The organism is Candidatus Saccharibacteria bacterium (assembly GCA_016191105.1).
Taxonomy (GTDB): Bacteria; Patescibacteriota; Saccharimonadia; order CAILAD01; family BJGX01; genus JACPPH01.
Genome location: JACPPH010000002.1, coordinates 1 through 109,856 on the forward strand (window position 1 = coordinate 1; position 109,856 = coordinate 109,856).

The 109,856-nt window shown below is 46.8% G+C and carries 145 protein-coding genes and 5 tRNA genes (1 of these 150 running past the window's edge); 128 read left to right on the forward strand and 22 right to left on the reverse strand.

The window, feature by feature from the left end:
• The first annotated feature begins 396 nt into the window (after window positions 1-396).
• Window positions 397-1,077, forward strand: coding sequence for a hypothetical protein (locus HYX70_00070; GenBank protein MBI2797681.1), 681 nt, complete (start codon window positions 397-399; stop codon window positions 1,075-1,077).
• A gap of 492 nt (window positions 1,078-1,569) precedes the next feature.
• On the opposite strand, the gene HYX70_00075 is transcribed toward HYX70_00070, so the two are convergent.
• Window positions 1,570-2,016, reverse strand: coding sequence for a four helix bundle protein (locus HYX70_00075; protein MBI2797682.1), 447 nt, complete (start codon window positions 2,014-2,016; stop codon window positions 1,570-1,572).
• A 5-nt stretch (window positions 2,017-2,021) separates the two neighbouring features.
• Between HYX70_00075 and HYX70_00080 the strand changes: the two genes are divergently transcribed.
• From HYX70_00080 to rpsI, 32 genes are all read left to right on the forward strand, one after another.
• On the forward strand, window positions 2,022-3,014 hold the full coding sequence (locus tag HYX70_00080; protein ID MBI2797683.1) for a group II intron reverse transcriptase domain-containing protein: 993 nt from the start codon (window positions 2,022-2,024) through the stop codon (window positions 3,012-3,014).
• A 359-nt stretch (window positions 3,015-3,373) separates the two neighbouring features.
• The gene (gene rplC, locus HYX70_00085) at window positions 3,374-4,045 is read left to right on the forward strand and encodes a 50S ribosomal protein L3 (protein ID MBI2797684.1); all 672 of its coding nucleotides are present in this window, start codon (window positions 3,374-3,376) and stop codon (window positions 4,043-4,045) included.
• Window positions 4,042-4,713: a 50S ribosomal protein L4 gene (rplD, locus tag HYX70_00090; GenBank protein ID MBI2797685.1), complete on the forward strand. Its 672-nt coding sequence runs from the start codon at window positions 4,042-4,044 to the stop codon at window positions 4,711-4,713. Before rplC ends, rplD begins: the two co-directional genes overlap by 4 nt.
• On the forward strand, window positions 4,710-5,000 hold the full coding sequence (gene rplW / locus HYX70_00095; GenBank protein ID MBI2797686.1) for a 50S ribosomal protein L23: 291 nt from the start codon (window positions 4,710-4,712) through the stop codon (window positions 4,998-5,000). The genes rplD and rplW overlap by 4 nt, the downstream gene beginning before the upstream one ends.
• A complete protein-coding gene (rplB, locus tag HYX70_00100) occupies window positions 5,000-5,833 on the forward strand; it encodes a 50S ribosomal protein L2 (GenBank protein ID MBI2797687.1) in 834 nt (277 codons plus the stop codon). The genes rplW and rplB overlap by 1 nt, the downstream gene beginning before the upstream one ends.
• Window positions 5,830-6,111 (forward strand): 30S ribosomal protein S19, encoded by a 282-nt coding sequence (rpsS, locus tag HYX70_00105; GenBank protein MBI2797688.1) that lies wholly within the window; start codon window positions 5,830-5,832, stop codon window positions 6,109-6,111. The genes rplB and rpsS overlap by 4 nt, the downstream gene beginning before the upstream one ends.
• Window positions 6,111-6,506 carry a 50S ribosomal protein L22 gene (gene rplV, locus HYX70_00110; GenBank protein ID MBI2797689.1) on the forward strand — a complete coding sequence of 132 codons (396 nt, stop codon included), beginning with the start codon at window positions 6,111-6,113 and terminating at the stop codon, window positions 6,504-6,506. Before rpsS ends, rplV begins: the two co-directional genes overlap by 1 nt.
• Window positions 6,506-7,123: a 30S ribosomal protein S3 gene (gene rpsC / locus HYX70_00115; GenBank protein MBI2797690.1), complete on the forward strand. Its 618-nt coding sequence runs from the start codon at window positions 6,506-6,508 to the stop codon at window positions 7,121-7,123. The genes rplV and rpsC overlap by 1 nt, the downstream gene beginning before the upstream one ends.
• A gap of 12 nt (window positions 7,124-7,135) precedes the next feature.
• Window positions 7,136-7,567, forward strand: a complete 432-nt coding sequence (gene rplP / locus HYX70_00120) for a 50S ribosomal protein L16 (GenBank protein ID MBI2797691.1) — start codon at window positions 7,136-7,138, stop codon at window positions 7,565-7,567.
• Window positions 7,557-7,760 (forward strand): 50S ribosomal protein L29, encoded by a 204-nt coding sequence (gene rpmC / locus HYX70_00125; protein ID MBI2797692.1) that lies wholly within the window; start codon window positions 7,557-7,559, stop codon window positions 7,758-7,760. The genes rplP and rpmC overlap by 11 nt, the downstream gene beginning before the upstream one ends.
• Entirely contained in the window at window positions 7,753-8,004 is a 252-nt protein-coding gene (rpsQ, locus tag HYX70_00130) for a 30S ribosomal protein S17 (GenBank protein ID MBI2797693.1), read from the forward strand. The genes rpmC and rpsQ overlap by 8 nt, the downstream gene beginning before the upstream one ends.
• A complete protein-coding gene (rplN, locus tag HYX70_00135; protein ID MBI2797694.1) occupies window positions 8,001-8,369 on the forward strand; it encodes a 50S ribosomal protein L14 in 369 nt (122 codons plus the stop codon). Before rpsQ ends, rplN begins: the two co-directional genes overlap by 4 nt.
• Window positions 8,370-8,372: 3 nt before the next feature.
• A complete protein-coding gene (gene rplX / locus HYX70_00140; protein MBI2797695.1) occupies window positions 8,373-8,735 on the forward strand; it encodes a 50S ribosomal protein L24 in 363 nt (120 codons plus the stop codon).
• Window positions 8,732-9,280, forward strand: coding sequence for a 50S ribosomal protein L5 (rplE, locus tag HYX70_00145; GenBank protein ID MBI2797696.1), 549 nt, complete (start codon window positions 8,732-8,734; stop codon window positions 9,278-9,280). The genes rplX and rplE overlap by 4 nt, the downstream gene beginning before the upstream one ends.
• Window positions 9,280-9,549, forward strand: a complete 270-nt coding sequence (gene rpsN / locus HYX70_00150; GenBank protein MBI2797697.1) for a 30S ribosomal protein S14 — start codon at window positions 9,280-9,282, stop codon at window positions 9,547-9,549. Before rplE ends, rpsN begins: the two co-directional genes overlap by 1 nt.
• 13 nt (window positions 9,550-9,562) lie before the next feature.
• A complete protein-coding gene (rpsH, locus tag HYX70_00155; GenBank protein ID MBI2797698.1) occupies window positions 9,563-9,958 on the forward strand; it encodes a 30S ribosomal protein S8 in 396 nt (131 codons plus the stop codon).
• Window positions 9,959-9,960: 2 nt separating this feature from the next.
• Window positions 9,961-10,512: a 50S ribosomal protein L6 gene (gene rplF, locus HYX70_00160; protein ID MBI2797699.1), complete on the forward strand. Its 552-nt coding sequence runs from the start codon at window positions 9,961-9,963 to the stop codon at window positions 10,510-10,512.
• Between the two features lie 3 nt (window positions 10,513-10,515).
• Window positions 10,516-10,869, forward strand: coding sequence for a 50S ribosomal protein L18 (locus tag HYX70_00165; protein ID MBI2797700.1), 354 nt, complete (start codon window positions 10,516-10,518; stop codon window positions 10,867-10,869).
• A gap of 5 nt (window positions 10,870-10,874) precedes the next feature.
• Window positions 10,875-11,348 carry a 30S ribosomal protein S5 gene (gene rpsE, locus HYX70_00170; protein MBI2797701.1) on the forward strand — a complete coding sequence of 158 codons (474 nt, stop codon included), beginning with the start codon at window positions 10,875-10,877 and terminating at the stop codon, window positions 11,346-11,348.
• Window positions 11,348-11,875 carry a 50S ribosomal protein L15 gene (gene rplO / locus HYX70_00175; GenBank protein ID MBI2797702.1) on the forward strand — a complete coding sequence of 176 codons (528 nt, stop codon included), beginning with the start codon at window positions 11,348-11,350 and terminating at the stop codon, window positions 11,873-11,875. The genes rpsE and rplO overlap by 1 nt, the downstream gene beginning before the upstream one ends.
• Before the next feature lie 16 nt (window positions 11,876-11,891).
• The gene (secY, locus tag HYX70_00180; protein MBI2797703.1) at window positions 11,892-13,211 is read left to right on the forward strand and encodes a preprotein translocase subunit SecY; all 1,320 of its coding nucleotides are present in this window, start codon (window positions 11,892-11,894) and stop codon (window positions 13,209-13,211) included.
• Entirely contained in the window at window positions 13,212-13,538 is a 327-nt protein-coding gene (locus HYX70_00185) for an NIPSNAP family protein (protein MBI2797704.1), read from the forward strand.
• A gap of 20 nt (window positions 13,539-13,558) precedes the next feature.
• On the forward strand, window positions 13,559-13,942 hold the full coding sequence (locus HYX70_00190; GenBank protein ID MBI2797705.1) for an HAD-IA family hydrolase: 384 nt from the start codon (window positions 13,559-13,561) through the stop codon (window positions 13,940-13,942).
• Window positions 13,943-14,008: 66 nt separating this feature from the next.
• A complete protein-coding gene (infA, locus tag HYX70_00195) occupies window positions 14,009-14,230 on the forward strand; it encodes a translation initiation factor IF-1 (GenBank protein ID MBI2797706.1) in 222 nt (73 codons plus the stop codon).
• A gap of 21 nt (window positions 14,231-14,251) precedes the next feature.
• Window positions 14,252-14,365: a 50S ribosomal protein L36 gene (gene rpmJ / locus HYX70_00200; GenBank protein ID MBI2797707.1), complete on the forward strand. Its 114-nt coding sequence runs from the start codon at window positions 14,252-14,254 to the stop codon at window positions 14,363-14,365.
• Between the two features lie 3 nt (window positions 14,366-14,368).
• The gene (rpsM, locus tag HYX70_00205) at window positions 14,369-14,755 is read left to right on the forward strand and encodes a 30S ribosomal protein S13 (protein ID MBI2797708.1); all 387 of its coding nucleotides are present in this window, start codon (window positions 14,369-14,371) and stop codon (window positions 14,753-14,755) included.
• A 12-nt stretch (window positions 14,756-14,767) separates the two neighbouring features.
• Entirely contained in the window at window positions 14,768-15,160 is a 393-nt protein-coding gene (rpsK, locus tag HYX70_00210) for a 30S ribosomal protein S11 (GenBank protein MBI2797709.1), read from the forward strand.
• A gap of 3 nt (window positions 15,161-15,163) precedes the next feature.
• Window positions 15,164-15,775 carry a 30S ribosomal protein S4 gene (gene rpsD / locus HYX70_00215; GenBank protein ID MBI2797710.1) on the forward strand — a complete coding sequence of 204 codons (612 nt, stop codon included), beginning with the start codon at window positions 15,164-15,166 and terminating at the stop codon, window positions 15,773-15,775.
• A 28-nt stretch (window positions 15,776-15,803) separates the two neighbouring features.
• A complete protein-coding gene (locus tag HYX70_00220) occupies window positions 15,804-16,742 on the forward strand; it encodes a DNA-directed RNA polymerase subunit alpha (GenBank protein ID MBI2797711.1) in 939 nt (312 codons plus the stop codon).
• A 9-nt stretch (window positions 16,743-16,751) separates the two neighbouring features.
• Window positions 16,752-17,237 carry a 50S ribosomal protein L17 gene (gene rplQ / locus HYX70_00225; GenBank protein ID MBI2797712.1) on the forward strand — a complete coding sequence of 162 codons (486 nt, stop codon included), beginning with the start codon at window positions 16,752-16,754 and terminating at the stop codon, window positions 17,235-17,237.
• Window positions 17,234-17,695, forward strand: a complete 462-nt coding sequence (gene rplM, locus HYX70_00230) for a 50S ribosomal protein L13 (protein ID MBI2797713.1) — start codon at window positions 17,234-17,236, stop codon at window positions 17,693-17,695. Before rplQ ends, rplM begins: the two co-directional genes overlap by 4 nt.
• A complete protein-coding gene (rpsI, locus tag HYX70_00235; protein ID MBI2797714.1) occupies window positions 17,695-18,111 on the forward strand; it encodes a 30S ribosomal protein S9 in 417 nt (138 codons plus the stop codon). Before rplM ends, rpsI begins: the two co-directional genes overlap by 1 nt.
• 183 nt (window positions 18,112-18,294) lie before the next feature.
• Here rpsI and HYX70_00240 read toward each other — a convergent pair whose 3' ends face one another.
• The 3 genes from HYX70_00240 to HYX70_00250 form a co-directional block, all read right to left on the reverse strand.
• A complete protein-coding gene (locus HYX70_00240; GenBank protein ID MBI2797715.1) occupies window positions 18,295-18,714 on the reverse strand; it encodes a hypothetical protein in 420 nt (139 codons plus the stop codon).
• Between the two features lie 202 nt (window positions 18,715-18,916).
• Window positions 18,917-19,234 (reverse strand): hypothetical protein, encoded by a 318-nt coding sequence (locus HYX70_00245; GenBank protein ID MBI2797716.1) that lies wholly within the window; start codon window positions 19,232-19,234, stop codon window positions 18,917-18,919.
• Between the two features lie 12 nt (window positions 19,235-19,246).
• Entirely contained in the window at window positions 19,247-19,495 is a 249-nt protein-coding gene (locus tag HYX70_00250; protein MBI2797717.1) for a hypothetical protein, read from the reverse strand.
• Window positions 19,496-19,601: 106 nt separating this feature from the next.
• Between HYX70_00250 and HYX70_00255 the strand changes: the two genes are divergently transcribed.
• From HYX70_00255 to HYX70_00270, 4 genes are read left to right on the forward strand one after another with little or no spacing between them, the layout of a single operon-like run.
• Window positions 19,602-20,582: an NAD-binding protein gene (locus tag HYX70_00255; GenBank protein ID MBI2797718.1), complete on the forward strand. Its 981-nt coding sequence runs from the start codon at window positions 19,602-19,604 to the stop codon at window positions 20,580-20,582.
• A 4-nt stretch (window positions 20,583-20,586) separates the two neighbouring features.
• On the forward strand, window positions 20,587-21,288 hold the full coding sequence (locus tag HYX70_00260) for an RNA pseudouridine synthase (protein MBI2797719.1): 702 nt from the start codon (window positions 20,587-20,589) through the stop codon (window positions 21,286-21,288).
• Window positions 21,285-22,127 (forward strand): hypothetical protein, encoded by an 843-nt coding sequence (locus HYX70_00265; GenBank protein MBI2797720.1) that lies wholly within the window; start codon window positions 21,285-21,287, stop codon window positions 22,125-22,127. Before HYX70_00260 ends, HYX70_00265 begins: the two co-directional genes overlap by 4 nt.
• Window positions 22,124-22,813 carry a tetratricopeptide repeat protein gene (locus tag HYX70_00270; protein ID MBI2797721.1) on the forward strand — a complete coding sequence of 230 codons (690 nt, stop codon included), beginning with the start codon at window positions 22,124-22,126 and terminating at the stop codon, window positions 22,811-22,813. The genes HYX70_00265 and HYX70_00270 overlap by 4 nt, the downstream gene beginning before the upstream one ends.
• Before the next feature lie 27 nt (window positions 22,814-22,840).
• Here HYX70_00270 and HYX70_00275 read toward each other — a convergent pair.
• The 3 genes from HYX70_00275 to HYX70_00285 form a co-directional block, all read right to left on the reverse strand.
• Window positions 22,841-22,916 (reverse strand) — tRNA-Thr (locus tag HYX70_00275).
• Window positions 22,917-23,003 (reverse strand) — tRNA-Tyr (locus HYX70_00280). It abuts the tRNA gene before it with no gap.
• Between the two features lie 3 nt (window positions 23,004-23,006).
• Window positions 23,007-23,081, reverse strand: a tRNA-Thr gene (locus HYX70_00285).
• Between the two features lie 79 nt (window positions 23,082-23,160).
• Between HYX70_00285 and HYX70_00290 the strand changes: the two genes are divergently transcribed.
• From HYX70_00290 to HYX70_00300, 3 genes are all read left to right on the forward strand, one after another.
• Window positions 23,161-23,391 (forward strand): PspC domain-containing protein, encoded by a 231-nt coding sequence (locus HYX70_00290; protein ID MBI2797722.1) that lies wholly within the window; start codon window positions 23,161-23,163, stop codon window positions 23,389-23,391.
• 2 nt (window positions 23,392-23,393) lie between these two features.
• Window positions 23,394-23,552, forward strand: coding sequence for a 50S ribosomal protein L33 (gene rpmG, locus HYX70_00295; GenBank protein ID MBI2797723.1), 159 nt, complete (start codon window positions 23,394-23,396; stop codon window positions 23,550-23,552).
• 99 nt (window positions 23,553-23,651) lie between these two features.
• Window positions 23,652-23,728, forward strand: a tRNA-Trp gene (locus tag HYX70_00300).
• A gap of 260 nt (window positions 23,729-23,988) precedes the next feature.
• Here HYX70_00300 and HYX70_00305 read toward each other — a convergent pair.
• From HYX70_00305 to HYX70_00320, 4 genes are all read right to left on the reverse strand, one after another.
• Entirely contained in the window at window positions 23,989-24,732 is a 744-nt protein-coding gene (locus HYX70_00305; GenBank protein MBI2797724.1) for a recombinase family protein, read from the reverse strand.
• A gap of 54 nt (window positions 24,733-24,786) precedes the next feature.
• Entirely contained in the window at window positions 24,787-25,878 is a 1,092-nt protein-coding gene (locus HYX70_00310; GenBank protein MBI2797725.1) for a hypothetical protein, read from the reverse strand.
• On the reverse strand, window positions 25,850-26,158 hold the full coding sequence (locus HYX70_00315) for a septation protein SpoVG family protein (GenBank protein ID MBI2797726.1): 309 nt from the start codon (window positions 26,156-26,158) through the stop codon (window positions 25,850-25,852). Before HYX70_00315 ends, HYX70_00310 begins: the two co-directional genes overlap by 29 nt.
• A 196-nt stretch (window positions 26,159-26,354) precedes the next feature.
• Window positions 26,355-27,398, reverse strand: coding sequence for a hypothetical protein (locus HYX70_00320; protein ID MBI2797727.1), 1,044 nt, complete (start codon window positions 27,396-27,398; stop codon window positions 26,355-26,357).
• Window positions 27,399-27,452: 54 nt separating this feature from the next.
• On the opposite strand from HYX70_00320, the gene HYX70_00325 reads away from it, so the two are divergent.
• From HYX70_00325 to HYX70_00340, 4 genes are all read left to right on the forward strand, one after another.
• Entirely contained in the window at window positions 27,453-27,629 is a 177-nt protein-coding gene (locus HYX70_00325) for a helix-turn-helix domain-containing protein (GenBank protein ID MBI2797728.1), read from the forward strand.
• A gap of 11 nt (window positions 27,630-27,640) precedes the next feature.
• Complete coding sequence (locus HYX70_00330; protein MBI2797729.1) at window positions 27,641-28,261, forward strand: DUF3800 domain-containing protein; 621 nt, start codon at window positions 27,641-27,643, stop codon at window positions 28,259-28,261.
• A 362-nt stretch (window positions 28,262-28,623) separates the two neighbouring features.
• Window positions 28,624-30,135, forward strand: a complete 1,512-nt coding sequence (locus HYX70_00335; GenBank protein ID MBI2797730.1) for an ABC-F family ATP-binding cassette domain-containing protein — start codon at window positions 28,624-28,626, stop codon at window positions 30,133-30,135.
• The gene (locus HYX70_00340) at window positions 30,132-31,055 is read left to right on the forward strand and encodes an aminoglycoside phosphotransferase family protein (protein MBI2797731.1); all 924 of its coding nucleotides are present in this window, start codon (window positions 30,132-30,134) and stop codon (window positions 31,053-31,055) included. Before HYX70_00335 ends, HYX70_00340 begins: the two co-directional genes overlap by 4 nt.
• Before the next feature lie 38 nt (window positions 31,056-31,093).
• Here the strand turns inward: HYX70_00340 and HYX70_00345 are convergent, their stop codons facing one another.
• Window positions 31,094-31,423, reverse strand: coding sequence for a hypothetical protein (locus tag HYX70_00345; GenBank protein MBI2797732.1), 330 nt, complete (start codon window positions 31,421-31,423; stop codon window positions 31,094-31,096).
• Window positions 31,424-31,453: 30 nt separating this feature from the next.
• Here HYX70_00345 and HYX70_00350 point away from each other — a divergent pair, with 30 nt between their 5' ends.
• From HYX70_00350 to HYX70_00450, 21 genes are all read left to right on the forward strand, one after another.
• Window positions 31,454-33,229, forward strand: coding sequence for a type II/IV secretion system protein (locus tag HYX70_00350; GenBank protein ID MBI2797733.1), 1,776 nt, complete (start codon window positions 31,454-31,456; stop codon window positions 33,227-33,229).
• The gene (locus tag HYX70_00355) at window positions 33,210-34,403 is read left to right on the forward strand and encodes a type II secretion system F family protein (GenBank protein MBI2797734.1); all 1,194 of its coding nucleotides are present in this window, start codon (window positions 33,210-33,212) and stop codon (window positions 34,401-34,403) included. Before HYX70_00350 ends, HYX70_00355 begins: the two co-directional genes overlap by 20 nt.
• An 8-nt stretch (window positions 34,404-34,411) precedes the next feature.
• Window positions 34,412-34,855: a type II secretion system protein gene (locus tag HYX70_00360; protein ID MBI2797735.1), complete on the forward strand. Its 444-nt coding sequence runs from the start codon at window positions 34,412-34,414 to the stop codon at window positions 34,853-34,855.
• The gene (locus HYX70_00365; protein ID MBI2797736.1) at window positions 34,852-36,624 is read left to right on the forward strand and encodes a type II secretion system protein; all 1,773 of its coding nucleotides are present in this window, start codon (window positions 34,852-34,854) and stop codon (window positions 36,622-36,624) included. The genes HYX70_00360 and HYX70_00365 overlap by 4 nt, the downstream gene beginning before the upstream one ends.
• The gene (locus HYX70_00370; GenBank protein MBI2797737.1) at window positions 36,624-37,157 is read left to right on the forward strand and encodes a prepilin-type N-terminal cleavage/methylation domain-containing protein; all 534 of its coding nucleotides are present in this window, start codon (window positions 36,624-36,626) and stop codon (window positions 37,155-37,157) included. The genes HYX70_00365 and HYX70_00370 overlap by 1 nt, the downstream gene beginning before the upstream one ends.
• The gene (locus HYX70_00375; protein MBI2797738.1) at window positions 37,154-37,570 is read left to right on the forward strand and encodes a hypothetical protein; all 417 of its coding nucleotides are present in this window, start codon (window positions 37,154-37,156) and stop codon (window positions 37,568-37,570) included. Before HYX70_00370 ends, HYX70_00375 begins: the two co-directional genes overlap by 4 nt.
• 85 nt (window positions 37,571-37,655) lie before the next feature.
• On the forward strand, window positions 37,656-38,114 hold the full coding sequence (locus HYX70_00380) for a prepilin-type N-terminal cleavage/methylation domain-containing protein (GenBank protein ID MBI2797739.1): 459 nt from the start codon (window positions 37,656-37,658) through the stop codon (window positions 38,112-38,114).
• 84 nt (window positions 38,115-38,198) lie between these two features.
• Window positions 38,199-38,894, forward strand: a complete 696-nt coding sequence (locus HYX70_00385; GenBank protein ID MBI2797740.1) for a hypothetical protein — start codon at window positions 38,199-38,201, stop codon at window positions 38,892-38,894.
• Window positions 38,895-39,076: 182 nt separating this feature from the next.
• Complete coding sequence (locus tag HYX70_00390; GenBank protein ID MBI2797741.1) at window positions 39,077-39,352, forward strand: hypothetical protein; 276 nt, start codon at window positions 39,077-39,079, stop codon at window positions 39,350-39,352.
• 276 nt (window positions 39,353-39,628) lie between these two features.
• Window positions 39,629-40,969 (forward strand): FtsX-like permease family protein, encoded by a 1,341-nt coding sequence (locus tag HYX70_00395; protein MBI2797742.1) that lies wholly within the window; start codon window positions 39,629-39,631, stop codon window positions 40,967-40,969.
• The gene (locus HYX70_00400; GenBank protein ID MBI2797743.1) at window positions 40,969-41,640 is read left to right on the forward strand and encodes an ABC transporter ATP-binding protein; all 672 of its coding nucleotides are present in this window, start codon (window positions 40,969-40,971) and stop codon (window positions 41,638-41,640) included. Before HYX70_00395 ends, HYX70_00400 begins: the two co-directional genes overlap by 1 nt.
• A gap of 47 nt (window positions 41,641-41,687) precedes the next feature.
• Window positions 41,688-42,092, forward strand: a complete 405-nt coding sequence (locus HYX70_00405; protein MBI2797744.1) for a hypothetical protein — start codon at window positions 41,688-41,690, stop codon at window positions 42,090-42,092.
• A gap of 50 nt (window positions 42,093-42,142) precedes the next feature.
• The gene (locus HYX70_00410; protein MBI2797745.1) at window positions 42,143-43,423 is read left to right on the forward strand and encodes a hypothetical protein; all 1,281 of its coding nucleotides are present in this window, start codon (window positions 42,143-42,145) and stop codon (window positions 43,421-43,423) included.
• 81 nt (window positions 43,424-43,504) lie between these two features.
• Window positions 43,505-43,648 (forward strand): hypothetical protein, encoded by a 144-nt coding sequence (locus tag HYX70_00415; GenBank protein ID MBI2797746.1) that lies wholly within the window; start codon window positions 43,505-43,507, stop codon window positions 43,646-43,648.
• Window positions 43,649-43,844: 196 nt separating this feature from the next.
• Window positions 43,845-44,522, forward strand: coding sequence for an ABC transporter ATP-binding protein (locus HYX70_00420; protein MBI2797747.1), 678 nt, complete (start codon window positions 43,845-43,847; stop codon window positions 44,520-44,522).
• Window positions 44,519-45,730 (forward strand): FtsX-like permease family protein, encoded by a 1,212-nt coding sequence (locus tag HYX70_00425; GenBank protein ID MBI2797748.1) that lies wholly within the window; start codon window positions 44,519-44,521, stop codon window positions 45,728-45,730. The genes HYX70_00420 and HYX70_00425 overlap by 4 nt, the downstream gene beginning before the upstream one ends.
• A complete protein-coding gene (locus HYX70_00430; protein ID MBI2797749.1) occupies window positions 45,711-46,319 on the forward strand; it encodes an RNA polymerase sigma factor in 609 nt (202 codons plus the stop codon). The genes HYX70_00425 and HYX70_00430 overlap by 20 nt, the downstream gene beginning before the upstream one ends.
• Window positions 46,309-46,860, forward strand: a complete 552-nt coding sequence (locus HYX70_00435) for a hypothetical protein (GenBank protein MBI2797750.1) — start codon at window positions 46,309-46,311, stop codon at window positions 46,858-46,860. Before HYX70_00430 ends, HYX70_00435 begins: the two co-directional genes overlap by 11 nt.
• Complete coding sequence (locus HYX70_00440; protein ID MBI2797751.1) at window positions 46,847-47,647, forward strand: hypothetical protein; 801 nt, start codon at window positions 46,847-46,849, stop codon at window positions 47,645-47,647. The genes HYX70_00435 and HYX70_00440 overlap by 14 nt, the downstream gene beginning before the upstream one ends.
• 65 nt (window positions 47,648-47,712) lie before the next feature.
• A complete protein-coding gene (locus HYX70_00445) occupies window positions 47,713-48,582 on the forward strand; it encodes a hypothetical protein (GenBank protein MBI2797752.1) in 870 nt (289 codons plus the stop codon).
• Window positions 48,572-49,897, forward strand: a complete 1,326-nt coding sequence (locus tag HYX70_00450; GenBank protein ID MBI2797753.1) for a PAS domain-containing protein — start codon at window positions 48,572-48,574, stop codon at window positions 49,895-49,897. The genes HYX70_00445 and HYX70_00450 overlap by 11 nt, the downstream gene beginning before the upstream one ends.
• On the opposite strand, the gene HYX70_00455 is transcribed toward HYX70_00450, so the two are convergent.
• Entirely contained in the window at window positions 49,894-51,879 is a 1,986-nt protein-coding gene (locus HYX70_00455) for a glycosyltransferase (GenBank protein MBI2797754.1), read from the reverse strand. The genes HYX70_00450 and HYX70_00455 overlap by 4 nt on opposite strands.
• A gap of 90 nt (window positions 51,880-51,969) precedes the next feature.
• Here HYX70_00455 and HYX70_00460 point away from each other — a divergent pair, with 90 nt between their 5' ends.
• The 5 genes from HYX70_00460 to rplA all read left to right on the forward strand — a co-directional run bounded on the left by HYX70_00460 (window position 51,970) and on the right by rplA (window position 55,577).
• Window positions 51,970-53,292: a hypothetical protein gene (locus tag HYX70_00460; protein MBI2797755.1), complete on the forward strand. Its 1,323-nt coding sequence runs from the start codon at window positions 51,970-51,972 to the stop codon at window positions 53,290-53,292.
• 86 nt (window positions 53,293-53,378) lie between these two features.
• Complete coding sequence (gene secE, locus HYX70_00465; GenBank protein MBI2797756.1) at window positions 53,379-53,573, forward strand: preprotein translocase subunit SecE; 195 nt, start codon at window positions 53,379-53,381, stop codon at window positions 53,571-53,573.
• On the forward strand, window positions 53,570-54,109 hold the full coding sequence (gene nusG / locus HYX70_00470; protein MBI2797757.1) for a transcription termination/antitermination protein NusG: 540 nt from the start codon (window positions 53,570-53,572) through the stop codon (window positions 54,107-54,109). Before secE ends, nusG begins: the two co-directional genes overlap by 4 nt.
• Window positions 54,110-54,121: 12 nt before the next feature.
• Complete coding sequence (rplK, locus tag HYX70_00475; protein MBI2797758.1) at window positions 54,122-54,556, forward strand: 50S ribosomal protein L11; 435 nt, start codon at window positions 54,122-54,124, stop codon at window positions 54,554-54,556.
• 61 nt (window positions 54,557-54,617) lie between these two features.
• On the forward strand, window positions 54,618-55,577 hold the full coding sequence (gene rplA, locus HYX70_00480) for a 50S ribosomal protein L1 (GenBank protein ID MBI2797759.1): 960 nt from the start codon (window positions 54,618-54,620) through the stop codon (window positions 55,575-55,577).
• 75 nt (window positions 55,578-55,652) lie between these two features.
• Here the strand turns inward: rplA and HYX70_00485 are convergent, their stop codons facing one another.
• Window positions 55,653-56,252, reverse strand: a complete 600-nt coding sequence (locus HYX70_00485) for a hypothetical protein (GenBank protein MBI2797760.1) — start codon at window positions 56,250-56,252, stop codon at window positions 55,653-55,655.
• Between the two features lie 93 nt (window positions 56,253-56,345).
• Between HYX70_00485 and HYX70_00490 the strand changes: the two genes are divergently transcribed.
• The 6 genes from HYX70_00490 to HYX70_00515 all read left to right on the forward strand — a co-directional run bounded on the left by HYX70_00490 (window position 56,346) and on the right by HYX70_00515 (window position 61,340).
• Entirely contained in the window at window positions 56,346-56,861 is a 516-nt protein-coding gene (locus tag HYX70_00490; protein MBI2797761.1) for a hypothetical protein, read from the forward strand.
• 89 nt (window positions 56,862-56,950) lie between these two features.
• Window positions 56,951-57,445, forward strand: coding sequence for a dihydrofolate reductase (locus HYX70_00495; GenBank protein ID MBI2797762.1), 495 nt, complete (start codon window positions 56,951-56,953; stop codon window positions 57,443-57,445).
• The gene (locus HYX70_00500; protein MBI2797763.1) at window positions 57,445-59,022 is read left to right on the forward strand and encodes a phosphotransferase; all 1,578 of its coding nucleotides are present in this window, start codon (window positions 57,445-57,447) and stop codon (window positions 59,020-59,022) included. Before HYX70_00495 ends, HYX70_00500 begins: the two co-directional genes overlap by 1 nt.
• Window positions 59,019-59,552, forward strand: coding sequence for an HIT domain-containing protein (locus HYX70_00505; GenBank protein MBI2797764.1), 534 nt, complete (start codon window positions 59,019-59,021; stop codon window positions 59,550-59,552). Before HYX70_00500 ends, HYX70_00505 begins: the two co-directional genes overlap by 4 nt.
• Window positions 59,533-60,519 carry a hypothetical protein gene (locus HYX70_00510; protein MBI2797765.1) on the forward strand — a complete coding sequence of 329 codons (987 nt, stop codon included), beginning with the start codon at window positions 59,533-59,535 and terminating at the stop codon, window positions 60,517-60,519. The genes HYX70_00505 and HYX70_00510 overlap by 20 nt, the downstream gene beginning before the upstream one ends.
• 8 nt (window positions 60,520-60,527) lie before the next feature.
• Window positions 60,528-61,340: a thymidylate synthase gene (locus HYX70_00515; GenBank protein ID MBI2797766.1), complete on the forward strand. Its 813-nt coding sequence runs from the start codon at window positions 60,528-60,530 to the stop codon at window positions 61,338-61,340.
• 94 nt (window positions 61,341-61,434) lie between these two features.
• Here the strand turns inward: HYX70_00515 and HYX70_00520 are convergent, their stop codons facing one another.
• On the reverse strand, window positions 61,435-62,607 hold the full coding sequence (locus HYX70_00520; GenBank protein MBI2797767.1) for a glycosyltransferase: 1,173 nt from the start codon (window positions 62,605-62,607) through the stop codon (window positions 61,435-61,437).
• A 187-nt stretch (window positions 62,608-62,794) separates the two neighbouring features.
• Here HYX70_00520 and HYX70_00525 point away from each other — a divergent pair, with 187 nt between their 5' ends.
• From HYX70_00525 to HYX70_00555, 7 genes are all read left to right on the forward strand, one after another.
• Window positions 62,795-64,054, forward strand: coding sequence for a serine hydroxymethyltransferase (locus tag HYX70_00525; GenBank protein ID MBI2797768.1), 1,260 nt, complete (start codon window positions 62,795-62,797; stop codon window positions 64,052-64,054).
• Window positions 64,036-64,632, forward strand: coding sequence for an HD domain-containing protein (locus tag HYX70_00530; GenBank protein ID MBI2797769.1), 597 nt, complete (start codon window positions 64,036-64,038; stop codon window positions 64,630-64,632). Before HYX70_00525 ends, HYX70_00530 begins: the two co-directional genes overlap by 19 nt.
• Entirely contained in the window at window positions 64,632-65,243 is a 612-nt protein-coding gene (locus HYX70_00535) for an HAD-IA family hydrolase (protein MBI2797770.1), read from the forward strand. The genes HYX70_00530 and HYX70_00535 overlap by 1 nt, the downstream gene beginning before the upstream one ends.
• Window positions 65,244-65,430: 187 nt before the next feature.
• Complete coding sequence (locus HYX70_00540; GenBank protein MBI2797771.1) at window positions 65,431-65,958, forward strand: 50S ribosomal protein L10; 528 nt, start codon at window positions 65,431-65,433, stop codon at window positions 65,956-65,958.
• Window position 65,959: 1 nt separating this feature from the next.
• On the forward strand, window positions 65,960-66,427 hold the full coding sequence (gene rplL, locus HYX70_00545; protein MBI2797772.1) for a 50S ribosomal protein L7/L12: 468 nt from the start codon (window positions 65,960-65,962) through the stop codon (window positions 66,425-66,427).
• Window positions 66,428-66,506: 79 nt separating this feature from the next.
• Window positions 66,507-67,124 (forward strand): hypothetical protein, encoded by a 618-nt coding sequence (locus HYX70_00550; protein ID MBI2797773.1) that lies wholly within the window; start codon window positions 66,507-66,509, stop codon window positions 67,122-67,124.
• 68 nt (window positions 67,125-67,192) lie between these two features.
• Complete coding sequence (locus tag HYX70_00555) at window positions 67,193-67,702, forward strand: hypothetical protein (protein MBI2797774.1); 510 nt, start codon at window positions 67,193-67,195, stop codon at window positions 67,700-67,702.
• Window positions 67,703-67,924: 222 nt separating this feature from the next.
• Here the strand turns inward: HYX70_00555 and HYX70_00560 are convergent, their stop codons facing one another.
• A complete protein-coding gene (locus HYX70_00560; protein ID MBI2797775.1) occupies window positions 67,925-68,275 on the reverse strand; it encodes a hypothetical protein in 351 nt (116 codons plus the stop codon).
• 92 nt (window positions 68,276-68,367) lie between these two features.
• On the opposite strand from HYX70_00560, the gene dnaX reads away from it, so the two are divergent.
• From dnaX to HYX70_00615, 11 genes are all read left to right on the forward strand, one after another.
• Window positions 68,368-69,795 (forward strand): DNA polymerase III subunit gamma/tau, encoded by a 1,428-nt coding sequence (dnaX, locus tag HYX70_00565; protein MBI2797776.1) that lies wholly within the window; start codon window positions 68,368-68,370, stop codon window positions 69,793-69,795.
• On the forward strand, window positions 69,785-71,128 hold the full coding sequence (gene dnaB, locus HYX70_00570) for a replicative DNA helicase (protein MBI2797777.1): 1,344 nt from the start codon (window positions 69,785-69,787) through the stop codon (window positions 71,126-71,128). Before dnaX ends, dnaB begins: the two co-directional genes overlap by 11 nt.
• 48 nt (window positions 71,129-71,176) lie before the next feature.
• Window positions 71,177-71,713 carry a GtrA family protein gene (locus HYX70_00575; protein ID MBI2797778.1) on the forward strand — a complete coding sequence of 179 codons (537 nt, stop codon included), beginning with the start codon at window positions 71,177-71,179 and terminating at the stop codon, window positions 71,711-71,713.
• A complete protein-coding gene (locus HYX70_00580) occupies window positions 71,688-73,259 on the forward strand; it encodes a glycosyltransferase family 39 protein (GenBank protein ID MBI2797779.1) in 1,572 nt (523 codons plus the stop codon). The genes HYX70_00575 and HYX70_00580 overlap by 26 nt, the downstream gene beginning before the upstream one ends.
• Window positions 73,249-74,019 carry a glycosyltransferase gene (locus tag HYX70_00585; GenBank protein ID MBI2797780.1) on the forward strand — a complete coding sequence of 257 codons (771 nt, stop codon included), beginning with the start codon at window positions 73,249-73,251 and terminating at the stop codon, window positions 74,017-74,019. Before HYX70_00580 ends, HYX70_00585 begins: the two co-directional genes overlap by 11 nt.
• Window positions 73,991-75,481 (forward strand): glycosyltransferase family 39 protein, encoded by a 1,491-nt coding sequence (locus HYX70_00590; GenBank protein ID MBI2797781.1) that lies wholly within the window; start codon window positions 73,991-73,993, stop codon window positions 75,479-75,481. The genes HYX70_00585 and HYX70_00590 overlap by 29 nt, the downstream gene beginning before the upstream one ends.
• A 24-nt stretch (window positions 75,482-75,505) precedes the next feature.
• Window positions 75,506-75,814 carry a YbaB/EbfC family nucleoid-associated protein gene (locus HYX70_00595; protein ID MBI2797782.1) on the forward strand — a complete coding sequence of 103 codons (309 nt, stop codon included), beginning with the start codon at window positions 75,506-75,508 and terminating at the stop codon, window positions 75,812-75,814.
• A 195-nt stretch (window positions 75,815-76,009) separates the two neighbouring features.
• On the forward strand, window positions 76,010-76,603 hold the full coding sequence (recR, locus tag HYX70_00600; protein ID MBI2797783.1) for a recombination protein RecR: 594 nt from the start codon (window positions 76,010-76,012) through the stop codon (window positions 76,601-76,603).
• A 77-nt stretch (window positions 76,604-76,680) separates the two neighbouring features.
• Window positions 76,681-77,163, forward strand: coding sequence for a hypothetical protein (locus tag HYX70_00605; protein ID MBI2797784.1), 483 nt, complete (start codon window positions 76,681-76,683; stop codon window positions 77,161-77,163).
• Between the two features lie 143 nt (window positions 77,164-77,306).
• Window positions 77,307-77,855, forward strand: coding sequence for a 3'-5' exonuclease (locus HYX70_00610; protein ID MBI2797785.1), 549 nt, complete (start codon window positions 77,307-77,309; stop codon window positions 77,853-77,855).
• Window positions 77,855-79,228, forward strand: coding sequence for a cysteine--tRNA ligase (locus HYX70_00615; protein ID MBI2797786.1), 1,374 nt, complete (start codon window positions 77,855-77,857; stop codon window positions 79,226-79,228). Before HYX70_00610 ends, HYX70_00615 begins: the two co-directional genes overlap by 1 nt.
• A 48-nt stretch (window positions 79,229-79,276) precedes the next feature.
• Here HYX70_00615 and HYX70_00620 read toward each other — a convergent pair whose 3' ends face one another.
• On the reverse strand, window positions 79,277-79,927 hold the full coding sequence (locus HYX70_00620) for a GNAT family N-acetyltransferase (GenBank protein ID MBI2797787.1): 651 nt from the start codon (window positions 79,925-79,927) through the stop codon (window positions 79,277-79,279).
• A gap of 766 nt (window positions 79,928-80,693) precedes the next feature.
• Between HYX70_00620 and HYX70_00625 the strand changes: the two genes are divergently transcribed.
• Window positions 80,694-81,926, forward strand: a complete 1,233-nt coding sequence (locus HYX70_00625) for a glycosyltransferase (protein MBI2797788.1) — start codon at window positions 80,694-80,696, stop codon at window positions 81,924-81,926.
• Here the strand turns inward: HYX70_00625 and HYX70_00630 are convergent.
• The gene (locus tag HYX70_00630) at window positions 81,923-82,363 is read right to left on the reverse strand and encodes a hypothetical protein (protein MBI2797789.1); all 441 of its coding nucleotides are present in this window, start codon (window positions 82,361-82,363) and stop codon (window positions 81,923-81,925) included. The two genes, HYX70_00625 and HYX70_00630, sit on opposite strands and share 4 nt — an antisense overlap.
• Before the next feature lie 690 nt (window positions 82,364-83,053).
• Between HYX70_00630 and HYX70_00635 the strand changes: the two genes are divergently transcribed.
• From HYX70_00635 to HYX70_00675, 9 genes are all read left to right on the forward strand, one after another.
• Window positions 83,054-84,835 carry an ABC transporter ATP-binding protein gene (locus HYX70_00635; GenBank protein MBI2797790.1) on the forward strand — a complete coding sequence of 594 codons (1,782 nt, stop codon included), beginning with the start codon at window positions 83,054-83,056 and terminating at the stop codon, window positions 84,833-84,835.
• 178 nt (window positions 84,836-85,013) lie between these two features.
• Window positions 85,014-85,088, forward strand: a tRNA-Gln gene (locus HYX70_00640).
• A 358-nt stretch (window positions 85,089-85,446) separates the two neighbouring features.
• Window positions 85,447-85,785: a hypothetical protein gene (locus HYX70_00645; GenBank protein ID MBI2797791.1), complete on the forward strand. Its 339-nt coding sequence runs from the start codon at window positions 85,447-85,449 to the stop codon at window positions 85,783-85,785.
• Window positions 85,786-85,831: 46 nt separating this feature from the next.
• Entirely contained in the window at window positions 85,832-86,368 is a 537-nt protein-coding gene (locus tag HYX70_00650; protein ID MBI2797792.1) for a hypothetical protein, read from the forward strand.
• Between the two features lie 10 nt (window positions 86,369-86,378).
• Window positions 86,379-86,813, forward strand: a complete 435-nt coding sequence (locus HYX70_00655; protein MBI2797793.1) for a DUF305 domain-containing protein — start codon at window positions 86,379-86,381, stop codon at window positions 86,811-86,813.
• Between the two features lie 122 nt (window positions 86,814-86,935).
• Window positions 86,936-87,220, forward strand: a complete 285-nt coding sequence (locus tag HYX70_00660; protein ID MBI2797794.1) for a metal-sensitive transcriptional regulator — start codon at window positions 86,936-86,938, stop codon at window positions 87,218-87,220.
• Window positions 87,220-87,498: a hypothetical protein gene (locus HYX70_00665; GenBank protein MBI2797795.1), complete on the forward strand. Its 279-nt coding sequence runs from the start codon at window positions 87,220-87,222 to the stop codon at window positions 87,496-87,498. Before HYX70_00660 ends, HYX70_00665 begins: the two co-directional genes overlap by 1 nt.
• Before the next feature lie 145 nt (window positions 87,499-87,643).
• Window positions 87,644-89,800, forward strand: coding sequence for a copper-translocating P-type ATPase (locus HYX70_00670; protein ID MBI2797796.1), 2,157 nt, complete (start codon window positions 87,644-87,646; stop codon window positions 89,798-89,800).
• A 142-nt stretch (window positions 89,801-89,942) separates the two neighbouring features.
• The gene (locus tag HYX70_00675; protein MBI2797797.1) at window positions 89,943-90,818 is read left to right on the forward strand and encodes a cation transporter; all 876 of its coding nucleotides are present in this window, start codon (window positions 89,943-89,945) and stop codon (window positions 90,816-90,818) included.
• A gap of 138 nt (window positions 90,819-90,956) precedes the next feature.
• Here the strand turns inward: HYX70_00675 and HYX70_00680 are convergent, their stop codons facing one another.
• Window positions 90,957-91,574, reverse strand: a complete 618-nt coding sequence (locus HYX70_00680) for a hypothetical protein (protein ID MBI2797798.1) — start codon at window positions 91,572-91,574, stop codon at window positions 90,957-90,959.
• Between the two features lie 178 nt (window positions 91,575-91,752).
• On the opposite strand from HYX70_00680, the gene HYX70_00685 reads away from it, so the two are divergent.
• From HYX70_00685 to HYX70_00715, 7 genes are read left to right on the forward strand one after another with little or no spacing between them, the layout of a single operon-like run.
• Window positions 91,753-92,253, forward strand: a complete 501-nt coding sequence (locus HYX70_00685) for a GNAT family N-acetyltransferase (GenBank protein MBI2797799.1) — start codon at window positions 91,753-91,755, stop codon at window positions 92,251-92,253.
• Window positions 92,237-92,674, forward strand: a complete 438-nt coding sequence (locus HYX70_00690; GenBank protein ID MBI2797800.1) for an NUDIX domain-containing protein — start codon at window positions 92,237-92,239, stop codon at window positions 92,672-92,674. Before HYX70_00685 ends, HYX70_00690 begins: the two co-directional genes overlap by 17 nt.
• Before the next feature lie 32 nt (window positions 92,675-92,706).
• Window positions 92,707-93,297, forward strand: coding sequence for a CYTH domain-containing protein (locus HYX70_00695; GenBank protein MBI2797801.1), 591 nt, complete (start codon window positions 92,707-92,709; stop codon window positions 93,295-93,297).
• Window positions 93,298-93,311: 14 nt separating this feature from the next.
• Window positions 93,312-94,205: a DNA-3-methyladenine glycosylase 2 family protein gene (locus tag HYX70_00700; protein MBI2797802.1), complete on the forward strand. Its 894-nt coding sequence runs from the start codon at window positions 93,312-93,314 to the stop codon at window positions 94,203-94,205.
• A complete protein-coding gene (locus HYX70_00705; protein MBI2797803.1) occupies window positions 94,202-94,624 on the forward strand; it encodes a DUF2000 domain-containing protein in 423 nt (140 codons plus the stop codon). The genes HYX70_00700 and HYX70_00705 overlap by 4 nt, the downstream gene beginning before the upstream one ends.
• Window positions 94,624-95,010 carry an MGMT family protein gene (locus HYX70_00710; GenBank protein ID MBI2797804.1) on the forward strand — a complete coding sequence of 129 codons (387 nt, stop codon included), beginning with the start codon at window positions 94,624-94,626 and terminating at the stop codon, window positions 95,008-95,010. The genes HYX70_00705 and HYX70_00710 overlap by 1 nt, the downstream gene beginning before the upstream one ends.
• 40 nt (window positions 95,011-95,050) lie before the next feature.
• Window positions 95,051-96,061: an alpha/beta hydrolase gene (locus HYX70_00715; GenBank protein MBI2797805.1), complete on the forward strand. Its 1,011-nt coding sequence runs from the start codon at window positions 95,051-95,053 to the stop codon at window positions 96,059-96,061.
• Window positions 96,062-96,147: 86 nt separating this feature from the next.
• Here the strand turns inward: HYX70_00715 and HYX70_00720 are convergent, their stop codons facing one another.
• The gene (locus HYX70_00720; GenBank protein MBI2797806.1) at window positions 96,148-96,963 is read right to left on the reverse strand and encodes a hypothetical protein; all 816 of its coding nucleotides are present in this window, start codon (window positions 96,961-96,963) and stop codon (window positions 96,148-96,150) included.
• A gap of 225 nt (window positions 96,964-97,188) precedes the next feature.
• Here HYX70_00720 and HYX70_00725 point away from each other — a divergent pair, with 225 nt between their 5' ends.
• From HYX70_00725 to HYX70_00785, 13 genes are all read left to right on the forward strand, one after another.
• A complete protein-coding gene (locus tag HYX70_00725; protein MBI2797807.1) occupies window positions 97,189-97,911 on the forward strand; it encodes a ribonuclease H-like domain-containing protein in 723 nt (240 codons plus the stop codon).
• Entirely contained in the window at window positions 97,912-98,382 is a 471-nt protein-coding gene (locus HYX70_00730; GenBank protein ID MBI2797808.1) for a peroxiredoxin, read from the forward strand.
• Between the two features lie 133 nt (window positions 98,383-98,515).
• Window positions 98,516-99,031 carry a hypothetical protein gene (locus HYX70_00735; protein MBI2797809.1) on the forward strand — a complete coding sequence of 172 codons (516 nt, stop codon included), beginning with the start codon at window positions 98,516-98,518 and terminating at the stop codon, window positions 99,029-99,031.
• A 56-nt stretch (window positions 99,032-99,087) separates the two neighbouring features.
• Window positions 99,088-99,681 (forward strand): superoxide dismutase, encoded by a 594-nt coding sequence (locus HYX70_00740; GenBank protein MBI2797810.1) that lies wholly within the window; start codon window positions 99,088-99,090, stop codon window positions 99,679-99,681.
• A 15-nt stretch (window positions 99,682-99,696) separates the two neighbouring features.
• Complete coding sequence (locus HYX70_00745; GenBank protein MBI2797811.1) at window positions 99,697-100,227, forward strand: peroxiredoxin; 531 nt, start codon at window positions 99,697-99,699, stop codon at window positions 100,225-100,227.
• Between the two features lie 22 nt (window positions 100,228-100,249).
• Window positions 100,250-100,984: a hypothetical protein gene (locus HYX70_00750; GenBank protein ID MBI2797812.1), complete on the forward strand. Its 735-nt coding sequence runs from the start codon at window positions 100,250-100,252 to the stop codon at window positions 100,982-100,984.
• A gap of 272 nt (window positions 100,985-101,256) precedes the next feature.
• The gene (locus tag HYX70_00755; GenBank protein MBI2797813.1) at window positions 101,257-101,892 is read left to right on the forward strand and encodes a hypothetical protein; all 636 of its coding nucleotides are present in this window, start codon (window positions 101,257-101,259) and stop codon (window positions 101,890-101,892) included.
• A gap of 4 nt (window positions 101,893-101,896) precedes the next feature.
• Window positions 101,897-102,298, forward strand: coding sequence for a response regulator (locus HYX70_00760; protein MBI2797814.1), 402 nt, complete (start codon window positions 101,897-101,899; stop codon window positions 102,296-102,298).
• Window positions 102,295-103,002, forward strand: coding sequence for a DNA repair protein RecO (gene recO / locus HYX70_00765; protein MBI2797815.1), 708 nt, complete (start codon window positions 102,295-102,297; stop codon window positions 103,000-103,002). Before HYX70_00760 ends, recO begins: the two co-directional genes overlap by 4 nt.
• A 96-nt stretch (window positions 103,003-103,098) precedes the next feature.
• Window positions 103,099-104,454 (forward strand): glycine--tRNA ligase, encoded by a 1,356-nt coding sequence (locus HYX70_00770; GenBank protein MBI2797816.1) that lies wholly within the window; start codon window positions 103,099-103,101, stop codon window positions 104,452-104,454.
• Window positions 104,451-104,828: a hypothetical protein gene (locus HYX70_00775; protein MBI2797817.1), complete on the forward strand. Its 378-nt coding sequence runs from the start codon at window positions 104,451-104,453 to the stop codon at window positions 104,826-104,828. Before HYX70_00770 ends, HYX70_00775 begins: the two co-directional genes overlap by 4 nt.
• Complete coding sequence (locus tag HYX70_00780; protein MBI2797818.1) at window positions 104,825-105,067, forward strand: SDR family NAD(P)-dependent oxidoreductase; 243 nt, start codon at window positions 104,825-104,827, stop codon at window positions 105,065-105,067. The genes HYX70_00775 and HYX70_00780 overlap by 4 nt, the downstream gene beginning before the upstream one ends.
• Window positions 105,068-105,073: 6 nt before the next feature.
• Complete coding sequence (locus HYX70_00785; GenBank protein ID MBI2797819.1) at window positions 105,074-105,547, forward strand: SDR family oxidoreductase; 474 nt, start codon at window positions 105,074-105,076, stop codon at window positions 105,545-105,547.
• Here the strand turns inward: HYX70_00785 and HYX70_00790 are convergent.
• Window positions 105,544-106,287 (reverse strand): PIG-L family deacetylase, encoded by a 744-nt coding sequence (locus HYX70_00790; GenBank protein ID MBI2797820.1) that lies wholly within the window; start codon window positions 106,285-106,287, stop codon window positions 105,544-105,546. The genes HYX70_00785 and HYX70_00790 overlap by 4 nt on opposite strands.
• Window positions 106,288-106,289: 2 nt before the next feature.
• Entirely contained in the window at window positions 106,290-106,781 is a 492-nt protein-coding gene (locus HYX70_00795) for a VIT1/CCC1 transporter family protein (GenBank protein ID MBI2797821.1), read from the reverse strand.
• A gap of 297 nt (window positions 106,782-107,078) precedes the next feature.
• Here HYX70_00795 and HYX70_00800 point away from each other — a divergent pair, with 297 nt between their 5' ends.
• The 4 genes from HYX70_00800 to HYX70_00815 form a co-directional block, all read left to right on the forward strand.
• On the forward strand, window positions 107,079-107,447 hold the full coding sequence (locus HYX70_00800; GenBank protein MBI2797822.1) for a cell division/cell wall cluster transcriptional repressor MraZ: 369 nt from the start codon (window positions 107,079-107,081) through the stop codon (window positions 107,445-107,447).
• Between the two features lie 306 nt (window positions 107,448-107,753).
• Window positions 107,754-108,653: a 16S rRNA (cytosine(1402)-N(4))-methyltransferase RsmH gene (gene rsmH, locus HYX70_00805; protein ID MBI2797823.1), complete on the forward strand. Its 900-nt coding sequence runs from the start codon at window positions 107,754-107,756 to the stop codon at window positions 108,651-108,653.
• A 257-nt stretch (window positions 108,654-108,910) separates the two neighbouring features.
• Window positions 108,911-109,246, forward strand: a complete 336-nt coding sequence (locus tag HYX70_00810) for a hypothetical protein (protein MBI2797824.1) — start codon at window positions 108,911-108,913, stop codon at window positions 109,244-109,246.
• A gap of 14 nt (window positions 109,247-109,260) precedes the next feature.
• Window positions 109,261-109,856, forward strand: partial view of a penicillin-binding protein 2 gene (locus HYX70_00815; GenBank protein MBI2797825.1) — the 5' portion only. The gene runs 1,150 nt beyond the window's last position; only the first 596 of its 1,746 coding nucleotides appear in the window; the start codon lies at window positions 109,261-109,263; the stop codon falls past the right edge of the window.

Sequence of the window (109,856 nt, forward strand, 5' to 3'; positions counted from 1 at the left end):
GGCAATGTAGGTTCTTACCGCCGTAGAGTATTCTCCGAAGATACATTTTAATGGTAGTTTCACTTGGTATTTGGTTGAGTTTGTACATGTTCATCATTGTCCTCCTTTTGATGAATCTGTACCAACTGGTTTACATTACCCCAATAAGAACGCTTGACAAAATAGCATCTGTATGATACTATAGAACGGCTCTTTTACAGGTTAATTACTTGCAAATATTGAGAACGACACTGGAGCCGGATGACAGGTGACAGTTGTCAGTGGACAGAATCGAATTCTGATCCCTGTTTACTGACTACTGTTTTCTGATTCTAGTGCCGTTCTCAAACCAAGGTTTGAGGCCACGATACGCAACACCGTGTAAACGTGGGTTAGCAGCGGCAAGGAGGCTCATAGATGAGCAAGCCAACCGATAAGCAGCAAGCGACGTACCTGCGTCGCGAGCTGGAGTTGCGCCGGATGTTCATGCAGAACGAAGGCCAGCTCGGCTCCACAGGGATCCTCGAGGGCATGAAGGCTCTGATCGAGCCACCCACCCCCGCTCCTGAGCCAACCCCAACCCCAACCCCAACCCCAACCCCAACCCCAACCCCAACCCCAACCCCAACCCCAACCCCAACCCCAACCCCAGACCCGACTATCAGTGACCCCTACGCCATCATCGTCGACTTCGCGAATTCGATCGAAGAGATGGTGGTGGCGGGCCACTACGACGGCTACGTCAGCCCGGACATCACCGAGGAGAACTTCCCGGTGAGTCGCACGGTAGACGAAGCTCACCTCGATGTAGTCCTGGTGAGCTTCGGCCGCAACATCGAAAGCGATGAGGTTCTGGCTGTGATGGACAAACTGGGTTACCGCCCGGCCGTCATGCCAGAGATGCTGGCCTTTGGGGCTCAACACCCCGATGCCCAGCGCCAAAACCCCATCGTCGAACTCGGCTCGTCCTGGACGGACCCGGATGGCGACCGCAGCGTCGGTTACCTCTGGGGCTTCTCCGACGGGCGCAGCCTGAACCTCTACTGGTTCGGCGGCGAGTGGGATCCGGACTACCGGTTCCTGTTCGTCTGCAAGTAGTGTCCTTTGACTCTTGGACGCTTGGAGCTTTTTGCTCCTTGGATCCTTGGGTCCGCGGCTCTGTCTGCTTCTAAACTCTCCCTCTTGGAGGGTCAATGGAAGCGGCCGGAGCCGTTTTCCATTTGTGCTATAATTCGCGGTAGATAGTAGATGATACTGCTGACGGTTACGGCTGTCGGCGATCGAACTCTAAGCCTTGTGGCAAGACAGAATACTAGCTGGCAAGCCTGGCTAATAGTGAGCAGCCCATGCGCTTTTATACAAAGATACTTGGTGCTACATACTAAGGGAGTAGATCCCATAAAATAATACAGCTGGTATGAGCTTTATCGAGCAGCGGTGCTATGGAAGGTGTGTGGTAAGTTTTGACGACCTCTTGGTGTGCTCGTCCTGGACGAACCCGAATGGCAACCGCAACGTCGGTTACCTCTGGAGCAACTCCGACAAGCGCAACCTGAACCTCAACTGGTTCGACAACGAGTGGAATCCGAACTACCGGTTCCTGTTCGTCTCCAAGTCTCTTTGATTGCCGGTGGACTCGAGCGGAAGCTGTAATTGCTTTCGCCAGCCACCGAGCATTTTACCTACTTCAGTTAGTGGCTCAGAAACACGTAAATATTTTTTGTTATCCAGCACCTTTAGTTCCCAAGCCACTTGCACAAAAAACTTAAGAGCGTCGAGCTTGGTGCTGGCTTGAGCCACCAAGGCAGCTTTTTGTGGCTTACTGGCATAGCCCGCTAGGAGTATGAGCTCTATAGTGTCTGTAAACAAACTGTCAATTTTGACACCAAGTGTAAAGCGTGAGAGTCGGGGAAGATCGCCTAAAAAACTATGCCAGAGCTTGTAGGCATCGGTACATTTTTGCAAAATTGGCAGATCATGAGAGTGTGAAGATCTCTCTCTCTCTCTCTCTCTCTCGGTGAGGGCATTGATAGGCATAGGCTATGATCCAGTTAAGAAACACTCATCATAATATCATATCAACAGATAATCTTTTGTTGGCCTGGAAAGAATTTATAGTAGGCAAACGGAGCAAGCCAGACGTGCAAGTTTTTGCACGTAGTTTAGGCGATAATATTTTGTTGCTTCACGATCAATTAGTAGAAGGTGACTATAAGCACTCAGGCTATTACGAATTTGCAATTTTCGACCCCAAACCACGGCAAATCCATAAAGCTGCTGTGCGAGATCGAGTGCTGAACCATGCGGTTTATCGCGTGCTGTATCCGTTCTTCGACCAAACTTTTATATATGACTCATACTCTTGCCGAAAGGCTAAGGGGACGCATGCTGCTCTGCAGCGCTTTAGGCAATTTGCGGTGCAGGTGAGTCGAAACAACACCCGGACCTGTTGGGTGCTCAAATGTGATATTCGTAAGTTTTTTGCCAGCATTAATCAGAACATTTTATTGGAGGTACTGTCGGCTTATATTCCCAATCCAGAAGTAATGAGGCTGCTTAGTCAGATTGTTGAAAGTTTCGAAACCAATCCAGACAGAGGTTTGCCACTTGGTAATTTAACTTCTCAGCTGTTTGTAAATATCTACATGAATGTTTTCGATCAATTTATCAAGCACCGCCTGAAGGTACGATGCTATCTACGTTACGCCGATGATTTTGTTTTGTTGGCCGATGATCGAGATTGGCTCTTGGCACAGATTCCATTGATGCAGGATTTCTTGCAAGAAAAGCTAGACCTGACGATGCATCCACAAAAAATATCTTTGCAGACCTTTGCCTCGGGGATTGATTTTCTTGGTTGGGTAAATTTTCCACACCACCGCGTGTTACGAACCAGAACAAAACAGCGGATGCTACGCCGCCTTGGGCAATCGAGCTCGGAGGCCACCATGCAATCGTATTTGGGTTTGTTGAGTCATGGCAACAGCTATGAGTTTCAGCAGATGGTTCGTAACAGCTCATGGTTGTGGCAGTAAGTTTGCCGGGTCAAAATAACGACGGCTCACTACGAGGGTTGACAACAGATTGGCTAATCTGGTACACTACTAGGCGACTTAGGCCGAAAGGCCGTTGGTCAAAACGACAATTTAAGCAAGAACTGGGAAGTTATTAGGTCCAACCCAACACGGAAACCGATAATTTGCCAGGATTTGTTTTATAAACGCACCTACTCGGCACGTATCTGTTGCGCCAAACTTATTCTGGCTAGCTGCAAACTTTTTGCTCTCACTCAACGTATCTATGGATATGTCTTGCTCGAGCATAAAATTTTCGCGGCACCATTTATAATCTTGGCAACAACAGAATGTACGGAGCAGGTACGAAGGGAAAACTAGTGAAAGCATTGCTCGCCAAAAAAATTGGAATGACCCAAGTCTTCGAAGAAGACGGCAGAATGACCCCAGTAACTGTACTGGAGGCTGGCCCTTGTGTGGTTACTCAAATCAAGACTGCCGAGAGCGATGGTTACAATGCTGTACAGATTGGCTTTGGCAAGGCCAAGCACATTGCTAAGCCCCAAGCCGGACACCTTAAAAAAGCCAAGGCCGAGAGCGCCCACCTGGCCGAGATCCGCATGCCAGAGGTGGCCACTGCCAAGGCCGAAGATGCCGGCGCAGCCGAAAAGCAAGGCTGGCAAATTGGCGAAGTACTAACTACCGAGCTCTTTGAAACTGGTGAAAAGGTAACTGTTTCAGCGGTTTCAAAGGGTAAGGGTTTTGCCGGCACGGTTAAGCGGCACAACTTCCATACCGGGCCCAAAACCCACGGTAGTCATAACTATCGGGCGCCTGGCTCGATTGGTGCTGGTTACCCGCAGCACGTCTTTAAGGGTCAAAAAATGGCCGGGCACCTGGGACATCAGAAAGTTACGGTCAAAAACCAACCGATTGTAAGCATTGATGCTGCCAACCACCTTATAGCAATTCGTGGTGCAGTACCGGGACCCAACAAGAGCATAGTAATGATCAGTGCGCCTATCCTGGTTAAAGAAGAGGCTACAGAATGAAAGCTTTAGGATACAGCAAAACCGGTAACAAAACCGCCGAAGTAACGCTATCGAAGGTGGTATTTGAGCGCGAAATTAGCCCAGAACTACTAAAAACTGCCTATAATCGAGCCTTGAGCAATATTCGTACCAACAATGCTCGAACACTCAAACGCGGTGAGGTTCGTGGTGGCGGTCGCAAACCCTGGAAGCAAAAGGGCACTGGCCGGGCTCGCTTTGGTTCAACCCGCGTGCCAATCTGGCGACATGGTGGTGTGGCTTTTGGCCCCACCGGCGAAGAAAATTATCGTATTGATATGCCTAGCAAAATGATCCGCGCTAGCTTGGCCCAGGCCTTGAGTGCTCAGGCCAAAGACAAGCGAGTAGTGGTTATTGAGACATTTGCATGTTCAGAAGGTAAGGTTAAACCTACTCTAGAACTACTCGAAAAAATTGATGCAGGCGATAACGTATTGATTGTAATTAGCAAAAACGACGAGTTAGCCCAACGGGCTACTCGTAACATCCCTGGTGTTATTACTACCGAGCCCCAACAGCTGCAAGTTAATCAGATACTCGACGCCGACACCCTAATAATTAGTAAGAAAGCTCTAGAAACAATTGAGCAATGGCTTAGCGCAACCGCAAAAACTAAGAAAGCCGCTAAACCAGCTGAGGTAAGCAAATGAATCAAGTAATTGTAAGACCCGTGATCTCCGAAAAAAGCATGGCCCTGGCTGCCACCGGCAAATATTTGTTTGATGTGCCTACATCGGCTAATAAAGTAGTGATTGCCCAAGCGGTAGCTGCAGCTTTTAAAGTAGAAGTAACCGAAGTGAACACCAGCATAATCAAAGGCAAAGTTAAAAAGTTTGCTGGTCGCAAAGGGCAGCGAAAAGACCGCAAACGAGCCTATGTGAGCCTCAAAAAAGGCCAAAAAATTAGCGCCTTTGACGCCGAAAGTGAGAAGAAGTAATGGCCGTTAAAGTTTTAAAGCAAAATACTGGCGCCCGACGCAACATGAGTGTGGCCGACTTTACGGTTATTACCAAAAAGAAGCCCGAGAAGTCGCTAATTGTTAGTAAAAAGCAAAACTCCGGCCGCAATAACCAGGGTAAAATCACCATCCGCCATCGTGGTGGCGGTGCTAAGCGAGCTTTGCGGATTGTTGATTTTGCTCCACAAGTAGTCGATAAAGCCGAAGTTTTGGCTATTGAATACGATCCTGGTCGCACCGCCCGGATTGCCCTACTTAAGCTAGCTGACGGTAGCAAGGCCTACGTACTAGCTACAGTTGGTATGAAGCCAGGTCGTGCTGTTAGTGTAGGTGAGAGGGCAGCAATCGAAACTGGCAACCGTCTGCAGCTACGTAATATTCCTGTCGGCTCGGTTATATCGAGTGTTGAGCTGCAGATCGGCAAAGGTGCCCAACTAGCCCGTAGTGCTGGGGCTCGTGCCCACTTGGTGGCCAAAGAGGGTGAATTTGTGCAGGTTCGTTTGCCATCTGGCGAAGTTCGGCTGGTACATCAAAATTGCCAAGCCACGATTGGCCAGGTGGGTAATATCGACCACCAAAACATCCGCATCGGCAGTGCTGGCCGCAAACGCCACATGGGTATTCGCCCAACCGTACGTGGTAAGGCCATGAACCCCGTCGATCACCCACATGGTGGTGGTGAGGGTAGTCAGCCAATTGGTTTGGACCACCCAAAGACCCCGTGGGGCAAACCAGCCTTGGGCAAGAAAACCCGACGTCGCAAATCAACTAATGCTATGATAGTACGCTCCCGAAAGCGAGGTAAGCGATGAGTCGTTCAAGTAAAAAGGGCCCATTCGTAGATCCCAAACTACTCAAGAAGGTAATTGCCTTGAGCCCAACCGACAAGACGATTATTAAAACTTGGGCCCGAGCTAGCACAATTAGCCCAGAGATGGTCGGCAAAACCATTGCTGTCCATAACGGCAAGGTTCATGTACCTGTTTTGATCACCGAAAACATGGTTGGTCACAAATTGGGCGAGTTTTCACCAACCCGTAAGTTTCGCAACCACGGTGGCAAATTGGCTAAAGCCGAGGGGACAAGTTAATGAAGGTTAAAGCCGTGGCTCGCAATCTAGATATTTCCGCTCAAAAGCTACGCCTGAGTGCTGATTTAGTTAGAGGCGCAGGTGTAAGAGTGGCTATGGAGGCCTTGGCTGCGCAGCCACAAAAGTCAGCCAAGGTAGTTTACGACGCTATTCACAGCGCTGCCGCCAACGCTCAAAACAATTACAACTTGAGTAAAACTAACCTAGTGATCGAAGAAATACGGGTCGACAAGGGCCGCAAGCTTAAGCGCTACCGCCCACGCGCCCGTGGTTCGGTAAGCAATATTGAGCACCCATCGGCTCACTTAACTGTGATTGTGGCCGATAAGCCAGCTGCTGAAGTTAAAAAAACTGATACCAAGAGTGTTGCTAAAACCAAAAAGGAGACCAAGTAATGGGTCAAAAAGTAAATCCAACTAGTTTTCGACTGTCGCCCAAAAAAGATTGGCGCTCCAAGTGGATTAGCAAACAGGATTTTGCCAAATTTGTGGTCGAAGACATTAAGATTCGCCAGACCATTAACGACCTGCTCGGGTTTCGTGCCAGTGTGGCCGTTATTGAGATCGAGCGACCACGCGGTGAAATTGTAGTTACCATCCGCACTGCCAAACCAGGTGTAGTAATTGGCCGTAGCGGTTCTGGTGCCGAGGCACTTAAGGCCGCCTTAGGCAAGCTTACGGGCGAGAAGGTAAAGCTTAATATAGAAGAAGTTAGAAACCCCGAAACCGTTGCTCAACTTATGGCCGAAAATGTTGCCAGCCAGCTTGAGCGCCGCATGGCCTTTCGCCGGGTTATAAAGAATGCCGTTGATAACGCCATGAAAGGCGGTGCCTTAGGCGCCAAAATCAGCGTTTCGGGTCGTTTGAATGGTGCTGAAATGGCCCGTCGTGAAGTTACCATGCAAGGCAGCATTCCATTGCATACTATTAAGGCCGACATTGACTACGCTACCGCCGAAGCCAAGACCACCTATGGCGTAATTGGCGTAAAAGCTTGGATATATAAAGGTTAGGATTTTAAGACTATGTTGTTACCACGCAAAACCAAATATCGCAAAGCTATGAAGGGCCGCAATCGAGGCTTAGCTACTCGTGGCGAAGAGATTAACTTTGGTCGCTACGGCCTCAAGAGCCTCAGCAACGAGCGTGTAACCTCGCGCCAAATCGAAGCTGCCCGCCGAGCTATGACCCGATACGTTAAGCGCGGCGGCAAAATCTGGATCCGAGTCTTTCCACAAACACCTGTCACCAGCAAACCGGCCGAAGTGCCCATGGGCTCTGGCAAGGGAGCGCTGGACCACTATGTGGCCAAGGTGCAGGCCGGCAAGATTGTATTTGAGATGGACGGTGTAAGCGAAGAAGTTGCCAAAGAAGCTATGCGTTTGGCGGCCATGAAGCTTCCGCTCAAAACCAAATTTCTAGTTAAAGCTGCTGCTGGAGAAAGCCATGAAAGCTAAAGAATTGCGCAACAAATCGAATAAGGAGCTTCAAAAAGACTTGCAGGAATTGCAAGCTGGCTTGGCAACTGCCGCTGTTGATTATCGAACCAAAGAGATCAAGAATGTCAAACAGATTCACAACATTAAAAAAGACATTGCCAGAGTGCTAACCATTCTGCACCAACAGGAGATGGAGAAGACCAATGAGTAAGTCGTTAACTGGAACAGTTGTTTCCAACAAAATGGACAAAACCGTGATTGTTGCTGTGGAAAGACTCAAAAGCCACCCGCTTTACAAAAAGCGCTACAAGGTAACCGCTCGCTATGCTGCCCACGATGAGGCCAATGCTTTGCAGGTTGGCGATAAGGTTGAGATTGTTGAGAGTCGACCAATCAGCCGTCGCAAACATTTTGTGGTTAGCAAAACTATCCAAAAAGCTAGGGGTGTCAAATGATACAGACTCAAACTAGATTGCGTGTGGCCGACAATACTGGCGCCAAAGAAATTATGTGCATCAAGGTTTTGGGTGGCAGTCGACGCCGCTACGCGCGCTTGGGTGATGTGATTGTAGCTAGTGTTAAAACTGCCACGCCAAACGGCACCGTCAAAAAGAAAGAAGTGGTGCGGGCTGTTGTGGTGCGCGTCTGTGACAACACCACTCGCGCCGATGGTTCGGCCATAGCTTTCGACGAAAACGCCGCCGTTATTATCGATAAGGCCAACGTGCCACGCGGCACTCGCATATTTGGACCGGTTAGCCGTGAGTTACGCGACCGAGGCTTTATGAAGATTGTTTCACTCGCGCCGGAGGTGCTTTAAGCCATGAAGTTAAAACTCAAAGATAAGGTAATGGTTGTAACTGGTCGTGATCACGGCAAGACTGGCGAAGTGGTGGCTGTATTGCCTAAGACTAACCAAGTTGTGGTCGAAGGTGTAAACATTGCCAAACGCCACTCCAAGCCCAGCCAAAAGGACCCTAAGGGCGGAATTATTGAGCTCACCAAGCCAATCGATGTCAGCAAGGTTATGGCGGTAGATCCGGTCAGCGGTCGACCGGCCCGAATTGGCTATAAACTAAATGCCAAGGGCAGCAAAGAGCGAGTTTTTAAGGTCAGTCCATTCAAAAATCAAAAGGCTAAATCCGCTGGCCAGCGGACTACCAAGAAAACGGATAAGAAATCATGAGTCGATTACAAGAAAAGTACCAGGCAGAATTACGCAGCCAGCTCAAAGAATCTTTGGGCGTAGCTAACATCCACCAAGTGCCCAAACTTACTAAAATTGTAGTAAACACTGGTGTTGGCCGAGCCACTCAAGACAGCAAACAGCTTGAGGCGGCCGAAGGCACCCTGGCCAAAATTACCGGTCAAAAACCGATCCAGACCAAGGCTCGCCACAGCATAGCCGGTTTTAAGCTACGCGAAGGCCAGGCTGTGGGTACCAAGGTAACCTTGCGGGGTGAGCGCATGTATGATTTCTTAGATCGTGTGATTAGTATTGTTTTGCCGCGAACCCGTGATTTCCGAGGCTTGAGCCTAAATGGCTTCGACCCACAGGGCAACTACAGTATAGGCCTAGACGACCAGAGTGTGTTTGCCGAGATCAGCTTTGAAGACATTGTCGCGACCCATGGCCTACAGATCAGTATTGTAACCGACACGCTTGACCGCGATGCCTCTAGAGCACTTTTGCAGAGCCTAGGGCTACCATTTGAAAAGGAGGCAAAATAATGGCTCGTAAAGCATTGATCGAGCGCGAAATAAAACGACAGAAGCTATCCGACAAGTATGCCGCAAAAAGAGCTGAGCTCAAGGCCGCCGGCGATCTTGAAGGCCTGGCTAAATTGCCGCGCAATTCCAACCCGGTTCGCCAACACAATCGCTGCGGCATTACTGGCCGAAGCAAGGGCTACCTACGCAAATTTGGTCTTAGCCGCATTACATTTCGCGAACATGCCAGCAAGGGCGAGATCCCTGGGGTAACTAAATCGAGTTGGTAAAAAGGAAAAGATTATGATGACAACAGACCCTATCGCAGATATGCTCACCCGAATCCGCAACGCTCTAAATGCTAGCCGGAGCGAAGTTTTAATACCTTACTCCAAGATCAAACTAGCCATTGCCGAGATATTGGTAGGCCAGGGTTATATTGCCAAGGCTGAGCTTGATAAGTCGGGAGCTTTTCAGATGATAAAGATTAGTTTAAGTGTTAATGAGGGCGCCAAATCGATTACCAAAATTCAGAGAGTTAGTAAACCTGGCCGACGCATATATGCCAAATTCTCAGAGATTCCCCAGGTGCTTAATGGCCGTGGTGTGGTGATTGTCTCGACCTCATCTGGTCTTATGACCGGCAAAGATGCCAGGTCTAAGGGTTTGGGCGGCGAATTAATCTGCAAGGTGTATTAGCCATGAGTAGAATTGGACGACAACCCATAATTATCCCAGAGGGCGTGCAGGTGCAGATTGAAGGCCGCACGGTTACTGTAACTGGACAGCGCGGCAGCCTAACCCAGCAGCTACTGCCCGGTTTTGAAATAGAACAAAAAGAAAATCGCTTAGAGCTAGTCCAAAAAGTTGAAAATCCCGAGACCCTACGCAACTACGGACTGCTGCGTAGCTTGATTGCCAATATGGTAACCGGCGTGTCCGAGGGCTTTAGCAAAACTCTCGAAATTCACGGTGTTGGCTACAGAGTGCAGCTCAAAGGCAGCGAATTAGTACTATCACTAGGCTATTCACACCCAATTAACTATCAAGCCCCAGCTGGCATTGAACTCAAAACCGAGCAAAACAACATTATCGTAACCGGCTACGACAAGCAGTTGGTGGGCGAGGTAGCGGCTCAGATTCGAGAATTTCGCAAGCCCGAACCTTATAAGGGGAAGGGTATTCGCTACCAGGGCGAACACATTCGTCGCAAGGCCGGTAAGACTGCCGCCAAGACCGGAGCAGGAGCTTAAACCATGCGAGACTCAAAGACAATTCATAGAGTATTAAAGCGTAAGCGCGTACGGGCTAAAGTTAGTGGAACTCCGCAGCGACCGCGACTTAGTATTCATATTTCACTGACGGCTATTAACGCTCAGCTGGTTGACGACGCAAGCGGTAAGACTTTGGTTGCGGTAAATACTCTTAAGCAAAAATCGCTTCAGGGTAAAAACTTGACCGATCAAGCCGCTTGGGTGGGCGAACAGATTGCCACTAAAGCCAAACAAGCTAAGATAACCACAGCTGTATTTGATCGCGGACGACATATTTACCACGGACGAGCCAAAGCTCTAGCCGACTCAGCCCGCAAAGCAGGATTAAAGATATAGGAGCTATCATGCACGACAGAGAACCAAAAGAATTTGAAGAAAAAATTATAGCCCTCGACCGCGTAACCAGGGTGGTTAAGGGCGGCCGCCGTTTTCGCTTCCGTGCTACCGCTGTGATCGGTGACGGCAAGGGTCGGGTAGGTGTAGGCGTGGGTAAGGGTAGCGATGCGCCAACCTCGATTGTTAAGGCTGTGGCTCGAGCCAAAAAAGACATGGTTACCTTCAGTCTAACAGGTACCACTATTGCTCACGATGTACAACTGAGCTATGGCGGCGCCACCGTACTGCTTAAACCGGCCAGCGAAGGTACTGGCGTAATTGCTGGTGGCGCTGTTCGTTCGGTAGTTGAGGCGGCCGGTATTAAAGACTTGCTGACCAAGTCGTTGGGCTCAACCAACAAAATTAATAATGCCTATGCCACCGTGGCAGCTCTACAGCAGTTGCAAAGCCAGCCTATAGCTACCAAGGAGGCGAAATAATGAAAATTCATGAACTTCCGCTACTAACCAAAAAGACAGCTCGCAAGCGGGTGGGGCGCGGTATAGCAGCTGGACAGGGTAAAACCGCTGGTCGCGGTACCAAGGGGCAGAACTCTCGGACTGGCGGCGGGGTTTCGGTTGGCTTTGAGGGTGGTCAAACCAAGCTAAGCATGCGCTTGCCAAAAGCCAGAGGCTTTAAATCGCGCAATCGAGTGAAGTTTCAACTTATCCAAACCTCCCAACTTAATAGTCTTGGCAAAGCTAGCGTTGACGTTGAGACACTAAAAACGGTTAATTTAATCAAAACTACTCGTCAGCCTGTTAAACTGTTATTTGATGCTGCGGTCGATAAGAAAGTAACCCTAAAAATCCAAGCAGCCAGCCAAACAGCAATAGCGGCTGTCGAAAAAGCTGGTGGCAAGGTAGATATTCTAGCTAAACCCACTAGCGAGAAACCGGCCAAATCATCTGCTGGCCAGCAGACAGCCAAAACAATCCGCCGGCCGGCGGAAGCCACCACTAAATAAGCTTTAGGAGGCCTTAGTGAACCGTGCGGTTCTAACACAACTCTACAAAGACAAAGACCTGCGCCGAAGGGTGTTGGTGGTGATTGGCATACTGACAGTTTATAGCTTGCTGGCTCATGTGCCGGTACCAGTACCCGACGCTGCACAGCTACAGGCTTTCTTGTTGCGACTGTTTCAGTCTAACCCCCTGCTTGGGTTTGCCAACTTGTTCTCGGGGGGCGCCATGAGTAACTTTTCGATTATTTTGATGGGCTTGGGGCCGTTCATTAATGCCTCTATTATTATGCAGTTGCTTGGCCAGGTCGTGCCAAGCTTAGAGGCTCTGCAAAAAGAAGGCGAAGCTGGCCGAAAGAAGATCAACTACTACACCCGGTTGCTTACGGTGCCACTAGCCATAATCCAATCAGTTGCCATGATCGCCTTTGTACGCACGCTTTCGACCCAAGCAACCGGAGTCGACGTAATCGGCCGTCCATCACCTTTTCAGTGGGTTTTAATGGTAGCTAGTATTTCGGCTGGCAGCATATTTTTGATGTGGTTGGGTGAAATTGTAACCGAGTATGGCATTGGCAACGGCATTTCGATTCTAATTTTTGCCGGCATTGTATCGCAACTACCAACCACTATTGCCCAGCAGTTTAGCTTGGCTCAGGCCGATACCGCCAGGCTGTTTAGTATGGGTATAATCGCAATCTTGGCCTTTGCGGTTATAGTGTTTATTGTGTACATCAACGAGGGGCAGCGCAATATTCCAATTAGCTATGCCAGGCGCAGCACAACGGCTAGTGCGTATACTGGAGTTGATACTCACTTGCCCTTGCGAGTGATTACGGCTGGGGTTATTCCAATTATCTTTGCCTTGGCGTTTTTGTCGGTGCCGGGCTTTATAGGCCAGCTGTTTTCGCAGGCCAAAACCGCCTGGCTGGCACAGTTTGCAACCGGTCTATCTAACTGGTTTAAGCCAGGCAATTTAATTTATAGTATTAGCTACTTTGCCCTGGTGGTTGGCTTTACCTACTTTTACACCGCCATTATATTTAAGCCGGCCGAGATTGCCGAGAATCTGCAAAAGCAGGGCGGCTTTATCCCTGGCATTCGCCCAGGTACCGAAACGGCCAAATACTTAAAGCGCATTATCGGCCGTATTACTCTGGCTGGTGCTTTGGCGCTGGGCATAGTAGCCATTCTGCCATTCATACTCCAAGCCTTCATAAAAGACTCCTCGGCACTGTTGAGTATTGGTGGCACCGGGCTGTTAATTGTGGTGGCGGTGGTAATCGAAACCCTTAAACAGGTCGAAGCCAAAGCATTAATGGCGACCTACGAGAAGTACTAGATGATCTACGAGCTACGTAATTACGAAACATTTAATCATAATAAAAAAGCTTTTCATGAGCGCTTTGAACAACACGCCATGCGGATTATGAAGAACTACGGGTTCAAAGTAGTTGGTTGTTGGGACGAAGAGATTGGCGATATGCAGAACTTTACCTACATTTTGGCCTGGAAGGATCTGAATGCTCGTCAAAAGGCCTGGGAAGACTTCAACTTAGACGAAGAGTGGTCCAGAATCATGGTAGAAACGGCCAAAAAACATGGCCAGCTGGTCTGGAAAACCCACAATAAGATCCTCAAGCCCACAAAATATTCGCCAATTCAGTAAAAGTGTTATATCCTAAACGTATGAAAACAATACTTGTTGATGCAATAGACGGCTTAATCCTAAAAAACGGCACAGTTTTTGAAGGAATGCATGAAATGCTGGATAAATACCCTAATGACAAGATTGTCCTGACGGGCGCCAATGACGAACAGTTTAAAGAATTTAATCTAGATAAGTCCCCGTACGAAGTGTTTACGCTCAAACATAATCCGGAGAAAACTGACTCTGAATACTTTAAGATTTTACTCAAAAAATACAACCTGACTCCAGATGAAGTTGTTTTCTTTGAACATAATCAAGATGCCGTCAAAAGTGCCGAATCTGTTGGCATCAAGAGCTACTACTACGACCCTGAAAAGCAAGACCTGAAAGCGCTAAAAGCTTTCTTGGATGAAAATCTATAGTTTCTCCTAAAAACCCTTTACAAAGCTCAAAAAAACGTCTATAATACTTACTTGTAACACCTACTCATGCCAAACACAAAGGAAGTAATCGAAGTCGAGGGGACTATTCTCGAAGCCCTGCCTAATGCAAATTTTAAGGTAGAGCTAGAGAATGGTCACGAAGTCTTGGCCCACATTTCGGGCAAGATGCGTATGCATTACATCAAGATTCTACCTGGCGATAAGGTAACTCTGGAGATGACTCCATACGACCTTACCAAAGGCCGCATTACTTACCGGCATAAGTAAATATTAAGGGGATAAGCCAAAATGAAGGTACGCGCTGGCGTAAAAAAAATGTGCAGCAAGTGTAAAATCGTGCGCCGTCGCAAGCGCGTGGCTGTTATTTGCGAAAACCCCAAACATAAGCAGCGACAAGGATAAACCATGGCCCGTATTGCAGGCACCAACATTCCAAATGAAAAGCGCGTCGAGGTCGGCCTGACCTATGTTTTGGGTATTGGCCTGGTTACCAGCCAAAAGATTCTAGAGCGCGCCAAGATCAGTCCAGACACTCGCGTTAAAGATCTAACCGAAAACGACTTAACCCGATTGCGTGAACTGATAGACAAAGACTATACGGTCGAGGCCGACCTGGCTCGTGAAACCAGCAACAACATAAAGCGGCTCAAAGAAATCAAATCTTATCGCGGCTTGCGCCACATGGCCAAGTTGCCAGTTCGTGGTCAGCGAACCAAAACCAACGCCCGCACCAAGCGTGGTAAGCGCGTAACTGTTGGTAGTGGCCGCATTAAAGCCGCCGCCAAGACTTAGGAATTATTGATTATGGCAACAACACCAACCAAAACCAGACGCAAAAAGACCAAGCGCAATATTGGCAAAGGCCAAGTGCATGTGCAGTCAACTTTCAACAACACCATTATTACCATTACCGACGATGGCGGCAATGTGGTTGCCTGGGCTAGCTCTGGTTCGGCTGGGTTCAAGGGTAGCCGCAAGTCTACTCCCTATGCAGCCCAGCTAGCAGCCGAAAAAGTGATTGGCATAGCCAAAGATTCTGGACTCAACCGAGCCGACGTGATCATAAAAGGCATTGGTGGTGGTCGCGAAGCAGCTATTCGCGCCTTGCAGGCTAGCGGTATTGCGATTGCCAGCATTAAAGACATTACCAGTGTGCCCCACAACGGCTGCCGACCACGTAAGCCGAGGAGAGTTTAAGCTATGGCTCGCAATACCTCGCCAATTGTTAAGATCTCTCGCCGCGAAGGCGTGGCTCTGCACCCCAAGGCTGTTAAAGGCCTAACTCGCCGTAATTATCCACCCGGATTGCACGGCCAGAGCCGACGCCAAAAACCTGGCGATTACGCCTTGCAGCTGCGTGAGAAACAAAAGGTTAAACGCCTTTACGGCATCCTAGAGCGCCAGTTCCGCCGCTATGTATCAGAAGCCGAGCGCATGGAAGGCGTGAGTGGTGAAAACCTACTACAACTACTGGAGCGCCGTCTCGACAATGTGGTTTACCGCTTGGGTCTGGCGCCGTCTCGCCAAGCTGCTCGTCAGCTGGTAACTCACGCTCACATTAGCTTGAATGGCAAAAAAGTCGACATTCCCTCGATCGTGGTTAAACCCCAGGACGTTATTGAGGTTAAGGCTAGCAGCAAGACCAAGCCCTACTTCCAGGCGCTCGGAGATAATCTGTTAACCGTTAGCCAGCCAAGTTGGCTCAAGTTTGATGCCAAGGGCTTAAGCGCCACCGTTACAGGGCTGCCATTGCGCGAAGAGGTCGACACCGAAATTGCCGAACAATTAATTATTGAATTTTACTCACGTTAGTAAATTATTAAATAAGGAGCCATAAGCCGTGCTATACGACATCAACTTACCAGAACTAAAAGAAACCAAAGCCGAGGGCCACAGTGCTACCTTCTCGGTTGAGCCACTCTACCCAGGCTACGGTATGACACTTGGCAACTCTATACGTCGAGTGTTGCTTTCGAGTTTGGCTGGTGCGGCTATTACGGCGGTTAAGATCGAGGGCGTTAATCACGAGTTCTCGACTGTGGAGGGTGTGCGTGAGGACATGATCGAGATGATTTTAAATCTCAAGCAGGTTCGTTTTAACTACGAAGGCGAAGAAAAACTATCTCTAGAACTTAAAAAAACTGGTAAGGGTGTAGTTAAGGCTGGTGATATTAAGCCGGTTGGTGATCTTGAAATAGTCAATCCAGACCTCGAAATTGCCTACATAGATAGTGCTAAGGGTAAGCTCGAAATGGAACTGCGAGTCGAGCGCGGCCGCGGCTATGCGCCAGTCGAAACTCGTCATGGCGAAAAGCTCGAGGTTGGCATGATTGCTATCGATGCTATTTACACGCCAATTAAGCGTGTGCGCTACAATGTCGAAAACACTCGTGTTGGCCAAATGACTGATCTAGACCGCTTGATTCTAGAGGTTGAAACCGATGGCACGGTTTCACCAAAAGCCGCTGTAAACCAGGCTGCTGAAATATTGGTTGGCCACTTTCAGGTGCTAGCTGGTCACGACGTGGTCTCGGTTGGCTCAGGTGGAATTGTAACCGCTGCCGAGAAGCAAGAAGCCGACATGGCTCAGATTATGATCGACGAGGTGAACTTTAGCCCCCGTACTACCAATGCGCTACTAAATAACGACATTAAGACCATTAAAGAGCTAATGGAACTTAGCCCAGCCGAGCTTAAAGAGCTCAAAGGCTTTGGTGCCAAGGCGCTCGACGAAGTCGACGCCAAGCTTGAAGAGCTAGGGTTGAAAGGCAAAGAATAGGTATTTTTGATGTCGGCTGCTACCAAACAACGTAAACTCTCCAGACTAGCTGGCCCCCGCCGAGCACTAGTGCGCGGCTTGCTGGATTCGCTTATATTATATGAGCGAATCGAGACCACCGAGGCCAAGGCCAAGGATCTGGCTCCAACTTTTGATCGTTTGGTAACCAAGGCCAAAAAGCAAGATCTGCACAACTATCGACAAATTTTAGCCGAAGTAATTAACCCGGTGGCTGCCCAAAAGCTTAATACCGATTTGGTAAATGGCTTTCAGAGTCGCAACAGTGGCTACACCCGTGTTATTAAGACTGGTGCCAGGCGTGGCGACGGGGCTCAAATGGCCGTAATTGAGTTGGTGCTAGATGATGGCTACACTCCAAAGGCCGAGAAGAAAGTGGAGAAGAAAACCGAAGCTCCAAAGGCTAAGAAAGCGAAGCCAGAAGAAGCCACAGTAGTTAAAAAGACCACTGGTAAGAAAAAAGAGGCTAGCAAATGAAGAGCTTAACCCAAAAAACTTATCATGCTAAGGCCGCCGACATTAAAGCTGACTGGTATGTGGTGAATGCCGAAGGCCAAACCCTGGGCCGACTGGCAACAGTTGTGGCTACTAAGCTAATCGGCAAAGATAAGCCTACCTACAGCCACCACCTAGTGGGTGGCGATGTAGTGGTGGTTATTAACGCTGCCAAGGTTAAGGTAACCGGCAAAAAGCTAACCGACAAGATTTATTACTCGCACAGCGGCTACCCTGGAGGCATTAAGGAAATCGCGTTGAAAGATTTATTGGTAAAAGATCCCACAGCTGTTATTCGCCACGCTGTTGCTGGTATGTTACCCAAGAATAAGCTACAAGCATTAATGCTCAAGAATCTAAAGATTTATGCTGGGCCAGAACATAACAACGCTGCTCAGCAACCCAAAGAGTTGCAGCTAGATAAGAAAGGAGCCAAATAATGGCCGAAGCTACTACCGCTACCAAGAAGCAACATTATTACCCAGGCGTAGGTCGTCGTAAGCAAGCTATTGCCACCGTGCGGCTCAGCAACGGCAAAGGTGTGATTACGGTTAACGAAAAGCCGGCCGAACAATACTTTGGTAATCAGAACTTAGCTGCTCGTTTGATCCGCCCGCTCGAACTAGTAGGCAAAACAAATGCAGTTGATATTAACTTGAAGACCAAAGGCGGTGGTTTGCAAGCTCAGGCCGATGCCTGTGTGTTAGCCATCTCACGAGCCCTGCAAGAATACAGTGCAGACTTTCGCCCTAACTTGCGCAAGAGTGGCTTTTTAACCCGTGACAGCCGAGAAAAAGAACGTAAAAAATACGGGCTCAAGAAGGCCCGCAAGGCTCCACAATTTAGTAAGCGTTAGTTTATATCAAAAAAGACCCCGAGAGGGTCTTTTTTGATTGCTCAACAGATTAGGATCGAACAATCTAAGTGTTCAATGTGTTGTAATATGTTTTTGGCCGACTCACAATTTAGAATGATTTCTAAACTCTGAGTCGGGCCCCCGAAGGGTACCCGCTCATTGCGTATCGCTTCGGAGGCGTTTTTAGCGGCGGTAGATGAAGGTGCTGCCTGGGCCCGCGTAGACGAACGTGTATTGACCCCTGCGGATAGCAGTGCCAGTAGGCACAGGTACGTCGATAGTGAGCTCACACCTTCGCCGGTTCACCCACTTCGAGAAACCTGACATCGTCTTGTCTTCGTAGATACGCATCCTTGGAGCCCAGACACTGATAGTTGTATCCTGGTCTGGGAGGTCGGTGGTTCGTCCAACAAGTTCGAAGCTCGAGGTGCCATTGAAGGGACCATCGTTGTAGAGCCTGGCCATGAAGCCGCTGATCTCTTCGATCGATGGCCCCTCGGTGATGGTGAAGATCTTGCTCAGGCGCTCGTCCTCGAACCCGAAGGCGGTGTCGAACACCACCTGCCGATCGTTTGGATGGGTAATACTGATGTTGTTGGCCATGGGGTTCTCCTCATTGTAGCCAATTGGTACCAGGACGGACCGTCCGTCGAGATAGGTATTACAATAAAAGCACATAAAAATCAAGTACATTTTTGACCAAACCGCAACTTAGAATAAGCTTCTAAGCTCTGGTTCGGCCGGCCCCCGTGTATACGGGAGCCGGGTGGCCGAAGTTCAGGACTTCTTGCGCATGGCGTTCTTCTCACCGGGCCACGGGAAGATCGCCTCTGCAGGCGTACCAGAATGCGGACTTCACGATCGCGCGCTGGTAGGTGCGAACGTTCTCTGGTGTGACCGTGATCGGGTCGAACTTGTACCCGTAGAAGTGCACACTCTTGTACAGCAGTCCGACGTCGTTCTCGTTGCATCGAATGAGGAAGGCTGCGATGATGTCATCGATCCCAACCTTGTTTTGCAGAGCGAACTCCGCAGCGGTTTGGGCAAGGGAGACGAAACCAGCGGCGAAGTCTCTCCGGAGTGTGGCCCCGAGTTGATCGGCAGTTTTCGTAGTCTTGGGCATTTCCTCTCCTTGCTAGGCGGGCAAGCTCTCGGCTTGTCCGACGAACATGGTCTTGAGCTTCTCGATCTTCTGCTCGAGTTCGCGTAGGGTGTCTTCGACTTCGCCAAGGTCTTCGAGGCCATCGGCATCAACCCCCGCGACCGCAGCGATTCGTTCGCGGGCGACGTGGATGTTGCCAATGGCACCACTTACTTTCACACCGCCCATCGTGATGAATCCGACGGTTGACTCCCAGTCTTGCTTGGTTGCTTCAATCGGCACGTTGCTACCAACTTTCTTTGTAGATGAGCTTAAGGCTTTTACATGTTATAATAAAATAAACTAAAAGTCAAGTGTTTTTGGTTGAATTTTAAGGTATAATACTCTTATGGTAGACGCCAAGCTAATTCGTAAGCTAATATTCTTTTCGGTTCTAATTATAGCGACCGGAGCGACAGTCTTGTCGTTAACCGAACAGATAAGCTTTGTTGAAGGGCTGTACCGAAGCGTGTACTTGGTGCTGGCTCACCACGACAATTTCTATACCAAGGGCTTAATACCTAGGCTAACAGTAGTGGGGTTAATCGTCTCCAGCTTGGTGATCATAGGCTATTTGATAAAAATTCTGGCAGATTATATGATTAACCTAGGCGATGGCCTAAAAAGGAACAAAGTGAAAGCACAACTACTACACACCAAAGAACACTTTATTATTTGCGGTTTAGGCCGGGTGGGCAGCCAGGTGGCGCGCGAGCTGGCCGACGAACATTTGCCGTTTGTGGCTATCGATCGCGACGAAGACAAGGTAAAAGAGGCCATTAAGTGCGGCTACACAGCCTTTGTGGGCGACAGCACCAAAGAAGAAGTCTTGGCCAAAGCCAAGATCGACAAGGCCAAAGGCTTGGTAGCAGCTCTGGGCGAAGATTATCATAATCTTTTTGTAACCTTAGCCGCGCGCCAGATTAACCCGGGGTTGTTTATTGTGGCTAGGGTTAATAACGAGGCCAACAAAGAGCGCATGTTGCAGGCCGGTGCCGATAAGGTGGCTCAGCCCAGCCAAATTGGTGGCTTTCATATGGCGGCCATGGTATTACGACCCAATGTTGTCGATTTTTTGGAGGTGCTAAGTACCAACAAGAACTCCGAACTTCAGGTCGAAGAACTGGTGGTGCCCAGGCACTCCAAGGTGATTGGCGACCGCTTAAGCACACTGGCTAACCATAATACCGGCGCGACGGTGTTGGCTATTAACAATGCCGATGGCGGTAGCCGGGTAAATCCATCGGGCAAAGAAATGATTTATGCTGGCGATAAACTGATTGTAATGGGTACTCGCACCCAACTCGATGCTTTAAGCACCCACGTTTAAACTCATGAAGAATCGTGTCCAAAGCGGGGGAGGGCAAGGCGATGTTGAAGTTATTTTTCGAAATAACGATGTAATTGTAGTTAACAAGCCGGCTGGGCTGTTGACCCACCCAACAAGCGAGAAACCAAATGAGCCATCGGTAGCTGGCATTTTTAAATCAGAAGTTGAAGATGCCGATGAACTGCGGCCGGGCATTGTGCACCGGCTCGACAAAGATACCTCGGGTGTAATGATTTTGGCACGTAACCCAAAAACCAAAGAATTTTTGCAGGCTCAATTTAAAGACCGCGCAGTTCGCAAACAGTATTTGAGCCTGGTGTGGGGGCGTATGCCGCACGCACGAGCTCGACTAGAGTTGCCGATTGCTCGTAGTTTGCAAAAAGGCAATACCATGCGTGTGAGTCACGCGGGCAAGATGGCGGTTTCGGAGTATGCTGTTGAACGAGAGTTTAGTGACTTTGACTTGCTCCAAATTGAGCTGATGACTGGCCGAACCCACCAGATTCGTGTACAATTAGCCCACTTATGCCATCCGGTGGTGGGCGATACTCAATATGGCCGCAAGCCAATGCCAGAGGGCTTAAGTAGACAGTTTCTGCATTCCTACATTCTGGAGTTACAAGTTGCACTAGGAGTAAAAAAGAGTTTCGAGGCACCACTGAGCCACGATTTACAAGAATTTTTGAACGGCTTAGACCAGCAATGAAAACTATCGAGCTACTACACCCCCAAACCAAACAGCAGTTGGAGCTCTCAGCTCAGCACCCGGCTCACGCCTACTTGCTAATTGGCCCGCGCGGGGCGGCCAAACAAATGGCGGCCGAATGGCTGGCTGGCCAACTTTTGGGGTTGAAAGATAAGAGCGCGAGTCAACCGAATTTGATTTTGCTAAGGTGCGAGTCGGGCAAAAAAAGCATTACCATTGCCCAGGTTAAAGAGGTGGTGGCGCGGTTGTCGATTACCAGTTACGATCAAAAACACCCCAAGGTAGTTATTGCTAGCCACATCGAGAACTTAACTGTTGAGGCGGGCAACGCACTACTCAAAGCCCTAGAAGAGCCACCGAGCGATACAGTGTTTGTGTTGACAACCTCACAAATAGGGGCGGTCTTGCCAACCATTATTTCGCGCACCCAGCTGGTGTGGTTTATGAAGCCCGCTGCTGAGCAGCTAAAACAAACCTTGCACAAAGATTACCAGGCTAACTTAGTAGAGCAAGCTCGGCTGTTGGCCGAGGGTCAACCGGCTCGCACACTCCGCTTGTTGCAAGATCCAGGGGTGCTGGGCCAAAAGCAGGCCACGCTGAGCCGAGCCGAGGAGTTCTTGGGTGGCACTTTAACCCAAAGGTTTTTGGTAGCTAAGCAAGTTCATGCAGGGGAAAATGTGGTCGAATTTATTGATGGCTTAATCTATATTTTACGCACAAAATTTTCTATACTAGATACGGCCAGTAACTTAAAGAATATAATGAAGGCCCAAGAAAACTTACAGCATAATTTAAATAGCCGCCTGGTGCTCGAAAATCTGAGCTTGGAGCTGGCATGATTTTTGAGGTGGTTTTGATGTTGGCTGTAGTGGTGTTGAGCTATGTCGCGGTAGTATACCGACGCAATTGGCTGGCGGCCGTGTTTGTAAATACTACCAGTACAACTGCGCCAAGTACCGACACCAAGCTCGAGGATTTGCTAGAGATTGCGGATCGCTACTACGCTGAGCACAACTACCTAGCGGCCGAAAAAGCCTATTTAAAGGTGCTCAAGCTCGACCACAAAAATAGTTTGGCTTATAGTCGGCTGGGCTTTGTTTATTCCAACTTGGGCAACATTAACGATGCCATTGAGTGTTTTCAGATTGTAGCCGATAACTACCCAAATGCTGCCAGCTACCACAACCTGAGCATGATGTATTTTAAAAACCGCGAGTTCGAAAAATCAGCCGCTGCGCTAGAAAAATCTATTGGCATAGAGGCAACTGCCAGCCGTCTGATAGCCCTGGCTAGAATCTACAGGGTTATGAACAAATATGAGGCTCAGATAGAAACATTGCAAAAAGCTCTCGATCTGGAGCCAGAAAACATCTCAATTATGCAACTGCTGGCCGAAGCCTACCTGCACGCCAAAGACGACAAGCAGGCCAAGCTTATGTTTCGTAAGATTCTTAAACTTGAGCCCAATAATATGCGAGCCCGGGCAGCCATAGAGCCACCCCGCCGATTGAAAAAAGTCCGCTAATACAGATACGGGCCAATAAATAATTGCTGGAGCCGACGGTGGGATTCGAACCCACGACCTGCTGTTTACAAAACAGCTGCTCTAGCCACTGAGCTACGTCGGCTGGTGCCGGGTGAGAGATTCGAACTCCCGAAGGCATAAAGCCAGCTGATTTACAGTCAGCCCCGTTTGGCCACTTCGGTAACCCGGCACATGGAGCCACCCGCGGGATTTGAACCCGCGACCCCTTCCTTACCATGGAAGTGCTCTACCCCTGAGCTAGGGTGGCATAAAACAGATTACAGTCTAGCAAATTTGAGGCACTTTTTCAATCCGCAATTGGACGTGATGCTGCTATAATTATAGACATGCCCAAGAAAAAAGAAGCTCAATTAGAACTTTCTAAATCCGACAAAAAGGCCACCGGTCTTTCTGGCGGCATTGCCGAGTATTATCAGCTCAGTCCGGTTTGGGTACGGATTGTGGCGGTGATTTTTATTGTACTCACTGGTATTATTCCAGGACTTATTATTTACTTTTTGATTTCAGCAGCTATTAAGCAGGGCGAGTCCGCCGAAGGCGGAGGCAAAAAGACTTAGACATGAAGAAGCCTCGTGCTAAAGTTACCTTAGAATGCTCGGTCTGTGGCAGCCGCAACTACCGCACCAGCAAGAACTCTCTAAATACTACCCAGCGGCTAGAGCTCAAAAAAGTTTGCAAAAAGTGTGGTAAAACAACCCTGCACAAAGAGAGTAAGTAACCTGTAAAAAGTAGTGCTTTTCTGGTAAAATAGTGTGGTTCTATTGCGACTAACCCGATTGAATAAGAGAATGAAATTCTATTTGTTCAATCGAATTAAAGGGGTGTAGCTCAGTTGGCTAGAGCGTCGGTCTCCAAAACCGAAGGTCGCGGGTTCGACTCCTGCCACCCCTGCCAATTCGCATTTTTCGAACAATCAAGTATCATATCAAACGGACTTTTCAGGTTGTAATGGACGATTTTACCGTCCATTTTTAAGTTCGAAAATACGAACCTTAGTAATTTGTTTTGTAACGCTGGTTTCGAACTTGTGAAGAGTTTTGCTGTTTTTTGAGCTATTTCTAACAGATATGATGCTGTTATTAGAAAACTTTTATCATCTTTAGTGAGGCTAGCCAGCTGTTCATTTAACTCTTGCTGTCTGGTCTTCATATCTTTTACACGTTTGTCATATTCGTCGGGTGTAATACGCCATAGTAGAACGGGTTTTGTAGTATCTTACCTACGTGACTGCGAGATATTGGCCGAGATAGGCTTGTGTTGTTCTGTAAGCCTTCTTTTCGGAGTATTTTAGTAATAGCATCAACTGCCATGCCTTGAGTGCGAAGCTCAAATGCTTTTACAATATACTTGGCCCGTTCTGGGTCTGGGACAATAGTAGTTTCTTTTTCGGATAGACGTTTATTCGTGTAGCCAATAGGTGCTTTGCCTGGCCATTGTTTTTCTTCTTTTACTAGCTGTTCTAGACGACGTTTGACATTGTCACTTATCGAATCAGAATAGTATTTAGCCAGTGCCAGTCCAATTCCTAGCCGAAATAAGTCTGTCGCTGGTGACTCTTTTGTAACAACAAGATTATCAGATGGGAAATGCATCTCAATCTTGTTTTTTAGCCGAAGCTCATTAAATAACCGAACTTCTTCTTGGCTTGAATCTCGACTAAAACGGTCAATTTTATCAAAGACAACAATGCAGTTATCGGGATAGGATTCAATTTTATTTTTTATGAACGTGGCGAATTTTCGTCTGTCTGATTTATATGCAGACTCATCAAACTTGATTAGTTCATAATCAAAGTCTTGTTCTTCAGCATATTTAACTAATTTTAGTTTTTGTGCAGGCAATGCCTTGCGTTGTTCTTTATCTGATACACGGGCTATTAGGAAAGCTTTCTTTTTCATTGTTATACCTTTCTTCTATATTACCACATAACAATACATAACAAGTGGTAACAATTAAATAATCTTATAGTTAAGTTGGATGGGTTCGTATTGGCTTAAGAATTTGTCGATTACCAATACGGCTTCATATTGTTGCTGGGGCGGGTCACGGCTCAATGACTTGAGTCGATTCCAGGCGTGTTTGCCGAACCTATCGTCTAAAAGCTTTCTGGCCTGTCGTGAATCTAAGTCTGCTGTAAGAATCAGTAGTCCAAACTTCGCTAAAGCCTGTTGGGGTTTGATGCTCTGGTCTTTAAGGATATTTGCGAGTAGATTTTCATAACCTTTATCAAACTCAACTAACGGCATATTGTTTCGAAACTTTTCCCAGGTATGCGTGAGCACAGCTTGGGCCACTTTTTCGCTAAATAATTCTTTAAATGTTAAGTCTCCATCGCATCCAGACTTTTTAAGGTAAGAGCCAATCATACGCTTGTTACCAAGCCTTACCTCAAAACGAAGTAACGACAGTGGCTTTTGAGTATTTAGAGCGTCCAGTAAATCAAGCTGTATGTAGTTGTCGTTTTCAAATGAGCGTTTTTCGCTAGTTGCCGACTGTTCGAGGTCGGCCTTCTTATCATAAAAGGCAATATCTAGTGAGTTTTGGTGAAAATGGAGTATATGACCGCCGTTACGGAAGTTGGTTTTTTGAACATCTAATCGTTTTGAAATGTCTACCTTGTTTAAGTTGGTCAGAATAGACGAGCAAGAAGTATAGTCACGAAATGGTATGTTTTTACCAAAGTGAATGGCACGAACCTCAGCGTTGATTATTTGGTGCTTAAATAGCCATACATTCATTTGTTGAAGTGTGCTTTGTAGCTTTGAAACTAGTTGTTCAAAATCTGAATCACATAGTTCATCGAAGTTATTATTAAAAAGTAATTTCGGTAGCGAAAGTTCGATACAAAGTTCACGCTCCAAAAAGTTATTTTGTTTTGGACGCTGAGTATAAGTTAGTCTAGGTTGGTAAATACCAAGCTTTTTTGTGCTGGCTGATGGGTTCTTAACTGCTTTAAATACACCACGGTATTCTTCGCTAATACGTATGTCGGGCGTGAACCCAGAAAAGTCTGGTCTATCTTTCATCTTGATAACCAGTTTCACTGTGTCTATCATTGTCACTTCCTTTAAAAACTTCATTACATTTTTCGATAATGGCGTTCTCAATAAGTTGGCCCGTTAAGCGATTTATTGGGTGAAAAACTTGTAGTTCACGCAATCCAACCTTTTTTGTGGGGTAAGTTATCCTAAATGAACCATCTGGCCTTACATAGACCGCTATTGAGCCGAGGTACATCGAACCATCAATCACAATTGATGCAAAAGCTACCAAGCCATTTGTAGGTTTAATTGGTAAGATTTGTACTTCTGTGACATCAGACATTGGGACCGTCCTCTTTAAGCCCGAGGTCCATTTCTATTAACACATCAAAAAGACCAGCCAAGTTTCCTATAGCTTCCTCGTCAAGTATTTGTGCTGGTTTTTGATTCTTGGACATGAAAATAGCCTCTAAATAGAGACTACTCTTTGCTTATACGAGTCGGCTTAGACGCTCACTGACTCAAACTTCACTCACACTTTACTGCTGGTATTGTTTCATCATTCGAATTTTCGCTGCCTTATAGTAAAATAGTTTCGGTATCCCAAGCTTTTCACTGGCCTTCTTGTTTACACGTAACACGGCATCATAAACTGGTCGTTTACTGTCCTGGCTTTTTGTACTGTGCTCAAGTATGTCAATCTCTTTTACAGCAGCCCGTCTGTTTTTAAACGCCAGTTTACAGAGGTAGTATTCAAGAGTTTCATCTGGTATATCGCATGTTTTTTCACCGAAGCTCAGGACGCTTGCTTTGGGGTCAAAGTTAACTTTAGCTGAAGTGGTATCGTGCTTTTCTACGGACATAGTTTTTTCTTCAGGTATATCCACGGCTTCTGCTTTTCTGCCATCTGAAGATTGAGAGCTAAACTCTTCTTTATATCTTGCCTTGGTTTTATCGGCAAAGCCATCAAATGCAAACGCATCAAATTCAATCTTTAGTTTTGCATCCCAGCCGCTGCCTTGATTTTCGATTACCTCACAGGATTTGATTGCACCCTGCCTTTTCAAATACTCAGCACTTTTTATCCTCAAGTCACAATACTCATCACGAAAGTATCGGCTGTCTTTTGGGAAAAGGATAGGAAACCGTACTACTCGGTTGAGTACATTAACGGTTACCTCGTTACTATTGGTCATTTCAATTTCTTGCTCAATGTCTAAAACTAATTCGTGAATAGCGAGGAAATTCTTTGTACCTAGCTTATGGATACCTTGGTGATAGCGTCTGTATGTGTCCTCAAAAAACTTTTGAAAAGTCGGCAAGACGCCCATAACATACTTATAAGCGTCGGGGTCATTACTAGGCTTAATAACCGACCAGCTATCAGGTACGTTTATCAGATTTATAACTCTTTCATCCTTATCAAGCTTTCGGAGTATTTTATCTACATCGTCTTTTGTCATAGACGAAACAGATTCAATAGTTACCGTACACGGCTCCTTAGATGATGTTAAAGCGTCAGCTTCTTTTATCGTGTAAACCACGGTCCACAGTTTTTCTATAGCACTCATCACATCTTTCAAAATTATATTGGTAAAATTATACCTTATAATTGTATACTATTGTTAGGAAATGTTATGACTGAACTACTTACCATAGGCGAAGCAGCAAAACTACTCAAGGTTCATCCCAATACTCTACGCAATTGGGATAAGCAAGGCATTCTAAAGCCTGCTCGAATTGGCACAAAGAAGCTACGGCGTTATAAACGAGAAGATATTCTGAAATTACTTGATAATGACAATAATGCCTAGGCTAACATAGAATGCTCGTTTTTATTGATGATTCTGGTGATGCTGGGTTTAAACTGGGAAAAGGTTCTAGCAAGCATTTCGTTATAGCTTGTATTATTTTTGATGATAACCTAGATGCGGAAGAAACAGCATTGCGTATTAAGCGATTACGACGTTCTCTCGGTTGGCGTGATTATAGAGAATTTAAGTTTAACAAGACCACAAAGGCAATAAGACTTAAGTTTTTAGAAGAAGTAAAAAGCTGCAACTTTAGAGTACGAGCAATTATTGCGGATAAGTCTATTATTCGTAGCGAGGAGCTGAAGACCAATAAGAACTCATTCTACAACTATATGATTAAGGAGGTTTTGTCCAAAAGTGATGGTTCTATAAAAGAAGCTAGAATCCGACTTGACGGGCATGAAGACCGTGCTTATAAGCGAGCGGCGTCCACTTATTTTCGAACCCATGTTAATTCCAAAAGTAGTATTCTAAAAGATATGAAGTTTGTTAACTCAAAAGGAGACAATCTAATTCAGTTAGCGGATATGATTGCAGGTTCGCTACTACGTTCGACGACTAGTAAATCGGATTGCCAACAGTATATAGGTGTCGTTAAGCAGCGTATCGAGGACGTTTGGTATTTCAAATAAAAAACTCGCTTCCTATCTTGGTTGTCCCAAGCACGCACACCATACGGTGACAGTTCGGAAGACGAGTCATTTGTATCTTTAGTATATTACAACCATAACAAATAAGCAAAAGCGTTTTAGGTAATTAATGATTTCTGGGGTTGATTTCGCATATGGTTAGTGGTATAGTGGCTGCGACAGAAAGGATACATAAGGTAACATATGGCCCCAAAACAATTGAGACAAAACTAATAATCACATGAGCAAATTGCAAATGTGGTGCTTTCTCAATTGAGCCAGTATCCAATAATCAAATAGTTAACAAAAAAAGCCGAGTGCTTATGTGATTACATGCTCGGCTTTTGTGTATTATGGAGATAACTATGATTATTTTGAAAGACGTAACAAAGACATATAAAGATAAGGCTGTTCTCGATGAGGCTGAACTTAGCGTAAACCCTCAGGAGATAATCGGCCTAGTGGGTAAAAACGGAGCTGGAAAAACTACTCTTATGCGTATTATATTAGGCGAAATCAAGCCTGATAGCGGTACCGTTCAGACGAGCGATGAAATAGTTGGCTATTTACCACAGCATAGTGATTTTGGCGAACAAACAGTTCAGGAGTTTTTACAATCAAAACTACCTGCCGAACATCTTGGGTGGAAAATAGATAAAAATTTGGACTTGGTTGGCTTAAAAGGCATTGATGTCCAGAAAAATGCCAATAGCTTGAGTGGTGGTCAAAAAACAAGGCTTGGGCTAGCAGCTTTACTCTTGGCTGAACCAGAACCAACAGTATTATTGCTCGACGAGCCGACTAATAATCTAGATGCTGAAGGATTGAAATGGTTAAGGAGTTTTATAAAACAGTTCAGAGGAAGTGTTTTGCTGACATCTCACGACAGAGGATTTTTAGACGAATCAGTTAACAGGATTGTCGAGTTGGATAATGGGAAAGCAAAAAACTATGGTGGTAACTACTCGTTTTACAGAGAACAAAAGCAGCTAGAGTATCAATCACAGCTTGATAAGTGCGAGAAAAGCCAGCTAGAGCAGAAGAAGCTCAAGCGGACAATCGTGGCCCAGAAAGAGAAAGCTCGCCATGTTCAAAGTAACTTTAAGCAAAAAGACAACGATAAGTTTGCCAAAGCCTTCTTCAAAAACAGAGTGACAGTTAAGCTAGACAAGCAAGCCAGTGCCTTAGAGTCCAGGCTAGAGCAGCTCGATGACGTTGAACGACCGATGCAACGAAAATCCTACAAAGTCGAGCTAGAAGGTTCTGTCCCAAGCAGTAAGATGATTCTGAAAGTTGAATCGCTATCGAAAAGCTTTGATGGTCATATTGTTTTAAGTGATTTGAGTTTTGAAGTCTATGGCGGCGAAAGAGTCTGGGTTTCAGGTGTGAATGGCTCGGGTAAAAGTACATTACTCAAGATTGCGGCTGGTATTGAGTCGCCTGACTCTGGGAGTGTCCAGCTTGGAAACAACCTTGAATTTGGGTACTTTTCACAGGAGGCCACTGGCTTAAATCTATCTGAAACAGGAATTGCCGACCTTCTATCTACTGGGGCTAAGCCTCAAGTTTGCTTTGAGCAGGCTAAGAGTTTGCATATCACAGAACAAGACTTGAAAAAGCCACTATCAGAGCTTTCAAGAGGCCAGATTGCCAAAGTAGCATTTGCGAAGTTGTTACTTGGTCAGAACCAATTACTTATACTAGATGAGCCAACTAATCATCTAGAAATCGAAACCCGTGAAGAAATTGAAGCTGCATTAAGCGAATATAAAGGAGCAATAGTTGTTGCTTCACACGACAAGTATTTTTTAGATGCCATCGGGGTTACAAAGGAGCTATCAGTTATTGATGGAAAGACGTTTGGGGTGACATCATGAAGCAAGCAATTCTAAAAGACTTCAATCTAAAAGAATCGGCTTTTATTGGTGAAGGTGGTGAAGCTTGGGTTTACCTACTCGATGCTAGTAGAGTTCTTAAGATTTACAAGAATAACGACCTTAGTAAGAATCTTGTCGGTCTACAAAAGCTATATAAAAGTCTCAATTGGAGTTCAGCTGGGCTTACCGAGCAAGCCATACTTGAGTTTGGTACTTCTCATAAGTCGCTATATACAATTGAAAAGCGTATTAAAGGCCAAGACTTCTGCAAAAGTCTAAAAATTCTGCAAGGCAGACTAAGACAAGAAGCACTAGATGATTTTTATTTGCGAGCTAAACAGTTACACACATTACAGAAAGAGAAGCATGTACTTTTCGGTGATGCAATTCATATAGAAAAGCCTAGGTCAAAAAACTGGACCACTTTTCTGCAAAAATCAGCCAAGCAAAAAGTGAATTGGGATTTTAAGCCAGAAGAACAAAAGAAAATTCTAAATAAGTTTAGCGACCGACTAGCAAAACTAGATTACAGTGGCAAACCACAACTTGTCCACTTTGATTACTTCCCAGCTAACGTAATGGAGAAAGATGCCAGAATTGTTGCCATTATTGATTTTAGTTTGGCAATCTATGGCGACCCCCTAATGGATATTGCAGGTACTGTGGGCTATCTTGGGCTAGTAGCAGAAATGAACAAGGCCGATACTGGGTACTTACTAAATAAAATGCTCAATGACCATAACCAAACGGAGCTTGTTACACTTACTACCTATTTGGTTTATATGGCGATTTATTGGAGTTACTGTAGCCAGCAAAGCGTTGCCGATTGGGCAATGCATATCTTAGACGCCTGGGAAGAAAGCGGTTTTGTACAGTTTTCAGAGGATATTTGGAAAGCAGCAATCCTTAAAACACGATAATTACACGACACACTAGCTTTAACCTATCAGGTAAACTACTAAACAGTTAGTAACTTACCAGACAGCTCAAATGTATCGACCAAATCTTTTACTGTATAATCTTCATTAGAGGCTATTGCAACTGTTCGTAACGATACAACTAGCCCCTGCCAACAAAAAAGAACCAGCAATGTTGGTTCTTTTTTGTTGGATGAGAGATTAACACCCGCGACGCGGGGGCGGTGGAGTGAGCCGCGCAGCTTAAATACAAATGCATTTGTATTTGGCGAGCAGCGAATGGAGAAGGCGTAGCCGCTTACCTGCCATACGGCTGTGCTTAAAGACCCAAAAGGGTCTTTTTTGGTAATTGAATAGGGTATAATTAGCATAACCATAATTATGGCCGTTTTTTGCTACCTATGGATCAAATAAACCAAAATCAATCAAATCAACCAACCAATAACCAGCCTGAAACTCAGGTGAGTTCTGGTACCAAAGACCATAGGACCAACACCGCAGGCGGCGTAACTATTGCTGAAGCTCAAAACACCAAGCTCCAAACTGAGAAATACATTAAACAGAGCTTGGTGCGCGATCAAAAGCTTAATGCTCAGCAGTTAGCCAGCATTGAACATCTTATTAAGCTCCACAACATCGACTTTATCGATTATTTAATCTCGCAAAACGTTGCCGATAAGGAATACATTGGCCAGGCAGTTGCCCGCTATTATGGCCTTAACTACATTGATCTAGATAGTAATCAACCGCTCAAAGAGCTGGTTATGCTGGTGCCCAAAAACGTTACGGCCGAAAATCGGGTTGTTTATTACTACAAAGACAGTGCCCGAGCAATTTTTGTGACCGATCAGCCCAAACAGCCGGGGCTTAAAGAAAAGCTGGCACAGTATATTGGCGGACTAAGATTTGAACTGGCCTACTCGCTAAGTGAAGATATAGATGTGGTTTTGGCTCGCTACCGCACGCCACTAGCCACGCGGTTTAACCAGATAATTCAACAACAAGATCGCGTAGCTCCCGATATAATTGATGAAATTGTAAAAGATGCTCTGGTGCTCGATGTTAGCGATATTCACCTGGAGCCAGAAGAGAGTGTGGTTCTGATTCGCTTTCGCATAGACGGTGTATTGCGTGAGGCAGGCCAGCTGCCACTCAAGTACTACGACAGCATTCTAAACCGCCTAAAGGTACAGGCCAAGATGCCAATAGATGTACATGGTGCAAGTCAAGACGGGGCGATTCGCTACAGTATAGACGAAGTTTCTGTTGATATTCGTATTTCAATCGTACCGACACTAAATGGTGAGACTGTGGCCCTGCGCCTGCTGGCCGGTAATTCCAAAAACCTTAACTTCAAAAATCTAGGCTTCAATGTGTTCGACCTGCGCCTGATTAACCAACAGATTCATAGACCATTTGGCATGATTGTTACCACCGGACCCACCGGGTCGGGCAAAACCACTACACTATATTCTATGCTTAAGCTTTTAAATAGTTCTGACATAAACATTACCACTATTGAAGACCCGGTGGAGTATAAACTGTTTGGCATTAATCAAATTCAAGTGAACCGTGCTACCGGGCTAAACTTTGCTGAAGGGCTGCGCACAATTGTGCGTCAGGATCCAGATATAATTTTGGTAGGAGAGATTCGCGATCGAGAGACTGCTAAGATGGCCGTCAATGCCGCACTTACCGGGCACTTGTTATTTTCGACATTTCATGCCAATGACTCAGCTACAGCCATACCGCGGTTTATTGACATGGGGGTTGAGCCGTTCTTGCTGGCTTCTACACTAAATACAGTTATAGCTCAGCGGTTGATGCGCACAATCTGCAAAATCTGCACAAAAAGTTTTGTAGCTGATATTGACCAGCTAAAAAAGCGCATACCCAATGCCGAAAGATATTTCCACAAGCCCAAGGTTACACTCTATTATGGCGAGGGCTGTGAGTCTTGTAACTATTCTGGTTACAAAGGACGAGTGGCAATTTACGAGATTCTGATTGTTTCGCCATCGATCAAGGAGTTGATAGTAAAGAATCCGTCGAGTCGATTAATATGGGAACAAGCCCAAAAGGAGGGCGCCCGTACCTTGTTCGAAGACGGCATAGTAAAAGTATTGAACGGACGCTCAACTCTGGAGGAACTACTACGTGTTGCTGAACCCAAATAGTACCCCTAAAGTCGATGCGCTGAATCCAGCTGTATCTTCGGGTTCGGCTCCAAAGAACGCATTTGCCAAACCAGTTGCAAAAGTGCAGCAGCCAAAGCCGGCCAAAAAGGTTAGAAAACTCACGCACGTTTCGGCTAGTCGAGATGCCAAAGAATATTTTACTGAGACACTGAGCATGCTGCTCTCGACTGGCGTGCCAGTAGCCATGAGTCTAGACATTATTGCCAAGGAGATCACCACCAAGAAAGTAAAAAAAGCGATTTTGCAAATGCGTGATGAGGTTGACGAAGGCTCACCGCTCTGGAAGGCGGTTGGCGAGACGGGCATATTGCGGTCTTCGTCGGTGGCGCTAATTAAGGCCGGCGAAGAATCAGGTAGGTTGGCCGAGAATCTAAGGGTTGTGTCTGATCAGACTCATCGTATAAATTCTCTCAATGCCAAAATCCGTTCAGCCTTAATCTACCCGGCTTTTTTGATCGTTATGCTGGTGCTTGTGGGTAGCGGCATAAGTTTGTTTTTGTTGCCTAAGCTAGCAGAGATATTTAAAGGCCTGGATGTTCAGCTTAATCTACTTACTAAAATAATGATTGGCTTTGGTATTTTTTGGTCTCATTGGGGCATACTAATTACTCTAGTTGGTTTTGTAGTTTTGTTTGTTGTGGGCCTAGGCATTGTCTATGTTAAACCAGTTAAGCTGGTGGCTGAGAAGATTCTGTTTGTACTGCCAGGTGTTAAGACAATTATGTATGAATCTGAAATAGCTCGCTTTGGGTTTATAACCGGTTCATTGCTCGATGCCGGCTTGCCAATTGTTGAGGTTTTAGATTCGTTACACGATTCATTTGCCACCATTCGATATCAAAAACTAGCTGAATTTATGAAGCAAAACATAGAAGAAGGCCAGTCGTTTAAAGACACCTTCGAGAAGATAAACGACCGTAAGGCGTTTCCCGGTCCGATCCGCATGCTTATAACTAGTTCTGAGAAGTCGGGTAACTTATCGAACACTCTGCTGAAAATAAGCACTATCTATAATGAAAAAGTTGAAATTGCTGCTCAGAATCTTGAGACGGTAATTGAGCCGATAATTTTGATATTGATAGCTCTGGGTGTGTTGTTTGTTGCTCTATCGGTCATCTTGCCGATCTACGGCTTACTGAGTGGAATCAAATAACTTGTATTATGGTAGCATATCAACAAAAATCTGGTTTTACGCTAATAGAGCTAATACTGGCAACAGGCATAATAACAATCTTGGTTATGATTTCGATTCCCATTCTCAATCGATATGTTCAAAGAAATGATCTAGATGTAGCAGCTAGCGCAATCGTGCAAGATTTGTACAGAGCTCAGAATTTAGCCCGCAATGGTGAGAACGGCGGAAATTGGGGAGTTTATATCCAAAGCGGCAGCATTACGGTCTTTCAGGGCAACAGCTATGCTAGCCGGATTCAGTCCAAAGATGAAGTTTTTGGTATTTCACCCACAATTGCAACTTCGGGCACAAACGAGTATGTTTTCTCGTCCTTTACCGGCACACCGATTGCCACAGGCTCATCGACTATTCAGAAAAACAGCGATACCAAAACTGTAACCGTTAATGCCAAGGGGGTAATAGAATATTGAAGGATAGTAGAACACACAGGCGGCAAAACGGCTTTAGCCTAATTGAGATATTATTAGCGGTAGGTGTGTTTGCTTTGTTTGGCACGATTATGTTGAGTGCTTTCGTGTATGGGCGTGATGCTGTGAGGCAGGCTGGTGATAGGGTTAGAGCAGTTGAATTGGCCAATGGTGGTATTGAGGTTGTTCGCAATATTGCCAACCCCAATTATTCGAACCTCTCTAGTTTTACCAACGGCACAACCTACTATGTTTCAACCATCAACAACCAGTGGCAATTAACTACTGCGCCACAATTGATAGACGGAAAATATACAAGAAAGGTAATTTTTGGTGATGGTCCGAACGGGTCACGGGCGGTTAATGTAACAGTAGCTTGGGCTCACAATTTAACCAGAACCAGTAATATTACGGTTAGTACCTACTTTGCCAACTGGCGCCAGCCAACGGCACCAGCAAATAAGTCTGGCTTATTTGTGTATGCCGACGGCGGCACAACCAGCGACAGCATAAAATACCGCCAGCTGCAGCTGGACGGTACCTGGACTACAGCCAGCCCCTTGCCCGATGTAGACCCTAGCACAACCAACCAGGCGGCTCGGTCGGTAAAGCTGTTTCCGGCTCAAACTGGCTCGGCCAAAATGTTATTAACTCGACATTTCAATGGCACCACCCAATACTTTTATGCTACCTATTGGAATGGCTCAGCCTGGGGTACACCACAACTACTGGCACAGTGGAATTCGACCAGCTATGTCAATGTTGGCAATTTTGGTGGCGACTGGCTAGCCGATGGGTCGTTTATGACTGTTTACTCGGATGGTAGCAATGCGCCTAAGTCCAAAATCTTTAATGGCTCGAGCTGGGGGCCCACCGTTAACGTAGGCTCGCTGGGTTCGACCAGTAATTTTCCAAGCAATATTGTAGTAAAAGCCCGCCCCCAAACCAATGAGGTTATGATGGCTGTATTAGATTTTGAATACAATACAAACTCCAACTATTATTCGAATGGCTCCTGGCGAGGCTATGTAAAGCATGCCTCTAACTCGGTTGGTAACAGCTCCAAGCAGATTGATTTTGATTGGAGCCCAATAGATCCAACTACTGGTGCGCTGGTCTATACGGTTAATACTCAAGACAGGTCGCTAAGGGCTCGAACCTTTACAGCTGACGGCCAGGGCTCTGGCAGTTGGAATCCGGTTTCTAACTCAAACAACCAGCCAGTAGGCTCGACGATTGGCTCATTGGCTCAAGCCCCACGGCCAAGTGTGGCTTCGGATTTTGTTAGTTGCGATAAAGATCAGGATAGCCCACCGGCCATATACTGCTACAAGTTCTCGCCCGGTCCCAACGGCTGGCAAGATCCTGCAAACAAGCTAATCACAACCAGTACGGCTCCAGGATTACAATTGAGTCTTGACTTGGCGTACGAAGCCAAAACTTCTAATCTTGGTCTGATATTGTATTCCGACAATACCGCTAGCGCTAAGCTTAAGCGCTATGATTCTATTGCCAACAGCTGGGACGTAAACCCGGTTTTGGGTTTACCGGCGGCCAGCGGAATTATACAGAAAACAAGGCTTGTGGCACGACCAAATACCGACGACCTAATGACAATCGTTGCCGATGCCAACAAGAACTTGTACACCGGAGTATTTAATGGCACCGATAACACAATTTACAGTTCGCCCTCGGGTAAAGCCTGGACCAACCAAAATGCTAATGGGCCAAGCAACAGTGCAGTTTGGTTTGATTTTTCATGGGACAATTAATGTATTGGTTTAGAAAACCAGCTTCCAGCAAAGGGGGGTATACCTTAGTAGAGTTATTGCTATATGTCGCTATTTTTTCATTAATTATTGGAACTATTCTGGCAGTAGCTACCTCAGCGGCCGACCAGAAAATAAAAAATCAGATTACTCAGGAGGTTGATTACCAGGGTCAGCTAGTATTAACCAATATCACACAGGCTATTCGTAATGCCGCTGCAGTTAATTCACCAACCACTGGCAACGCAGCCTCCTTGTTGTCTCTCAGTACTGCTATAGCTGCCAATAATCCAACTGTTTATGATTTAGTCCAAGACCAGAGTGTAAACAAGATCCGGCTTCGTCAGGGTGCCAACACAACCAGCTTGCTTACCAGCTCGCGTGTGACAGCTAGTAAGTTATTGTTCACTAATCGCACCATAACGGGCGGCAAAGACTCGATCGATATAACTTTTACTCTAACTTACTATAATCCCGCAAATAAACCCCAGCTGCAATACCAAAAGAACTTTTATGGGACAACTACACTACGATGAAGAAGCCACTACCTAGCGGCTATATTACCCTAATGACCGTAATTGTTGTGACCGCTATTGGTAGCGTGGTTGCCCTGCTTTTACTTTTTTCGGGCGTGAACACTAGCAAAACCAGCCTTAGCACCCAGCAGTCCGCTCAAGCTATGGCCGCGGCCGATGGCTGTGCCGAGCTGGCACTGGCCGCCATACAGGCGAACATTGCGCTACCAACGCCTCAAAATGCCAACTTTACGATCGATACGGCGGCAAAATCCAGTTGTAGCTCTACAATCACAGGCACATCACCCAACTATGTAATAAACACAACTGGTACGGTTGACCCTGCAGGTAAAAATGTGACTCGAAAACTTATTGTAACTCTCGATCGAGTGGGGCCGACACTGAACATTCATAGCTGGCAAGAAGTCCCGTAAAAAATTCTCGGTTAGCTATTGCAAAATAAACATAAGCATTTTACTATAGACTTAAGCAACTATAACAAATAAAAAAGAGGTAATTATGTTCAAATCATTCAAATCAATTAAAAAACACCAAGGCTTCACCTTGATCGAAGTTTTGCTGGTGGTGGCAATTATTGCAATTCTGGCCGGAATTGTAATCTTGGCCGTTAACCCGGCCAAACAGTTGGCCGACACTCGTAACGCCCAGCGTCGTAGCGACGTTAACACACTAATTAATGCTATCTATCAATACTCGATTGATAACAACGGCAATGTTCCATCGAGCATTACAATTGCTGGCGGCAACGCCTGTATTACTCCAGGCGGTACTTGCACAGGTCTTGTTGACTTGAGCGTACTAACCGACAACGGTAAGTATTTGGTCAAAATCCCACGCGACCCTAGCTCAAACAATGCTAATGATTCAAAGTATCTTGTTGTAAAAGACTCCAACAATCGGATTACTGTCTCGGCTCCAGATGCCGAACAGGGTGCAACGATCTCGGTAACCCGATAGACAGCCGAGTATAGCAACAAAATAGCCCCAAGCGGGGCTATTTTGTTGCTCACACACACAGCATTTGAGATAATCAAAGCACTTATGCCAGAACGCTATACAATTTCGAATCGACCAGGCAACAAAAAACCTGAGACCAGCAATAAGCTTGGCAAAAAAGCCGCTTCAACCTTAAGTGCTCAGGGCCTTTCCACGGGGTACTTGGTTGGACTGGTGGCTTTGTTGATAATTGGCACCAATGTATTAACATATCTTGTAACAGCCTCTGTTTACAAGGGTAAAATTACCGATCTTGAGAAAAAATCTGAACAACTTCGGCAAAAGCTCAATCAGTCGCAAAGCTCTGAGAGCAATGCTAACACAAAGAGTGCAACCGGCGTTCAAATCAACATTCCGCAAGATCTGCGCAATAAGATACAAAATGCTATTGACAGCAAGAATTACCAGGAACTCTCGGCTATTCTGGCTCAATCGGTAACCTTTGCGTTGGCTGGCTCCAGCACTACCCAGCAATCACCTCAGCAAATCTTAGCCTCATTGGCTGCCCTGCAAGGTGCGAGCGGTGGCTGGAATTGGAATCTTTCACAATCCCTACTGCAGCAGTTGCAGCAAGGTTCGAACGCCCAGTACTTTGGCAGTGGGGCCATTGTTGGTCAGTCTGGCAATGGTTATATTGTGGCTGCAACGGTTGGCGCAGACGGACAAATAACCTCGATTTTTATTAGCCAAACACCAAATGATGCTGCCGCACCGAACCCTACGAGCCAGGGGACCGACTAACAAACTATGGTTGCCGGCCGAGAGTTGGCGATTATGGCGTAGGGTGCAGCTTGAGTACCATAGCCAGCTCTTAAATAAGCCGAATGGGTCTTTTTTGTTATGCTTGAATTTAGCCATAAAAAATGATATAAAGCATAGGATTCGGGGAACAGCCTCGGACTACACTACCGTTGAGGTGACTCATGGAAACTGCTGAAGTTACGCTTCGTTCAATCGCCGAGGGCATCCTTCAGTCCTCGTTGACTGGCCACTTCCCGATGGATCCGGAGGGCGCGGCTCAGGCCGTTGCAAAGTGGAGCGATGAAGAAGTGGCTGCGTTCTGTTTCCCATTTCTCCTGAAGGAGAAGAAGTGGGACTTCGAGACCGGAGACGATCCACTCTCGCTGCTTCCTCAAGAGCTGGAAGAGGAGGCGCGAGAGTTGAAAGGGAAGGGGATCGGCTCTTCTGCTGGGAGTTAGTCAACCCGGGTGGGTGGGGTAAGCGACATATGGTCGGCCCCTCAAGCGGTTTCGGAATTTTGTTCCGAGATCGCTGTTTTCGTTATAATCAAAGTTATACTTTCCAAGATCGTACGCTGCCCTTGTACTTATGCCAAAATCAGGATAGATCTTTCTATTACAGTTTGATCAAACACACTACCACTAGGTAGTAAGTGGGTTTTTGGCTTAGTTTGGTCACAGTCGCACATTGGGATCGTTTCTTAAAACATACACTAACTAGGCTTTCACAAAAAAATGAATTTTATTTCTCGTGGTATTCGCAACGCCTTTCGAAACTCCATACGCACAATTTCGATTGTACTCATATTGAGCCTTAGTATTGGCCTGGCAATTATTATGGTACTCGCTCGCCAAGCAGTACAGGCCAAGATTGATTCGGTTAAGGGCTCAATTGGTAATATTATTACTGTTTCTCCAGCGGGCGCTCGTGGCGTCGAGGGTGGAGGGGAACCGCTTACGAACGATCAGATCAACCAAGTAAAGAGCACTGACCATGTTGGTAGTGTAACAACAGCGCTGGTTGATCGTCTGAACTCAACCGATACTAACTTACAATCGGCAGTCGAGGCTGGCAGCTTTGGCCGGCGCCAGAATCATAGTGAATCTGGCAACCAGGAGGGGGGCAATATTCCACCAACAGTTATCGCGGTGGGGACTAGCAATCCGAGCTCACTCCAGACTTTTGGTGGCGGTACAGTCAGTATAGTAAGCGGCCAAACCATCGATGGCGGTAGTAACAACAATATCGCCCTGGTAGGGCAAGGGCTTGCCAGCAAGAACAACTTGAGGGTTGGTTCGACATTTCAAGCCTATGGCAGCCCTGTAGCCGTCTCTGGTATATTCACCTCGGGTAATAGATTCTCAGACAATCTCATAATAATGCCGGTGGCTACTGAGCAGCGCTTATCTAATCAGGTTAACGCAATCACAAGCGCTGTTGTGCAAGTAGATTCAATATCTAATATGCAGGCCACCGTCACCGCTATTCAGGCCAAGTTAGGAAGTGCCGCTGATGTAGTAAGCCAACAAGATACCTCTAGTCAGGCATTAGCACCGCTCGAAAGCATTAAGAGTGTTACATTCATTGGTTTAGTGGGGTCTGTGGTTACTGGAGCGATAATTATCTTTTTAACCATGCTTATGATTGTGCGCGAACGCCGGCGCGAAATCGGAGTAACCAAGGCCATTGGTGCCACTAATCGAAAAATTGTTGCTCAATTTATTGTGGAGGCTGTAACCCTTACATTGCTAGCCATGGTAATTGGCCTTGGCCTTGGCATAATCGGCAGCAATCCTGTTACCAAAACGTTAGTTACTAGCGGTGCCACAAATAACGTCCAACAAGCTGGATCAGGTTTGGGCACAGAACAAGCTGGTGGCACGCATGCTGCTGGCGGCATTCGAGGGGCTGCTCAAAATGCTAACACAGCAATCCGGAACATTCAGGTTGCCATAGGCTGGAATGTGTTGAGCTATGCCGTATTGGCGGCGCTATTGATTGCGATTTTGGGTAGCGCAGTGCCAGCTTGGTTGATTGCCAAGGTAAGGCCGGCAGAAGTAATGAGGACAGAGTAATGCTAAAAGTAACTAATTTAGGAAAGACATTTAACGATCAGGGTAGCTTGGTAACTGCGCTTAACAAAGTTAACCTCTCGGTTGGTAATGGTGACTTTGTTTCGATTGTGGGCGCAAGTGGCAGCGGCAAGAGCACGCTCCTGGCACTTTTGGGTGCGCTGGAACGACCGAGTGATGGTCGAATTGAAATGGATGGCACCGACATTACCAAACTAGTTGATCGCAAGCTAATTGACTATCGCTGTCGCAAGATTGGTTTTGTATTTCAAAACTACAACCTAATTCCAAATTTAACAGCTATCGAAAATGTAATGTTGCCTATGGAGTTCTGTGGTGTCAATAAACCGCAACGCAAGCAACGAGCCATCGAGTTGCTTGACCAAGTTGATCTGGGTAGCAATAAACATCACCGCAAGCCTGGCCGTCTATCGGGCGGGGAACAGCAAAGGGTGGCTATTGCCCGAGCCTTGGCCAATAAGCCAGCTATGGTGCTGGCTGACGAACCAACCGGCAATCTTGATAGCAAAACTGGCAAAATGGTGTTTGATCTGCTACACAGTCTGAGTCGTCAGTTTAAGACAACGGTTATTGTGGTTACCCATGATTTAGCGATTGCTGGTAAGACTGACAAAAAATTCACTATCGAGGACGGCAAGCTGTCGGGTAGATAACGGTGCCTTGACCCATGGGCATATAATAGTTAAAAGGAGTCGAAACTATGGAGTTTGAAACTATGCTAAACATGAACAGCATATTAATTAGTAGCCAACAGGCTGATAAGCTGGCCGAATACTACGGCCGAGTTTTGCAAAAGAAACCCGAGTGGCAAGACGATAAGATTGGCTTTACAGGCTACTTAGCTGGAAGTTGTTTTATCTCGATTGGTCCACACGATAAAGTAAATGGTAAGAGCGCCAACCCCGAGCGGATTATGCTAAACTTTGAAAGCAAAGATGTTGAGGCCGACTTTGAACGCATAAAAACTCTTAATGGCACCGGCATTGTGCAAGAACCCTACCACCCTGGTGGTGACGAAAAATACACCATGGCCACCTTGTCCGACCCAGACGGTAACTTTTTTCAACTGGTTACCCCGTGGGACGAATCCACGAAGCCCGAGTAAAAGCTCAAGAAGTTTGTAAAATTCTAGCCCATAATCTATAGTGTGGAGTAATGACCGACAATAAGACTCGCAATCGCTTTAGTTGGTTTCGTCGCCACAAAGTATGGACGGCAATCTTTGTCTTGGTGTTGCTTGGGCTAGCCGCTTGGGGCATAAAAACTTGGTATAGTAATTACCAGGCAACAAAGTATCAAGACAGTTTAGATTCGTTTTACACTACCCCCAACCCGCTACCGCCAGGCAAGCCAGGACAGATAATTCGTTCTGAGCCACTTGGCACAAACCCACCAAACGGTACTGGCTATCGGGTAATGTACTACACACAGTTGCCAAACGGCACGCTAGCTGTAAGTTCTGGCATGATTTTTGTACCCTCAGCACCAGCGCCAGCCGAGGGTCGCAAGATTGTTGCCTGGGCCCACGGCACGGTTGGTCTAGGCGACAATTGTGCGCCCTCTAGACAGCAAAACCCCACCAGTGCCATATCGACCTGGATAGGCGATATGATGTCTCGAAACTATGTAGTAACAGCCACCGATTACACCGGACTTGGTACTGCTGGTGAGCCATATTACCTTGTTGGAGAGAGTGAGGCTCGGGATGTACTTAACTCGGTGCGAGCAGCCCAAGGCTTATTGAGTAGCTCTGCCTCGAACAACTACGCTTTGTTTGGGCACTCCCAAGGAGGCCACGCTGTGCTTTGGGCAACCCAGTTGGCTGGCAGTTACGCTCCAGAACTACGCCTTGTTGCCACAGCGGCTGGAGCCCCAGCCGCAGAATTGCCTGCACTTTTGCAAGAACAGTACAGCACCGGTGCGGCCTGGGCGATTGGGCCGATTGTGTCGGCAAGTTGGCCCAATTACTATTCTGGGCTTAGCAACCAAGAAGTGGTGAGCTCAGCTGGCCTGCGGAACTATCAGCGGCTGGCCTATAGGTGTCTGGTCGATGAAACCGCCAATATTTTGATTCGGTCGGCTATTAAACAACCTTACTACAAAAGTGATCCGGTTCGGGAGCCAGACTGGTATAATGCTGCGAACAACCAGGTTCCACAGGCACCGCCACCAAGTGTGCCAACCCTAATCGCCCAAGGGCTAACCGATAATGTGGTGCTGCCCAACACCACAGCTCTTCTTATTCAGCAGTACTGTAACAAAAACTCGAATATCAGCACTATGTGGTTAGGCCAGACCGGGCACCTGCAGCTAGCCCTGATAGCGGGCCCCACAATTGCTGAATGGCTGCAAGCTCGCTTTGAGGGTCAACCCACACAAAGTACGTGCACACAGCCACTTCCACTGAATCCGGCTTCTATACCAGCCACACCATAGAAACTTGGCTTTTAGTATAATTTTTTACTGCAGAGAGCCACAAAATATGCCAAGCTTAGTTTGTAATGAAGGAGGTGTGTTATGGATTCAACAACCATGCACCGCGAAGCCGAAGCCATGATGAGGGAAGCTGAGGAGCTGGAAGCTGCCGCCCTCCAACAAGAAGAGGCCGAGCGCTTAGGGGCCGAAGCCAGCAGTGGCTACAACCCAGTTAACATATTCTAACCCAACCTTAACTGTGCACCAGGATTGTGTGAGTTTGTTGCCCTTTATGTAAGATAAAAAAGTTGATACCAGTGGACTTAAAAAGCACCGGGTGAGTAGTAACCAGCCATGTTTAACAAAAAGGCCAGCTTACTGGTTTTTTTGCGTATCTTAAGACAGCATGCAAACATAACCGCTTTATAGTACTATATAAGGTATGCTGCAGCTGCAAAAAGTCAGCAAGATTTACAATTTAGGCGAGGTTAACGTCACGGCCTTGCGCGGGGTTAGCTTAGAGATACACGCCGGAGAAATGGTTTGTATAATGGGCAAGTCTGGTTCTGGCAAGAGCACCTTATTGCGCATGATGGGGTTGATTGACCAGCCGACCGCCGGAACGGTTAGCCTGGATGGAATAAATGTTGGACGCTTGCCAGAGTCTAAGCGGTCGCGCATTCGACTCGGACAGTTTGGTTATGTTTTTCAGGAATATGCCCTACTGCCAGAACTAACAGCGCTAGAAAACGTTTTTTTGCCGGCCAGGGCATTAGGGCGCTACAACAAGGACTACAAGGATAGAGCTATAACCCTAATGGACGCAGTCGATATGTTGGCTCGGCGGGATCATCGCCCCAAGCAACTTTCGGGGGGTGAACAGCAACGGATAGCAATAGCTCGGGCACTAATTAATAAGCCAGAAATTGTTTTTGCCGATGAGCCAACCGCAAATCTCGACTCGGCCTCAAGCTGGAAGGTGATGCAAACGCTCTACTGGTTGAACCGAGAGTACTCTACGACTGTTGTTTTTGTCAGTCACGATCCAGATGATGTCTTTTATGCAAATCGTGTGGTGCGCCTAGCAGACGGCCAGGTGATGAGAGTAGATACCCGATGATAGCTAGGCTACAAGTAGCGTTTTTCTTGGCTGTAAGATCAATCTTTAGGGGCAATACTTGGTTGTCGATTATGACGATGGCCATGATGATTTTAGTTTATATTAATCTAGTTTTTACGCCATCACTGCTTCAGGGTGTAATTGACACGGCCAATACTAAACTCGTAGACACTCTTACGAGCAACATTACGGTAGAGTCGAGCAAAACTGGTGAGCTAATAACAAACGTCCAATCGCTTGTTGACCAGATTAACAAGATAGACGGGGTAAGGTCTGCTACGGCCGCCAGGACTGCCAGTGCCCAGATAGAGTTTGGCAGTGAGCAAGGCACGGCCGAAATTTCTGGTGTACAGGTGCCTAGTTTTCGCCAAGTCTATACCGTGCCTGGTTATATGATAGAGGGTTCATTCTTGCAGCCGGGCGATCGTGATCAGATTGTACTCGGTGCGCAAATTGCAGGCGCGGGTAAAACTAAGCTCGAGCTGTACAGTGATAGTTTAAAGAGTGCCCGAGCCGGCGACACCGTAACCGTGAGTTATGCGAATGGCGTTAAGAAAAACTACACTGTAAAAGGCATATACCAGACAGAATTTATTCAAGCTGACTTGAAGGCTCTAATTTCAGATGCTGAATTCGACTCTATTCAGCCAGGTAGTTTTGACAGGGCTAGTGCTATAAACATTAAAACCAAACCAGGCGCCAGTGATCAGTCGGTAATTAGCCAGGTTGCGACTTTGCGCTCAGATCTGCAGTTTAGAACCTGGCAAGAAAGAGCTGGCTTTGTTAAAAGCTACACCAGCTCGTTGGAAGTCGTTAATAGAATCCTGCGCGTAGTGGCGTTGGTGGTAGGGGGATTGACAATTTTTATTATCACCTATGTTGATGTCGTGAACAAAAGACGCCAAATTGGAATTGAGCGTGCTATCGGTATAAGCTCTACCACCATTGTATCGAGCTATATCTTACGCGGATTGTTTTACACGATCTTAGGCAGCTTTTTGGGCGTTTTGGCGTTTATGTTTATAGCAGTGCCGCTCGAAAAACGATATCCATTCAATTTTCCGCTGGGCGATGTTTACCTAGCTCTTAACTATGGCTTTTTACTAACGAATGTGCTAATTTTGGTTGGCGTTAGCATTGTGTCGGCTATGGTGCCTTCCTGGCGAGCAGTTAGAATTAGAATCGTCGATGCAATCTGGGGCAATTAACCAAAAGGTAACGCCAGCACTTACGTCTATGAATCTTAGCCCAGAAGAGCTATTAACCCTTATCGCGCAGGCCAAGTCTGGCGATAGTTTGGCTTTCGAGAAGCTGTATCAACATTTTTATCAGCCTATCTTACGATACATATTGTTAAGGGTAGGTGATCGTGACGATGCTGAGGATTTAGCTCAAAAAACATTCATTAAATTTTACAAAAATTTGCACAACTGGCGAGATCAGGGCTATAGCCCGGCGGCTTATTTATATACAATTGCCCGTAGCGTATTGGCTGATCATTTTCGTGGCCAAAAAGCCCGCAAGCTTGAGAATTCCGAGGACATCTTGGCTCTTCTGGCTGACAGGTCACAGAATTTACAAAAAAGCGTTATAGAATCAGAAGAAGTTCATCATATTTTAGACGCCATGCAGGACCTCCCAGATATAGATGCCGAAGTTTTGCGGTTGCGTTTTATTGAGGGGTTGAATAACCAAGAGATTTCACAGATTATTCAAAAAAACCAAGTCGCTACTCGCAAGGCAGTATCGCGCGCGCTGCAGCGCCTAAGAAATAGGATTTATAAAGATGAAAAATAACTACGACGAAATCTTAGCTAAAGCCACCGCGCCCAATACAAGCAACCATGAGCGTAGTGAGATTTATGGCTCAAATCCAGAAATAGCTGCTAAGCTAAAACAAGACGTCGAGCTATCAATGAAAATTGGACAGCTCCAGCAAACGGGGCCAGATGCCAAAGCTGCTTTTAAGGCAGTCTTGAATAATATTACTATCGATGAATTGAAGTCTACACAAAATCCTGACCCGGCTGTTTTACAGGCCACTGCCAGTAAGTTGAGCTGGCCGGCGCCACTTAAAGCTTATTTGCCCATGGCTGCGTTGCTAGTTGTAATTGGCTTAGTTGGTATCGTTTGGTTTCGAAGTGGTAGCCAGCCAACCACTAATGTTAATGTGCCACCTGTTGCCAACGGCAGCATTAGTAACGCCAACAGTACTATGATCCAAGATAGCACAAGCGAACAGATCAATGCTTCCTCGAGTGATGGCACAGCTGATATTTATACTGCTTCGGCAAACTCGTTAAAGCGCATGGGGAGTAGTGCCAATGTTAACTTTTAGATCCAATTTTGGACCAAACAAGATACTGGCAATAAGTATTATTGCTGTTTTTGCACTCACTATAGTGCCGCCGGCCTTAGCTGCCGACCAAGCAGACCAACAAAAGTCAGATTTTTGTAGCCGTCTAAGCTTTATTGCTAAAGACATTATTGCAAACATCGACGCCAACCGCTCGAGTATAGATAACGGCCGGCCGAATTTTGTAAACGGCATAAAGCAGCGCCGAGATAATTTTGACGGTCGGCTAAAATCGGCTCGCAGTCTATGGGACCAGCGTCGCAACCAACAATATGCCGCACTCGCAGACCACGCCAAAACCGCTGCCCAAAAGACAGCCGTTGAAGATTACAGGTCAACTATTGAAAGCGCCATTGCGACTCGTCGTACTGCCGTCGATTTAGCTATAAGCAATTTTCGGACCGCAGTCGACGCCAAGATCGACTCAGACCGGGGCAATATCGACGCTGTGGCCACAGAGTTTAAAAATCAGGTTCAGGCTGCCATTAATACTGCTCAAAGTGATTGTTCAAAAGCTGCGCCGTCAGACCAAGTTAGGCAGGGCTTAACTCAAAGCCTACAGAGTATCCGGCTAGCTTTCGAGCAGAACAGCAGTGCGGTAGACCAAGTTAAGAATGAATTGATTAGGTTGGATCAGCAAAAACGTGACTCTATAGAAACCGCTATCGGCCAATTTAAGCAAACTGCCGAGACGGCAGCTCAAAGCCTAAAGGCAAGTCTGGGCGGCGACCAATCACTTGCCAAGCCCAGTATGACTAATTCACTTTAAACAGGTTGGTTTTAACCGTGCATAGCGCTTATGCTACAATGGCATGAGTAGGAATATTCATGCGTTTGCTCAACAAAGTACTAATAGCGTTGGCTGCATTGGCTTTAGTGGTGGCAGTGGTTTGCTATTCCATACAGGGTGTGTTTACTAATTCAGTCAGTCTGAATGCTTTTTTAAAGTCGGCCAAAACCTACGATGGCTTGAGTATGGCTATTAAAGAACAAATAGTGAGCGATCTTAAGACCAGCAATGTTGCTGAGCCAATCCAGACAGCGACGGGAATAGTTATAACGCCAGCCCTAACCGAATCGTTGTTAAAACCCGAGCTAGTACTGCTTACTGACTGGCTGCGTGAGCCGGCTTCAGGTGGTTTGAGCCTTAGGATCGATTTACGCCAGTTTAAAGATATCCTCGCCGATCGTTTAATTGCAGACCAGCCGACTTTGTCGGCTACCCAGGTGCGGTTTGCCACCATAGCAGCCGTACCAGACCAGGTAATTATTGCCAGCGGTCAAAAAGACAGCTCAAGTATGACACAGCTTCTTGAGGCAATTAAGACCATCTACATTAGATCACAACAAATCCTGCCCGTTGCGGTTCTAACGGCACTTGCAGCCATTGGGCTAATAGTTATCTTAAATATTGGCTCACTTGGTCGCATGTTGCGCCGCGCAAGCTGGCCCTTTGTTTACGCTGGCGGCTTGCTTGTAATACTCGGCCTAGTAGCACCACTTATTGTTCAGTTTTTGTTTCAAAAAACACCACCAGCAAATACCCAGGCCGCCCAAAGCTACATAGCTGCCGGCCTGGTTGCCGCAATTGCCAAGCTTACACTTTTCTGGGGTTATGTAGGGCTGGCTAGCGCCTTTGGCGGACTGTTAATCTCGTCATTGCTTTTACGCAAAGCTAAAAAAAGGAAACGACGTGGCCACTAAAAATAAATCCCGTCGAATTGGTTGGCCACTTGTAATTGGCCTGGTAGTTGGGTCGGTTATTGCTCTTGTTGGTTGGATGGCTGAGACGGCACTAGTTTTGTTACTCGGCGCCGGGCTGTTTTTAATCTTTGCCACTAGTTTGGCAACCTATTGGATAATGGAATCCAAAAACGAAGCTTTGAGCTTTCGCCAGAGCCTGCCAGCTCGTCCGGACACACCAAGTAGCGGTAGCCAGAATGCTCGTATGCGCACCTTGGTAAATAGTTTGGCAGAAGCTATTATTGCTGTTGATCCTAGGGGGCTTATTACCATGTACAACTCGGCGGCACTAGAACTCATAGACAGCCATGCAGACATACTAGGGGAGAGCCTGCAGGAGGTGCTACCGCTTAGCAGAGATGGCTCGCCGGTGAACATTTGGCCACCAGTGGTTAGCACCAGCGGCATAGTGGTTCGTGATGATTTAATCCTGCAGCGCAAGACCGGGACCATAAACGTTTACATAGCTGCCACCCCTATAATTGATCAGGGTCAGACAACTGGAGCGATTGTATTGGCTCGCGATGTTAGCCAGCAAAAATCACTCGAGAGCCAAAAAGACGAATTCCTTTCGATCGTATCGCACGAGCTTCGAACGCCTGTTGCTACGGTTGAGGCCGATGTTTCAACCGTACTAACCCCGGGCTTTACCAAGTTGCCCGAAGCCGCCCTCAAACTTTTAAACGATGCTCATCAGAACATTCTCTATTTGTCGGGGCTCTTGCAAGACATCTCGGATCTTTCGCACTCGCAACGGCTGGTGCTTGATACGGAGCTTAGAAGAATAAATGCGAGCAGTCTTGTTAACCGGTTGGTAGGTGATTTTACCGATCGAGCCAAGAACAAAGGACTAAGCCTAAAAACCTACTTTGAAGATAATCTACCTGAAGTGACAACTTCCGAACAGCGACTTGAAGAAATTATGATCAACTTTCTAACGAATGCCATAAAATACAGCGCCCCCAAAGGCAAGGAGATTCTCATAACAGCCCGTAAGTCAAAGCTATTGCTGGGTGGCCTTAGGCTATGCGTAGTTGATCAAGGCCTGGGCATAAGCGACGGCGATCAGCGGCGGTTGTTTAAGAAATTCTACCGAGCCAACACCGCCGAAGTCCAGCAGATTTCTGGAACCGGCATGGGGCTTTATATTGTTGCCCGGCAAGCAAAACAAATTGGTGCCAGACTAGGTTTTCGTAGTGCGGTAGGCAAAGGCAGTGCGTTTTCAATTGATTTGCCCCCAGCCGTACCGCCCGAAAAGGTTATGAAAGCCAGTTAGAAAGCCTGTCGCCGATTCTGCCAGCGGGGCCTAAACAGCTCGTAGCTAAGCATTGAGCCAATCATTTGAACTATCACAATGGAGCAGCCCAATGGATATAGAAGTGTAGAAAAAATGCTCTGGCGAGTACTTATGGCTACAATTAGCCGGTTTGCAAAACTGTATCCTATTGCTATTAAGATTATTGGTAGCCCGTCGTAGATCCCGTTTGCAAACATACCAATTGCCACCAGTACCGGTAGTAAAAAAATCACAAAACTACCAATGCTCATGGCCAACGTTAATGGTGTGGAAAAATGGAGTGTCGGATAAAATCGCCGGCTGTTTTGTGACAGTATAAGATTTAAAGCAGCATGATTCTGGCTGGTGGCAACGTCACTGCCAATGTAAAATCCTGTTTTTAGGCCGTGCTCCCGAGCACTGGCAGCCAACTCGAAGTCTTCGAGCGGGCTGTTGTGAACTGTGCGAAAGCCATCTAGCTTAGCAATTTTAGCTTTGCTAAAAGCCATAAGCCCTCCATAGGCCGGTGAAAATTTGGGCCAATGCTTAGTTACCATATAGGCTGGATAAGCACCGAGTAACAAAAAATGATTTTGGCTTAATATTATCTGCTGTGCTAGGGTCTTATTCTGATCGGCTGGCAGCAGAGACAGTAGGTCGAGGTGTTGGTTTTCTACTAGTGCCACAATCGTTGAGATCGTGCTTGGCAGCAGTATTGTGTCGGCACTAATCAGAACAACTATATCACCATTAGAACGGTCTAGCAGTTGTTGCGAGGCCCAGGCATTTACTGTCCAGCCGGCTTTGGTTGGCGATATGTCAACTATTCTGAGTCTTGGATCCTGGTACCCCTTAACAATTTTTAGAGTATTATCTGTTGAACCCAGGTCTCCATATATAATCTCGACATCGGGGTAGTTCTGGCCCAAGGCTGCTAGTAGAGTAGAAGATATGTTGTCGGCCTGATTATAGGTATGAACGAGTAGGCTGACCTTGGGCCAGTCTTGTAGCCGCCCAGACCGAGGCCTTTTAAAGCCCAGTAGATTTTGTATGATTAAAAGGGTTTGGATGCCAAATATGGCTATCAGAAACACACCATAGATTTGTGCATAGCTACCCCTGAGTCCAAACGGATCGGTATTAAATAGTAAGATTAATCCTAAGCCGGCTCCAACCATTACGTTGAGCCACTGAATGTTATTCCAGCCCCTAACGAATTGAGTGGCGTGAACATCTGACCGGTATTTTCTAAAAAAGCTGGCATTAAGTGCGTAAAGAGCCAACATTCCTCCTGCTAGTATGCCAGTAGGGGGATAAAATATGGCAACCAGCATGGCGGTAAATAGATAAAGTAGAATGCACAAGCTAACTGTCTTGCGAATACCAAGGGTCGAGGCAGTTGAGTGAACCCGTGCTCGGCGATTTGATTTGATGCCTCGAATAGTGCCGAAAGCATAGCTGCCAATGCCCCAGCTAAGCAGGGCTATCAGCGCTGGCAGGTAAAAATTGCTAGACCTCCCCAGCACCAGACCAAAAACTGCTGGGCCGGCGCAGCCTACTATGCTAAATACCACGCTATCAGCAACTGCTACCGCTTTTAAGCGGAGCGGCTTTAGATTAAAGGCCAAGCTTAGGATTATCAGCCCAGACATTATTAATCTTACAGGCCAATCGCCAATCACAAAGAAATACGCTAAAAATGGTAGATTAATTAGAGCTGCCAGTTGCCACCAGCGTTGTCGCCATATACTGGTGCTTGAGCCGGCAGCGCTTTCTTTTTCATCTGAAGGGTCGCCACCGGGGCCGCTTATGAGCAGATTGTAGGGCAACATAAAATAAATGGTGCCAATTACCAGCGACCAGTTTAATGTACCGCTTGCAAACAGATAGCCGGTGAAAAACACTAAAGCAGTACCGAGCCAGCGTAATGGCTGGCTTGTCTTGACTATGGCCAATAAGATTTGTTGCCAAGTTTTAATCACTTGCTACCTAAACTCCTTCACAAGAGCTTCTATTATACAGCCAAATATAGATACGGTCATGAACTCGCAAAAAACTAGTATAATATGGTTATGACAAGATCGGTTCAAAACAATCCTGTAGACTCTGTTCGGTCGGGCAAAGAGCCGAGTCGGCAAATTAGTAGGTTTAGCAGTGTTTTGTCGCTGCAATCAGAACTAAGAATTCCACAAAAAGCTGAATCTGAGACCCACGCCACCTCTAAGCAGTCTAAATCGAAGACGCCAAATGCCACAAAGCCAATTAATAACCTCCAAAAACCCCATATAGCCCCAACAGAAAATACCCTCTGGCGACTAATGGTAGGGCGCAGCCTGTCTGCACCAATTAGCTCAAAGCTCTTGCTGGCAAGCTTATTAAAAAACGTTTTTAGCTGGCGTTTTGTGTTGCTTATAAGCTTACCCATAATCGTGGCCAATGCGTATTGGTTGGCAAACGTTAATCTTGCCGGCGTAGAAAGCACGGCTCGTAACTGGCTCAACGCTTCACATTATTGGCTGTATGTATTTATTTTACTTGGTCTGGTATTGGTTGCTATGCTGTCGGTTGGCTTTCAGGCGCTGCTTTTTCCATACGGAGTTAGTGGCGCACTGCAACAAGAGCGGATAAGTTGGAGGCAAGCTAACGCTAAATTCTTTAGTCAACTTGTGATTGTTGTAAGCAAGTGGATAGTGGCGGCGGCCATATTATTGTTGAGTCTTTACGTCGTTGTTTCAAGGCTAGAGTCGCTAGCCCAGCTCTTACAGCCTGTTACCGTTGCCAAAATCATTTTACTTTTTGTTGCAGCTACACTTATTGCAATTGCCGCGCATGTGTCTTTGCAGATGGCACAGCTGATCTGTCTGCAGTCGAACACCGGTATATTTAGATCTGTTTTGCGAAGTTTGCATCTGCAGTTAAGCCACTTTGCTTGGTTTTGTGCCGAGATCGTAGCTCAATTTACAAACCTAGTTGTGCAAGTTGGACTACTCTTTGTAACCACCGCCGGGGTGTATTGGGGATTAGTGAGTTTAAGCAATAATCCGGTTTTACAAACAGTGATTTTTGTAGGGCTGTTCTTGGCAGGACTGTTGATATTGGTATGGTTAGATCTAATAAACTGGCAACAATGGGCAGGTGTTTACAGATGGGTCGAATCCAGATTAAAGCCCACACAGCTGAGACTAGTTAAGACGCACCAATCACTACCAGAAAGAACTTGGCCGGTTTTTGTATATCTGCTATTTGTGGTAATGGTTCTGGCGGCCTTGTTGTCTACTGCCAATTCGGCCAGTTCAACAGTTCAGGCCAGCATGACACAGCTACAAAATAAGCTGCCAAACAGCAGCCAGCGGATTGTTCCCAGCTCGCGCAACATTCGCTACAACATTCCTTGACATAACTATTAAATATCTGTAGAATGTAGCTGTATAAACATAAAAAAGACCAAAAGCCCCCGGGCTTTTTTAAGTTAAACCAAGCTATGAATCGTATTACAAACTACATTCAGGCTTCGATCGAGGAGCTCAAAAAGGTTGTCTGGCCAACCCGCAAACAAGCGCTGTGGTTAGCAGCAATTGTGGTTGTTGCAGCCCTGGTAGTTGGTGTTTATCTGAGCGGTCTAGATGTAGCCTTCAAAGCAATCTTACAAAAACTCCTTATAGGAAAAAGCGCATGAAAAAATCAGACGATTTAAAAAACTGGTATGTAATCCATACCTACTCAGGCTATGAAGACCAAGTGGCCGAACAACTGCGTCAGCGAATCGAAACCATGGAGATGAAAGACAAGATCTTCGATGTCGTGGTGCCAAAAGAAAATCAGATAGAAATCAAGAATGGCAAACGCCGCATTGTAGAGCGCAAGATTTTTCCGGGCTACATATTGGTGCATATGACCGTTACCGAGGACAGCTGGTTTGTGGTTCGCAATACGCCAAATGTGACTGGTTTTGTCGGTTCGGGTACCACACCATCACCCTTGAGCGAAGCCGAGGTCGCCTCAATCCAAAAACGAATGGGCATCGAAGATCCAAAGTATAAGATTGACTTTAGCCTGGGTGAGTTGGTTAGTATTACCGATGGTCCGTTTAAGGGCTTCGACGCTACAGTAAACGAGATCGACGAGCAAAAGGGCAAGATCAAAGTGCTGGTAAACATGTTTGGTCGCGAAACCCCAGTAGAACTAGACAGCTTACAGGTTAAGAAGGTCTAGAAAGGAAATATTATGGCAGAAACTAAAAAAATCCACGCAAAAGTAAAAATGGTTATTATGGGAGGCACAGCTACTCCAGCCCCACCAGTTGGCTCATCTTTGGGTCAACATGGCGTTAATATGATGGACTTTATTAATCCATTCAATGAGGCCACTCAAGACCGCAAGGGCAAACCAACGCCTGTTCTGGTGACTATCTACGAAGACAAGAGCATGACTTTTGTGATTAAGGGCACGCCGACGGCAGAGCTAATTCGCCAGGCAGTTGGTATAAAAAAAGGCTCGGGTGTGCCCAACAAAGACAAGGTAGCCACCCTAAGCCAAGCTAAGCTCGAAGAGATAGCTAAAGAAAAGATAGATGATCTAAACGCCAACGATGTTGAGGCTGCCAAGAAAGTAATTGCTGGTACGGCTCGCAGCATGGGCGTAGAGGTAGAAACCAAGTAGTTTGTAAAAATTGATAGGTGGGAGACACTTTTAGTCGCAAGCACCACGAAAGGAGTAACTCATGGCAGAAGCCAAAAAAGAATCAAAGAAAACCGCGAAGGCAAAAGAAGAAAAGGTAGAAGAGAAGGCTAAGGAGGCCAAGGCTACTGCCGAAGAAGTTAAGCCAGAAACTAAAAAAGCTACTACCAAGGCTGGTAAGCGTAGTGCCAAAGCACAAACCGAAGAAGCCGAAAAAGAGGCGAAAGAAGCTCGTAAAGAAGAGGCCAAAGAAAAGGCTGAAGAGTCTAAGCCCAAAGTTGTTCAAAAGCCAAGGGTAAAAAAGTACACCAAAGCTCAAAAGGACGCCCGCAAGCTGATTGAGCCAGATAAGCTCTATGGGCTCAAAGAAGCCCTAGAGGTTCTGCCCAAGGTTTCGAAGGTTAAGTTCGACCCAACTGCCGAACTTCACGTGGCACTCAATATTGATCCGCGTCAAGCCGACCAGATGGTGCGCAGCTCGGTTTCACTACCAGCTGGCACCGGTAAAGCCGTAAAGGTAGCTGTAATTGCCAGTGACAAAGAAGCCGCCGAAGCCAAAAAGGCCGGTGCCGATAGCACCGATGCCGCTCAAATTTTAGATGAGATCGGTAAAAACAAGTTTAACTTCGATGTTCTAATTGCTACACCCGACCAAATGGCCGGGCTGGGTAAACATGCCAAAGTGTTGGGTCCCAAGGGCCTTATGCCATCGCCCAAGAGCGGTACGGTAACTGCCAAGCCAGCCGAGGCGGTAGCCGAAATCAAGAAGGGCCGAGCCGAGATTAAGAATGACCCGAGTGGCATTGTGCACATTGCTTTTGGCAAACTTAGCTTTAAGCCAACTGACATGTTGGCTAACGCCAAAGCCGCTGTTGATGGCTTAAACAAAGCCAAACCAAGCGGTGTTAAGGGCACATTCGTTCGATCAATGTACATTAGCTCTAGTATGAGCCCGAGCATTAAGCTCGATCCATCTGAGGCTCTCAAAGAAGCCCGCGAATAAAATAAGATTATATCTAAAACAAGAATGCCCCCGTCAAGACGAGGGCATTCTTGTTTGACAGGGGCGGGTTGCGACTCAGCCGCCGTGGACAGGACAGAAGTCGCCGACTTGCAGGATGGGACAACGGCAGAGATCGCGCTCGACCACTTGGGGGATGCCATTGGGCCGAACTACATCAGTCCGATCAAGCGCGGCTACCCGCGCTACTCCACAGCCATTGCAGCCAGGCAAGAACCCGTCGTGGAATTCGCAGTGGGCAGCGGCGATGTTGGCCTGAAGTTGCTGGCTTGTCTCTGCGGGACCGACGATGTCGTTGGCCCAAGCCTCGACTCGTTGGAACGCACCTTCCTTGTCGGTCAGAACGGCATCGGGGTCGTCGTATGGGTCGATGAAGCCTCTGACTTCGTTGAGGAATGGAGCTTGCCTGAAGTCGCTCATCTCCTGGCGGACCGGAACGCGTCCTTCACGAGCGAAGCGAGCAACATCCATTCCAGAACGGGGAATGCAGCTGAGCTTGCCGGGACCTAGCAGGCCACCGGCGTTGCATTCGTCGAACCTGGGGCAGTTCTGGTGCCCACGTTCTGTTGCTTGCTCGCGGGTACGGACGGTCGGATCGCGCAGCCAGTGTGAGTCTTGGCACACGCTGGCATTCTTGATAAGTTGAAGATCACGCATGGCGTCCTCCTGGGTGGGTGCTGATAGGTCGACAAGAATTTACCATAATTATCACTGTTTTAAAAGTTCAAGAGGAATTAGTATTTGTTATGCTTGGGTTTTGTCACACTGGTGTGCAAGAATAACCTTGATCTCAACCAAAACGACGACAGAAACGAGAAGATCATGGACATCAAGAGATGGGCCGCTTCGGTCTACAACAACAACGGCACACCTGGACTAAAGGTTGTGATTGAGGGCTTGTGCCCTTTCTGCGAGCTCGGTATGCAGGCCGTGCATGCAGGCAGCCTCGGTCCCGACAATGTGAAGCGGATGGGCCTGTTCGCCAACTCGGCAGTTGCTGACTTGTCGCGAGCGCGCAAGTGTGGGAACTGCGGCATTCTGTTCGGTCTTCCCGACAACGAGGAGGAATGGCTGAAAAGCGACTTCCTGGAGGATCTGACAACCGAGGGCGCAGAAGGGGCGGTTGCCAAGTTCGAACCGACGATTCGGGAGGTGCCCGGTCATGACTCTGCCCAAGGCACGGACCACATCAACCGACACTGGGATGTCGATGAGAAGCTTGAGTTGGAGATCAGGGTCGCTGGCCGTGACTGGCCACCCAGGTAGGCGTTGGGCCGGGTCCTTCGGGACTCGGCCTACCGCCGGAAATTTAGCAATTATTTACGTTTGTCACACCGCTTAGTTATACTTAAGTTATGATATCTGCAATTATCGCCATGGCTCACAACCGGGTAATCGGCAAAGACAACGACTTTGCTTGGCACCTACGAGGCGACATGATTAACTTTAGCAAGCTTACTACCGGCAATACCGTGGTAATGGGCCGTAATACCTATGAGCACTTGCTTAAGCGGATCGGTAAGATTTTGCCCAACCGCACTAATATAGTAATTACCCGCAACAAAGACTTTAAAGGACCGGGCACGGTAGTGGTTAACTCGCTTGAGGAAGCTTTAAAAAAAGCTCCCAGTAAAGATGTGTTTGTAATTGGCGGAGCCCAGATTTTTGCGCTGAGCCTGCCGATTCTAGACCGCATTTATCTAACCGAGGTTGATGCCGAAGTCGAGGGCGACGCTTTTCTGCCAGAGATCGATCCGAGCAGGTTTAAAGAGGTTTCGCGTGAGGCTCACAAGAAAGATGAGCGTAATGATTACGACTACTCTTTTGTGGTGCTAGACAGGGTAAAATAATGTACCAAAAAGCCCTACCACGAGCGCTGCAAGCCTATGGCATACAGTACAGCAATCTTTTGCCGGCCCAAAAAGGTTATCGCAATGAGTCTTACCCCGTGTTACTTAAAGACAAAGCCAAAACCATTAACTTGATTTTTTACAAGCGCGACTCAGACATACTAGAGCGCATAAAAAACGCCAACCGGGTTTCGGAATTTGTGGCCGACAGCGGCATGCCAGCGCGCCAGCGAGCCGACGAGCGGATCTTGACTCTACACTGGGCCAACGGGGTTGGCTATGTGGCAGTTTACAATTACTTGCCCGGTCAGACAATCCCGTGGGAGGCCTATACCCAAAAGCATCTCAAGCTGCTGGGCAAAACTATGAGTGACATGCATTCCGTGCTAAGCAAGTTAGATCAAGACAAGCTACCCAACGTGGCCGAAGAGTGCATGAGCTTGCTAGAGAGAATGAATGCATATTTTGAGTCGAGCGATGTTGCTCGGGCTATGCAAAGCAAACTTCAGCTATCCATCGACTTGAGTGTACTTACAAAGCTCAAAAAAGTAATCGATGCTGCCAGCATGCTACCAGCTCAGCAGCCCTTGCACATGGATTTTGTGCGCAGCAACATTTTATTTAATACCGAAGGTGGCGAGCTAAAAGTTACCGGCATAATAGACTTCGAGAAAGCTGCTTTTGGACACCCAGTTTTTGATGTTGCCCGCACTTTAGCCTTTTTGCTGGTTGACTGTAAATATAAAGATGCCATTAAGGCCAGAAAGTACTTTCTGTATTCTGGCTATGCTAAACGCGGGGCAGCCAAGCTAGCTCAGGTGCATGTAAAATACGATGGCCAGTCGCATAACCTGCGTGAGGAGTTGGTTAAATTCTTCTTGATCCACGACTTTTACAAATTCTTGCGACACAACCCGTATGAGTTCTTGGCGCAAAACGAACACTTTGTACGCACCCAAGAAATTTTGCTACAATTGAATGTGATAAACTACTGTAGTCAACGTAGTGGAGGAGGGGAGATGACCGACTGGAAAAAGCGCCTTGTATCACAAAGCGACCTAATAGACTTACACGATAAATTAAAAGAAAAAGATAAGAAAATCGTCTTCACAGCTGGCTCGTGGGATCTAATTCATGCTGGCCAGTGTAGGTATTTGGAGCGGGCGAAAGCCGACGGCGATGTTTTGGTGGCAGGCGTGAGTAGCAACGAGGCCATACGCAAAGTTAAGGGTGCTAACAAGCCAATTCTAGATGAGAAGATAAGAGCCGAAATGTTGACTTTCTTGCGCTCTGTCGATTTTGTAACGATTTTGCCCGAACCAAGTTGTGCACCAAGCTTAGCCATGCTTAAACCCGACGTTTACATAACGGTTAAAGAAGACTGGACCAAGAACTACAAAGAATCCAAAGAATACAAGATAGTTACCCGCTACGGTGGCAAGGTCAAGGTGGTGCCGCGCCAGTCAACGGCGCTATCGACCACCTCGATTGTACAGCGCGCCATTGGCGGGCACTTGGGCGATGTGTTCAAAGACTTTATGACCTTGCGCAAAGACCCACTAAAAGAAAAGAAATGACTCCCGCCGAACGCAAAAAACAAGAAGGTTATCGCGACGCTCGCATAACTGGTGAATATGAAAACATTTGGAAGAATGTTGGTAAATGCGCGTTTTGCCATCTTAACGACGACTATGTGTTCCACGAAGAAAATGGTGTGGTGTTGGTGGTGGCGCTTTATGCCTACATAGATGGTCATGCTATGATCATTCCGCGCCGCCATGTAAAATCTGTTAAAGAACTAACGCCGAGTGAGTGGGAGACCATGCGCAAGTTTATGTATATAGCCAAAAAATTAATTCGCGAAATTCACGGCATAAAGGGCATTCAGATAGTGCAAAAGGACGGTGCGGGCGCACAAAGCACAGTTGAGCATTTGCATTTTCACACCATACCATTCGATGCACCCGATCTCTCGGCCTGGAATTACCGTAAACTTAAAAACACACCCAAAGAAAATGTAGATCTATATAACTCCCAGCGCGAAAAAATAACCAAACTGTCTAAGCGTTTTGCCAAGAAGTATCAAGATGAAGAATCTAGAGCTTGACTGGGATGAGCTGGCCTTTGCGAGTAAGAAACCGCTAAAAGAGCTAAAAGCTACCTTTATAGTAGCACCGCGCGAGATTTCTAAAAAGCGGTTCGAACAATTAGTGCGCGAGTATTTGCCCAAGGGCAATATTGTGTTGGGCATCTCAAGAGAAGAATTTATAGATGGGTTCGACGGCCAGCCTCATTTTAAGGCCCTGCAACTGAAGGCGGTTCAGTCAGTTGTTGACAGGGTGAACAGCTCAAAAAGCCCACATAAAATTGCGGCACTTCACTATCATCAGCGCAATCTTAAACACATTCTAGAAAAAATACCTTTTCAAAAAGCCATTTTGATTAATGGCTCCTGGCACTCATCTTTTCATACAAGACCGGAGTATTATGTGTTGGTAAATCAAGGTGTGGTACATGAACTCATTTCGCCGTTTGCGGGTGAGGCAGAAGCTAAAGCGTTCGACAAAAAAGCGGCACCGAAACTAACAATCCTGTATCCAAGTAAAGGGAGCGGCCAAATGACTGATGAGCAAATGTTGGATTGGGCCAGCCGGATTGCGTGTCGATCGTATGACTATTGTTTCCAGACCGGCATATCATTGGGCAAAAAGAACGGCCAAAAATACAAACCACTTCTTGCTACTTGGAACAAGATCGTGCCATACGAAACCTTTGCTATGCACCATGGAGCTTCGCGCGAGCGAAATTTCTCGCCGCCACACGACCTAAATCACTACGACACGGTACATGCCGAGGTGCAGCTGGTTATGGAGGCTCAAAAACGTAGAGTTGATCTGCATGGCACAACAGTGTTCATTAATTTGCTTCCTTGCCCAGCCTGCGCGCGTATGTTTGCCGATACCGATATTGCCGAACTGGTTTACAAACATGATCACTCCGAGGGCTATGCTGTGGCCATGCTAGAGGCAGCCGGCAAGAAGGTGCGGCGAATTGTCACACAGGATGTTTTATAATGGGTAGTATGAAGCAGCATCCTGAATATCAATACCTGCAACTCATGGCCAAGATTTTAAAAGACGGTAAGACTAAACCGACCCGAGGTATAGTCGATGTTAAATCGATTTTTGGCTACCAAATGAGCTTTGATTTGCGGCTTGGCTTTCCACTTCTCACTACTAAAAAGATGCCATTTAAGATATTGGCGAATGAACTCTTGTGGTTCGTGTCGGGCAGCTCTAATATTAAGGTTTTGCAAGACAACAACATTCGCTATTGGGACGACTTTGCCGACAAAGATCTCAACCTAGGACCAGTCTATGGTGTGCAATGGCGGCACTGGCAAGATCCCAAAGGTGTTGAGATCGATCAGCTGGCCTGGGCTATTGAGCAAATCAAGAATAATCCAAATTCCAAAGCCATAATTGTCAATGCTTGGAACCCGGCCGATCTCGAGGCTATGCGCTTGCCTCCATGCCACACTATGTTCCAGCTCGATGTTACCAAGGGCAAGCTTCGCATGCAGCTGTACCAGCGATCGTCAGATGTTTTTTTGGGTTTGCCGTTTAACATTGCCCAATATGCGTTGCTACTAGAAATGCTTGCCCATGTAACAGGGTTGGAGGCTCGTGAGTTGGTAATCTCGATTGGCAATGCCCACTTGTACAAAAATCAGATTGATCAAGCCAAGGAGCAATTAGAACGCAAGCCATATGCGTTTCCAAAGCTCAAAATCATCGGACGTGTAAAAGACATTGATGGCTTTAGTATAGATAATTTCGAACTTGCCGGCTACGAGTCACATCCACATATCAAAGCACCACTAGTTGTTTTGTAGCTAATGTAGATTAGCATCTCGACCCGATTGGGGATCCAGCTAGATTCCCCACCCGAAGCGGCAGAACCTTTCGATAGCGAATGACTGGGAGGAGTTATTTTGTGTATAGCAGTCTTTTGTAGGTTTGCCTGTGCTCGGTACACATGCGCTCGAGAGTAAAACGATCTTCAAATTCTTGCCGGCAAGCTTTACGATCGATTTCTTCAACCTTGCCAATAGCTGTGGCCAAACCGTCAATCATCTTTTGCAGATCTTTTGTTCTGTCGACAATGAAACCGGTTTTATTCTGTACAATAACTTCTGGGATTGCGCCAGAATCAAGACCAATCAGCGGCGTGCCGCAGGCCAGAGCCTCGATCATTACCATGCCAAACGGCTCTTCGAAGAGTGAGGGAATAATCAGGGCTTTAGCATTGCCTAGGAATTCATTTTTAGCACCAACGTCTTTTATAAAGCCGACATATTCAATTAAACCATTTAGTTCGGGTTCGATGGTCTTTTGCCAATAACTATCTTTACTGTGCTCGGCATAGTGCTTGCCGGCGACTTTAAGTTTGAGTGGCTGCCGTGCCGTGCCGTTGTATTTCTTTACGGCCTCGATTGCAAGGTGTAAGCCCTTTGGTTCGATTATCCGGCCCAAGAAAGCGATGTAGCCGTTCTTAGGGTTGTTGACCGGCGTAAATAGATCCACACCAAGGCCATGGTAAATGTTAGCGATCCAGTTGGTTTCCTTTGGCATGGCCTTGCGCTGGCTCAGCGACATCGAGATCCAATTAAGCTGTGAGTATTTGGGGAAAATATTCTTATATTTAACTAAAAAATTGAACGGATCGTGGTGAGTAAATACCACGGGCTCCTGGCAAAACTGGGCAAACGGCAGCGCGAGGTCTTCTTCGTTGGTATAAATATGCACAATGTCGAGCTCATTATTGTTAGCCACGGCAAAGGCTTTGGCGATAATTTCGGCCTGCACTTGGCGTGCTAGGGTAACAAAAGTAAAGGGGTGTTTTTTGAGCAGGTCGGTATATGTGTCGCCTCGCAGTTTAAGTTCATTCTCAAAATAGCTCATATCGGCGGTGATATTTTTAACTTTCGTTTCCACCGGCCCTGGCGAAAATAGGGTCACATCGACATCGTTTTGATCCAGGCTCTCGGCTAATTCAATAGCCAACTTGCCCGGTGAGAATATCACATTGGGCAAGATGTCACGATGCAAGAATATATGCGGAACAACTAAGCCAAGCCTAATTGGCTTTTTTGTCTTCATCTAGAAAGCTAAGATCAAATTCTTCGCTGGGAGCATCTTCTGAGTAGTATGCGTCAGCTTGAGCGTCTTTGTCTGCCATGTTACTCCTTTAAAACTCTTTGTATTTGTAGTATGAAGCTTGACTCAAACTTTGTAAACTCAATTAAAATTGACTAGTGTGTTTAGGGGGTTAGTATATAATCAAGTTATGAATAAACTCTTTGAACTCACCAAACAAGAATTTGCAAAACAACGCGATACACTGAATTTAATTGCAAGCGAGAATTATCCAAGCCCTAAGGTTTTGGAACTTTTAGGCTCAGTTTGGATGAACAAATATGCCGAAGGCAGCCCGCGCAAACGCTACTATGCTGGCAATGTTTATGTCGATGAGCTCGAAGAGTTTGTACAAGCCAAAGCCCTGGAGGTTTTTGACGCCACAAAAGGTGATTATGGTGTAAACGTTCAGGTGCTAAGCGGTAGCCCCGCCAATGGTATGGTTTACTTGGCCATGCTTGAGCCTGGCGATACTATTTTGAGCCTTAAATTGGCCAATGGTGGCCACTTGAGCCACTTGCACGAGACGAGTAATTACAACAAGTTCTTTAAATTGGTTAACTACGATCTTAAAGATGTTGGTGAAGACACCTTTGAGATTGACCTAGATGACTATAAGGAAAAGCTTGAAAAAGCTAAGCCTAAACTGACCATAATTGGCTTTTCGGCCTACCCAAGGGCTTATGAGTTTGCGCAAATGTGTCGGCTAGCGCACGAGGCAGGTAGCTTGGTGCTGGCTGATATTGCCCACATCAACGGCTTGGTGGCGGTTGGCCTGCACGACACGCCGTTCAAAGCTGGCGACGAAGGCGCTGATTTTGTGAGCATGACTACTCACAAGACCATGCGTGGCTCACGCGGGGCTATGCTGTTTGCTAAGAATGAATATATGGAGACTATTAACAAAACCATCTTTCCCGGTACCAGTGGTGGACCACACGAACATCAGATTGCGGCATGTGGCCAAGCATTGTTAGAAATATTGGGCGAGGATGAGTATCCAGACAAAGTAGAGTTTAAAACTTACAGCCAGAACATCTTAGACAACTGCAAGGCCCTAGAGTCGGGTTTACGTGCAAGTGGATTACAGATTATTAGCCCAAGTCAAAATCACCTATGCCTCACCAAACTGCCGGAGGATGTAGATAGTCTAGAAGCTCAAAAGAAGCTAGAGGAGCTAGGTATTATCACCAATCGCAACATGTTGCCGTTCGACACCAAATCGGCCTGGCGGCCAAGTGGCTTGCGGCTCGGCACGGCTGCGCTTACGAGTCGTGGTCTGACCAAAGAGCAGGCCAAGCAAATAGGCGAACTGATCGGCAATGTTGTAGCCAAAAAAGTTAGCGATAAGCAGGTTAAAGCTGACGTTGCAAAACTTACTAAGAGTCTGGATTGGTGGTACAAACAGTGAAAGACCGCGATGTCGAGTTTTTATTCGAAATGGGCCAAATCCGCTATATTCAGCGCCTTTGGCGACGTTTTCTAACACCTGAGTTTGAAAACCTGGCCGAACATACCTTTCGGGTAGCCTGGATAGCCTTGATGGTCGGCAAACACGAGGGTGCAGATCTGGGTAAGGTGGCCAAAATGGCGCTAGTTCACGATATTACCGAAAGTCGAATAGGGGATGTAGACGAGGTAAGTCGAGTTTATGTCGAACGAAAAGAAGAGATGGCCATAAAAGAAATGCTAAAGGGTACAGAGATAGAGGCCGAATTTTTAGGTTTATGGGAAGAATATGAAAAACGCGAAAGTCTAGAAGCTAAGGTGGTAAAAGATTCCGACAACATCGATATCGACATGGAGCTACAGGAGCAGGCATCTAGGGGTAATGATCTGAGAAAAGTGCTTCCGAGGGACATTATTGCAAACACAAAGATGTATACGCAGACAGGTAAAAAACTCATAAAAGACGTGCAAAAAGCCGATCCGCATGCCTGGCACATAAATGCCAAAAATCGCCGTAACATTGGCGACTGGAAAGAATAATGTCTAAATACAAAGCTGTTGGCTTCGACTACGGTGGTGTGGTTTTTGGCGAGCCAACAAAAAAAATAATGCAGCACATCCGTGACCACATTGGAGTGACCCAGGAAGAGTGGAAACGGGCTTGGTGGCAACACAACCACAAGATGAATAAAGGGAGCATAACTTATAACGACGTAATTAAGCTTGTCTTGCATGATCTGGGCAAGGATGAATTTTACGAATATGTAACAAAAACACAACTAGAAGCAGAACAAAAGCAGAGCATTAGTCGGGATATTCTGGATTTGGCCGATGATTTACGCAGGAATGGCTACAAGGTTGGGATTCTCAGTAACATGGATAAAGCTGGCTACCACAAGATAAAAGCCTTAGGTTTAGGTAAACACTTTGATGTTATGGATTTTTCGTGCAACATTGGTGCTATGAAGCCTGAACCTGGAGCATTCTTAAGACTTGCTCACGATTTGAGTGTTGATATTCGTGAGCTAGTTTTTATCGATGATAATGATAAGCCGTTAGAAACTGCCGAAGAAGTTGGTTTTAAGCCAATATTGTTTGAGAATTTTAACCAGCTCAAGAGTGTTCTCCAGGATCTAAATCTGTTGACCTAACTGGTCTAATCTGATAAAATAGTTCTCGATTACCAAAGACTGTAGCTTCCGCCGGCTGGCGGATTAATTTGCTACAAGAGGTTACAAAATCTTAAATAGATTTTCAAACTATGAGTCTTTGGAGTTTCCAAAGATTTTTTGTTTGGTAATCAAAAAGCACATTAAATAACAATTCTAAAGGAGGCTCATGGCAAAGACCAGAGAGCAAAAAGAAGCCGATGTAAAAGCATTGAGCGAAGCCTTTGATTCATGCAAAATTGCAGTTTTGACCGACTACCGAGGCCTAGACGTGCCTGCCATAAGCGATCTGCGTGGCAAGTTGCGCGAAGGCGAGGTTGGCTACAAAGTGGCCAAAAACACCTTAGTTAAGATCGCTGTTGCCGGCAGCCAGCTAAAAGATGTTGATACTAGCATTTTTACTGGCCCTATGGCGATCGCTTTTGGTCAAGACGAAGCCCAAACCTGCAAAATTATTGCAGATTTTACCAAAGACAACGAAGCTTTGGAGATCTTGGGCGCAATCGATGAATCTGGTAAAACACTTAGCCGCGAAGAAGTCTTGGCTCTTGCCAAACTACCTAGCCGCGAAGTACTTATCGCTTTAACGGTTGGCACCATTGCCGCACCACTCAGTGGATTCGCTCGCGTTCTTAATGCAAATATTACTCAACTTCTGTATGCATTAAATGCAATACAAGAAAAGAAAGGAGCCTAAAATGGCCGAAGAAGAAAATAAAGAAGAAGTAAAAGAAGAGACTGCTGCTCCTGAGCAGGAGAGCAAAGAGGAAAAGAAAGAAGTGCCTGCCAAGTTCAAAGGTTTGGTCGATCAGATTTCTGAACTTAGCGTGCTCGATCTAGCCGAGCTAGTTAAGGTGCTCGAAGATCACTTTGGTGTTAGTGCTGCTGCTCCAGCAGCCGTAGCTGTTGCTGGCGGTGCTGCCGGTGGTGGTGAAGCCGAAGCAACTGAGGAAAAAGCTAATTACAACATTATGCTTACTGCAGCAGGTGAAAAGAAAATCGACGTAATTAAGGCCGTACGTGAAGTATCGGGTCTTGGTTTGGCTGAGAGTAAGGCCATCGTTGATGGCGCACCCAAGGTTGTTAAAGAAGGTGTTCCAACCGAAGAAGCCAAAGAGGCTCAAAAGAAGCTCGAAGAAGCCGGCGCAACAGTTGAACTTCAGTAAATATTGTCATCCTGAGCATAGTCGAAGGATCTCATCAAAAAAGACCCTAATGGGTCTTTTTTTGTTTATAATTAAGGTCATGGCAGGAATAGTTACCCATATAGCACTATCAGATAAAGTGTTTAAAAACAATTTTTCGAATTTCAATCTCGAGGAATTTGTTCTAGGAACAAGCTTTGCAGACATCCGATATTTGGGCGTGATTGATCGTAACAAAACGCACTACAAAAACATTTCGATGCAGGCCATTAAAGAAAGTAACAATTCGTTTACTGCAGGCTTGATGTTTCATTCGCTTGTAGATGAGGTTCGAGAGAATTACATTAGATCTCACGAGATCTATAACAAATTGCCTAGGTCAGACTATGTTTCTCAAGCTATGAAGTTCTGTGAAGATATCGACATATATTCAGAATGTAGCAATTGGGGCAAATATACTGACTACTTTGATAGTTTTTCTGTGAGTGAAGAAAACTACGGGATTAGAAAAAAAGACCTGCTAGAATGGCATAAGATAGTGCAGCAAGCAATTATCAGTAAACCCAACCTCCAGGTTGTAAAACAGATTGTTCTGAAGTTTACACTAAGCCCCGAAGCCGTTGATGAAATACTTTCAGTTGCTAAGAAGATCCAAGAAAATGTTCTCGCCGGCTATATTCACGACTTTTATGGACAGTTTGGTGAGTTGTGCAAATAGTTTTCTAGTTTGGCATAATCACCACAATTTGCTAAACTAAAAGCAAGTAATTTGGAAGAGCAAAACAAATGGCAAACAAAGACGACAAAAAAGTCGATGATCTTACGCAACAACTAAAAGAGGCTCAAGAGGCTGTTGCTAAACTTCAAGGCCAGCTAGAGAAGGCCGGCGTCGACAAGCCCAAAGCAACCGCCCCTGCCGATGCTGCAGGTGGTAAGGTTATTGAGGGTCGATTTGATGGACAAAATATGATTGGTCCTGGGGATAAGGTTTACCCTGTACCAGCTAATTATGCTAGTAAGTCCAAGTTAGTTGAAGGCGATACCCTTAAACTTACCATTGCTCAAGACGGTAGTTTTATCTATAAGCAGATAGGCCCAATAGAACGCAAAAAACTCATTGCCACAGTTGGTCTAGAAAACGGCCAGTATGTTGCTATCGCTGGCGATAACCACTACCGAGTACTATATGCCAGCGTAACTTACTTTAAGGCTCAACCTGGCGACGAGGTAACGATTGTGATCCCTGCCCATGGCCAGGCTAATTGGGCGGCGATTGAAGCTGTAATTGGTAGCTAGTCAAATTTGTTTGTAGAACAAGACGGCCTGATAATTTCTTAGCCCGAATAAATCTATTGGTGGGTGAGTACATGCCCTAGTAAAACCATTTTTGGTGTGCCAAATAATCGAGGCACAATTTGTTAGTGGCGCAGTGGCCACAATTGAGAATAAATGACTATATCCTTCTTCTTTCAAGCTTTCAACGGCGTCCGTAAGCAGTTTCGTGGCTATGCCCCTACTCTACCTTTCAGAAGCAATATGATGAAGTGTTAATGCTGTGTCGTCATTATAGTAGATGTTTTTTAGATCTTTACTAAACCACTCGATGTTATCGGCATCTTCTGGAAAATATTCTTCTTTGCTAATATCAATGTAGCCCACAACATCGCCGTCTTCTTCGGCGACTCTTAGCAACTTAGAGATTTTCATCCGATCACCAGCTGAAGCCTCCTCTGCACTGACAGTGAAACCTCTTTGCTGAACCTCAGCACCGTATGCAGGATCCCCACTCTTAGTCACGTCTAGGACATACTTATCGTGGAGCGCCTGTATATGATCAACGTCGTGAGCTTCTGCTGGTCGAATAATCATTCTTATATGTTATCACAGCCAATGTACTGTAAAATATGGCCGTAGTATAATGGATTTATGAGAGGGGGATTTTTTAGATTTCGCGCTTAGCATTGTATCGCAAATATCGCCCAGCCGAGTTTAACGAGGTGGTTGGCCAGGAACACGTTACCAAAACCCTGCAGGCCGCTATTAAAAAGGGAGTGGTTTCGCATGCCTATTTATTTGCTGGCCCGCGCGGTACCGGCAAGACTACTGTGGCTCGCAATCTGGCCCGCGGCGTAAACAAGCTCATGGGCGACCAAGAGCTAAGTAGCTATCTAGACGTAATAGAAATCGATGCTGCTAGTAACCGGGGAATTGACGAAATTCGAGCTCTGCGCGACACCATAGCAACCGCCCCCGCCCAACTTGATTACAAAGTTTATATAATCGACGAGGCACACATGCTAACTCGCGAGGCCTTTAACGCCCTACTTAAAACGCTAGAAGAGCCACCCAGCCATGTAATATTTATATTGGCTACCACCGAGGCCCATAAGCTACCCGAGACCATTGTGTCGCGCACCCAGCGCTATGACTTTCGGCCAATCGGCCAAGCTGGCATGCTAACTAGGCTTCGAGAAATTGCTCAAGCCGAGAGCATTAAAATTAGCCAGGACGGTCTAGAGGCGATCGCGGCTTTTAGCCACGGCGGCTTTCGCGATGCCATTGGTTTGCTCGACCAGTTGTCGGTTATGGATGAGGAGATTACGGCTGAACAGGTGGGGCAGTTTTTGGGTCGTGTTACTGAGGCTGATTTGAAGAAGTTATTACTAAGTCTACAAGCTGGTGACGCCAATGGCGGCCTGGAACAGCTAAAGGCTATTTTAGCAGGTGGCTACGATGGCCTGGTGGTTACCCAGCAACTGCTAGATTTATTAAGGCTTCAGCTTTTGCAGGCCAGCCAGCAAGACAACAAAGTCAACCTGGCCTTTACAAGAACGGCTATAGAGGCCCTGGCCCAAGCCCTGGTCGGTTTTAAAATAACAACGCACCCGAGCCTACCGTTGGAACTGGCAATAGTGGAAATAGCTCTGGGGCCACTAGAGGCTAGACCCGTAGACGACCAAGCTCAGTCTGCGAATACCTCCCAAGCTACCACCAAAAGCTCAAGTCCAGCTACTGACCCTCAAAAATCAAAGCCGTCAGCTCCAACTAAAAACAATCCCGAGGCTGAGCGGCTTTGCACCAAGGCTCTTAGCCTTATTAAGCAGCACAACAACTCACTCTACGCTGTCTTGCGTTCGGCCAAGTACCATATGGATGGTGATAATTTTGTAGTAACTTGTAGATTTAGCTTTCACAAAGAGCGCATAGAGGAACCTCGTAATAAGGCGCTAATAGAAAAAGCTATGACCAAAGCATTTGGGCGACCAATTGAATTGCAGTGTAAACTTGAGGATACTAGTATGTCTAATGTCGAACCCGACAGCAAAGACAGCGAGCTCATAAGTTCAGCCATGGCCATACTTGGAGGGGAGTTGGTTGATGGCGAATAAACCAGATAGCATGAGAATGCCGCCCCAAAACATTCAGGCCGAGTCGAGCCTGCTGGGCTCCTTACTGCTTGACCGAGACGCTATTATCAAGGTGGCCGATCTAGTGGCGACCGATGATTTTTATGTCGAAAAAAACGGCATGATTTTTGCCGCTGTACTGTCTCTATACGAAAAACGTCAACCAGTCGATGTGGTAACGCTGTCCAGCTTCTTAGAAGACAAAAAGCAACTCGATACAGTGGGCGGGGCCACTTATCTGACAGAGCTTGTAAACTCGGTGCCGTCGGCGGCGCATGTACAACAATACGCCCAAATTGTTGCTCAAAAGGCCACATTAAGGCGCTTGATAGTGGCTTCTAGCGAAATTAACAAACTGGCCTACGACGAATCTGCGGTTCTGGAATCGGTGCTCGATACCGCCGAGCAAACACTGTTTAATGTTAGCCAAAAGCATCTCAAGCAGAACTTTACACCCATAAAGGATGTGTTGGTTGAGAGTTTTGACCGCCTGGATAGTCTTCACAAAGACAAAAATAAACTACGTGGTGTGCCCACGGGCTTTAAAAGCTTAGATAATTTGCTAGCCGGCCTGCAAAAGTCTGATCTGATAATCTTGGCAGCTAGACCAAGTTTAGGAAAGACCTCGCTGGCGCTTAACATGGCTCAGCATATTGCTACAAAAGAGGGCGTGCCGGTTGGAATCTTCAGTCTCGAGATGAGCAAAGAGCAGTTGATTGACCGCTTGTTAGCAGCTGAGGCCGGCATAGACAGCTGGAAGCTGCGTACCGGGAACTTAGAGGATAGTGATTTTGAGCGAATTAATAAAGCCATGGGGATATTATCTGAGGCGCCAGTATATATTGACGACTCAGCCATGGCCAATGTTCTAGAAATGCGCACTAAAGCCAGGCGGCTTCAGGCCGAGCACGACTTGGGCCTGATAATCATTGACTATTTACAGCTTATGAGTGGCCGCCAAGCTTATGGTGAAAACCGAGTTCAGGAAATATCAGAAATTTCACGCGGGCTAAAAGGGCTAGCCCGCGAGCTCGATGTGCCGGTAATTGCCCTAAGTCAGCTTAGTCGGTCGGTCGAGATGCGCTCGCCCAAGATACCACAGCTGTCTGACCTGCGTGAATCAGGCAGTATTGAGCAAGACGCCGACGTGGTGATGTTTATATATCGCGAGGATTATTATGAAACCGACACGGAGCGCAAAAACATTGCCGACATTTTGGTTAAAAAGCATCGCAATGGCCCAACTGGCGATATCGAACTGTTCTTCAACAAAGAACAGATGCTGTTCAGAAGCTTAGATCGTACTCACAAGTAAATTTTTTGGCTATCGTCACAAAAGTCGTTATAATAAACATTAATTCTTATGCCTAAAAAGAAATCATCTAGTGAAGTAGCTCAATTAATTAGGTTCGTAGCGGTGGGCGTGGTTAACACGCTGGTTGATTTTGTGGTTCTAAATGTGCTGGTAGTCACGCTACTGCCCAAAACAGCTAGCTTTGGTAACCTTGTGGTATCTGGCCAAATGATTAGCTTGAATGGAGTGGTCGTGGCTGGTGTTATATCTGGCACTGTGGCCATGATTGTTAGTTTTTTGCTAAACTCTCGCTTTACTTTTCGTATTCGTCATGTGGCTCGCAAGAGGATAGTTTACTTTTTTACTATTACTGCTTTCGGGCTTTACATTATTAGACCGGCTATCTTAAAAATAATGACCGGTGCCTGGGTATGGCCATCGACAGTGGTTTATAAGATTACAAGCTTTTTGCGCTTGCCATTTAGCCAAAGCTTTGATGAACGAAATACTGCCCTAGCAGCAGCTATTTTAATAGTACTGAGCTATAATTACCTAATGTATAAATACTTTGTGTTTGTAGATGAAAAGCAAGTCAAACAAGCTTGAGACCTTTAAGAAATATCTGCCGCTAATCCTGCTGCTGTTAGTTATTGGTTTGGCAGTGTTCTTTAGGTTCTGGCAGTTGTGGAAATTGCCGCCCGGGCTTCATCCCGACGAAGCTGCGAATGGCCTAGATATTTTCAAGATGTTCGATCGTTATGACTTTCGGATTATTTATAACACCAATGGTCCTAGAGAAGCCCTGTTTTTTTATTTGCAAGCAATTTTTGTAGCCTTTATGGGCAGCACAACACTAGCCTTGCGAATGGCGCCGGCTCTTGGCGGAGTGGCAGCGGTGGTGGTTGTTTATTTCTTGGCCAAAGATTGGTTTGGTCGCCGTGCGGGCTTATTGGCGGCCTTTATTATGGCTGTAAACCCATGGGCCGTGATAATCACTAGAGATGGTTTTAGAGCCAGCCTGGTGCCTTTGTTTGTGGCTCTAACTGCGTTGCTGGCAGGCAAAGCCTACAAAACCTCGCGGATTGTGTATTTTGTGTTGGCCGGAGCTGTTTTTGGGCTTGGTTTTTATAGCTATACAGCCTTCTCGTTGTTTTCCCTGGTGCCTGCGGCTGGGTTGATTTATATGCTGCTTTTCAGGCGCCTCTGGCTAAGGGCAAATTTAAAAAAGCTTGGCATAGCCCTACTTACAACCTTGATAGTTCTAACACCACTTGTTGTTACAATTGTTCGGAATCCTGGCGATTCAGTTGCCCGGGCTGGCGGTACCAGCGTGCTTAATAGTCAGCTCAATGGTGGCCGGCCGCTGCAAGCGTTTGCTAGCGGTGTTGGTAAGACGTTGCTCCAATACAATCTGTTTGGCGATGAAAATCCGCGCCACAATGTACCGGGCGAACCACTGCTGAATACGTTTGTAGGTATTATGATGATTCTGGGCTTAGGCGTTTGTTTTTTACGTTTCAAGCGCATTGCTTACGCGGCCACTATAGCCCTGTTCTTTGTTATGATGTTGCCGGCGGTTTTAACGGCCGAAAGCCTGCCCCATGCCTTGCGCAGCGTTGGCACCGAAGTTGGAGCCTTTCTGCTAGCCGCCATTGGCATTAACTATTTACTTCAAAAGTGGTATAAAACATTTCCGGTTAATGCACCGGCTCGCAATTTGGGCCTGGTCTTGATTTGCGGCCTGCTGGTGTTGACCGCAGTTCAGGGCTACCGGGCCTATTTTGTGGCTTGGGCTCAGGACCCCGAAACATATTCTGCTTATTCAGAAAACATGACTTCAATCGCCAACTACCTTAACAGTTCTAAAGGCAGTGACCGCAAATATTTGGTAGCAGACGAATACAGCGCCAAACCTGTCGAATATCTAACTCACTATAAATCGTCTTATGATCTTTTAGATCAAGCTTCTTTGCGCAGCCTACCGCTTACCAACGGCCAGAAATTGTTTATTATTCCGGCTGGTGACCAATCCAGCTCCGAAATCGATTTAATAAAAAGTAAATTTCCTGGTGGCACAATAACACCGCGCTATTCTGATTTTAGCGGAAAGGCTCTATTCTACACCTACGAGGTGAACTACAGTGGCAGTTGATTTAAGTATAGTTATACCGACCTTAAACGAAGCCAAGCGAATAGACTCAGCTCTTAGGGAGTTGTCAGCTTATTTGCGCAAGCAAAAGCAATCAGTTGAGGTAATAATTGTGGATCTACATAGCCCTGACGGCACGGCCGAGCTTGCCAAAAAACAGGCCAAGGCATTTGAGAGTCTAAAAGTTATTGATGCTGGGCCTAGGCCAAAGGGTAAGTTCCTTAAGGGCAAGCAGGTTAAATTGGGGGTAATGGCTGCCAAGGGTCGCTACATTATGTTTATGGATGCCGACCTGGCGACTCCACTCAAGTATATCGACAATGTATTTGCGCTTATGAAAGAAGAGAAACCGATAGCCATTTGTGTGCGTGACTTGCAAAGTAGCCATACCGGACTGCGTAAGTTTATCTCTGGGGTAGGCAACTTTTTGGTTCAACTAATCCTGCTGCCGGGGATAAAAGACACCCAGTGTGGCTTTAAGGTTTTTGAGGCAGAGGCCGCTCGCCAAATATTTAAACGACAACGGGTTGTTAGTTGGGGGTTCGACATGGAAGCTTTGGCTATTGCCCGCCGGCTGGGCTATAGAATAGATACTATCAGTGTGCCCGATTGGCACGATGTGGCCGGCGGTTCATTTGGCGGCAAGGCCATTAAATCTACCCTACAGACATTTTTTGATCTGGTAAGGATAAAGTGGTGGCTGATAACAGGTCGCTACAACAAGGCACGGGGCCATGGTGCAGAATCAGCCGAAATCGCTTAAGCGGCCAATAATTAGACATTCGGCTATTGTGGTCGGTTTACTAACCCTGCTCGGCGTGGCTATAAGGTTTAGTTTTATTGCCAAGGCTAGCATTTGGCACGATGAGGCTTTCAGTATAATGCTGGCGAGCCGCAACCCGTTTAGTATTTGGGCATTGACGGCTCGCGATGTTCACCCGCCGCTTTATTATGAGCTGCTCCATCTATGGATTAATTTGTTTGGTCGCAGCGAGCTGGCAGTCCGCAGCTTGAGCGCTGTTGCTGGCGCGGCCGTAATCCCGATTGGTTATGTAGTGGCCAAAAAAGCTGCTGGTAGGAGAGCCGGCTATTTTGCACTAGTTTTTCTGGCTTTGGCGCCATTCCTGATTCGTTACTCGCAAGAGGCGCGCATGTATGGCTTGCTTGGTCTCGAACTGCTGCTAGCACTCTGGGCGGTTATGAATATTGTCAATAAACCAAGACAGTTTTGGGCTTATGCGGCCTTTGCCACAACCATCACCGCTGGTCTGTACACCCATTATTTTACGGTTTTGGCTGTTTTTAGCCTCTGGGCTTACCTGATTCTGTTACAGCCATTTAAGCAGTGGAGGCTCGAAAAAACCATTTGGCTAAGCTGGCGGTGGTGGGCGGCAAACATTGTAGCCTTAGTTTTGTTTCTACCTTGGCTGCCCAGTATGTTGGCGCAGCTCAAGCGCGGCCAAGGCCTAAGCTGGTTGCAACCAACCAGCACTAGAACCGCATTTGACACGGTGTGGCAATTTCTAACCTTTACCGATGGCCGCTTAACAAATATAGCTTATTGGCTAGTTGGCTTGGTCGTGGTCGCGATGATGGTATGGCTTTGGCAGGGCGATAAAACCAAACAACGGTTTACTCGCTTAGTAGTGCTGTACACGGCTCTGCCAATTACGATTGGCATTGTGGTGTCGTTGTTTAAGCCAGTGTTCCATGAGCGTTATTTTGCCTTTGCAGCGATCGGCTTTTATATTTTACTGGCTTTAATGGTGGACAGGATTTACCGGCTCAATCTCTGGCTGGCCATAGTGGCGGGGCTGCTGATTTGTGCTGTTGAAGTTGTCGGCATTCGTAACGTTTATGCACAGAGCAATCACCAAATGCGAGCTGAAATGGCGGTGCTAAACGATGGCTTTCGACCGGGCGATATTATTGTTTCGGGCGAGCTCTACACTTATTTTGATAGTACCTACTACAACTCTACTGGCCAGCGTTTATTGCTTTATACGGGAGTTGCCGGCAGACCCAATGGCTATGGCGAGTCGAGTCTTATATACGATCAAAACGTCTATCTGGATAGTTATACAGAAATCCCAGTTGGTTCAAGGGTGTGGCTGGTGGGCAAAACCGGCGATCGCAGCTATTACAGCCAGGTGCCGGCCAGCTGGCAGCTGCAACAGCAGTCTGAGTCGGGCTATAGCGAAGTCCGACACTACCTGGTAAAATAACTAATTGTTTTAAGGAGACCCTAGATGAGTATGATGGATAAGGCCAAAATGGCCCAAAAAGCTCTTAAACTGCAAAAAGAACTCAAGCGCCTAAGCATAGAAACCGAAGCTGGCGACGGCTTGGTGCACGTCACGGCCGGCATTGCTATTAGCTCCAGCAGTATGAATGTTGAGATTCGCGATATCAAGATCGATGAAAGCGCAACCGAAGACCTAGATAGATTGCAAGATCTGCTGGCTAGTGCTATCAACAAGGCCAACAAAGAGATTATGGCCGAAGCTACCGAGAAGATGCAGGCTATAGCTGGTGGGCTCGGCTTGCCTGGCATGTAGCTGTCGGCTGTAAGCTGGAACGAATAGCTGCGTCTAATTTTTGACTTTCACTCATCGTACCTTTTGTGCGATTCATTTCGAGTCTCAAATTATCCTTGCACTTCATTCCAATTTTTGAGCCTTAACATTTTCACTAAATCTGAAATACAATCGAGCTTATGGTATTATAAACAGAAGCTTTAAAAAGGTGGGTTTTTGGATATTTTGCCAGAGGGGGTAACCCAATTAATTGAAGAGTTTTCCAAATTACCATCGGTTGGCCCGAAAACGGCCGAGCGGCTGGTTTTTTATTTGCTCAAAAGTGATGACTACGAGGGTTTGGGTCGGGCTGTGCTCGAGCTCAAACAGGGCCTACAAAACTGCGAGGTCTGTCGTAACTTTGCCACCTCGAGCCGGTGCTCCATTTGCGCCAATCATAGCCGCGATCAAAAGTTGATATGTGTGGTGTCGCAGCCACTCGATATTGTGGCTATCGAAAAAACTAGCCTATACAAAGGCACCTACCATGTTTTACATGGCGTAATCAGTCCGGTAGAGGGTATTGGCCCCGACGATTTAGAGCTTGAGAGCTTATTCGAGCGAGTGCGCAAGCTAAATCCAGAAGAAATTATTTTGGCCACCAACCCTAACCTAGAAGGCGAGACTACGGCGCTGTATATCTCTAAAAAACTTAATGATTTTGATGGTAAGATTACCAAGCTGGCTCATGGCTTACCGATCGGGGCTGATCTAGAGTACGCCGACCAAATGACGCTTGGCCGAGCGCTCAACAATCGATTGAGCTTTTAAATGCTAGATTTTCAGGTACTAATATGCTATTATAGTGTCCGAATCAATCCGCACCACCAAGAAAGTAGGTAAGAGTCATGCTCCGAGGAATCCATCCGCTTCTGACGGGTGAGCTGTTGCATTGCATTAGCGACATGGGTCACGGTGACACCATAGTGATTGGCGATGGCAACTTCAGCTCCGATGCCGATGCCCGTGCGGGCAACTGTTTCACGGTCGAGCTGTGGGGCTACAACACACTCGAGATTGTACGCCAGATCCTTGGATACATGCCGCTCGACGACAAAGACGGGCCTAGCGTCCACTTCATTGCCGAGACAGGGGATGAGCCATGGGAAGCGCACGCCGTCTGGATCCGTGCCAACTCCAACCTGGCCCACTGGGCCAGGCAGATGGGCAAGGAGCTCACAGACGTCGTGTCGATGCTGCCACGAGCCGAGTTCCACGAGCTAGCTCGCCGGGCTTACGCCATCGTGCTTACCAACGATCCGACCCACTACGCCTACTTTGCCCTACGCAAGGGTGCTCTGCCTGAGCCAGAACAGGTGAGCGTGGGTTGACCCCCACACAGTCCTTCACGCTGCGCGTCCTGCCCAGTATGGAGGACGCGTTGCATTAAAGGCACCCTCTCTTTACCAACCTAAGGGTACGACCCTTAGGTTAAGGTAGCATCATGTGCAGGAGATGCTCTATACTTATATGCATGAAAGGTTTTGCCAAAGACATACTGTTGATGGACTTTGAATCGACCGGCATAGACCCGGTTGTTCACGAGCCAACTCAATTAGGCGCAATATTGCTCGATAAAGAGACTCTGCAAGAAAAAGATTCTTATCTTACATTTATCGGCGCAGACTTAAGCAAGGCCAGTAAAGAAGCGCTGGAGATTTCCGGAATTTCTCAAAAAGACCTAGAGGATGCCCCAGCCCAAGAAGAAGTAGCTAAAGAGTTCTTACAAAAATTTGGCACAGACGTGTTCTTGTCATCGTGGAATTCAATACTAGATAGAGGGTTGCTCGATAAAATGCTACGCATAATTGGCAAAACTATATTTGAATATGATTATCACTACTTAGATGTATGGCCAATTTGCTATATGTACTTATGTCGCACCGGTCAAGGCGATAAACTCCGTGGTGATGCAACATTCAAAGCCTTAGGTCTACCACAGCGCCAAAACCACGATGCGCTCGAAGATTGTCGGTACGCCGCCGAAGCACTCAAGGCCGTTTACGAAGGAAAAGAATACTAATGCTAAAACTTTATAATTCACTAACCAAGAAAAAAGAAGAATTTAAGCCCATTCACGCTGGTCATGCCAATATATATAGCTGCGGGCCAACGGTTTACGACCATGTGCACATCGGCAACTTGCGTGCTTTTTTGTTGCCAGATCTGCTGCAGCGGGTTCTGCGCTACGTCGAACACCTCGATGTCACCTGGGTTATGAACATTACCGATGTCGACGACAAGATTATTGCTCGAGCCGCTCGAGACAACAAAAGTGATGAGCCAATTACTGCCCTAGGAAAGCTAGCCGATCGTTACACAGATGTGTTTATAAATGATATTGAGAAGGTTGGAATTGACCGGGCCGACATAAGCCGTTTACCTCGAGCCACCGATAACATTGCCGAAATTCAGGAGCTAATTCGACATTTAGTAGCCAAACAAATTGCCTACATTAGCGATGGCAGTGTGTACTTTAGCCTAGAGCATTACAAAAAAGCCGGCCACAAATACGGTGTGCTAGCAAATGTGCAGTTCAATGCTCAAGCCAGAGTAATAGACGATCAAGATCAAAAAGAGGGAGTGGGTGATTTTGCGCTTTGGAAGGCTCAAAAAAGCGATGAGCCGGCATGGGATTTCGAGATTGAAGGCCAAAACTTGCGTGGCCGGCCTGGCTGGCACATTGAGTGCTCAGTTATGAGCACCAAATACTTAGGCCAGCCCTTTGATATTCATACTGGCGGCGTGGATCTTAAATTCCCGCATCACGAAAATGAGATTGCTCAGTGCGGCGGCGACCAAGCCCATTATTATTTGCACAATGAATTTGTTAATGTCGAGAATAGTAAGATGGCCAAATCGGTCGGTAACTTCTTGACCATCGAAGATGTCAAAGACCCTATAGCTTTTCGATACCTGTGCCTGCAAGCCCACTATCGTAGTGAAATGAACTACAGCAGTGAAGTTCTGGCGGCTGCCGGTGAAAGGCTAAAAAACTTGCGCAAGTACGCCGACCAACTAACTCTGGTAAAAGAGGATCAGCTGGCCGAAGATGACAAAAGTGGTAAGGTTGCTGAGTTCATGGAAAAGTTCAACCAGTCGCTACAAGATGATCTGAACAGTCCTGAAGCCTTAGCGGCTCTTAGCTTGCTTGAAGGTAAGGCTTACAATCAGCAGGCCAAAAAAGCCATGCAGTGGGCCGATTCGGTTTTGGGCCTAAGACTAGTAAATGATGAGCCTATAGCCAAGCCGGCTCAGGAGCTTATTAGCAACTACGAACGAGCTCGTGAGCGCAAAGACTATGAAGCCTCGGACAAACTGCGCGAAGAACTCGAAAAAGAATTTGGCCTCGGTGTGTCCGACACCGAGATAGGCACACTAATACATAGGCTATAAATGCGGTAGGGCGGGGGCTTTTGACCCCCGCTTGTTCCTACAGATTGCTTACAGGAATTCGACCTCTTTGCGGGCTTGATCGAGCGCGTTTTGGGCACGCACGCGTCCGGCCACAAAGTGCTTGGGCACCTTGCCGCCAGCCCAGAAGAAGTTCCAGGCGTACTCGCTGGGGTTGACCCACAGCAGCCGCACTGCGTGGCAGTGCTTGCCGTAAGCCACGCCACGATTGTAGTCGACGCCGGTTTTGACGTAGCCGACACCACAGAGAGCACGGTGACTGCCCTGGTTGACTAGGTCGGCACCGCTGTCGATGGCCACCAGGCCGAGCACGTCGACCGCATAGAGGCAACGAGCACGGTGGATGGCACTGGCAATGCCCTTGCCCCACATGCCGCTGTCCCACAGCACGACGCCGCTGATGCCACGGTAGCTGCTGATGTTCTCGATGCCACTGGCGCCGATGAGGCGACCGCGACTGTCGGATCCGGGCTTGAACTCATAGATGCCCCAGCCCTGAGAATCAGGATCATCGTAGCGAGCCTTGAGCCAATCCAGCTCTTGCTGGTGGTTTTGAGCACCGCGCAAACTGAGATGGGCGCAGACTTCGTAGCGAGCCAACGGTTCGGGCACGGCTGCCATTTCGCTTTCCAAGATGGGCTGCATGCGGATCACCAGCCCATCGGTGGTTTTGGTTTGCATAGGGAAGCCAAACATGGCCTTTCCTTTCTGTAGGGAACGAACCTCGACAACATTGTCGAGGGAGCCTTGATAATTCCAAGACTACTGTTGAGCGGATTTTGGGATTTCCAAAATCCGATAAGCCTCCAAGAATGGGTTACAACCAGATTGTAAATTTAGCGTTTTAACCAAAAAGCCTCCATTTCGGAGGCTCATCGCATCTGAGAAATTAGTTCAATTTATGAGTTCAGTACACGATAAGCCATAGCGACACAAAGCTCGCCTTTATAATCCATAAAGGTGGGAGCGGAAATATTTGTGGTTGTATGACTATATCGGTTCATAGCGAAAGTAATAATAACACCAACGCTTATGCTTTGTCAACAAAAATTGACAATAAAATGCAGGCGAGCCCCTCAACTCCAGCGTTAACTGGTGTCGAGGGGCTCTGGATGCGGCGGTTTGGGCAGTGCTAGTGAGGGCGGCGCTCTCCCTTGCCGCCTTCAAGGCACTTCCTGCAGACCTGGATCTTCTTGTTGCCAGGCTTGTACACCCATGTGGTGTAGCGGTGCTCGCTCTCGCGGCAAAGCGGCAACTTGGAGTTGTTGAGGATTTCAGCTGCAGCCAAGGTGGCTCCTTGGGGTAGGGCGCTCGAGTTGGCGCCAATGGGTGGGTGCGACAAGCGAAAACCAGGGGTCTTCGCAAGATCGCAGCCAGTATACAATTTTAACCAAATTATATCAATAAGATTTTGCGTAAACCCCTTAAGTTTCGGTACAATATGGTTATGCTACAAGTAACCGAGTTCGATAACCACCAACTAGCTGATTACGAGGCCGACACCGACCCGATTGAGATAGATAGGCTCAAGAGCATTGCCAAAACCCTAGAGGGTAAGAAGATTTATGAGATCAATGCCACCGCTATTGGCGGCGGGGTGGCTGAACTTTTGCATAGCCAGATACCATTGTTTAGAGATCTCGGCTTATATGCCGACTGGCTAGTTCTACCTAGCAATAATCACTTCTTTACTATTACCAAAAACCTCCATAATTGTTTGCAAGGACACTGTGCGTTGCCAAACCAGTTCGAACTCGAGCATTACAGCAAGTATCTGCAAGAGGCAGCTGTCGATATTCCGCAAGACGGGGATCTGTATATACTGCATGATCCCCAGACACTCGGGCTGGCTCCGTATCTTAAAAACCACAAGCTAATCTGGCGCTGCCATATTGACCTAACCATGGCTGACCCCCATGTTCTTGCCTGGGTCCAAGACTACTACCAGTATTTTAGTAAGGTTGTATTTTCGCTCGAGGCATATGTATCGGGTTTGGAGCGCAAAAAAGTGGCCATTGTACACCCAGCAATCGACCCTTTGAGCGACAAAAACCGCCAGCTCAGTCAACGCGAAATAGATACCTACCTAGGCAAATATGAACTCGATATTACCAAGCCGTACTTATTGCAGGTTTCGCGCTTCGACAGGTTTAAAAATCCTATTGGTGCTATAGAGATTTTCGCTGAGACCCGCAAATTAATTCCTAGCCTGCAGTGTGTGTTAATGGGTGATTACGCCACCGACGACCCAGAGGGGAAGCCGTACTTCGAAGAGGTACGCCAAATTGCTCGCGAGGCTGATCACGGCAACATCCATATAATTACCCAAAAAGACGATCTGGCGGTCAATGCTCTGCAGCGCGGAGCAGCTGCGGTGTTGCAAAACTCTACCCAGGAGGGTTTTGGGCTAAGCGTAACCGAGGCTTTGTGGAAAGGCAAGTTTGTGTTTGCCAGACCAGTGGGGGGCATAGCCTTGCAAGTTATAAACGGCAAAACCGGCTTTTACCTAGCCGACAATAACCATGATTCGGCCGAGAGTATCGCCAAGGTACTCAAAAACTCGCGCGACTACTTGCATGTCGAAGCCGATGCCAAAGAACAAGTTCGCCGCAAATTCTTGCTGCCCAAAATGGCCAATGACTATCTGCATGTCTATGCCGAAGCGCTCAAGCAGACTTAAATATTTTCAACTCGGTTGTGTTTGCGAAGTTTAATCAGCTCTTGTTCGACCTGTCGCAAGTTCGGTGGTTGCTCCTTTAGCGCCTCGAGATTTGGGCCTTTTTTGGATAAACTGATTATATGCATGCCCACCGGGGCGCCAAAGGTTAACCAAAACCACGAGAATATAAAGTTGTGGCGGTAAACCCGACCCAAGCGTGAGGCCACTGCGAACGAGTATATGCTGCCGGCATAGGGTATAAGCGCCATAAAGAACCAGCGCTTGGGCAAGTTTAGCGTCTTGATGAGGTAGTAGTAGTTATAGATCGGTACAAAGGCTCTCCAGCCGCGGGCCTGTAGCTGCCCGAGCACCCTCGATAGTCCCACCATGTAAACCAGATAAAGCACAACTAGCACTACGATAACCACGTAGCCCAAACTTAAGACGGCTTGAATCATATAGCTATGATAGCACGGTGAGGCTTTTACATTCTTAAGAAAGTCATAAGGTGTTAAACCGGGCAGGCCGACCGCAAAAAAACTTTCTAAAATTGTATTGACAATATCCAGTACCTGTGGTATAATTCAACTATCATTATTTTTGAGCTACTGGACTCCCAAATAGTGCTCAAGCTACAACTAAATACACCGCCACCCCGACACAAGGGTCCGAACTGTTAACTAATAGCCGGCAAGACATATGAGCTTACCGCTATCACTTTCGCGAGGTTATCGCTTTAAAACAACAAAACCGGGCCTTTATGTGGGGATGGTGTTTTGCCTATAAATGAAGCCAAAGATCTAGTAACTTTTTCGTCATTTATAAGCAAAATAGCTTTTTTTGAAAAAAGTTGGCCAAATGTTGTTGACATCAGTTATGCTTATGTTATTATCAGAAGCACTATGTTAATCAACACAGTCAAGTTAATTACTCGCACTCGAGCAAAAACAGCGCCCACTTTTGGCGCGCTTAGCGCTACCCGTGTGCCCGGACTGAGTCGTTTTATTTCATAAACTTTAGAGAAATCATTCGCTAGAAGCTCGGGACCACACTCTCGAGCTTCTTTAGTTACGGCAACCCGTAGCTAGAAGCACCAATCACATCACGATCTTTCACAACCAAACCTACGACCCCTATAAGGAGGAAGAATGGGAGTCAAAATGATGCTGCAGATGTATCGTCTGCTGCTGGCTAAGCCAGAAGTACGAGCCAAATATCGTGCTATGCGCCAAAGCATTGTCAAGGCGCTAGCACTGGTGTTTGTGGTCGAGGCGCTGTCGGTGGCCGAGGTGTATCCGCTGCGGGGTATTTTTGACGGCATGTCTGTTAAGGCTCCTGCCAGCACCCTGGTGATCTGGGTGATTGCCATGTTTGGCATTCGCCAGGTTCACACCGTGCTCGACCAGCACAAGGAGTATCACCAGATGACAACCGACTGGCAAAACCTGGGCAACATTCTTGGTCATGGTCACGAGCACCAGCTCAGCCAGGATCAAAAGTACCAGATCGATCATTCCACCGGAGAGAAGGAGTCCACGCTTTCAAAGAACATTTGGAAGATGGAAAACCTCATCGACGTAGTGATCTACCAGGTTACGCCCATGATCATCATGATCGGGTTCATCCTGGCGGCGCTGTCGATATTCGACTGGCGCTACAGTGCTATCACCGTCGTGACCATCGCCATCTACTGCCTGGTTACCAGGCACTTCGAGAAGGTGTTTGCTCCCAAGCGCATAGAAGAGCATGAGGAATGGAAGGCAATTGAACGGATGGCCAGCGAGCAGGTTAAGGGCTGGCGGACAATCAAGTCCAATGGCCTGGAGCTACAAAAGGCTCGCGAGCTCCAGTGTGCAATCGAGAAGTTCATGCAGGCCAACGCCAAACGCCGACGGATTCGCATTCGCCACTGGGTGGTACAGAACTCGGTGTTGAGCGTTTCGATCCTGTTTATCTGGGGGTTTTCCCTCTGGCTGTACAGCATCGACGCCATGAGTACCGGCGTGTTGGTGATCATCAATGGCTGGATAGCCAAGCTTTACAGCCACATGTTCCGCTATGCCAACTTTCAACGCGAGGCCTACGAAGGCGTGGCCAGTCTCAACGACATGGTTGAGTTGCTCTCTAGTAGCTCGGCTATCGACGGTATGCCGAATGCACTACAACTGCCCGCCTCTGGCCTTGGCTGCGAGGTTGTGCTCGACGGTGTGGGCTTTCGCTACCACGACGACGGTGAGTACGCGCTACGCGACATAACCGCCAAGCTGCCAGCAGGCAGCACGGTGGCGATTATGGCGCCATCGGGTGGAGGCAAATCAACTCTGGCCGATCTGTTGATAAGGGCATACGACACCTGCGAGGGATCCATTTACCTCGACGGTGTTGACCTGCGCGACATAGACCGCCAACACCTCATGCAGGTGGTTGCGGCCACAGTGCTGCAAGATGCCAATCTCTTCGACGGCACCATTGCCAGCAACATCGGCTTTGGCTGCTTGCGCGAACTGAGCCAAGCAGAGGTAGAGGTAGCCGCAAAGCAGGCCTACGCCCACCAGTTCATCATGGAGTTTCCTGAGGGATACGACACGATGGTGGGTGAGGACGGCGTGCGGCTCAGCGGCGGGGAAAGGCAAAGGATCGCCATTGCGCGAGCCCTTGCCAAGCAACCGCAGCTGCTGATCATGGACGAGGCCACTAGTGCTCTCGATGAACCGAGCCAACGCATGGTGAACCTCTCTATCCAGGCTAAGTCAGCTGAGCGGAGCTGCACCATTGTGCTGATAGCCCATCGGTTTAGTACGGTCGAACACGCCGACTTAGTGTTGGTGCTCGACCATGGCAAGCTGGTGGACTTGGGTACCATTGCTGAGCTTGGTGAGCGCTGCGAGCTGTTTCGACGGCTCAGGAGCGGCGAGATCAGCATGGAGTAGGCAAGTGAGTGATGTGAGACCCCGGCAATTCGCGAAAGCGGATCCGGGGTTTTCACTTTGTAAAAAAACTTTTCTGGCAGTTGCTACCTGCAGAATCTTGAAAAATGCAGCGTTTTCGGCTATGATTATCAGGTTAAATTGCGTAACTGCAGCTTAAAACCCAGTTTTAGCTCGACGATGGGGCGTAGCCAAGTGGTAAGGCACCGGTTTTTGGTACCGGCATTCGCAGGTTCGATCCCTGCCGCCCCAGCCAGCGAAAAGTGCCCGAGCTTGTCTCGGGTGTTTTTCGCTGGCGTGTGTGATATCGAACCGTAGAGCGTAGCGGAAGGTTCGGCGTAGCGAAATCCACGCACAGAAATATATTTCGAGCATGAATGAGTGAAGAAGGCGAGAGCCGCCTCCCTGCCGCCCCAGCCATAGTGCCTATGCTCAAAATGACCCATTTGGGTCTTTTTTGATATTTACTCGCCAGGTGTGGCGATAGGCAGATCGGCAAATGGGCTAGAAACCAAGCAGAGTTACTAAGCAATCGCCCACGACAAGTCGAAATTAAGGCTTAAGAAAACTGGCTAGCTCCAGCAAAAATTAATCTTATATGTTACAATCTGACTATGATTTCCGGGGTAAAAAGTAAGTTATTTACAACCTTGGTTACCATAGCGTTGCTGCTTGGTGGTTTAGCGATATTAAATTTCTACTCAATGTCAATGCAGCCCACCAGCGAACATTTCGACTACAACACAACCTGTAAAATTGCTTGCTTTGGCCAGGCTATTGGTAATCTTGGTGCCGCTCCTACTAATCCTGAAAGTTTGGTACTAGTTTTATCGTTTGCAGGGCTGGTGGCTGGGTTTGCTGTCGGTACAACTAACACCGGGGTCTTTAACAAGGCCTTTCGTTATAGCCTAGGGCCGCCGCTCTACAAACGCTTTGAGTCTTATCGTGATTAAAAAAATCTCTTGTAGTAGAAAGTACTTTACAAATTAAGGAGATAATATGAAATCTAAAATATGGCCTGTAGTGATAGGCTTAAGCGTGCTCGCGGTTGCGCTGTTTATCGGATTCGCTATTACTCGCCCCGATGTACCGCCAGGGCAGGCAAAGACCTCAAACACCACAAATAAATCAACTGACTCCAATATAGTCTCGAACAGTGAGATCCATTGGCACCCAAAATTAGCGGTATATATTAACGGACAAAAACAAGAGATTCCAGCCGAAACAGGAATTGGTCAGCAGTATGCCAAAAGCCGTTGGTATGATTCTATGATGCAAATGGCGAACATACATACTCACGACAATAGTGGTCAATTGCATTGGGAAGTAATGGAGGGCCCGGTTCGAAAAGACCAAGTTCGTTTGAGTGCGTTTTTTGACGTTTGGGACAAGAAGTTCAGCAAAATCCAGGTGTTCGACAAGACCGACCCTAAAGGGTCAAAAATCACCATGACTGTTAATGGCCAGCCTAACAGTGAATTCGAAAACTACATGGTGGCCGACAATGATCAGATTGAAATAAAGTATCAAGATTAACAGGGAGATAATGATGAAGCAGGAATCAATACTATATGGTGTGATTGGCTTACTAGTGGGTGTACTGTTGGCTATGTTTGTGTCAGCCATTGTTGCTAATTCACAAAACCAAACAATGATGCGAGCGATGTGCATGAACACGGGCAACGGAATGAATGGCTCGTCGATGAGCATGGAGAATATGACGAACCAGCTCAAAGCCAAGTCTGGTAGTGAGTTTGAGAGGGCCTTCTTAGAACAAATGACTGTACACCACCAAGGGGCTATTGGTATGGCTAACCTGGTCTTACAAAAGTCCACAAGACCGGAGTTGCGCAAACTTGCCGAAGACATCGTTGCTGCTCAGACCAAAGAAATCAACCAAATGAAAGAGTGGCAAACACAGTGGAGCTATGCAACTAGTTCTAGCTCAAATAGTAGTAATATGGGTGGAATGGCTAATTAAGTAAAAGTTTGCAGCTTTGTTGCCAACACAACTGAGCACTAACAGGTTAGCTGCTAGTTATAACGCCGATGCACAAGGCGGGGCTTGATTAATACCCCTCAGGGGTATACAATAAAATCAATATGAATGCTGATATAAAAAAGCGCTATGTCCATCGCACGAGGATTATCGAGGGTCAAATCCAAGGCCTACAAAAAATGATAGACAGTGAAGCCTATTGTATGGATGTATTGACGCAGAGCTTGGCTATTCAACGGTCGCTCGCATCATTAAACAAGCTAGTGCTCGAGAACCATTTACGCACTCACATTACAGATATGTTTGGGGCCGGCGATAGCAAAGCCCAAAAAAAAGCGGTTGCTGAGCTGCTAAGCCTATACGAACTTAACAACATTCGGGGTAAGTAATGTTAGGCAAGCGTTTGCGGGAGTTTATGCGGTGTCATCAGGGCAAAGTTAACCTATTGCTACATGTTGTTGGTTATTCTCTGGTTGGTGTTGGTATTTGGCAGAAGAGTTTCTGGTATGTGATTGCGGGTGCGATAGTTCAAGAGCTTGGTCATTTTTATCAGTACGTCAAGACCAAAAACTACAAAGACAGCCCACTTTATTGTCTAAGATCGCAGGTATTATTTGCGCTGCCGGCTTTAAGCTTAATACTTATTTACATTTGGATAGCACGGTAAGTTGCCAAAAATGACTATAGCCAACCCCGTTCATCACGGCAGCCAACAAGATAGCGCTAAACATGCTGGCCGCCTAATAGCTATGTTTAGCAATAAGTTTTAGGAAGGTATTAACCAACAATTTAAGTCACAAAGATTAACAATAATGGAGTCAAAAATGTCTAAACATCAAATCAATTCTAATAACGAAGCCATGCAAGGCATGACAGAATCAGAACATCATATGCATCACATGTCTGAGGGAAACATGACACGGTGGCAGAAATTTAAAATGAGTATGACTATGACCATGGGTATGGATCATAGCGGACTGGCCGGCCGCGAAATGGCCAAAATGATGGAAATAGACATTCGCAATAAATTCTTTTTTGCTCTAATACTATCTGTGCCGATCATTGCTTATTCGCCACTCGGAACTAGCATTCTAAAGTTGAGCTTGCCCCAGCCGATCCCGGCAGCTTGGATACTGTTGATTCTTACGACACCGGTATTCTTCTATGCCGGCTGGATATTTTTGTACTCTAGCTATCATGCGCTAAAAGCCAGGACACTCAATATGGCTGTTTTGATTGCGGTTGGTATATCGGCGGCGTATTTTGCAAGTATTTTGCTGACCTTGGTAGGCAGTTCGGAATCGTATTATGAGGCTGCTGCTCTGTTGATTACTTTCGTGTTGTTTGGTCACTGGATGGAAATGAAGTCTCGGCGCGGAACAACCGATGCCTTACAGGCTCTGTTTGATCTGGTGCCACCTCAGGCCCGGCTAATACGGGGCAATAAAGAGGTTATGGTATCGACCAGCGAGGTGCGAGTTGGCGACATCTTGGTATTAAAACCGGGCGACAAAGTTCCGGTTGACGGCGAAGTGATAAGTGGTCAAACGTCTATCGATGAAGCCCTTGTAACGGGCGAGTCGCTACCTGTTAGTAAACAAAAGGGTGACCCCGTAACCGGCGGATCTATCAATCAATCTGGAACCGTCCGAATCAAGGCTACCAAGGTAGGATCAGATACGGTTTTGGCTCAAATTGTTAAAATGGTTGAAAACGCCCAAAACTCCAAGGCGCCTGGCCAGCGCCTGGCCGATAAATTTGCCGGCTATTTAGTAATCTTGGCCATATCGGCTGGGTTGCTAACCTTTGCGGCTTGGGCTGTGTTTTCTAATCAGGGTTGGCTATTTGCACTAACCCTAGCAATATCGGCTGTGGTAATAGCCTGCCCCGATGCACTTGGCCTAGCCACGCCCACCGCCGTAGCCGTGGGCACTGGTTTGGGTGCCAAACATAACATTCTTATAAAAGATGCTGCTACGCTTGAGCAAACTGCCAAGATCCAAGCCGTTGTACTCGACAAAACTGGCACTCTCACCGAAGGCAATCCCCAGGTTACCGATGTAGTAAGCGTGGCTGGTTTCAAAAAAGACCATCTTATAGAATTGGTTGCCGCCGCCGAGGCTGGCTCTAGCCACCCCTTGGCGCAAACCATCATCAACGAAGCTCATAAGCGCCGCCTTAAGTTGGTGGCCGTCAAGCGGTTTAATAATATTGCTGGGCTTGGTGTGGAAGCGGTGGTAGAAGGTAAGCGAGTACTGGTAGGAACCGAGCGGCTTATGAAAAATCGCAAGCTCTCAACTAAAGCCATTCAGGCCGACATCGACAGGTTGCTAGCAGAGGGCAAGACCCTCATGATTATTGCCATTAACGACAAGGTATCTGGTGTTATAGCGGCCTCGGACAAGATTAAGCCGACCGCCCAAAATGCCATTACCGCTATGCAGCAACTTGGTTTAGAGATTGTTATGATTACTGGTGATAATCAGAAGACCGCAGACATCGTTGCTAAGCAACTAGGTATTAAGCGTTATTTTGCCGAGGTCTTGCCTGCCCAAAAAGAAAGTTATGTAAAAAAACTTCAAAGCGAAGGCCGGTTTACGGCTATGGTTGGAGATGGGGTTAACGATGCGCCGGCGTTAGCCCAAGCCGATATTGGTATTGCTATCGGGGCGGGTACAGATGTGGCTATAGCAACAGCAAAAATTGTTTTAATGAAGTCTGATCCGACCGATATCATAAGGGCTATTCGTTTGAGCAAAGCCACTATTCGTAAAATGAAGCAAAATTTAGGCTGGGCGAGTGTCTATAACATTGCTGCCATTCCTATTGCTGCCGGAGTATTATATCCAGCTTATGGCGTTTATCTTAGACCAGAGTTCGCGGCGCTTCTAATGTCGGTTTCGTCAATTTTTGTGGCCGTGAATGCGGTTATGCTAAAACGGGCCGAAAAGCAGCTGTTAACGGTGTAGATCGACTATTGGTAAGCGCCCTAGCTTAAGTAGTGTATCGCAACTTACGGCCAGATTTTTAGAGGAGTGCTTACCGATAGCTAACGATTGTGGTAGTAGCCAATGCCTAGGTGTTTTGTAAAACTAAGTTATAATTGTGGTTATGCATAGCCACGACCGCCAGGCCTCAAGGTCTTTTAAGTTTGTAATTGGATTTATATTAAACACTGGCTTTACGGTGTTGGAGTTTGTTGTCGGCATAATGGCTGGCAGTTTGGCTCTTGTTTCAGATGCCTCGCACAATTTAACCGACTCGCTGAGTATAGCCATTGCCTTTGGTGGCGAGCGAGTGTCTAGTCGTCAGGCCAATGATAGCAAGAGTTATGGCTTTGGCCGGGTTTCGATTGTCACAGCTCTTATAAATGGCGTATTGCTATTCGCGGTGGCTGCCTATATTTTTTACGAAGCTTATTTACGAATCTTGAACCCCGAACCGGTCAAAGGGGGTTTAGTTGCAATTGTGGCCTTGGCTGGCATTCTTATAAATGGTGTAGTGGCTTTGCTGTTTTACAAAGACAAAGACGACCTCAATGTTAAAAGTACCTTCTTAAATATGGCCTTTGATACGCTTAGCTCGGTCGGCGCAATGATTGCTGGTCTTATTATACTCGTAACCGGCAATACGCTGGTCGATCCAATAATTGGCATCCTAATTGGCTGTATGCTTGTTTTTAGTGCCTATGGCGTGGTTCGGGATGCTTTACACATATTGTTAGAGGGTACCCCCAAAGATATCGATAGTTCTGAAATTGCTAATTTTATCTTGTCGTTCCCGCATGTCAAAGGAGTAGACGATCTACATATATGGTCGATCTCGTCGCATTATCTAGCTATGAGTTGCCATATTGTTATTGAAGAGGAAAATTTGCAGAGTAGCGTTGACCAAGTTAAGGCTATTAAAAAACAACTGCTAGGCAAATATCAAATCCAGCACGCCACGATTGAGACCGAGCTTAAGCATTGCGAGCCAAAGCACTAGTTGGTCTGTTGGGGTAGCTATACGCCGAACCGGGGCTTGGGCGTATGGCTAATAAGTTATGGTCTAGCTCACAACGCTCAGCCGGTATACTTATATCAAAAAAAGACCCAAGCAGGTCTTTTTTTGAGTAATTTGAACTTACTTATTTTTGCGTAGAGAACGGAGTTTGAGTGTAAGCCCTGTTAGGGCGCCGCCAGCCAACGCCACCGAAAGAGTGTCGGCTCCTCCGCCGGTGGTAGGTAGAGCAGGTGTGCTAAGAGCTACCGTGGGAGTTACGGGTGCTGGGGGTGGAGTTGGTTTGCATTCTGCGCCGCCATGGCTCGAAGACACAAACTGACCTGCAGTGTAGTCGTTGGTATTGCCACTTGGCCCAAATGGGCTTAAGCCGCGCAGCAAATCGATCTGGTAAAAGCACTGGGGCTTTTTGACTGTTAGACTACTAAAACCAGCTGGAAATGTTCCGCTTTTGGAATCTACAAACTTTTGCTGATCAAATGGCTTGCCGTCAACGCCATTGGGCGCGTCCCAGGCGGCTACAGTCACATCTTTAGTGCAAGCAGTGCTGTCGACTGTATTCTTTACCTCGAAGGTAGCGGTAACAGTATCGGCACCAACCGAATAGCTTCTGGCAAAAACTTCACATTTGTTATTTGGTTGATCTGCAGCTTTGGCTACATTACCTGCATGAAAGCCAACCCCAACAACTGCGGCTGCAATTGTCAGGACTCCATAATTAACTATTTTACGAACATTCATATAAGCTGTCCTTTCTTGTGCTAGCTGTATAATGTTGAGTGGAGTCTATCATATATTAATACAGATGTCAATAGCAATTTGCTTATGTTTATCTGGGCAGACCCAATTGGTGTATAATTAGGGCAGTTCTAACCTGGAACAACGCCCAACTAATTATAATTTCAATTAAGGAGAGAACATGTCGGAACTTCCAATACGGCCAGAATCGACTCCGCCGAAGGCAGAGACTGGGCGGAAAGATGTAATAGTTAAACACTTATCTGGAAATGAAGATTTGACACAAGCTTTTGATGTTCGACGCACAGTTTTTCACGATGAACAGGGGATCTCTGAAGAAGACGATTTTGATGGCCTAGATATACAGGCAGACCACTTTATTGCTTTCGATGGAGATAAGCCTGTTGGAACGGCACGTGTAAGATATATAGACGGGAAAGCGAAAGTTGAACGGGTTGCCGTTCTAAAGCCGTCTAGGGGTAAAGGTGTTGGCGAGGAGATGATGCGTGATATTTTGGATTTCATTGCCAAAAATGGAATAAATGAAGTTTACCTAGATTCGCAGACAAGTGCATCTCGCCTATATGAGAAAGTAGGGTTTGTTAAAGAGGGCGAAGAATTCGAAGAGGTTGGCATTCCGCATGTCAAAATGGTAGCTAAGCTTGATGAAAAAAGTAGTTAAAACTGCCTCGGTAATGATTTTAAATAACCACAAGATCCTACTCCTTTTAAGAGATGATAGGCCCGATTTGGTTAATCCCAACACCTGGTGTCTAATTGGGGGCTATGTAGAGAACAAGGAAAGCGAAAAGGCTGCCGCACACCGTGAGGCCAAAGAAGAAACAGGACTGAGCTTAGATCGGCTCGACTATATAGGTACTCACGAATATACGAAAGGCTATACTACGGCCACCTTTTTATCAGTTGTTAGTGATTTACTGGCTAAAGAAGCGAAGCTCGGAGATGAGGGTCAAGAAATCCGCTTTTTCAGCTTTGACGAGTTGTCTAAGGTCCCTTTGAGCGGCTCTATAAGAAAGTATTATAATGACTATCAAGAGGAGCTTAAGAGTTTAATGGAGACTGAAGAACCAAAACGGTTCTAACCCAGGGTGCAACGCCCAGCCAGGAAATTATTATGAACACCGAGATAGAAGCAACATTTCTTGAAATAGATCATGACAAAATCAGACGTAAACTCAAAGATCTAAACGCAAAGTTGATTAGTCCAGAGGTACTCACGCGGCGTACAATCTACGACTATGATGATTTGCGACTTGATAAAAAAGCAGCATGGATTCGTATTCGGGACAACGGCGAGAAGATCACCATGGGCTTTAAGCAGAGGCAGACAGAAACAATAGAGGGAATGAAAGAAGTCGAGTTTGAGGTGTCTAGCTACGACGCTGCAAGAAAGTTTATGGAGTCGATTGGGCTGACCGTAAAAGCCGTGCAGGAATCTAAGCGAGAAATTTGGCAGTATGGTGATTGCGAAATTATGCTAGATACTTGGCCATGGATTCCTCCATATGTGGAGGTAGAAGGCCCAAGTGAAGAAGCTGTTAAAGATTGCTCTAAGGATCTAGGCCTAAATTGGAACCAAGCTATGTTCGATAGCACAGATGCTATTTACATGAAGTACTACAATGTTACAAGAACCGAGATTTCAACTATTCCAATAAAGTTTGGTGATTTGCCTAAGAGTATGAGGGCCAAAGAAATTTCTTAAACAATAATAAATTGATGAAAAAAACAGTCAATCACAAAGCGCCGTTTGATCTGCGCAATCAAAACAGCTTTTTTGGCAGCTGGCCTGTAATTGACGACACAGATCAAAACTACGCTATTGCAATTGCTTTTCCAGTCGAGGGCTGGCAGGAGTCGGCTTGTGTCGTTGTGTCTCAAAACCAAGTTGGTGAACTGACCGCTGAAGCCAATGTCGTAAAAGATTCAAAACGAGCAATCGACCAAGCCCTAGCCACACTGTCGTTAGATGTTGACGATACAGGTTGGGAGGGGGTCGGGCAGGCAGACAGAGTAATTGGTGAGCTGCAACACAAGTACAGCTATTTACGACCGGTGCTGTTTCACTCGCCATACGAGGCTGCAGCTGGGTTTGTAATCGGGCAACGAATATCCGTTAAGCAGCGCCAAGCAATTCAGCAAAGGTTAGCCGAAGAGCTAGGCGATGAAATCGAAGTTGAGGGTAAGAAATACCACGCGTTTCCGCAACCACAGAAGTTATTGGAGGTAACTGAACACAAGGGTCTAAACGAAACTAAGCTAGAGCGTCTAAAAGGTGTTGCCCAGGCAGCGCTCGATGGTACGTTAACACGCGAACACTTGTTGGGCGTGAGCCCAGAGAAGGTACTCGAAAAGCTACAGGCCTTGCCTGGCATTGGTCCATTTTATGCCAGCGGGATACTTTATCGTGGTGCCGGGGTTGTCGATGATATAACCGACGACAAGTTGACCAAGTATGTTATTAAAAAGGCCTACAGGCTCGATAGCGAACCAAACCAAAAAGAGGCTTTGCAAATTGCCGAAAAGTGGAAGCCATATAGAATGTGGTGCGAAGTTTTATTGCATGTATGGTTGCGCCGCGAAGTTGGCATGCCTAAAATGGGGGAACGATGAAAGTTTCGAATGATTTTAAAATGGTGATTGTGCTCGACGACGATTTGTCGTTGGGGCTTAAAACCAACACAGCGGCAGTACTATCGCTCACCTTGGGCAGCAAGGTCGAGGGTTTAATTGGGCACGACCTGCACGACAAAGCTGGCAATAAACACACCAGCCTCACCAGGATTCCAGTGCCAATTCTAAGGTGTAGCCCAGAACAGCTAAAACAAACTTACGATCAGGCCTACGAACTAGATGGCGAGCTGCTGTTGGTTGATATTACCGATGCTGCTCAAACCACCACAAATTACCAAGACTACCAGCAAAAACTAGAATTAACTGAGCCGAAAGATCTTAAATTGTTAGGAATTGCATTGGCAGGCTCCAAGAGTCTAGTAAACAAGCTGACCGGCAACATGGGCCTGGTTCGCTAGTGACCGAATTTCAGCAAGCGGTTTTAAGTGTTACTAGAGTTATCCCAAGCGGCAAGGTGGTTAGTTATGGGCAGGTGGCGGCCTATGTTGGCAGCCCAGGTGCGGCCCGGCAGGTTGGTTGGGTTTTGCGTAGCCTGGAGGGGGTCGATGATTTTCCGTGGTGGCGAGTGGTTAATAATACGGGTCGTATTACCATAAAGGGCAATCGCCTTAATACCCGCGAAATCCAGCGCGAACTGCTGCTAAGTGAAGGGGTTGAGGTGGGCGAAGATATGACGCTAGATATTGAGCACTACCGCTACTATGCTAAACCAGATCAACTCCGGGGCTTTGAGTTAAAGCCCGAACACATCGAGCAGCTCATGAGCCGCTACCAGCCAAACTAGGATCTGGGCGGAGCCAATCTGATATAATGTTTAAGTTACCATGTTGGTGGAAAAAGCTCTCCAAGATATCGCGAATTACAATGGCAAGTTAGGGGAGACTTTTTATTTACGTGATATCAGGCTACCCAAAGTTGAAGTTAGCTCTAAGCTCAAACAAGAAGCAGGTAGGCGTCGATTTTTAACAAACCCAACCACCAAGCAGCGATTTGAGGCTAGGTTTTTGAACTGGCCCGACAAAGATAGCAGAGACATCGTGCCGGTTATAAACATCCTGCCCTGGGCGGCTTATTTTGCCTACCCGGCTATTCAGTATACTATGCGAGTAAGCGGCGCGTTTTACCCCATGCCCGTAGTCTTGATTGCCTCGCTTGGCGCTAGCCGATCTTCCAAACTAAAACAACACCAGCATAGCAAGATAAAATCTGATCGCAGCTTCCATATTCTGGCAGATCTTATGCTCGAATCGCTAAAAGCCGAGGGGTTTAAGAAGATTCATTTGTCGGGCTACTCAATGGGTGGCGGGGTGGCTGCGGCGCTGGCGGCCAGAGCGCATGAGTATGGCATTGAGGTTGGGCTGGTTATGCTACCCGAACCAACCGGTCTACAAAACTTAACTCGAGCCGATTTGTGGCATGTGCTAACGGGTGGTGACCGCGACGACATGTATGGCTACATCGACAAGGCTGGCGAACTGCGGTTTACACAAAACAAGTTTCGACAAATTGGCATTAAACTTTATAACAATGGCTACCTTATAAGGCGGGCTAAGGCTCATCTCTCCACCTATCCGGCAGCCATAGCAAACCAGAACATCGACAAAGACTTGTTTAATGCATTAGATCACCAGCCACATATGAGGGCGGTCGTTCTGCTGGCGCGCGAAAGCTCAGTCTCGCCTTATTCGGTTAGTCTAGAGTTGCGTGATCAGATTAAATTGAAGGGTTATAGTAAACGTTGCAAGGTAGTCGAAATTGTCGATGCTCACCATGCCGTAAAAGAAAACAACGCCAAATTCTGCTGGCTGTTGCCATACTATATGGTGAACTTGTAATTCTTTAGCGCTCCTAAATCTTAGAATGTTCTAAAACTTGGGAACGCGCTGCAGGGTTGAAACCCTGCAGCGTTGCACGTTCCTTGTCAGTCAACGCTGTAGCAGCCGTTGATCGGGTTGCGAGGGCGGTACTCGTGCAGCATCCACGATGGCAGCATGGCCTCCATGAGGTCGAGCACCAACGGTTCGATCGCCTCGATCGGCGTGGACCGGCCGTACTGGTCGCGCCTGACATATGGCTGGCTGTAGACCGAATAGCTGGTCTCGCCACCCACCCGTGGATAGTGCTCCACGTAGTAGGCGCAACCGGCGTTGACGGCAGCGGTGCTGAACACCATCTTGGTGACCTCGAGCTCGTTGTTCTGGAGGATGTTCAGCCCCTGGTGCGCGATGTTGCCACCGGAGTTGCTGTTGTGCCACCAGAACGTCAGCTCATTGCGGGTGCCGTAGCGTCCGAAGGCCTCCATGCTCCAGATGTCTCGCCTCCAGAAGCACCTGATGTCGCGCCAGGGCTGCATCGGACACAGGGAGTTGAGCACGCAGTTGTAGCACTGCATGTCTGCCCCCAGGTAGCACGCCCTGAATGACTTGCCGCAGCTCGAGCAGTGCTGCTTGGGCATGTCGATCGGCAGGCTGTCCGGGTTGCCAGGGAAGTAGGCAGTGCCGGCACCTGTACGCTCGACCACGCCCAGCTGTCGCTCGAACTCCGCATGTTGCTCGGGCGTGTAGGCGCCCGAGAGCAGACGCGCGGTGTTGCGATCGGCTTGCTCGACTTGAACCCGGCCTGGCTTGCCCAACTTGATGTTGGTGGGCTTGCTCCAGCCGTCGCTTCCTTCGCCCCAAGCCTTCTCGGGGTCGGCCACGAAGTTCAGAAGGGTCTTGAGTAGGGTATCCAGTTGCATATCTGGCTCCTCCTTGAGGGTGGTTGATTGCGTTGGACTTGCTAATCAGATAAGCTATCTGGCAAAAAACCCAACACAATCATGAGGAAATATTGACAAGGAACGATAGGTGTCATACTAGCATAAAAGCTATTAAAAGTCAATAGCTATGGAGATCTTTCGTCTTTTCTGTTTACAGAAGCGTTCAAGATGACAAAGGTGGAGCGAAATGATAAAGTATAAGGCATGCAAGCAAAACGACTAGTATTCGATATCGAGATGACAGGTGAGGACTTTGATAGTTTTGATGAGATTACTCAAAAAGACCTAGCCAAAAAACTACCAGATAAAAAACTTGAACCAGCTAAATACAAGCAAGCTTTAGAAGATCTTAAGACCAATCTAGTTTTTAGCCCCCTAACAGGTAAGATAGTAGCAATTGGGGTGTACGACATCGATGCCGAAAAAGGTGCTATTTACTACGATACCGATGGCAATAAGGCCGAAGAGTCTGAAGACGAGACTTTTAAATACGTGCCTATGAGCGAGGCTGAGATGCTGGTTAAATTCTGGGCATTGGCCGAAGTTACCGACGAGTTTATAAGCTTTTTTGGCCGCCGCGCCGATGTGCCCTATATGATGATCCGCTCAGCCATAAACGGCATTCGGCCTACGCGCGATCTGGTAAGCAATCGCTATAATTCAACCGGCATTCGTAGCGCTAAACATGTTGACTTGTTTGATAGCCTAACCTTTTACGGCGGGGCGATGTACAAGGGTAGCCTGCACCGTTGGTGCCGAGCCTTTGGTATTGACAGCCCTAAGGGCAATGGCATGAGTGGCGCCGATGTAGAACCAGCCTATCGAGCCGGCAAATACCTAGATATCGCCAAATACAACAGCCAAGATTTAATAGCTACCGCCAAGCTTTATCACCATTGGGATCAATATTTACGTGAAAGGAACTAAATGAGCATAGAAGCCGGCAAAAAGGCGCCAGATTTTAACTTGCCTGACCAAGACGGTAAAAACCACAAGCTGAGCGATCTAAAAGGCAACATAACCTTAATTTACTTCTACCCCAAAGATGAAACACCCGGCTGTACCATCCAAGCTTGCAGCTTGCGAGATAATTTTGAACTCCTGCAAAAAGACGGTGTAAATGTGGTTGGTGTAAGTAAAGACGACGTAGCCAGCCACGCCAAGTTTTCGAAGCATCACAAGCTGCCGTTTCCAATATTGGCTGATCCAGATAAAAAAATGATTGAGGCTTACGAGGCCTGGGGCGAGCGCAATTTGTATGGCCGCAAATTTATGGGCACAGTGCGTTCGGCTGTGCTAGTGGGGCCAAAACTAACTGTATTAAGGCATTGGCCCAAGATTTCGCCGCTTAAGACTGTACCCGAAGTTCGAAAGTGGCTTAAACAGCAAACCACATAGCTCACGAATTTCTTTGTTAAAACCTGCAGCCCTCGCCCAACCTAGACTGACTGTGCCTTGTTTCCGGGCTTTGGTTTTGCCTTGAGCTTCATCGATCTATGATGTTCTCGATAACTAGGTTACAATTAAAAGCATGTTGCAAGCATTTAGCGCCTTACTTGTAGCTGTTGTGGCCGCAGTGCTGATGGCGGTAATAGCCTGTTTTGGCTTGATTTTTGTTTTCTGGCGCGGCGCGCCTTATTTGCCAACTTTTCAAACCGAGATCGATAGGCTGTTTAAAAGCATCAAACTGCCCAAAAGGGCTTTAGTGGTTGATTTGGGCAGTGGCGACGGGCGATTGTTAAAAACCGCCGCCGAGAATGGCTTCGCGGCAGTTGGCTATGAGATCAATCCAGTGTTGTGGTTGCTCTCAAGTTGGCGGCTGCGTAAGCTCAAAAATGTAAAGGTTAGGTTCCGGAGCCTGTGGAAAGCCGATTTGGCAGAGGCCGATATGGTATTCATATTTGGTATTACCCGCATTATGTCTAAGCTCGAGGTCAAGTTAGATTGCGAGTTAAAGTCTGGTGCGACTTTAGTTTGTAATACCTTTGAGCTAAAAAAAGCCAAGCAAACGAGGCATTTGGGTACTCTGCATTTGTATAAATTTTGACTGCAAGGTAGCTAATTGATTACAATAATAGTTAAGCAAAAAGGAGATCGGCACTAATGAGCTTAGAAGCAACCCCCCTAAAATATAAGTCTTTACCTGGCTTAAGCGAAAAACAACTAAGCGAGCACCACGATGTGCTGTACGCCGGCTATGTTAAAAAATACAATGAGATTGTCGAAAAGCTTCAAACAGTTGATTTGGATAGTACCAATGGCACATATTCTAATATTCGAGAACTACAGCTCGAAAAGAGCTTTGCCTTAAACGGCATAAAACTGCACGAGTATTACTTCGACAACATGACAGATAAGCCGAACCAGTGTAGTGGCAAAGTTAAAGAGTTAATCGAAAAACAATGGGGTAGCGTCGATAAGTGGGCGGCTGAATTTTCGGCCATGGGTATTGCCTCGCGCGGTTGGGTGGTGCTTGGTTGGAACTACGATACTGAAAAACTCGAAAACTACCTTTGCGACATGCACAACCAGGGTGGGGTTTGGAACACTCAAACCTTACTAGTTATGGATGTCTATGAGCACGCCTATTTTCTGGACTACGCAACAGCTCGCAAGGATTATGTAGCGGCCTTTATGAAGTTAATTGATTGGGACGAGGTGAACACCCGAGCCACAATCAATCATATCGGTCAATAATAGAAAGGAATAAATATGTTAAAACTTAATCAACCAGCACCAGACTTTACACAGCCGGCCTACGAAAAAGGCCTAAAGGAAGATTATAAAGAGATAAGCCTCAAGGACTATCGGGGTAAGTGGGTGGTGCTGTTCTTTTACCCACGCGACTTTACTTTTGTGTGCCCTACCGAGATTCAAGGCTTTGCCAAGCACGAAGCCGAGTTCAAAAAAGCCAACACTGTGGTTTTAGCGGCCAGCACTGATAGTGTATACAGCCATAAGGCGTGGTTTGAGCGTGATTTAGCTGACGTTGGGTTTTCGGTTTTGGCCGATGCCTCACATACACTGGCTCGTGACTACGAAGTTTTGAATGAACTTAACGGTGAGGCTGAGCGTGGCACCTTTGTGATCGACCCAGATGGCAATCTGCGTTATGTGGTGCTCTCTGATAGCAACGTTGGTCGTAGCGTCGAAGAGACTCTGCGTGTAGTCAAGGCTCTACAGACCGGGGGTTTATGCCCCATGGACTGGAGGCCAGGCGACCCAAATCTTAAAAAAGATTAACCGAGTGGAATCAGGAGGGAACTTGCAAAACGAATCACCGGCCCCACTGCCAAATAGTGAAGCTCCAGAGTCAGAAAAGCACACAGATTTGTCAGTAAATTCGCCAAAAAGCAGTCAGGCCAAATACAAACGCATGCGTCTTGTCGCAATGGTACTAGGGGGGGTGTGCTTTGTTTTGCTTATTTTGGTGGCGGTGTTTGCTACCCGCGCCAGCGTAAACGATGCCACCATCCAGGCTGCAGTCAAAAAAGGGGAGGCTCAAGGTCGCGATGCTCAAAAGGCCGAAGACGACAAGAATTATGCCTTGCAACAAAACAAAGACACGCGGGTGTATAAGGCTCCAGATGCCTATGGTGCTTATGAGTTAAGTCTGCCAAAATACTTTAGCCTTTCACTGACTCCAGGCACAAACGGCGCTCTCAGTTCACTGGCCGATCCAGATGTGGTAGATGTCAAGGCTGCTCAGCATGCCCTGCGCATGGATATTCAAACCACAACATATGATCAAGTCAAAAAGAATTACGATAGCCTGGTCAAAGATAAGCGCAATGGCATTACAGCAGAGGAGGTAACCGTTTCTGGCATTAAAGGTATTAAATACACGGGTATAATCGATAAAAGCAACAATAACAGCGTTGCTGGTACTGTCGTTTTACTGCCGGTACGTGACAAAACATATATCTTGCGAACCGATAACAACGAAAAATACCAGGCCGTGTATCAGCAGATACTAGATCAGATCAAAATTAACCCATAACTCTTTAACTGGCATTCGAAAATCAGAAAGCCAGCAAGGCTAAGTACTTCTATCCGAGCATCCGCCAGCCGGCGAACCGTCTCTGCCGCAGGATAGAAAACGAGGCCCAAGCTGGCGCTTCTAGATTTGAGCACATGTCGGAAGCTTTGATAATTCTTGGCTGCAAAGAAGTGCTGGCCGCAGGCCATAGTTTAAAGGGTTTCACCAGAGCAACTCAATAACAAAGATGCTTATGGTTGTATGCCACAGGCAGTCTCTAGTAGTCTAGAGGGGTGGGTGAGTTTAACAGCAGTTTTAATTTAACATTTGCCAGCGCCGATATTATTTTGCTCAAGGCGATAGTGAATAATCTAGCTCAAACCAATTTGGCAATTGGCGGCTATGTTCAGCTAATCGAGGAGGACTCGGGCAAACAATCTCGAGAGCTGAATAGGCAGCTAGCGAGAGCCACGAAGCTTCAGCTTAAGTGTTTGCAGCAAGCCAAGTTGCTTATAAGGATAATCGAAAACTTAAAGCACGAAGATTGTGCTGGCATTGACTTGGCTGCCATTATATCCGAAAAGTGCTCATTTACCCGAAGTTACCGATTGCCCGAAGTTGTTGCCTGTCCCGAGCTTATGCAATTATCCTTTGAACTAATCGCTGGCCTTTCGCTTGGCAAACCAAAGCTCAACTTTCGCCGCCGGCCGGGCTATATTGTAATAAGATTTGCTGGCCCGCGTGGCTGGTTGAACAAACTAAAAACAAGTAGTGTGGTCCGCTACTCCGATGATCTTAACCAACTAACATTGTTTTTTTTGCAAAAAGTAGCATCGAAGTGTGGCGGCCGCTTGCACATTGCTGGCAACCCAGCCAAGCTGTATTTGCGCTTACGCCTTAGCACTCAGCTTACAATTGATATACAATAGCAATATGAGTGCTAAAACCCAAAAAACCATATTTTTGATCGAAGACGACAACCTATTGGCCACCATGTACAAGACAAAGTTTGAGATGATGGGCTACGGGGTGCAAACCTGTGAAAATGCCGAAATGTGCCTGCTAGATCTCAAAAAAGGTGCTAAGCCAGATATCTTCTTGGTAGATATTTTGTTGCCCGGTATGAATGGGTTGCAACTAATCAAAGAAATTCGCAAGCAACCACAGTACAACGAAGTGCCGATCGTGATTTTAACTAATCTCCATCCGGCCGAGGTCGATCTTAAACATGAGTTGTCGCAGAGTCTGGGTATTGTTGGCTTTTATGTTAAATCGCAAATTTCGCCTCGTGAGTTGGTCGGCCAGGTTACGGCAATTCTTGAAGAACCGAAGTGAGGGATTTCTTAGCAACCGGTTTTGTGCTGCGTCGCTACAACCAAGCCGAAACTAACCGCATACTAATCTTTTTTAGCCAACAGCAGGGCAAGCTTAAACTTATGGCCAAGGGGGTGCGCAAAGTTGGCAGCCGACGAGCTGGGCATTTGGAGCCATTTGTACTAACACGCCTCCATCTGCACCGAGGTCGAACTTTCGATATTGTAACCACCGCCGAAGCTCAAAAGGTTTACGATTTAGACTTTAGCAACCTCGAGCAAATCAGCTTGGGCTATCTGTTTTTAGAGATGGTCGACAAAACTGCCGTTGAACACCAAAAGAACCAAGCTATTTTTGAGTTGTTACAGGAAAGTTTTGGCTGGTTGTCGAGCCGAGACGATAGCAAGCTGCTACGAATCTACTTTTGTGTTAAACTTTTGCAGGCCCTGGGCAACCAGCCCAATCTAGATGTTCAACAGGGCCAAAAACACTATCTGTCGTACGACGATGGCCGGGTGTTGGCCACCAAGCCCGCTGGTCCGGCTGGCGAGATATCAATCGAGGTCATTAAGCTGTGGCGACTGGTGTATAGCCATAACTTTTCGGTGGTTAAACGAGTGAGCGTGGACTCGAAGCAACTGGACTTGGCCCAGAATCTGCTCGACAAGTACTTTCAGTATCACTTTGGGCTCAGTTTTCGCTCTAGCTCGATCTTAAAACAATAAGCTTGCTTATTGTCCTGAGCGAAGCGAAGGATCTGGGAGATTCCTCACAAAGTTCAGAATGACAACTACAGGTTTAGTACGGTATAATATAGCATTATGGCCACAGAGAAAAACAAAATCACTATGGAGGAGCTGGTAAGTTACTGCAAGCGCCGTGGCTTTGTGTTTCAGGCTAGTGAGATCTATGGTGGCGTGGCTGGTATGTACGACTTTGGCCCATACGGGGTTGAGCTCAAAAACAATCTCAAGCGAGCTTGGTGGACTGAAATGGTCTACAAAAACCCAAACATCTATGGTTTAGACAGTGCGATTATTCAACACCCCAAAGTCTGGGAGGCTTCTGGGCACACGGAGCGCTTTAATGATCCTATGGTTGATTGTCGCAACTGTAAGCACCGTTACCGAGCCGACAAGCTGGCCGAGGTCGATGATGTTACCAACGAAGAGCTTGTTGAGCTGTTAGCAAACATCAAATGCCCTAATTGCGGTAAGATCGACTGGACAGAACCTAAAGCCTTCAACTTGTTGGTTGAAGCACACATGGGTTCAATTGAGGGGGAAAAGAACATTGTGTATCTGCGGGGTGAAACCTGCCAGGGGATTTACACCGACTACAATAGCGTGCGCGAAACTATGCGGGCCAAGATTCCGTTCGGCATTGCGCAAATCGGCAAGGCCTTTCGTAACGAGATTACCCCAGGAGATTTCCTGTTCCGGCAACGTGAGTTTGAGCAGGCCGAGTTGCAAGTATTTGTGCATCCCGATATGGCCAATGAAGTGTTTGCGCACTGGAAAGAAGCACGCATGGCTTGGCACCAGAAGTTCTTAACCAAAGACAACTTACGTTTTCGAGAGCATGGCGAAAAAGAACGAGCTCACTATGCCAAGGCAGCCTGGGACATTGAATACAAATTCCCATTTGGCTTTAAAGAAATGGAAGGTATTCATAACCGGGGTGATTGGGACCTTAGTCGACATAGCAAATATAGTGGCAGTGATCTACAATACTTCGACGAAGAATCGGGCAAAAAATACATACCCTGGATTGTGGAAACCTCGGTTGGAGTGGACCGAATGTTCCTAGCCACACTAATAGATGCTTATACCGAAGAAGAAGTAAAAGGTGAAGCACGCGTGGTATTAAAACTACCAAAAGAGCTAGCGCCGGTCAAAGTTGCCGTACTACCGCTGAGTAAGAAGCCCGAACTTAACAAGGTTGCTACAGAAGTATTTAGCTCAATCGCTGGTGAATATAATGTAGAATACGACGAAACTCAAAGCATTGGTAAGCGCTACCGCCGCCAAGATGAGATCGGCACACCATACTGCGTAACCGTCGACTTCGAAAGCCTAGACGATCAGGCTGTAACCGTTCGCGAACGCGATAGCATGAAACAAGAGCGCGTGAAGATTGAAGAACTCAAGGGCTATCTCGAGGACAAACTCAAGTGAAAAAACAAGTTAAAACCGACAAGGCGCCAAAAGCTGATCATATTTTGTCCCAGGCCCTCATAAGCGGCAGTACTATTTATGTAGCTGGCCAGGTACATGTTAAGCCTGATAATTCCTTGGTTGAAGGCTCAACGGCCGATAAGATGAAGCAGATTATGAATAACATCGAAGAAATTCTAAAGGCTGCGGGTTCAAGTTTGAACGATGTAGCGAAAGTTGTTATTTATGTTACCGATATGGCGACCATGCCAGAACTAAACGAAGTTTATCCAAGCTACTTTAGTGAGCCATACCCGGTCCGCGAAGCCGTGTGTGTGAGTTCATTGCCACTCGGTGCTAGCATTGAAATTAGTGTAATTGCGGAGGCTAAATGAAAAGAGCATTTGTAACAGGCGCGTCAAAAGGAATTGGGCTGGCCATTATAGATAAACTAGCATTAGGGGGGGGCTGCGAGGTTGTTGGCACTTATAATTCGACCAAGCCAAAAGAGCAGGATAATATAAAGTACGTCAAAGTTGATCTTTCCAATCGAACAGAGTTACTTGAAGCCCTAGAGAGCCTAAAACCAGAAAAATTTGATTATATTGTAAATTGTGCCGGACTGTTCGGGTAAGAAAGCGTGGAACTATTTGATCTTAATAAATGGGATCGATCACTAGAGGTTATGCTAACGGCTCCATATATTGTGGTTGAAGCTCTTAACCACAATATGCCATGGGGCAGTGCGGTAGTTAACATTGTTAGTAATGACGCAGCGACAGGTGCTTTTGTTGGCTTTGCTTACTCTGCCGCAAAGTCAGGGCTAATCAGCCTGACCAAAAGTCTAGGTAATGTACTGGGCTATAAAGGAATACGCGTAAATGCTATCGCGCCAGGCTGGATTGATACTGACATGGGGCCTGAGAACGATGTTATTAAGAAAGCTGCTGAAGAAGTCACTCCTCTTGGTAGGATTGGCAGACCCGAAGAGATTGCAGAGACTGCGACATTTCTTTTGTCTGACAAGGCCTCTTTTATAAATGGAGCAGTTATTTTTGAGGATGGCGGGCAGAGCAACGTTGACTACACTCTTTATAAAGAATGGAAAAGCTAGTACAGTCTACTGTAATATCTCAGCTGTTCGTAGTAGCGGTCACCAATCTTAGTTTCATCAACATATTCTTGCACGTGTTCAGATTCGATAACGCTAGGGCAGCAGTTGAGAGCCTCGGCCTTTTTATCGACATAATCTGTAACATCAAAGTAAACCCGACAAGGGTGCTCGTATGAGTCGGCGTAGAGCACCTCTGTAACGGTGTGAGGCTCAAGCTTTTGGAGTTGGTCTGGAAAGAAGGCTCGGTCGCGAGAGTAGGGGTAGATGGCATCGGTTGTAACTAGGGCAGTGTCTCGGTGATCGCGATGGTTAACCCAGCGCACGCCGTCTTTGCTCGAGAAAGTGTTAATAACCTCGTCTGGATTGTGGGTGATTACAATATCTGGTTTAAATTCGCGTATATGCCAAGCAATTTTCTCGATGTTATTTAGGCTATTCTCGAATTCGCCATCGGGTACATCCAAATTAAAGTTTTCGCCCACAGGAATTCCTAGCACGGCGGCAGCTTTTTGCTGTTCTTGCTTGCGGCCTTCGCCAAAAGCTGTGGGATCGGTTTTAGAGGCGCCAACGCCTTTCTCGCCATTGGTTGTAACCACTAAGCGGACTTTTTTACCGTCAGTGGTTAATCTAGCTACCAAACCACCACAAATAACCTCGTTATCATCGGGGTGGGCGGCTACAACCAAAATTCGCTTTTTATGTTTGAACACATCATTGTAGGAATCTTTAATCTCGCTCATAGCTATACCTTAAATACTATCCCGGCGATGATGCCCACTGCGGCCGAAAGTCCACCAATAACTATAACCTCTAGGCTAGCGCGCAGGGCACTCTTGTGGGTAATCACGCCTTTGTAAACGCCAAGCAAGGCAAGGGCAACAAGCGCCAGGCCAACACTGGCATAAATAGCGTGCGGATGCGGCAAAAAAAGATAGGGCAGCAGTGGCAAAAAACCAGCCACAACATATGCTATAGCGATTACTAGGGCGCTTAGGTAGGGGTTGGCCGGATGTTTGGAGTGTTCAATATCGTCGTCAATTTGGGCGCTAATAAACTCGCTGGCACTTCCCGAAATACTCTGGACAGCTATTACTACGACGGCGCTCAAAAGCAAGGCTGCCTTATCTGACGTACCAACAGCCATGCCAGCCAGCACCCCGGTTGTGCTTACCAAGCTATCTTCGAATCCGAAGAAGCTGCTACGTACGTATTCGCCCGATACGATCGTCTTCATACATTCTAAGTATACGTGAACACTAGTTTGTCGTCATCCTCGAATCGATACGAAGTATTCGATGTCGGAGATCCAGAACGATATTAGCTAGATCTTCGCCTACAGGGGAATGATGGGGTGTTGAATAAATAAAATGCATTCGTGTTTTGTCCGGTAAATAGATATTATGCTTATATTAAAGCAAAAGTAAGCATAAGAAAATACTAAAAAAGTAGTGAAAAAGGGTTTACAGTGGGTAAGTGCGGGTAGTATACTGGATGTAGTGGGTAACAGTGGGTAAGGAAAACACAGCAACAGATGGACTACTTCGAACGCAAACTTGACGACAAAAATAGGTTGACCATCCCCAAAGAAATTCGCCTAGAGCTAGGCGAGAAAATTGTAGTTACCCGGGGATTTGGAAAATACCTGCACCTTTACTCTGAACGGGTCTGGAACACCGAAATGGAAAATGCCTTAAAAGGCGACATATTAGATGAGCGCACAGCTGATCTGAACGTTCGCTTCCGAATGGGCAAGTCCGAACCGGTAATGGATCAAAAGCAAGGGAGAATCACCCTAGAAGCTCATCAACTGGCCTACGCAGGCATCGCTCGCGATGTTGTAGCCGTGCGAGTTGGCAACTACTGGCGCTTAACAGCCGCCGAAACCGCCGCTCAAGTCTAGTTGATGAGGTTTTAGGCAAAAGCTTAAAACAGTACTTTCAAAACCAAAACAAAAATTCAAAACCAAAAATCAAAGTTAGCTATTTGGCAGTCAGTGAGCGTTCCACGGAGGGTGACGCTTGATATAAAATACTCCTAGAACCTATGACCAAACACAAAACTCCACCTCACAAACTCTATAAGGACTTATTTACAAGTCCTTGCCACAAAATGCTAGTGCCAATCGGACTTTTTGGCTCTAGCGCTTTAAATTACCAAAAAACAAACACAAAAACCAACAACTGGCTGCTAAATAGGTAACCTTGACATGAAAAAGATGCAACACATACCGGTGTTATTAGGTGAAGTCTTAGAAGTTTTGAAGCCAAAAGCAGGTAACAGATTTGCAGATTTTACGGCTGGATATGGTGGGCACAGCACCAAGCTACTAAAAGCCGTTGGCAAACATGGCTTTGGCTATCTGTTCGATCAAGACCCGGCCGCAATCCAGCACTTGGCGCAGCAGCTTAAAGACCATCAGAATGTGGTGATCAAGCAAGCCAACTTTGGCGATCTAGATTGGGTGAACGATCTGCCAACCGTCGATATAATGCTAGTTGATCTGGGCGTAAGTTCGCCTCAGCTCGATACGCCGCGGCGCGGCTTTAGCTTTCGGCAAGACGGCCCGCTCGATATGAGAATGGACACTCAACAAAGCTTAACCGCAGCCGAGATTGTAAACACTTATCGCGAAAGGGAACTAGCTGATCTGATTTATTGCTATGGCGAGGAGCGCCGATCACGACAAATTGCCAAGGCAGTTGTCGAGGCACGGACCGAAGCACCAATTGAGACTACTCTACAGCTAGCCGACATTGTTCATGCGGTAATGCCGAAGGGCAAGATCGATTCAGCCACCCGAACCTTTCAGGCCTTGCGAATAGCCGTAAACGACGAAATCGGCGCTTTAGAAAGTTTTTTGCAGAACTTCCCGGCCAAATTAGCACCCGGTGGTAGAATTGCGATCGTAAGTTTTCATAGCCTAGAAGATAGGCTAGTAAAACAAACTTTTAAAATTCTAAGCACACCAACCCAGGATCAATTCGGACAAGTTGCATCAAAACCCCAGTTTAAGCTGGTTACCAAGAAGCCAATAGTGGTCAATGAATATGATTTGAACCCACGAGCTCGCTCTGGCAAGTTGCGAGCCGTCGAAAAGATTAATTAAACAAAAACAAAAGGAGGGCATATGACCTTAGTCATCAAAAACCGCACCCCACACGCACGCAAAGTCAAAGTGCGCGTAAAGTAACTCTTAGTTAAGAATTAAACGCTAGACGATAGGGAAGAGAAGAGTATGACAGGACTTAAAACTTGAGATTGTCATTAAAGAAAGACCGAAAGATTAGACGCAACAGACCTGAATCACAACAGCCAAAAATAAAAACAAACACAAAATTTTAAAAAACAAAAAAGGAGAACCAAGTGAGCACAGCAACAGCAACGCTTAGGCGCAATCAAAATCTAACCCGCACCAGTACCCAATTACAGTCTGGACCAGTAACTACCACGCTTCTTCTAATTGGACTTATCATTGTTTTGGCGCTACTATATCTAAATCAGGTAACCAAGACGTCGACTTTTAATTATCGGATTTCGAACTTAACTCAGAAGCAGCAACAATTGCAGGGTGAAAAAGAAAACTTACAAATCCAAGCCGCGAGATTGCAGTCAATTTCCGAAGCTAAGGCTTCGGCCGTGGCCAGCAAGCTCACACCAACCGATACCAAGGCTGTTAGCTTCGCCGACACTAGTCGTTAGGGAGCGAGGGGGCGTTGAGCGTTAGCGTCTCCGTCCAAACAAACCGCCGCATAATAGTGCTGGCGGCTTTGTTTGTATTATTGGGTCTGCTAATTATTGGTAAGCTAATTTACATACAGGCTTTTCTAAATCGCAAATATTTAACCCAAGCCAATCAGCAACAATCGCGCAAGTTCGAAATCCCAACCAACCGGGGAGAAATATTTGTACGAGATAGCAATGGCTTATACCCAGTGGCGCTCAATCAACGTTTACAAGTTGTAGCGGTTGACCCCAAATTTGTTAAAGACGCTGGTGAAGTGGCCAGTAAATTAGCCCCCATACTGGGCCTAAATAGCAACGACATATACGCTAAAATTCGCAATGCAGATAGTCGTTATGTTGAAGTTAAGCAGAGGGTTTCAGATTCTGATGCCAGTAAAATTCGAGACCTGAATATAGCCGGCGTAATATTGGCTACCAAGGCTTACCGCTATTACCCTGAAGCCAACCTGTTTTCGCATGTACTTGGTTATGTTAATGCCGATGGCGAGGGTCAATATGGGTTGGAGCAATATATCAACGAGGACTTAAGTGGTCAAGTTGGGCAGCTTAAGGCCGTAACTGACAG

Coding starts and splice junctions, on each gene's coding strand:
- rplK (MBI2797758.1), top strand. CDS start 54,122: ATGGCAGAAACTAAAAAAATCCACGCAAAAGTAAAAATGGTTATTATG.
- HYX70_00520 (MBI2797767.1), bottom strand. CDS start 62,607: ATGAAGACAAAAAAGCCAATTAGGCTTGGCTTAGTTGTTCCGCATATA.
- HYX70_00665 (MBI2797795.1), top strand. CDS start 87,220: ATGTTAGGCAAGCGTTTGCGGGAGTTTATGCGGTGTCATCAGGGCAAA.
- HYX70_00620 (MBI2797787.1), bottom strand. CDS start 79,927: ATGCAAACCAAAACCACCGATGGGCTGGTGATCCGCATGCAGCCCATC.
- HYX70_00735 (MBI2797809.1), top strand. CDS start 98,516: ATGTTGCAAGCATTTAGCGCCTTACTTGTAGCTGTTGTGGCCGCAGTG.
- HYX70_00500 (MBI2797763.1), top strand. CDS start 57,445: ATGTACCAAAAAGCCCTACCACGAGCGCTGCAAGCCTATGGCATACAG.
- rpmG (MBI2797723.1), top strand. CDS start 23,394: ATGAAGAAGCCTCGTGCTAAAGTTACCTTAGAATGCTCGGTCTGTGGC.
- HYX70_00305 (MBI2797724.1), bottom strand. CDS start 24,732: ATGAAAAAGAAAGCTTTCCTAATAGCCCGTGTATCAGATAAAGAACAA.
- rplQ (MBI2797712.1), top strand. CDS start 16,752: ATGTCGGCTGCTACCAAACAACGTAAACTCTCCAGACTAGCTGGCCCC.
- HYX70_00515 (MBI2797766.1), top strand. CDS start 60,528: ATGAAGCAGCATCCTGAATATCAATACCTGCAACTCATGGCCAAGATT.
- HYX70_00690 (MBI2797800.1), top strand. CDS start 92,237: ATGAAAAAAGTAGTTAAAACTGCCTCGGTAATGATTTTAAATAACCAC.
- rpsC (MBI2797690.1), top strand. CDS start 6,506: ATGGGTCAAAAAGTAAATCCAACTAGTTTTCGACTGTCGCCCAAAAAA.
- HYX70_00685 (MBI2797799.1), top strand. CDS start 91,753: ATGTCGGAACTTCCAATACGGCCAGAATCGACTCCGCCGAAGGCAGAG.
- HYX70_00700 (MBI2797802.1), top strand. CDS start 93,312: ATGAAAAAAACAGTCAATCACAAAGCGCCGTTTGATCTGCGCAATCAA.
- rplL (MBI2797772.1), top strand. CDS start 65,960: ATGGCCGAAGAAGAAAATAAAGAAGAAGTAAAAGAAGAGACTGCTGCT.
- HYX70_00635 (MBI2797790.1), top strand. CDS start 83,054: ATGGGAGTCAAAATGATGCTGCAGATGTATCGTCTGCTGCTGGCTAAG.
- HYX70_00270 (MBI2797721.1), top strand. CDS start 22,124: ATGATTTTTGAGGTGGTTTTGATGTTGGCTGTAGTGGTGTTGAGCTAT.
- HYX70_00460 (MBI2797755.1), top strand. CDS start 51,970: ATGACAAGATCGGTTCAAAACAATCCTGTAGACTCTGTTCGGTCGGGC.
- HYX70_00380 (MBI2797739.1), top strand. CDS start 37,656: ATGTTCAAATCATTCAAATCAATTAAAAAACACCAAGGCTTCACCTTG.
- HYX70_00790 (MBI2797820.1), bottom strand. CDS start 106,287: ATGAGCGAGATTAAAGATTCCTACAATGATGTGTTCAAACATAAAAAG.
- HYX70_00435 (MBI2797750.1), top strand. CDS start 46,309: ATGAAAAATAACTACGACGAAATCTTAGCTAAAGCCACCGCGCCCAAT.
- HYX70_00080 (MBI2797683.1), top strand. CDS start 2,022: ATGATCCAGTTAAGAAACACTCATCATAATATCATATCAACAGATAAT.
- HYX70_00695 (MBI2797801.1), top strand. CDS start 92,707: ATGAACACCGAGATAGAAGCAACATTTCTTGAAATAGATCATGACAAA.
- HYX70_00615 (MBI2797786.1), top strand. CDS start 77,855: ATGCTAAAACTTTATAATTCACTAACCAAGAAAAAAGAAGAATTTAAG.
- HYX70_00400 (MBI2797743.1), top strand. CDS start 40,969: ATGCTAAAAGTAACTAATTTAGGAAAGACATTTAACGATCAGGGTAGC.
- HYX70_00795 (MBI2797821.1), bottom strand. CDS start 106,781: ATGAAGACGATCGTATCGGGCGAATACGTACGTAGCAGCTTCTTCGGA.
- rpmJ (MBI2797707.1), top strand. CDS start 14,252: ATGAAGGTACGCGCTGGCGTAAAAAAAATGTGCAGCAAGTGTAAAATC.
- HYX70_00405 (MBI2797744.1), top strand. CDS start 41,688: ATGGAGTTTGAAACTATGCTAAACATGAACAGCATATTAATTAGTAGC.
- HYX70_00345 (MBI2797732.1), bottom strand. CDS start 31,423: ATGCTAATTATACCCTATTCAATTACCAAAAAAGACCCTTTTGGGTCT.
- HYX70_00610 (MBI2797785.1), top strand. CDS start 77,307: ATGAAAGGTTTTGCCAAAGACATACTGTTGATGGACTTTGAATCGACC.
- rplV (MBI2797689.1), top strand. CDS start 6,111: ATGAAGGTTAAAGCCGTGGCTCGCAATCTAGATATTTCCGCTCAAAAG.
- HYX70_00070 (MBI2797681.1), top strand. CDS start 397: ATGAGCAAGCCAACCGATAAGCAGCAAGCGACGTACCTGCGTCGCGAG.
- HYX70_00370 (MBI2797737.1), top strand. CDS start 36,624: ATGTATTGGTTTAGAAAACCAGCTTCCAGCAAAGGGGGGTATACCTTA.
- HYX70_00190 (MBI2797705.1), top strand. CDS start 13,559: ATGAAAACAATACTTGTTGATGCAATAGACGGCTTAATCCTAAAAAAC.
- HYX70_00740 (MBI2797810.1), top strand. CDS start 99,088: ATGAGCTTAGAAGCAACCCCCCTAAAATATAAGTCTTTACCTGGCTTA.
- rplX (MBI2797695.1), top strand. CDS start 8,373: ATGAAGTTAAAACTCAAAGATAAGGTAATGGTTGTAACTGGTCGTGAT.
- HYX70_00525 (MBI2797768.1), top strand. CDS start 62,795: ATGAATAAACTCTTTGAACTCACCAAACAAGAATTTGCAAAACAACGC.
- HYX70_00675 (MBI2797797.1), top strand. CDS start 89,943: ATGCATAGCCACGACCGCCAGGCCTCAAGGTCTTTTAAGTTTGTAATT.
- rplE (MBI2797696.1), top strand. CDS start 8,732: ATGAGTCGATTACAAGAAAAGTACCAGGCAGAATTACGCAGCCAGCTC.
- HYX70_00645 (MBI2797791.1), top strand. CDS start 85,447: ATGATTTCCGGGGTAAAAAGTAAGTTATTTACAACCTTGGTTACCATA.
- HYX70_00580 (MBI2797779.1), top strand. CDS start 71,688: ATGAAAAGCAAGTCAAACAAGCTTGAGACCTTTAAGAAATATCTGCCG.
- nusG (MBI2797757.1), top strand. CDS start 53,570: ATGAAAAAATCAGACGATTTAAAAAACTGGTATGTAATCCATACCTAC.
- HYX70_00540 (MBI2797771.1), top strand. CDS start 65,431: ATGGCAAAGACCAGAGAGCAAAAAGAAGCCGATGTAAAAGCATTGAGC.
- HYX70_00720 (MBI2797806.1), bottom strand. CDS start 96,963: ATGCAACTGGATACCCTACTCAAGACCCTTCTGAACTTCGTGGCCGAC.
- infA (MBI2797706.1), top strand. CDS start 14,009: ATGCCAAACACAAAGGAAGTAATCGAAGTCGAGGGGACTATTCTCGAA.
- rplA (MBI2797759.1), top strand. CDS start 54,618: ATGGCAGAAGCCAAAAAAGAATCAAAGAAAACCGCGAAGGCAAAAGAA.
- HYX70_00330 (MBI2797729.1), top strand. CDS start 27,641: ATGCTCGTTTTTATTGATGATTCTGGTGATGCTGGGTTTAAACTGGGA.
- HYX70_00590 (MBI2797781.1), top strand. CDS start 73,991: ATGGTGCAGAATCAGCCGAAATCGCTTAAGCGGCCAATAATTAGACAT.
- HYX70_00715 (MBI2797805.1), top strand. CDS start 95,051: ATGTTGGTGGAAAAAGCTCTCCAAGATATCGCGAATTACAATGGCAAG.
- HYX70_00415 (MBI2797746.1), top strand. CDS start 43,505: ATGGATTCAACAACCATGCACCGCGAAGCCGAAGCCATGATGAGGGAA.
- HYX70_00385 (MBI2797740.1), top strand. CDS start 38,199: ATGCCAGAACGCTATACAATTTCGAATCGACCAGGCAACAAAAAACCT.
- HYX70_00770 (MBI2797816.1), top strand. CDS start 103,099: ATGGCCACAGAGAAAAACAAAATCACTATGGAGGAGCTGGTAAGTTAC.
- HYX70_00510 (MBI2797765.1), top strand. CDS start 59,533: ATGAAGAATCTAGAGCTTGACTGGGATGAGCTGGCCTTTGCGAGTAAG.
- HYX70_00410 (MBI2797745.1), top strand. CDS start 42,143: ATGACCGACAATAAGACTCGCAATCGCTTTAGTTGGTTTCGTCGCCAC.
- HYX70_00165 (MBI2797700.1), top strand. CDS start 10,516: ATGCGAGACTCAAAGACAATTCATAGAGTATTAAAGCGTAAGCGCGTA.
- HYX70_00390 (MBI2797741.1), top strand. CDS start 39,077: ATGGAAACTGCTGAAGTTACGCTTCGTTCAATCGCCGAGGGCATCCTT.
- HYX70_00430 (MBI2797749.1), top strand. CDS start 45,711: ATGCAATCTGGGGCAATTAACCAAAAGGTAACGCCAGCACTTACGTCT.
- HYX70_00360 (MBI2797735.1), top strand. CDS start 34,412: ATGGTAGCATATCAACAAAAATCTGGTTTTACGCTAATAGAGCTAATA.
- HYX70_00660 (MBI2797794.1), top strand. CDS start 86,936: ATGAATGCTGATATAAAAAAGCGCTATGTCCATCGCACGAGGATTATC.
- HYX70_00680 (MBI2797798.1), bottom strand. CDS start 91,574: ATGAATGTTCGTAAAATAGTTAATTATGGAGTCCTGACAATTGCAGCC.
- rplM (MBI2797713.1), top strand. CDS start 17,234: ATGAAGAGCTTAACCCAAAAAACTTATCATGCTAAGGCCGCCGACATT.
- HYX70_00705 (MBI2797803.1), top strand. CDS start 94,202: ATGAAAGTTTCGAATGATTTTAAAATGGTGATTGTGCTCGACGACGAT.
- HYX70_00625 (MBI2797788.1), top strand. CDS start 80,694: ATGCTACAAGTAACCGAGTTCGATAACCACCAACTAGCTGATTACGAG.
- HYX70_00780 (MBI2797818.1), top strand. CDS start 104,825: ATGAAAAGAGCATTTGTAACAGGCGCGTCAAAAGGAATTGGGCTGGCC.
- HYX70_00340 (MBI2797731.1), top strand. CDS start 30,132: ATGAAGCAAGCAATTCTAAAAGACTTCAATCTAAAAGAATCGGCTTTT.
- HYX70_00485 (MBI2797760.1), bottom strand. CDS start 56,252: ATGCGTGATCTTCAACTTATCAAGAATGCCAGCGTGTGCCAAGACTCA.
- HYX70_00745 (MBI2797811.1), top strand. CDS start 99,697: ATGTTAAAACTTAATCAACCAGCACCAGACTTTACACAGCCGGCCTAC.
- rplW (MBI2797686.1), top strand. CDS start 4,710: ATGAATCAAGTAATTGTAAGACCCGTGATCTCCGAAAAAAGCATGGCC.
- HYX70_00670 (MBI2797796.1), top strand. CDS start 87,644: ATGGAGTCAAAAATGTCTAAACATCAAATCAATTCTAATAACGAAGCC.
- HYX70_00555 (MBI2797774.1), top strand. CDS start 67,193: ATGGCAAACAAAGACGACAAAAAAGTCGATGATCTTACGCAACAACTA.
- HYX70_00350 (MBI2797733.1), top strand. CDS start 31,454: ATGGATCAAATAAACCAAAATCAATCAAATCAACCAACCAATAACCAG.
- HYX70_00265 (MBI2797720.1), top strand. CDS start 21,285: ATGAAAACTATCGAGCTACTACACCCCCAAACCAAACAGCAGTTGGAG.
- HYX70_00630 (MBI2797789.1), bottom strand. CDS start 82,363: ATGATTCAAGCCGTCTTAAGTTTGGGCTACGTGGTTATCGTAGTGCTA.
- rpsK (MBI2797709.1), top strand. CDS start 14,768: ATGGCAACAACACCAACCAAAACCAGACGCAAAAAGACCAAGCGCAAT.
- HYX70_00650 (MBI2797792.1), top strand. CDS start 85,832: ATGAAATCTAAAATATGGCCTGTAGTGATAGGCTTAAGCGTGCTCGCG.
- dnaB (MBI2797777.1), top strand. CDS start 69,785: ATGGCGAATAAACCAGATAGCATGAGAATGCCGCCCCAAAACATTCAG.
- rplF (MBI2797699.1), top strand. CDS start 9,961: ATGAGTAGAATTGGACGACAACCCATAATTATCCCAGAGGGCGTGCAG.
- rplN (MBI2797694.1), top strand. CDS start 8,001: ATGATACAGACTCAAACTAGATTGCGTGTGGCCGACAATACTGGCGCC.
- HYX70_00655 (MBI2797793.1), top strand. CDS start 86,379: ATGATGAAGCAGGAATCAATACTATATGGTGTGATTGGCTTACTAGTG.
- HYX70_00595 (MBI2797782.1), top strand. CDS start 75,506: ATGAGTATGATGGATAAGGCCAAAATGGCCCAAAAAGCTCTTAAACTG.
- HYX70_00420 (MBI2797747.1), top strand. CDS start 43,845: ATGCTGCAGCTGCAAAAAGTCAGCAAGATTTACAATTTAGGCGAGGTT.
- HYX70_00375 (MBI2797738.1), top strand. CDS start 37,154: ATGAAGAAGCCACTACCTAGCGGCTATATTACCCTAATGACCGTAATT.
- HYX70_00560 (MBI2797775.1), bottom strand. CDS start 68,275: ATGATTATTCGACCAGCAGAAGCTCACGACGTTGATCATATACAGGCG.
- HYX70_00550 (MBI2797773.1), top strand. CDS start 66,507: ATGGCAGGAATAGTTACCCATATAGCACTATCAGATAAAGTGTTTAAA.
- rpsS (MBI2797688.1), top strand. CDS start 5,830: ATGAGTCGTTCAAGTAAAAAGGGCCCATTCGTAGATCCCAAACTACTC.
- HYX70_00315 (MBI2797726.1), bottom strand. CDS start 26,158: ATGTCTGATGTCACAGAAGTACAAATCTTACCAATTAAACCTACAAAT.
- rplB (MBI2797687.1), top strand. CDS start 5,000: ATGGCCGTTAAAGTTTTAAAGCAAAATACTGGCGCCCGACGCAACATG.
- HYX70_00260 (MBI2797719.1), top strand. CDS start 20,587: ATGAAGAATCGTGTCCAAAGCGGGGGAGGGCAAGGCGATGTTGAAGTT.
- HYX70_00505 (MBI2797764.1), top strand. CDS start 59,019: ATGACTCCCGCCGAACGCAAAAAACAAGAAGGTTATCGCGACGCTCGC.
- HYX70_00535 (MBI2797770.1), top strand. CDS start 64,632: ATGTCTAAATACAAAGCTGTTGGCTTCGACTACGGTGGTGTGGTTTTT.
- rpsI (MBI2797714.1), top strand. CDS start 17,695: ATGGCCGAAGCTACTACCGCTACCAAGAAGCAACATTATTACCCAGGC.
- rpsD (MBI2797710.1), top strand. CDS start 15,164: ATGGCTCGCAATACCTCGCCAATTGTTAAGATCTCTCGCCGCGAAGGC.
- HYX70_00075 (MBI2797682.1), bottom strand. CDS start 2,016: ATGCCTATCAATGCCCTCACCGAGAGAGAGAGAGAGAGAGAGAGATCT.
- HYX70_00335 (MBI2797730.1), top strand. CDS start 28,624: ATGATTATTTTGAAAGACGTAACAAAGACATATAAAGATAAGGCTGTT.
- HYX70_00185 (MBI2797704.1), top strand. CDS start 13,212: ATGATCTACGAGCTACGTAATTACGAAACATTTAATCATAATAAAAAA.
- rpsQ (MBI2797693.1), top strand. CDS start 7,753: ATGAGTAAGTCGTTAACTGGAACAGTTGTTTCCAACAAAATGGACAAA.
- HYX70_00290 (MBI2797722.1), top strand. CDS start 23,161: ATGCCCAAGAAAAAAGAAGCTCAATTAGAACTTTCTAAATCCGACAAA.
- HYX70_00575 (MBI2797778.1), top strand. CDS start 71,177: ATGCCTAAAAAGAAATCATCTAGTGAAGTAGCTCAATTAATTAGGTTC.
- HYX70_00760 (MBI2797814.1), top strand. CDS start 101,897: ATGAGTGCTAAAACCCAAAAAACCATATTTTTGATCGAAGACGACAAC.
- rsmH (MBI2797823.1), top strand. CDS start 107,754: ATGAAAAAGATGCAACACATACCGGTGTTATTAGGTGAAGTCTTAGAA.
- HYX70_00425 (MBI2797748.1), top strand. CDS start 44,519: ATGATAGCTAGGCTACAAGTAGCGTTTTTCTTGGCTGTAAGATCAATC.
- rplD (MBI2797685.1), top strand. CDS start 4,042: ATGAAAGCTTTAGGATACAGCAAAACCGGTAACAAAACCGCCGAAGTA.
- secE (MBI2797756.1), top strand. CDS start 53,379: ATGAATCGTATTACAAACTACATTCAGGCTTCGATCGAGGAGCTCAAA.
- rpmC (MBI2797692.1), top strand. CDS start 7,557: ATGAAAGCTAAAGAATTGCGCAACAAATCGAATAAGGAGCTTCAAAAA.
- rpsN (MBI2797697.1), top strand. CDS start 9,280: ATGGCTCGTAAAGCATTGATCGAGCGCGAAATAAAACGACAGAAGCTA.
- HYX70_00440 (MBI2797751.1), top strand. CDS start 46,847: ATGTTAACTTTTAGATCCAATTTTGGACCAAACAAGATACTGGCAATA.
- HYX70_00605 (MBI2797784.1), top strand. CDS start 76,681: ATGCTCCGAGGAATCCATCCGCTTCTGACGGGTGAGCTGTTGCATTGC.
- rpsH (MBI2797698.1), top strand. CDS start 9,563: ATGATGACAACAGACCCTATCGCAGATATGCTCACCCGAATCCGCAAC.
- rpsM (MBI2797708.1), top strand. CDS start 14,369: ATGGCCCGTATTGCAGGCACCAACATTCCAAATGAAAAGCGCGTCGAG.
- HYX70_00240 (MBI2797715.1), bottom strand. CDS start 18,714: ATGGCCAACAACATCAGTATTACCCATCCAAACGATCGGCAGGTGGTG.
- HYX70_00495 (MBI2797762.1), top strand. CDS start 56,951: ATGATATCTGCAATTATCGCCATGGCTCACAACCGGGTAATCGGCAAA.
- HYX70_00245 (MBI2797716.1), bottom strand. CDS start 19,234: ATGCCCAAGACTACGAAAACTGCCGATCAACTCGGGGCCACACTCCGG.
- HYX70_00800 (MBI2797822.1), top strand. CDS start 107,079: ATGGACTACTTCGAACGCAAACTTGACGACAAAAATAGGTTGACCATC.
- HYX70_00730 (MBI2797808.1), top strand. CDS start 97,912: ATGAGCATAGAAGCCGGCAAAAAGGCGCCAGATTTTAACTTGCCTGAC.
- rplO (MBI2797702.1), top strand. CDS start 11,348: ATGAAAATTCATGAACTTCCGCTACTAACCAAAAAGACAGCTCGCAAG.
- HYX70_00725 (MBI2797807.1), top strand. CDS start 97,189: ATGCAAGCAAAACGACTAGTATTCGATATCGAGATGACAGGTGAGGAC.
- HYX70_00255 (MBI2797718.1), top strand. CDS start 19,602: ATGGTAGACGCCAAGCTAATTCGTAAGCTAATATTCTTTTCGGTTCTA.
- rplP (MBI2797691.1), top strand. CDS start 7,136: ATGTTGTTACCACGCAAAACCAAATATCGCAAAGCTATGAAGGGCCGC.
- HYX70_00325 (MBI2797728.1), top strand. CDS start 27,453: ATGACTGAACTACTTACCATAGGCGAAGCAGCAAAACTACTCAAGGTT.
- HYX70_00395 (MBI2797742.1), top strand. CDS start 39,629: ATGAATTTTATTTCTCGTGGTATTCGCAACGCCTTTCGAAACTCCATA.